This window comes from Microcoleus vaginatus HSN003, assembly GCF_022701255.1.
GTDB classification, from domain to species: domain Bacteria; phylum Cyanobacteriota; class Cyanobacteriia; order Cyanobacteriales; family Microcoleaceae; genus Microcoleus; species Microcoleus vaginatus_B.
On record NZ_CP031705.1, the window covers coordinates 1,663,640 to 1,778,982 of the forward strand.

The following is a 115,343-nucleotide window of genomic DNA, read 5'->3' on the forward strand; positions in this document are numbered from 1 at the left end:
CTGAAAAAGTTTACAAAGTTGACCAAAGTTACAAAACGCGAATCATCAAGAATCAAGCCATAATTAAAGCTGATTTGAGAGGTTTTATAGCTTATCAAGAATCTAATTCTATCAAAGATGTGGAATATTTGCTCACCAACTTTGATACTTTTGAAAAAACAATCTGCGAAGAATATGGTGGCACAATTCGGAGTATTGTTGGCGATTCGCATTTGTTGACTTTCCCGGAAGCTCACTCAGCCTTAGCGGCAATGGAAAGTTTGTGCGAGAATTGGAAACTTTTTATTCACGCCAATCAAATACCTTGCGGTTTGTCGGTGGGAGTTGCTAAGGGAAATTTATATATATTTCGCTCTTGCACTTACGGAAAAGATATTCACATAGCCGACAGGCTGGAAGATTTAAGTAAAATAATATCTCCGGGGAGAGAAAGAAATTCGGTCATAGTTTCCGATCAAATAAAACGCGAAGTCAGCGGATCAAAGTGGGAATATAAGCTGATCAAAATCGATAAAAATGTGATTTTAGATAATCTTCTAGATTACACTCAGTTTGACTTTTTTCAAGAAAACGATGTTTATCGGTGTTTGGTTACATGAAGTTGCACAATATTGAACTTGAGACTGTAGAATATCTGAGAACGCCGGCTGCTATTCGTCAAAAGTGCGATCGGCTTTTTGATTTAGCCAGCCTGAACAAACTCCGCTACTTCCGCGTCGATTTATCCCAACTCGACAAAGCAGCAAATTATGTAATTGACACAACGCGGGAACAGTATCCCGATTTTAACATTCCCTTTCACAGTCGCTGGCGACACTTTGAAGCCGGCAACCTGCCGCGCCTCGCCGAATTGGATGCAGCTTTAGCAGAATTTGCGCTCATAGAGCAAGCTAAGAGCAAATTTGATTTAGCAATTATCAGCGTTTTGCTCGATGCCGGTGCTGGTGCAGATTGGCAGTATTGCGAACCAGAAACCGGGCTGATTTACCGCCGTTCTGAAGGGTTAGCAATAGCCAGCTTGCGGATGTTTTGTCAAGGTGTTTTTTCTAGCAATCCCGATTTTCCTTGGCAAGCGGATTCTGGCGGACTTTCTCAATTAAAACTAGAAACCTTAGCTGCTGGATTTCAGGTAAGTCGAGACAATCCGCTAGTTGGTTTAACAGGAAGATTAGAATTATTGCAGCGTTTGGGAAAGGCGATTTGTCAGCACCCATTATTATTTGGCAGCGAAAACCCGCGTCCCGGCAATTTGGCAAAATACTTGCTAGACAATCGGGTTTGTGGAGTCAACACTGTGAATGCTACGGTCGTGTTGAACGCTGTTTTGACAAGTTTTGGGGAAATTTGGCCGGGAAGATATGCAATTGGTGGCGTTAATTTAGGCGATGTTTGGCGACATCCGGCTTTAACAGGAGAAAATCTAGGAGATGAATTCGTGCCGTTTCACAAACTCTCCCAGTGGTTGACTTATTCGCTGTTGGAACCGCTGCAAGAACTTGGTTTAGAAGTCGCGGGATTGGATGAGTTAACGGGATTGCCTGAGTACCGCAACGGCGGTTTATGTTTGGATATCGGGCTGCTGCGGGCCAAAGATTCGGCTATTTTTGAGCAGAGTTACTTGCCGGGTTCGGAAGTTATAGTAGAATGGCGATCGCTGACTGTGAATCTTTTAGATAAAATTGCCGCAGCTATTCGAGAAAAGCTGCATTTGAGTGCGACAGAATTGCCGCTGGTGAAGATTTTGCAAGGAGGAACTTGGGCGGCGGGGCGGAAAATTGCGGCAGAATTGAGGGCTGGTGGAGGGCCGCCAATTCAGATTGAAAGTGACGGCACTGTGTTTTAGAGGGAAGAAGGAAGAAGCAAGAAGGAAGAGGGAAGAAGGAAGAGGGAAGAGGGAAGAGGGAAGAAGGAAGAGGGAAGAAGGAAGAGGGAAGAGGGAAGAGGGAAGAAGCAAGAAGCAAGAAGGAAGAGGGAAAATTATCCCCTCTTCCAACTTAAAACTCAAAATTCAAAATTCAAACCTGAAAACTATTCCTCACACTACACTCCCGACAAGCTGCTTAGCGACAAGTGCGATATTTGACATGATAAACTAAACCGCGATGAGCCAAATCGAAGGAGTCAACGGTGGCCATGCCGGCACCGCGGGCTGTCATGGCAGCATTTACTCTCATATTTACACTGTCGCCGCAGCGAGACCAAACATTCGCTACAGTGGCTAAGCTATCTCGAACATTGTAGTTAGTTTCGCCGCTGAGATTCCGATTAAAAACTGCGCCGCGCGCTCCAGCGAAAAAGTATTCTGCTCGCAGGTTGGCTGTGGTTTTGGGAGCAACGTAGCCGCGATAATCAGCATCGTAGATAGAAATTTGGTAGCCTTGGGGTACTTTGATGGGAATGCTCAGATTGCAGCTTTTCCGGCTTTGTGTTGAGACATTTCCCTGGGCTGCAAATTTGTCAAATAGGATGGTGAGTTCTTGACCGTCGGGGCTGACGCTGACGCTGGCAGAGCGATCGGGGCAACCGCTACCGCCATAGCTTGCACCTAAAATTTGAACGGCAGGATTAGCCAAGGCGGGGCTGATAGAAGCAGTCATTAATGCCGTAGCTAGCAATAGTTTTACAAACTTCATGGATGTTCTCCTTAATAAGTTCAGTTGTGTGTTAGGAGCACCCTAAAAAAATGGAAGTGAATTTCGGTAATGCGTTTTAAAGTTGGATATAACCGCCTTCATGTTGAAAGATGAAAAGCCAGTCAAGCCAAGCTTATGACCTCATGGGCAGTTCCTATCCAGCTTTTTTCGATTAGTGAATTAATCGAAAAAATAGGTTTTTTGTTGATACTTCTTAAGATTCATATCTGTTGGTAAAAGTTCCGGAAGATTTCGGGGCGAAGCTCCGGATCTGTGTTAATGGGCTTGGATGGAGCGCGAGACAGCGAAACCTGTGGGGAGGCTTTTGGGCCCGGATCTGCGTTCTTAGGAAGAGTGCGGGAAGGAGAGGAAACGAGATAATGACATATTTGTATATTTTCAAACCTCGCATACTTAGTGTCGCGCTGGGCGGATGAAAGGCAAGTGTAGAAGTAATTTTATTCGCGCGATATTCGTGTTTTCAATAGGGGTTTGATATAAGTAGTCCAGGACGCAGGGGCGGCAGAAACCAGGTTTTTTTGCGTCTAGAATTCCTTGAGGGCTGATAAGTTAGAATAAAGCAAATTAATTATTCAAAAAAATGAGTGCTAAAGTTACTGTCATTGACCATCCTTTGATACAGCACAAGTTAACTCTCATGCGACAAACTCAAACGAGCACGGCGAAATTTCGCCAACTGCTGAAAGAGATTGGAATGCTGCTAGCGTATGAAGTGACGCGAGATTTACCGCTAAAATACGAACAAATAGAAACGCCGATCGCCCAAATGAATGCACCGGTGCTAGCTGCAGAAAAGAAAATTGTTATTATTTCAATTATGCGCGCAGGTCAGGGACTGTTAGATAGTATTTTAGAGCTGATTCCGTCTGCGAGGGTAGGACATATTGGTTGGTACCGTGATCCGACAACTCGGATGGTGATCGAATATTATTTCAAAGTTCCCCAGGATATCGAACAGCGAGATGTTTTAATTGTCGATCCGATGTTGGCTACTGGTAATTCAGCAGTGGCGGCAGTGGATAGGCTGAAAGAAGTTAATCCGAAGTCTATTAAGTTTTTGTGCTTGCTGGCGGCGCCGGAGGGACTTAAGCACTTTCACGAACAACACCCTGACGTGCAGATTTATACGGCGGCAGTTGATGAGTGTTTGGACGAGCACGGCTATATTGTACCCGGCCTCGGAGATGCGGGCGATCGGCTTTACGGCACTCTCTGAATTCAATAAAATGATTTTGGGCTGTATATGCCAATACATTCATTAAAAAATAATTTTACTAACATAAGTAGTGGTTGGATAGTGCCATACAATGTAAATTGTAAGATTTTAATGTCAAGAAAAGCCTATATATAGCAAGGGTTGTAGGATTTTATTACATTAAATTCGTAAATTGCATTATCTAGATGTATTTATTGCATCTTATGGGTAAAATCTCTGCCTTTAGTGTAATTAATCGCAGGAATTAGTTCATAAGATAGATGTATGATGCTAACCGTTTGTGATCGACTACTAACATTTTTTGGACGAGGAAAAAAACAATGGAGACTACAGCACAGAAAGAAGCCCCAACTCAGCCTGTTGAGGAAGTGAAAATCAACAATATCAACAGTTTGGAGTTTGAGCTTTGGGCTAAAGCGGTGAAACGGCAGATGATTGCAGCACTCTCTAAAAAGGGCGCGATTTGACATCTCTGGGTTTTTTGTGTGCAACTTGTGTTAATTAAATTAACAAAATTTTTGTCTGCATGGTTGTCCAAGAGCGATAAGTGGGGAGGGAAAGAGTTTTGAGATTGCGCCTCTTTCGGAGTTGGGGGAAGGGGAGAAGAAAGCATTTTCCTTATTCCTAGTTTTGGACGCACGGGTGGAAGGAAACCGGGTTTTTTTACGAAAATACTTCTGTTGCAATCGGCAGAAATGGTAAAAAACCCCGGTTTCTTTGTGTCAAGAGTGCCTCCGGGACTGTTCTATCTGCCGAATGCTTTCTGCCAGATTACGATCGCTTGTCAACCGCCGCCAGCAAGCGCAGACTTCCGTCTTGAATCTGCACTGCTTTCACCGTTCCCACAGCAACTCTTTGTTGACCGTTAGCCATCGCTACCTCAATCTTAATCTTGGGGTCAGCCAGTAATCCCAGCCGCGCCCAGAGCCACTTAACTTGAGTAGCAGGAAAAGAGCGCACTTCTACATCTGAAAAGGGCGAATTAACCCAGCGGCTACCATCGTAAAAACTCGCTACTTGCACCTGATACCAAACTTGTTCTCCGGCCAATTTTAACTCGTTTTTCGGTTCTGGTTCCAGCCACTCAGCGGGATTGATACTGTTAATTAAAGTAGCAGAACCCATAATTTGACTTTTGTGGGCTTCTAAACTTTCAGCCTGAGAAACTGCTTCCTGAAGTTTGTTGACCAAATTCCGAATTCGATTTCTTGTTTCGCTGTCAGTATCTGATTGCTGGTCGAGCCAATTCATCGCCTCGCGAGCTCCGTCTTGAGAAGCTATAATCAGGGCGCCCCAAGCCTTGACATCGGCGTCAGCGGCATTCACTCTCAAGGCGGCGTCTATGCGGTTCCAGATCCGCCGGCCGTCATTTTTGAGGGTTGTGGCAATTTCGTGACTGTTGCTCGGATCGGCTTCAAATACTTGCAAAGCTTCGCTCCACCGGCCGTCGATCAATTCTGCGAGAACTTGTTGACCGGGACTGGCCCAAGATGCGATCGCCTGAGCCCGAGTAATTTTAGCGTGAAATTCGATCGTTTCTAGCTGAGCTTGCGCGACGGCGGGCCAATTTTGGCCAGCTTTCCCCTTCGCCACACGCATAACATTTAATGCTGGAGACCACAGCCCGCTTTTGGCAAGTCGCAGCCCATTTTTGTAAGTCTCGTCATTGAAGGCAAATTCTTCTAAAGAAATCGCGGTTAACTGAACGGGGTTCGGCAAAAATTTGCGCGGGCCAATTTGATAAAGGGTAAATTGCGGCTCTAAACCAACTGTTTGGTCGATCGCCAACTGTGGGTTTTCCCCCTTAACAATTTGCTGCCAATTCGGCGGTTGTCCAGCCGCACTCGCCCACTCCAACAGTGGCATTAAATGATTTTGGCTGGGGTTGTAGCGAACGACTTGTCCGTAGGGAATTTTCTTGTCGCCCCGCTTTAGTTGACCGCTGACATTAAACCAAATGCCAGAGGCGGGGGGCTTTCCGTCAAAGCGGCGCAGTTCTGTTAGGGGTAGGGACTGATTCGAGGCTTGATTGTCAGATGTAGAGTCAGCTAAAGAAGTAATGACAAAAGATTCCGCCGGGCCTTCTACGTTCACAGAACTTGCTAACTGAAAATACTGCTCTTTATCGGAACTGCGATCGGGCAACTGTACTCGCTTGTACACCCGAAGTTCGACAATTTGACGGCAAGGATTTTGGCAAACAGTAGAAGCCTTAACAGTTCTTTCTACCATCACCGGCAATAGCAAATCGGAAATAGAATTATCGCGGGATTGATCGACGGGAAGAGGCAGGGGTTCTCCGGTTACGAATCCCAATTTGCGGATGCTGGCTTTGATTTGATCGAGAGTTTGGATCGAATCTCTGCTACCTGTAGGCAGGCGCGACCATTCCGGCACAAACTGAGAGATCAACCTGTTGCCATTGGGATCGACAATTAGCTGATAACTCAGCCAAGCGCCGCCTCCCATCAAAGCTGCACAGCCACACAAGACGCTGAGGGCTGTCAGATTAGCTACCAGTCTTTTCCAGGGATATCTGGCGCGAGTTCGGGGAGTAGGTATTGGAAGCTGGGACTCTTGAAGATTTTTGGGGCGTCGGGTTTGGCGACGGCGTCTTGTCGGAGGAGGAGCAACTTTTCGATTTTCTGGGGGTAAGGCTCGATTTTTTGAGGGGTTAATTTTGTGTTCCATCATCCCATTTTAGAATTTAGATTTTAGAATTTAGAGTTTAAAATTGCAATAGCCGATCGTACTGCCGACCTATGATATCCCAAGTGTATTGGCTTTCAACGAGCGATCGAGCGTTGACAGAGAGCTCCTGTCTTAGCTGCTGATTTTCAAACAAACTGGTGATCGCCTCAACATACTCCTGAACTTTGTTCGCCCGCAAGGCCCTTATCAGTTGTGGGCCGCCATCGACGGCTAAACCCTCCAAACCTCGATCGCTACCAACCACGGGGGTTCCCGCAGCCATCGCCTCCAAAGTTTTATTTTTAATCCCAAAACCAATCCGCATCGGCACCACACAAACAGCAGCTTGATGCAAATATTCTGCCACCCTTTGCACCTGGCCTACTACTTGAATTCCCGGAAGTTCCCCCAAGGCGAGCACTTCCGGGACTGGCGAAGCCCCTACTAAGGTGAGGGTAGCATCAGGATAGCGCTGCTGCAAAGGCGGCAGTATTTGCAAACTCAGAAACCGCGCCGCGTCAATATTGGGCAAATTGTTCATTGCGCCTGCAAAAATTAAGGTATGTCCTCCCGGATCGATCGACCGGTACGGAAATTGAGTTAAATCCACGCCGTTAGGAATTACATCTATGGGAGGTACAAAAAAATCTTGTTTTCCTCGCACCCGAACCGGAGGCGACAGCAATTCTAGGAGTTGCTCTCTGTCTGTGGATGTTGTCGCAACAATGCGCGAGAATTTGGAACAGTAGCGTTTTTCGTAGCGGGCGAGTAGCGGTAAATTTAGTCGATCGCGCAGGGGTTTTTCGGAGGTGCCGGTTGCTAACATTTCCCTGCAAGTTCCCCAAACTGAACTGTGAATGTTTGCCACTGTCAGCAGTTTTTGCCGCCATTCTGGACGCACGTAAATCTCGTTAACGCTGTGTTCGCAGGTGACAGTATCGCATTTGCCTGCTGTTACCAATTCGTCTGCCCAATTCTGCATTGCTTGGGAGTAGCTTGAGAGTACGTTGGGAGGTGTTCCTGATTGCAAAAATCGACCAAATCTGTGGAATTTTCCTATTATTTCAGAGAACCCCCCCTCAGTCCTCCCCTTGTTAAGGGGGGGAGGCAAGAAGCCCTCCTCATGCCCCTGGTGCAGAGTTAGCCCCGCGTTGACAAGGGGGGGTTGGGGGGGTACTCGCGGGTTGGAAAAAACTGCTAATTCTGTGACTTGCTGTCGCAATGCGTCGATTTGTGCGTCGGTGACATCGGGCGATCGCACAGTGCCGAGAATTACATCATGGCGCTGACTCAAGTATTGCAATAAATTAAACGTCCTTACCTGAGTTCCTCCGCGGCTTGGCGGATAGGGAAAAGTCGAGGAAAGCATCAAAATCTTCATGGGATGTGGAATAAATAAAGTTGCCGCTTGCGCGATAAAATTGATTGATAAAATCTTTTTAACAATCTTCGCACCTATGGACGAATTATCTGTTAAGGCGCTGCTCGAAGACTTGAAAAAGCCCGACGAAAGTGTTCGCGATCGGGCAACTACAGAACTCTGGCGCACTTGGTTTAACCAGAAGGGTGAGTATGGGATGCAAATTCTCAGGCGATCGCAAGTTTCGCTGGATGCAGGCGATGTTCACCACGCTTTGGATTTGCTGACGAAACTGATTGCGGAAGCGCCGGATTTTGCTGAAGCTTGGAACCGACGCGCCGTACTTCACTATACCCAAGGAAATTATAAAAAGTCGATCGAGGACTGCGAAATCGTCCTCAAACTGAACCCAGTGCATTTTGGGGCATTGCATGGTCTGGGCTTGTGCTACGCTGCCTTGGGAGAATACATAAATGCTATTCAAGCTTTTCGTCGCGCTTTGGAAATTCAACCTTTTGCTTTGGTGAACCAAAAGTTAATTCTGGAGTGTACGGCTCGTTTGAGTTAAAATTAACTGTGGAGTGAAGGAAGAAGGAAGAAGAAAGAAGGAAGAAGAAAGAAGGAAGAAGAAAGAAAATCAATGGTTTCAGAATTTTTTCGTAATCTCAAATCTCAAATTGTCTAAGTTAGTGCCGAAAATTAGCGTTTGCATTCCTACTTACAATCGAGTGCATCTGCTGGCTTGTGCGATCGCCAGCGTGCTAGATCAAACTTATACAGATTTTGAATTAATTATCTGTGATGACGGTTCTACTGACAGCACTCCTCTGTTGATGTCGGAATTTGTCGATCGCGGGATTCGCTACATTCGCCACCCGCAGAATATCGGCAAGAGTAATAATATGCGATCGGGCTTTGCGGCAGCAAGGGGCGAGTATTTTATCAAGTTTGACGATGACGATCGCCTGAGCGCGCAATTTCTAGAGCGGACATCGGCTATTTTAGATAAAGACCCCAGCATTGATTTTGTCAGTACAGATCACTGGGTGATCGACATTAACAATTATATTGATGAAAACCAGACGAAACTCAATTCGCAGCGGTGGGGGCGCACCGAGTTGTCGGCTGGAATTATTGAAGATTTGCTCGAAGCAGTGTTTCGGAGACAGAGTTTGCAAATAGGGGCGACTTTGTTTCGTCGCCGCGCGCTGGAAGAAGTCGGATTTCTGCGGCCGAATTTGCAAAATTGCGAAGATAACGATTTGTTTGTGAGGCTTGCAATTGCGGGCAAAAAATGCTACTTCTTGCCGGAGCTGTTGATGGAGTATCGAGTTCATGCAGGACAGCAAGGAGTCGATCGGGCAATTCCGTATTTAAGCGATAAATTGCGCTATTTGACCGGCTACGAGTTTGAGTCGGAGAAGTTGGAAACAGTCAGGCTCAAAAGGATTGCAGAAACTCAATTAGCGCTAGGTTTGCGGCTGATTGAGGTGGGTGAAACTGCAAAAGGGCGCCTGATGGTGCGGGCAGGAAAGTCTGTTTCTGCGGCGAAAATGTGGGCGGGTTTGGGATTGTCGCTGCTGCCAGTTGAGTTGCGTCCCAGGGCGTTTGAGATTGTACGGGAGTTGATGAAATAACCATCAATAAGAATTATTAATTTTCCGCAGGCGATAATACATTAATGTTGATTAGAGTACGGGGCTTTGTCGGGGCTTGAGATTTACTGAGATTTGGCTCGATCGAGAACCTGCCGGGGATCGTTGAGAGAGTCGGCGGAAAAAATAAAAATTCGATCGGACACGTTTTACATTAAATTAAGAGATTAAGAAATACTAAAAAATTAAGTATTTACGAGTTTGACATCGATCGGGCACGACTACAGACCTTTCCTTGGGTCTGCCCTGCTTGTGCTATCTGTCAGGCGATTAGGGAAAACTTTTGCCCTGAAACTGGGTGAAGGGATCAAAGCCAGCATTGTTAAATTCTGTCTAGTTTATTAATGCACCACTCATGTCAATAACTAATCAGATTCGTTTTAATAATCTCAAGGGCGACATCTTCGGCGGTGTCACTGCTGCGATCGTCTCGCTGCCCCTGGCCCTCGCCTTCGGGGTCGCTTCCGGAGTCGGGCCGATCGGGGGACTGTACGGTGCCATTTGCGTTGGCTTCTTTGCCGCGCTGTTTGGCGGTACCCCAACACTGATTTCTGAACCCACAGGGCCGATGACTGTGGTGATGACTGCGATCGTCGCATCCCTCACCGCTAGCAATCCCGAACAAGGGCTAGCAATGGCGTTTACCGTTGTGATGCTGGCGGGGTTGTTTCAAATCATCTTTGGTATTTTCAAGCTAGGGAAATACGTCACCCTGATGCCCTACAGCGTGATTTCCGGCTTTATGTCGGGAATTGGCGTGATTTTGATCATTCTGCAAATTGCACCGTTTCTGGGCCAAGCCCCGCCCAAAGGCGGTGTTTTGGGTACTTTTTTAGCAATTCCGCAGTTGCTGGCGAACGTAAATCCGCCGGAAGCAATTCTGGGTGCCTTGACGGTGGCAATTATTTTCCTGATGCCCAAAAAGGTGAAGAAAATCGTGCCCCCGCAATTGATAGCGCTGATTGTCGGCACGGTAATTTCCATGACTGTGTTTCAGGGCGCGGATATTCGCCGGATTGGGGAAATTCCGGTGGGACTGCCCCCTTTGCAATTGCCGACTTTTTCCGCCGATCAAATCACGGTGATGTTTGTGGATGGGGTGATGCTGGGGATGCTGGGCTGTATCGATACCTTGCTGACGGCAGTGGTGGCGGACAGTCTGACGCGGACGGAGCACAAGTCCGATAAGGAGTTGATCGGTCAAGGGATTGGCAACATCGTGTCGGGGATCTGCGGTGGCTTACCGGGCGCCGGGGCAACGATGGGAACTGTGGTCAATATCCAAACAGGCGCGACTTCGGCGTTGTCGGGTTTAACTCGGGCGTTGGTGTTGCTGGTGGTGGTTTTGGGGGCGGCGAAGTTAACTGAACCGATTCCGATGGCGGTGTTGGCGGGGATTGCGCTGAAGGTGGGGATTGATATCCTTGACTGGAGTTTCCTGAAACGATCGCACAAAGTATCTGTTAAGGGTTCCCTGATCATGTACGGGGTGCTGTTTTTGACTGTGTTTGTGGATCTGATTGTGGCGGTGGGTGTAGGCGTCTTTATTGCCAATATCCTGACTATCGAACGGTTGAGTAGTTTGCAGTCTGCGGGAGTGAAGCTGATTTCCGACACGGATGATGAGGTTCTCCTGAGCGAGGAGGAGAAGCAACTCTTGGATCAGGGTAAGGGGCGCGTGTTGCTGTTCTGCTTGAGCGGCCCGATGATTTTTGGGTTGTCGAAGGCGATCTCCCGCGAACACAATGCTATGAAGGATGCGGATGCTTTGGTGATGGATCTGACTGCTGTGCCGATGCTGGGGGTGACGGCTTCGCTGGCGATCGAAAATGCGATCCGCGATGCCTGCGATAAGGGTTTGCAGGTTTACATCGTCGGTGCCAGCGAGAAAATTCAGCAGCGCTTGCAGAAGTTGGGATTGTTGGATCTGATCGCGCCAGAGCATGTCCTGAGCGATCGTACCGTAGCCTTACGACGAGCCGTCGCTGTGGTTGACAACAAAGGCATCCCCTTGGGAGTGCCGGTGTAACAAGGCGCGAATTCGCTGAAATAGTTATTTAGCAGGAGTGCCAGTTTCTCCTGCTATTTCTATGGATCGAGCGATCGTTTCATCTCGTTTCCGGTTGCATCAGTATTGTTCAAATGTCAAAACAGTCATGTGTCCCGAAAGCATAATTTTAGTCAACAGCCAACAGTCAACAGTCAACAATCATCTCGCTCGTGCAACCGGAATTGATATGAATTCTTGATTTTCTTCAGTCCCCCTCTGCTGGAACCAGAGGCAAATTTACACCAGGTTTTAACCGCCGAGTCTTCAGGCGTGTAGCTATACAACCAGAAATTATCCGATTGATATAGCGGGTAGCCACGGAATATCTGTAACGCCTGGGTCGTACCCAAGTTGTTTGAGTAGTGTAGTAATTTGCCCTCTATGATGAGTTTGATGATTGAACATATGTGTCACCAAAACCCAAGTCGGTAGCACGCGGCATTTACCATCTACATTGCTTGTGTACTCAAACGGTTGACTCAACCAGTCAGGATTAATATGTCTAGACCATTCTATAATTTGCCGATCCGTTGTCTCCCGTTCTGCTCTCAAAACCTCAAATTCAGCATACAGTTCTTGACCGATAACGGTACCAGAAAATGGGTGAAGAGTGAAACGCCCCATCCATGCTTTGTCACCATACAGTAAGTGATTCAAAGTGCCATGAATCGACTTAAAAAAGGCACCCATATCCTGTTTGCGCTGTTCATCAGGAATTGCCGAGCAGACCGAATATAGATTTTGATTCATCCAGCAATTGTACTCAGCCATTAGCTGGTAGTAGCTACCGTCGTACATACTCACAACATAATCACATAGTTTGAACAACTTACATTATACAAATAGGTCTTTCACAATACTCCTGACTCTAATTGCTCTAGATAAATAAACTCAGGAGCTTTAACTCCCGCTTCTTCTCTAATTTTAACCAGTCTAGGCGACTCAAAAAACGCCCTAGCATCTGCGATTGATGTCCACGCGGAGAAATGAACAATTTTGTTTGGTTCATTGTCATACTTCAAGACTTGGTAGGAGCGCTCGCCAGCTTCTTTTCGGATGCTTTCAGCACCATCAAATACCTGTTTCCAAGCTTCATAATTTTCTACTTCATGAATGATTAAGACATACTGCATAGTAATCCGATTCTCTGAGCCTCTCAAAACTTCAAACGACTAATTTTATTAGACTAACTCACCTTGTCTCCAAAGCCGACCACAGGAGAGCGAGTAAATTATACCGTAGTGACGGTAGAAAATCCTCCCAACACCGAACAGAGCGATCGGCTTTCCATTAAAGTAGTAAAGAGTGCCTGATGTAAATAAGTTTTTCCTAAATATCGTGTCTATATTTTCTGAAATTCCGACTGTGTGGTTGCAAATTTCCCTCGTGGGAGTCTGGCTGGGTGTGATTTTATTGGTAGCTGAAGGGTTAAATCGCTTTACTTCTGTCGATCCTGAAGTATCGCGGAAGGTTGTTCACATCGGTACTGGAAATGTGATTTTGCTGGCTTGGTGGCTGGAAATACCCGGTTGGGTGGGGATTTCGGCGGGGGTTTTAGCAGGTGCGATCGCCCTAATTTCTTACCAAGTTCCGATTTTGCCCAGTCTTAACAGTATCAACCGCAAGAGTTTGGGGACTTTTTTCTATGCTGTTAGTATCAGCGTTCTCGTAGCTTGGTTTTGGCCGCTACAGCATCAGGAGTACGCTGCTTTGGGCATTTTAGTCATGACTTGGGGCGACGGATTGGCTGCTGTCATCGGCCAGAAATACGGCAAACATATTTATCGAGTTGGGGGAATACAGAAGAGTTGGGAAGGTTCTGCAACTATGTATTTGGTGAGTTTTGCTGTTAGCAGTTTGATTTTGCTGACGGTTCAAGGCAATATTTGGCAAACTTGGGCTGTGTCTGCTGTTGTAGCTTTGGCGGCTGCTACTTTGGAGTCGGTTTCCAAGCTGGGAATTGACAATCTGACCGTGCCGATCGGCAGTGGGGCGATCGCCTTTTTCCTAAATCAATTTTTGATAATGGGTAATGTGTAATCTGAACTTACCCCCACGGGCGGCGTTGCTGGATACAGATATGAATTCAAGATTTCCCAATTGCTATAAACGGCGTGGCTGAATACAGGTATGAATTTCAGATTTCCCAATTGGTATAAGCCAAGTCTGGTGAGTTTTGTAACTTCAAGCGAAAAGGTAATTCATACCGTGAATCAGCAACGCCAATTATCAATTGTCTAAGTCTCGTTAAAGCAGCCGACGTGCTTGTAAAATTTGTTGTTGCCATTGCTCGAAAGCGGAGATTTTTGAGCGATCGTCTGTTGGAAACATCGCCCTTATTTGCTCCATAAGCTCGATCGCCAGCGGTACGCCAAGCTGCAATTGTTCCAAGACATCCCGCTGAGCAAAAACGGTTTCCGGTGTTCCTTCTAAAATCAGTTTTCCCCGATCCATTACAAACACCCAATCAGCCCAGCGATAGATGAAATCCAGGTCGTGACTTGCTAAAAGGATGGTGGTTCCGGCGCTGTGAATTTGTTGAAGTAAACCGATCAGTTGTCGGGTGTGACGCGGATCGAGATAGGCGGTAGGTTCATCTAGCAGGAGTAGTTTGGGCTTGAGAACCATGATATCGGCGATGGAAACCCGCTTTTTCTGCCCCAAACTGAGATTGTGAATTGGTTCGCGGGCGAGTTCGCTTAGATCGAATTGCTCGATCGCCTGCTGCACCTGTTGAGCAATTTCGGATTCTCTTAAGCCTAAATTGTACAATCCATAGGAAATATCTTCTTCTACCGTCGAAGCTACTAATTGATGTTCGGGATTTTGAAACACGAGTCCGATTTGTTGGCGCAGTTGCATCAAAGATTTGCGATCGTAGCGAAAGGGTTCACCTTCCCAGCGAATGATTCCCTGTTGCGGTTGATACAAGCCATTTGCTAACAGAAAAAAGGTAGTTTTGCCGCAGCCGTTTTGGCCGATCAGCCCACAGCGTTTCCCGGCGGGGACTTTGAGGTTTAAATCATGAATTGCCGATCGCGAACCGCAGGGATAGGAGTAGGAAGTGCCAGCGAATTCGAGAATCCATTCAGACATATTCGTTATTTTTTATTTTTTATAGCCTTGTTCCCAGGCTCTGCCTGGGAATAAATACCCGGAGGCTATGCCTCCAATTACCGATTACCGATGAATGATTACCAATTACCGATTACCGATTTCCATTGTATAGCAATCCTTGCAGGAGTCGTAAACTTTTTACCCCACCCCAACCCTCCCCTTATCAAGGGGAGGGAGTAAGAAATTCACAAATGATTTAGGATTGCTATATTTGTGTCAGCCTTCATCTGATTTTGACAACTGCCAAAGTTGCATTTCATAACAGAGATGTTGCTCAAAAAGTTGACCCGCTTCCAATCCTTCAACCACTAGCTTCTTGAACCAGCGACGAAATATCCAGAGCAGGAATTTGTGGACGGGGGGAACAGTGATCGCAATCAAATCTGCAACATAGATCATTGTATTTAGTCCATATCGGCGGAAAGTATCGACATACAAATCGATTGTTGGCAAAATATGGGCGGAAATATCCTCATTTTTTACTAAAGTGAATCCAGCCTGCTTTAATGCTGCATGAAGTTCCGTAACAACATGACAATTAGAGAACATTCCCTCTGTATAATTAGCATCAGATCGCAGCATATCAGCCAGCAAAACGTAACCGCCCTGATTGAGGATTTTGGCGGCACCGTTAGCAATATCAACAGCCGACATATACTGGCTACTTTCGCTAAAGAGAATAAGATCGTAGCAATGGGTTGCTTTGAAGTCTTCAAACCTCGTGAGGTGGAAGATTGCCCGATCGCCCGTACACTTAAGAAAGCGCTGTTGTTGGAACGGATCGGGTGCCATCCCTTCCACTGCAAAACCTCGATCGAGTAAATAAGCCGCATTTCCGCCAATCCCGCAGCCCACATCGAGTATCGTATGAGTGCCTTTGGGGATGGCATCCAACAGTTTTACAGTATAAGCTTGCTGAGCAAGGCGCAATCGTGCGATCGTTAGTTCGTCAGCGGGCACAGGTAGGGTTTCCCAATAGCCGTAGTGAAGGTAGGGCGAATCTGTCAGGCCCAAATAGTAATTAAGCGCTGCATTTTGGTAACGAGTTACCTTGGAAATTTTGATTGATTTTGGCTGCGGCATTCGGAAAATTTAGTAAGTTTTAGGATTTAGGGCAGAGTTGAAATTCTTCCCAGCGCTTGCATACTTGTTCATAGCACTCAACAGGAGAAATTGCCAAGTTTTGCAACAAATTGATATCAATCTGACCATTGGCGATTGACAAAAATATAATTACTTCCTTGGGTTCGTAGCCAGCAATGATTTGGAGCAAATTTGAAACAGTGTTTTCCTCTATTTCTAGTTGTTGCAAATAAACGGTTGCCTCCAAGTCGGAAATAAATTGCAGATCGTACTTTATAGTATCTACGCTCCAATTCACCGAGCCATTAAGGGGAGTATGGATTTTGCAAGCAACCAAGCCTCGCCCTTGATGCAAAAAACCATTCCAAGCAGTATGTCCTATCGGCAAAATATTCTGATGAATAAACAAGTTTTGCCAGTAGCCAAAACTACCCTGCCAAACACTATCTTCGATTCGCATTTCTTTTCATTTCCTTTAAAATAAGATACCCTTCAGAACACAAATCGAATTACATTAACGTTCATCTGTGTTTATCTGCTGATATCTGCGGTTAAAAAACCCCAATCCAATAATTAAAAAAATAATAAACTCACCATCATCCATACCTCGCAGATGAAAAACAACAGGTAAACAAATCGGCGGGCCTTCTGACTCAGAGAATCAAGAATCTCCTTACAGTTGCGGGACAGCGCCGGATTCGCACCGAACTTTCCCCCTTACGTCTGATGGCTGTTCTCCATCAGAGCCGATCGATATACGGGGATATTACCACTATTGGGGATATTTGACAAAAACCCGTCTGCCTATTGACCAAACTCAATATTTTCATACAAATCTGCCAGCGCAATTTCCACAGCAACAGATGTTAAACTCAGCCGATCGCCCATACAGCTATATTCCGAAAAAATCCACTTATTCGCATCAGTTTTAGAATATTGCTCCACCTGTAGCCGATATTGGTCGATTAATAAATATTCCTGAAAACTAGGAATAGTGCGATAAGCAGCAAACTTTTCATCTCGATCGTAAGCTCTGGTACCTTTAGACACCACCTCAGCAATGAGCAGCGGATTCGTAATTGTATCCGTCCGTCCAGATTGCAGCTCGATCGGTTTCGCAACCACCATCACATCCGGGTAAGTATAATTATTAAGCTGGGGCATCCACAGCCGCTGATCCGAACTAAAAGTCCGATATGGTTTCCCTTTTAACGCCAGTTTCAGCGCCACAACTAAATTAGTGGTAATTTCATTGTGATCCGGTGTGCCGCCAGCCATCAGAACAATTTCCCCATTGATAAATTCATGCCGCTCCTGAGAATTGATTTCCAATTCTAGATATTCCTCAGCCGTGTAGGTTTTGGTTTCAACGGGCGCGATCATACACAACGCTCTCCTTTAATCTACTCATTTCATTTTATCTTAAAAATTTGGCTGATTCAACAGAAAAGTAGATTTTAATCATGCTAAGAAACAGGCAAGATGCCTGTTCCACAAAGAGGGAATTTTATTGTGGGGTGGGCATCCTGCCCGCCCCTGAAAGGCTGATTGTAAAGTTGGCATCCTGCCCGATCGCACTTAACAAACTTACCGCAGCGGGACAAAGTTATACCCAGTGCTTCCTCCTTGTTTAACTTGCACTAAAATCGGCTTACCAGCCCGATCGCCCGTGGCCAAAAACTTCACATCCTCGCTCGATCCTGCTGTCGAAAAACTCGCATTTCTGAGTGCTTGTTGCAATCCTTCCCGCGTATTGCTTTGCCGCAAGCCAGCGATCACAGCTTGAGTCGCGTCAAAACTCGTTGCTGTTCGCCAATTCACAATGCCTCCCCAACGCTGGCGGGCATTTTCTGGGAAACGGCTGCCGGGATTAGTTTCAGGATGCCAGGGAACGGGCAATACTAAGCCGTTAACGTCGCTTTGCCCTTCTTTTAAAGTTTGAAAGGTGTAGAGCGTAGTGCTGCCGTAGAGTGGCAATTTGCCTTGATTGCTGCGTGCCAGAGAGATGGCGCGATCGATGCGATCGATGTGGGGTGCTAGCATCAATGCTTGTGCTCCTTTGCTGACAGCATCGGCGAGGGCAGTGTTGGGATTAAAAGAGGGTAAGGAAAAGTCGCAAATAGTGGGAACTAATTTGCCACCAGCAGCAGTAAGAGAGGCAACAAATTCATCTTTAAATGATATGTTATCGGGTGCTTGCGAGTCATAACAAACCGCAATATTAGTTTGGCGTTCTGTTTTAACTACATATTCTGCTAAGGGAGCCGCCATGACGCTAATATTGGGGACTGTCCGAAAGATGTAACTGCCAAATCCTGAGAGATTATTGGCAAAGCTCGTCGGTGTCACCATTACCAGTTTTTCTTGCTGATATATCGGAGCAGCTTCTAGAGATGCGTTGCTAGCATTGTGTCCAATTACTGCTAGTATACTCGCATCTTTTGTCAATGTCTTTGCAACATCTCTGACAACCTCTGGACTGTTGTCATCGTTGACAATTTGTACTTGCAATTTGGCGCTGTTTATACCACCGATAGTATTGATTTCATCCTGAGCTTGGGCGACACCCCGGAGGATTTCTTGGGCGACATTAGGGTTGCTACCAATGGGGACACTGACAGCAATTTTTAAGTAAGAACCATTGCTGGCTGTGCCCTTATTCAAATAAATAATGGCATTATTCAAATAAATAATGGTTTCCGGATCGTTGCGATTTTGTTGCAGCGAATCCTGAAAATTTTTGACGGCTGCTTGGTAATCTCCCTTGGCAAAAGCTTCAACGCCGGCTTTTTTTTCTGCTGTTGTTTGGGATGCCAGCAATATCTGATTTCCTAAACTGATGCGATTTGCGATCGCTCCCGATGTATCTGAGCTTTTTCCCTTGAATAAACCGGGAACGAACTTGTATGCGCCAAACGCAATTAAGCCGAGGATAATAAAAACAATGGGCGGCGGACTTTTTGTTGTGTTAGTATTTTGAGACATAATTTCTTCTTCTTATTGCGATATTGTTTGCTGTTTGGATGCAGAGCCTCCGGGTATTCCCTGGCTCTGCCTGGGAACGATGAAAAAAACCTACAATTCTCGCTCGGTCAATTCCTATTCTCCTCAACGGGTAAAACGTGCGATTGATTGTACAAATTCAGTTCTAGCAGTCGGCGAGAAATCTCGTCGTCCAGCATCATGTTGTCGAGGTCTGCCGTCAGTTTTTCAGCCGGATTTTCCGATAATTCAACTAAGGCATTGGTTTGCAAGTAGCGCTTGTGGATGGATAACTGTGCCTCTTCAAATTGCGATTGCGCTGAATCGGTACTGACGCTGCCGTTCACTTTGGCAATATCCGCTAAGGCCTCATTTACTTCTGACAAATCTTTGAGGTTTTGTAGTTCCATTTTGTAAGTTTCTAAACGCTGGCGTTCGCGATTCAATTTATCCTTATTGACCATCAAGATTTGTTCGGATCGAGCAACTTGTCCTGCTAATGTTGGCAGCAATTTATCAAGGGCGATCGCTTTTCCCATCGCTAAACGTGCGGCTGCTTCATTGCCATGATAATTAGCTAGACTTGCCTGCTGTTCTAGTTGCATAAATTCTTGCTTTTTGCTGTCATATTTCTGTTTTGCTTGTTGATAACTTGCAGAAATTTTGGCAACAGATTCAGTTAATTTAAGCACCGACTGCTGCATGGAGTGCAGCGATTCTTGGGCAACTTGCACCGCCATTTTGCTGTCAGGTTCAGGGGACAATCCCCACAGCCAATTCCACACGGCTTTAAGTTTGTAACTGGCGCGATTGCCCAACAGCCCGTGAATTAATTTGAGGGCGGCCAGCGCCGTTATACCGATCACAATAAAAGCCGTGGGGTTGGGACTATTTTTCTTGGGTTTTTGTTGAGTCATTTTGCCTTCTCCTTGATGAGTAAAATCTGCAATTTTTGGTGTGAATCGAGCCAGTTATGTCGGCGATAAATTTAGTCATCCAGCGTCATGTTTGTGTTGGGAGTAATGACTTTAGTCCTCCGAATCTGGTTTAAGGACTAAAGTCATTACTCCAATTTCTTTAACTTAGAATCCCTGAAGCGAGATAATGCTGTTTTGGAGTCGAGCGGGCGTTACACCATCAACAAAACCTATGAAATCTCCAGTTAAGCGCGGTACTCCTGACGGATCTGCTCGTAAAGTCATAAGATAATTTCTCCTTCATCGGAGATCGCCTGCATCAGTTGCAGCAGCCTATAACTCTGGGTGCCGAGAGCACTGACACCAACTTGAATCAATTTCAAGTGAATACTGTTAACCTAATAAAACAAGCGGTGAAAGTCAATTCATAAAATTCATTAATTGATTTCATAAAAGTCATCATAGTCGAGTTCATAAAACTCACATTGTGAAAAATTATTGCAATAATTTTTGGCTTTTTTACACAACCAGGTTACATTTTTTTGGACAATTATGCCTTTGGGTGCAAGTATAACTGTCCTAATTTTGTACCTATTATTTTGTAAAACCTAAATTTTTAGCATTGAGTAAAAGCTTTAAGAGAGGAATTAATTCCTCTCTACAAAATGCACAGCTTAACTCAAATATCGTCAGGAAATTCACCAAAAATTGAATCAATATCAATCTCCGCCACAGCCACAGACTGAGCAACTGGTGAATGATTAGGAGACTCCGGCGGCAATTTATCAAATACCGAAGCAATATCAGACTTAGCAACAGGCTCAGACTTAGCAACTGGTGAATGATTTGGATAATCCGGCGAGTTTGGCGACTTTTGCGACTTCGCCGAATTCACTTTTGCTACTGGTGATTTAGCCACAGGTTCCGCAACAGCAAAATCCTATTTTTTGACATTAATTACAGGTGATGCTGCTCCATTTTCTCCATTTTTGCTAGTTTGATTCCACATCATCATGCCCATCAAACCGTCAAGCAAACCCCCACTACCGCCGTTACCATTCACTGCGACATCGGGAACGACGCGAACGCTGCCATCTGAGATCGCCTGCATCAGTTGCAGCAGCGTGTAACTCTGCGTACCGAGGGCGTTGACACCAACTTGATAAGCATCCGCTTTTGCTTGTCCCATCAGCCGAATCCCTTCTGCTTCACCGCTTGCGTGTTCGATCGCAGCAGTTGCACTCAGTTGGGCAATTTTCACCCCTTGTTCTGCCGCCACCACCTGATTTTGAATGTCCGCGATCGCAGTTGCGCGCACCAATTCTTGACGCTGCGACTGTGAGATGCGCTGCACATCATAAGTTTTCTCCTGTTCCTGAGCAATTTTGCGATCGGTCAATGTTTGCATTAACTCTGGTGGCGGCGAAATCAAACCGATCAGCGTGTCCACTGCTTGCACATCGTAGGCCCGCAGGGCTTGACGCACGTGTTCTGCCGCCTCTGCTTGGCGTTCGCTGCGCGCGATCAGAAAATCGAGTATTGTATATTCTTGAGAAGAATTGCGAAAATAATTGCCCACAATTGGACGCAGCACTTGGTCGATTAGATTCTGCATCGAACCTTGGCGCGAAATGACTCTCGGTGCATCCAAAGTACCGACATGAATAATCTGAAAAACTTCTAACTCAAAGGTGAATCCGTCAAAAGAAAGCAATTTCAAAGCACTTAACTTGGAGTCGTAGCCATGTTCTCCGCTGAACCGCGAGGTGAAGTTTAAAACAACATCCGTAGTGGGAACAAGCTCTACTTTCATCACTTTTGTATTGATCGGATGTTTACCGGGGTAAAGCGGTTCGACCCACACACCTTTATCGCCTTTATTGACAAGATTGCCGTGGGTAAAAGCCACGCCGCTTACATCTTGGTGCGATTTCCCCACATAGGAAATTACTACTCCTACATAGCCGATCGGCACTTCCGTCATTTTTACCTGTTCTACTTGCACAAACCAGGGATTGAGGTTCCAAGAACCGGATAAAATCACCTGTTCTTGCAAGCCCCTGCGCCCGCCACCTTTGATGAAAGATTGCGCTTTTTGGAAATTGTCGTGACCGGGAATTATCGGCCCGGCAATTTCACCTTCATCAATCGGAATCCCGTCTAGCACGTTCGCAATTCCCACGCGATCTGCAGCAAGTTTGTATAGTTGAAATTCCGACGGCTGCATACCCTTTGCAGTGGCATTGGCAGAAGTAATCACCTCAAATACGGCTGTATTAATCCGATAAGTACCAGTGGTGATGATGGCTAGTTGCCGTCCTTTTTCTCCACCGTGGGTGAGAAACTTGCGGGCATTTTGAAAATTGTCGCAATCGACGACTTTGCCTAAAATGCGATCGGGAGGAATGGTGGCTCCGTCATTGGCAATAATTAAACCGATTTCATCTTGAGGAACGACAACAACTGGTTCTTTGCGAATGCTATATTGCCAGGGAAAATAACCAAAATGCCAGCCGGGAGGAAGGGTATCTGCTTGCAAACCTCCTTCGCCATCGAGAGCAATCAATCTACTGGATGGCAAATTTTTGCGAGAAAATTTCTTAGTAACAATTCCCACTTCTCGTTCGCCGATCGCGATCAGTCCCAAAATCCAGCCAATCTTAGGTAGGAAAATGAAAATTAGTACAATTCCTCCTACGGGGTAGATCCACATCGGGATGCTAATTCCTTCTTCTTGGGCTGGTTGAACTTCTTGGGATTGGGGTGGCGGCGGATTGGTTTGAGCAGAAGTTGGTGGCGCGATCGCAGCAGGAGCGATCGCGGTTGCTAAAGATACTGTCAAGGGTAAAAGCTTGCGAAGCCAACGTGATTTAGTCATAGTTTTTTACCTGTTTTAAGCTAAAATGTACTGAAAAGTTATTAGCTACAATTATTCAACAGGTTCCTTTTAAGGTCAATTCATTAAATTCATTAATTAAGTTCATAAAAGTCATACCTTTAGTCAGGCAGGGGTTGAAACCCATACCCCAAAATAGTAACGGAGAAAGCGGCAGTGCCGTTTCCCTACCCCAAAATAATCCCCCTATGATGCTTCAAATCCGCCGTCGTCCGCCCAACACATCCGTCTCCGTACTCTACTTAGGCCGATCGCACAGCAGCCGATTCAGCAACACTCTCTTCATCTTTGCCACTCAAACCCGTTCCAAATTCAGTATATTGCCGCACTTTAGGATGCCGAAAACCGAGTACAATATCTTCATTAGGAACACCTGCTGCTAGTAAATCGGTAGCCACTCCTTCTTCGGTATCATCATATTGAATCCAGATTTTACCGTCGATTAAATTGATGTGAATTGGTGTAGCGTGAAGGTAATTGTCATCATTCCAACCAATATCCAAAACTAAGTATCCTCCTCGATCGTCATCAAATAGCAGTTGAGAATGATAGCCGTCAGGTATAGTATTGCGGAAATTAGCGTGTTCCTGAAGTAGGGTTTTGATAATTTCTTGGTATTTCAATCGGGTATCCATTGAACTATTGCCTCACTTTTTTCATCAAGAACAATCAGTTTGACAAGTGGTTTTTTTAATAAAAGTTGACTTAATTCAATGGTGAATACGCTATTAAAAATCGGTTGACAAATTGCCAGATAGAGACTTCTATTATAGAATAAGTTGAGATTGAAATTTTGCAGCATTCTCAAGAACAGGCTTTCCGGCCTGTTCCACAAAGAGAAAGTTCTTTTGTGGGGTGGGCATCCTGGCCGCCCTTCAAGAACAGGCTTTCCGGCCTGTTCCACAAAGAGTAAGTTCTTTTGTGGAGTGGGCATCCTGCCCGCCCTTCAAGAACAGGCTTTCCGGCCTGTTCCACAAAGAGTAAGTTCTTTTGTGGGGTGGGCATCCTGCCCGCCCTTCAAGAACAGGCATCTTGCCTGTTCCACTATGAAGAATGATGCAATATCTCAGTTGAAAGTTGTACGATCGCCCTTTATCCCCCTATCATGCTTCAAATCCGCCGTCGTCCCCCCAGCACATCAGTCTCCGTCCTCTACCTCAGCTACCAAATCGCCGTACCCGACGCCGAACCCCGGCACATCCTCGAAGAAATCGTCTGGGAAAAAGAAGCTGAAGTCGCCCAGAAACGCGATCGCACCCCGTTAGCCGATCTTCACAAAAAACTCCCCTTTGCACCGCCAACCCGCGACTTTCTTGCCGCCCTCAAAAACGGTAAAACCACACCCGCTATCATCGCCGAAGTTAAAAAAGCTTCCCCCAGCAAAGGCGTAATTCGCGAAGATTTCGACCCGGTGGCGATCGCCCTAGCTTACCAACAAAACGGCGCCAGTTGCATCTCCGTACTCACCGATGAAAAGTTCTTTCAAGGCAGCTTCGACAACCTCGCTAAAATCCGTGCAGCCGTCGATTTACCCTTACTTTGCAAAGAGTTTATTATCTATCCCTACCAAATCTATCTCGCCCGGATTCACGGCGCCGATGCTGTATTGTTAATCGCAGCTATTCTGTCTGATAAAGACTTACAATATTTTGTGAAAATTGTCAAGACATTGGGCATGACAGCTTTAATAGAAGTTCACACTCTCGAAGAACTCGATCGAGTATTAACCCTACAAGGCGTTAACCTGATCGGCATCAACAACCGCAACCTAGAAGACTTTTCCGTCAGCCTAGAAACTACCACTCAACTATTAGCCTCGCGCCAAACCGAAATCCAAGCAAAAGGCATCCTCATCGTCAGCGAGTCAGGAATCCACACTCCCGACGACTTAACTCAAGTTGCCAGTGCCGGCGCCGAAGCCGTTCTCATCGGCGAATCTCTAGTCAAACAGCCAGATCCAGGGGCCGCTTTAGCCTCGCTTGCCGATCGCCCTCCCAGCCTGTGAAAGGCGAGACCGCTTGACAAACCACCCTTAATTCTGATAAAAAATGATTAAGTAGGTAAATAATGAGAATTTCTAGCCTGCATCGACTCAAGCGCTACTGTAAAAAAAAATAGCACTCAAAGCTATATTGCATAGAAATATTTTGCCAGAAAGCAATTAAATCTATTCTGTAAGCCTGTCGATCGCAAGATTTAGCGTGTCCAACGCACCCAGCCCCGAATATTCGATGATCGGCAAAGCAGGGGTGATTGTACGGTTAGAAAACAAATAAAAAATCGGGCATCTAATGTTCACCTGTGATGCCTCATGCAATTGCAATGGGGTGTCGGTTCGCTGAGGTATATTAGCTTTCATGGAGCCAATCCCCCTTCCTTCGTACATTCATTATGAATTGCTACTTCAATTGTTAGAACGCAAAACGATGTTTGCTGTCAGTCCACAATCGCCGCAGCAGCAACAAGTACACCAACTTATTATTACACTGCGTAAAGCCCTTGCCATTCAAAAGCAATTAGAACAAAGCTGCGAGCGATCGAACTTAGCGGTAGAACACCGCTGGTCTCTAAATGAAATTAACCAGAAGGGAGTTAAAAGTTAAAAAAGTTAGAGTAGCGACGTGACGGATCGTATTTGATTTATTCTATATAACTCCCACAGAAAAACTTAGGACAATATCATGGACAACAAATTAATGCTGATGATTCCCGGCCCGACGCCGGTACCTGAAGCGGCCTTGTTAGCGATGGCAAAACACCCGATGGGCCACCGCAGCAAGGAATTTGACGGGATTTTTGCAGAATGTACCGAAAATTTGAAATGGTTGCACCAAACAAAAAGTGACGTGCTGAGTTTAACGGTTTCCGGTACCGGCGCGATGGAAGCTGGGATAATTAATTTCCTGAGTGCGGGCGATCGAGTTTTAGTCGGCACTAACGGCAAATTTGGTGAACGTTGGGCCGAAGTCGCCGAAGCTTACGGTTTAAACGCCGAAATTATTAAAGCCGAGTGGGGTCAACCTTTAGACCCCGAACACTTCCGCGAAAAACTCGAAGCAGATACAGAGAAGCAAATCAAAGCTGTCATCCTCACCCACTCGGAAACCTCCACCGGCGTCCTCAACGACCTCGAAACCATCAACCGCCACGTTAAAGCCCACGGTGAAGCTTTAATTATGGTCGATGCTGTCACTAGCTTAGGCGCTGTCAATATTCCGATGGACGCTTGGGGAATCGATGTCATTGCTTCTGGTTCTCAGAAAGCTTACATGATTCCTCCAGGTTTGGGTTTTGTGGCCGTCAGTCCCAAAGCTTGGGAAGCTTACAAAACTGCGAAACTGCCCCGCTATTATTTGGATTTGGGTAAATATAGCAAAGACGCTGCCAAAAACACCACTCCCTTTACTCCCCCGGTCAATATGTTTTTCGCCCTGCAAGCATCGCTGCAGATGATGAAAACAGAAGGGTTGGAAAATGTTTTCGCGCGGCACCAACGCTTAATGAAAACTACTCGCGCTGCTGTCAAAGCTTTAGGTTTGCCGTTGTTTGCCGCTGACGAAGCCGCGAGTCCTGCGATTACTTCGGTTATGCCACCAGCATCTGTAGATGCTCAAAAAGTGCGGACTTTGATGAGAAAGAGATTTGACATTGCTCTCGCCGACGGACAAGACCATTTGAAAGGTAAAATCTTCCGAATCGGTCATTTGGGCTTTGTGTGCGATCGCGATATTCTAGCAGCAATTTCCTCTTTAGAAGTCGTGTTGCGAGAATTGGGTCATGAAGGCTACACTCCTGGTGCCGGCGTTGCTGCTGCTGCCAAATTCTTGGCTGAATCCTAATCTCAGTTGTTAAAGGATTTTAGATTTTTGATACTCTCTAAAATCTAAAATCCTTTTAATATGCTTCGGATAACCAATCAAAGATTTTATCCAACTGTTCGAGAGTGACTAAACCGTATTGCCACAGAACCATCGGCAAGGAATTCGGGTCTTTATCACGCTGCCGCTGTTTGTTATGGCCGACACGTTCGGCGACAGCAATTGACGCGGGCGAAATTGCCAAATCTTCTTGTAAAAAGCGAATTAATCGAGTGTATTTAGCGGGTGCCATGTGATTTCACCTCTAAGTATAGGACACCATTTTCTGATGTGAACCTGATGTTTTTGATGAGTAATAAGCCAGTTTTAAATTTGTCTTGTTACCGTTGATAGCTTTTAAAACAGCTTTTAAAACGCTATTAACGGTTGAACTGCCAAACGTAATGCTGAGTGCGATTGTAAAGCTAACCTTTCCCAAAAAGTGGAAGGTTTTGCAATTTTGCTGATGTCGGCCCGATCGACTTACGATCGCGATCTAACCTAAACTGAATACCTCGGCATCTTTGCAGCGCGAATCAGAATAAATTCTGCTACCTAAAACTACTAAACCAGGTTCAGAGTTTAACTTCATCTGCCGAAATGCAGAATCCGCAAATCTACTTCGGCAAAATTAGTTAGATATTTCGATCAAACCCGAAACTGCTACCAGAAGTGAAGTTTGCCAATTACCGCCAATTAACTTGGCTCGTAGCATATTACTTTAGATAGGTTTAGTAGATTTAGCTCGATCGCCAGAACTTCCAGAGAATTTCTTTTCGTGTTGCTACACCTTGAGGCTGAGTATCGTCTCTCAGGATTGGTAACGAGTCGCTGACTCGTCTCATACCTGCGACCAACAATCTACAGCTTCCGGAAACCAGCTCAAGTCCTGACTGACTGAGATCGACATCCTAGCAAATCTTTCAGTGTTTGTACTGAATCTTACATTAATATCTTAACAAATTTAATCAATATTTGTAAAGTTTCTAAATTTTCTCCGGTATTCCCAAGGTAGGGGGATCTCTGGGCGATGGGAACCGGGGGAGGATGTCTTTTTGCAGGTTTTACTGAAAGAGTCCGAAGTTTTACTCGACAAACTCGATTTCAATACGATCGCCCACTTTGACACCGAGTTCAGCAGCCCGCCCGCCCCGGAGTTCAATCACTCGATCGACAGCAGTATCGGGCCCGTAGGTAGGACAAGGAGTGGCAGTACAAGGAGGTGCAGAAACTTCGATCGCCTCAACCACCCCATCCCGGACAAAAATCATATCCAGAGAAATCTTGCAATTTTTCATCCAAAAATTGACCCGCCGCGCCGATTTAAACTCAAACAGCATTCCTCTGTCATCCGGCAAAGAAGTTCTGTACATTAAACCCATAGCCTGCTGTTCCACTGTTTTCGCCACTTCGAGTTCGATTGGGCGATCGCCTATCCGAGCTCTAGCAGAAACAGGCAGCACTTGACCCGATGTTGTCGCCGTCGCAGACTGATCCGCCAAAATACCAGTAGCACCAGCATTCGCGATCGGTAAAGTCGGCGAACATCCCAGCAAAAATATAATTACTCCAATACCGAGCAAATTAGTTAAATAACTCATAATGATTTTAGATTGTTGACTGTTGACTGTTGACTGTTGACTGTTGACTGTTGACTGCGTTGAGTGATGACAACTGACAACTGTCAACTGACAACTGACAATTGACTAATGACTAATGACTGATGACTAATGACTTCTTCAAGCTTCCCGCATCACATAGCCAACACCGCGCACCGTCTGAATCAAGCGCTTTTCGCCCTCATCTTCAATCTTGAGGCGCAGATAGCGGATGTAAACCTCAATTACATTCGACTCGCCCAAAAAGTCGTAACCCCAAACATTTTCGAGAATTTGTTCCCGAGTCAAAACCTCGCGGGGATGTTCCATCAAATACTTTAGCAGCTCAAATTCCTTCATCGTCAGGTCGATCGCCCGTCCGTTCCGCAGGGCCCGCCTAGAGGCCAAATCCAAAACTAAATCGCCAAACCTCAATTGTTCGTTGCTGCTGTTATCCGGCTGCAAATACAAGCGCACCAACTGCAAAAACTCCTCAGTGCGGTAAGGTTTGAGAAAATAATCATCCGCCCCAGCTTCCAGACAAGCTACGCGATCGTCAACTGTATCACGACCGACCAATAGCAGCACCGGCACCCGATTGCCAATACTTCTGAGGTAAGAACACAGTGACAGCCCCGACTCAGCGCCAAGTAGCCGGTCAATTACAATCAAAGCAGGCTGCAATTCACGGGCTAAATTTTGGCCGGTGGCGGTGTTAGAAGCTACTACCGGTTCATAGCCGGAGGACTTTAAGTCGAGACTCAAGTGTCCGGCGAGAACTTCGTCTGTTTCAACTAGCAGGACACAGGGATTGCGATCGAGAGTAATTGCAGCCATTGAATTGACCGGTGAAGACCATAACTGTTCTAGCACGTTTGAGAGTTGTTGGCGGTTGGCGGTTGACAGTTGACAGTTGACAGTTGACAGTTGGCTGTTGGTTATTAGTTATTTGTGATTAGTTCCAATGCCCAATTGGAACGTGCATCGATGCCCTATGCCCAATTCGGAATTCGCAATTTGAATCTATGACCATCATCGTATTCGGCAGTATCAACATCGACCTAGCAGCAAAAACTCCCAGGTTGCCGCAGCCAGGGGAAACTATCATCGGTAGCAATTTTTTCACAGCAGGCGGCGGCAAAGGAGCAAATCAAGCCGTCGCCGCCGCCCGTCTCGGCACTTCCACCCACATCATCGGTCGCGTCGGTAACGATAAATTTGCTGAAGAATTATTGACAAATTTACAATCTTATGGTTTAAATACAGACAATGTATTAATAGACCAAAACACTCATTCAGGTGTGGCAATTATCGCCGTAGACGAGACAGGTCAAAATAATATTATTGTGATTCCGGGCGCGAACAATAATGTCGGTGAAGCAGATATAGAACGTCTCAAAAAACTGTTAACAGCAGCTACATCTTTGCTGTTACAGTTAGAAATTCCTCTGGAAGTTGTCCAAAAAGCTGCGAAAATTGCTCATCAAGCGGGGGTGCGAGTTATTCTCGATCCAGCACCGGCTAGGGCGGATTTGCCGATCGAACTTTATCCGCTAATTGACATTATGACGCCGAATGAAGTGGAAGCGAGCCAGTTAGTCGGTTTTCGGGTGAATGACACGGAAACAGCGATTGTAGCTGCCAAACAGTTGCAGCAGCGCGGTGTCAAGAATGTTATTGTCAAATTGGGCGATCGGGGGGCTGTTGCTGTTACTGCGGATGAAACGTTTTTTGTACCGGCTTTTGCTGTGGAGGCGATCGACACTGTGGCTGCTGGCGATGCTTTTAACGGCGGGTTGGCCTCGGCATTAGATGCCGGTCTGTCCTTGTCAGAGGCGGTGCGGTGGGGCGCAGCAGCGGGCGCTTTGTGCACAACTAAAGTGGGTGCTCAAGGTGCTATGTGCGATCGGGCAACTTTTGATAATTTTTTGCATAATTTAACTTGAATTTGTCAGAATGAGACAGAATTCAGAATTCCCCAGGCATGAAGTCAGGGGTTTCGGTAAGGATTTTTTTTATTTTCTAATATTAAAATCGGAGGATTTAAACCTCGATTCTCCCTCCTGTCCCACAGAAGCCATTCTTGATTCTGGGTTCTGAATTGTGAATTCTTCTTTGGTAAGGTGCGCCGAAGAGCACCCTACGTTAACTTTTCAAACGCGCATTACTGGAACTTGTAAGGCGCGTCGCATAGCACCCTACTTGTCTACTTTTCGGGCCGCTGAATAATTGTTTCAACTACCCTGCGCTTGACTTTTGGATCGATACCAATCAGCCGCACGTATTGGCCGCCGTGTTCCGCCAAACAAGTTTCTAAAGATGCAACCACATCTTTTTCCTGTGCACTGTTAATCGTCGCACAACTTTGCCAAGAACCAGTCTTAAATCGGCGATTATCTGCATATTCCATGCCAATTTTGCAGCCTCTTGCTAATAACTGCTTTACTTGTTCCAATACTTCGGAACTCAGCCGCGCCGCATGACCGTTACCACCTTCAGAACTGGGCTCAACGTAAGCCTTATAATAGTTGGATGACGGGTCGTTTAATTGACTTTGCGTTGGCCCAGCAGCAGGAGCCTTGGGGGTTCCTTGAACGTTAAACAGGCGCGATTGGTTGTATTCATCTACTAAGCGCATTTCCTGAATCCGCTTTTGTTGAGCCACCATCAAACTGCCCATTTCTAATAAATGAGCGAGGCTGAAATTCGGGTTCTGGAAATCTGGCGCTGCTTCCAAAGTGTTTACCAAACGCTTGGAAACTCGCTCAATTCCTATTTTGTGAATGAATTCGCGGATTTGTTCGTCGTAAATGCGCGATCGCAAAGCACTAAAAAAGTCGATCGCCTGATCGGGAAAATTATCAACTAACCCCACAATCTCGGTTTTTGACAATTTGTCCGACTCAAAAATTCCTCCAACAATCCCAATTTTATCATCCCGGCTTGGTTCCCAATAAAACTTTTCCATCCGCCCGTCGCGAATCAGCGGCGCGTACAGGGTAGAAAAATCATTTCCGGTGACAATAATCGGCACTCGATCCAGAGGCGTGCTGTCATAACTTCCCGGTAACTGCACATTAGTTGGATTATCAGCAATATTCATCAGAGTCGCATTGACCATCTGAGTATTGACAGTATATTGAGTAGTCGAATCGAACCTGCCAGCACCAGCATCCAAATCGTTAATAAAGATGGCGCACATCTCGCCGCGCACCTTAATTTGCTCCGCAGCTTCCCGGTAGCGCAAACGAATTAAACGCGCCGGATCTCCTGCATCCGGGCTTTCTAATTCCCCGCCCGATATCATCACTGGTTCAAAGCCCATCCGCCGAAAAACCAGTTCGGTTTGAAAAGTTTTGCCTTCTCCTTTGCGGCCGTGAATTCCCAAAATTAGGGGGACTCGTACTCCGGGCAATTTTAAAAAGTTTTTAGTGATGTGCACCGCAACTTTATCGAGAAAGTTAGGAGAAATGTAATAACTCATCAGTAGATTTGTGAGGGATTAATTGAGTTTACTGTTATGATTTTATGACAAAACTAACAGCCTGCACCGCTAACCTGGATTTTTACCGTACAATCGAGGTCTGCATATTATGTGTTAAGGAGCGATTCGTGAGTCCAGAAACCTTACTAAAAGAACCAAACGTGCAAGCCGAAGCCAGTCCCTTCAGTTCTGAGAGCTTCGACAGCTATGTAATGACGACTTACGGGCGTTTTGCGATCGCCCTAGAACGGGGCCTCGGCTGCCGCGTTTGGGATACCGAGGGCCGCGAATATCTCGATTTTGTGGCTGGTATTGCTACCTGCACTCTGGGACACGCCCACCCAGCAATGATTGCAGCGGTAACTCAGCAAATTCAGACCCTACACCACGTTTCTAACCTTTATTACATCCCCGTACAGGGCGAGTTGGCAAAGTGGCTTGTAGACCATTCTTGCGCGGACAGAGCCTTCTTTTGCAACTCCGGCGCGGAAGCTAATGAAGCGGCAATTAAACTCGCCCGCAAGTACGCCCACGAAAAATTAAATATCTCGAATCCGACAATCATTACCGCCGTTGCGAGTTTCCACGGGCGGACTTTAGCGACAATTACGGCAACGGGACAGCCTAAATACCAGAAGGGTTTTAGCCCCTTGGTGCCGGGATTTCACTATGTGCCCTACAACGATATTAGTGCGATCGAAAGTGCGATCGATCAACTCGACAAAGACGAACGCCAAGTAGCTGCAATTATGCTGGAAGCGCTGCAAGGCGAAGGCGGAGTTCGCCCCGGAGATATCGCCTACTTCCAGCGAATTCGCGAAATTTGCGACGAAAAAGGCATTTTGCTCATTCTCGACGAAGTGCAAGTCGGGATGGGACGCAGCGGCAAATACTGGGGCTACCAAAACCTCGGCATTGAACCCGATATCTTTACCTCTGCCAAAGGATTGGGCGGCGGTATCCCGATCGGCGCTATGCTGTGCAAATCTTTCTGCGATGTATTTGAACCGGGAAGTCACGCCAGCACTTTCGGCGGCAATCCTTTTGCTTGCGCTGTAGCTTTGTGTGTGTGCCAAACTTTGGAACGGGAAAACCTTCTAGAAAACGTGCAGCAGCGCGGGGAACAGTTGAAAGCAGGGCTCAACAAGTTGGCGGCCGAATATCCGCATTTAATTGCCGAAGTGCGCGGCTGGGGTTTGATTGTCGGGATGGAATTGCAAGCTGATGTCGAACTTACATCCGCTGATATCGTCAAATCTGCGATCGCCGCAGGAGTGCTCTTGGTTCCTGCAGGGCCGAAAGTGCTGAGATTTGTCCCGCCGCTGATTGTCACCGCCGCTGAAGTCGATCGAGCTCTGCTGGCAGTGGAATCAGCGCTGCGCTCTCAAGCGGTACAGTAAAATTTACTGAGTTGATTTTTGTTAGCTGTAGCGCTGAAACTCCCGCAATATCATAGATAACTCACTTAGTCCAGGACACACTCTTCCTCAGAAACCGGGTTTCTTTCGAGATTCCTCGTTACCAAACCCAATAGTTTCCCAGAAGCCCGGTTTTTTGGCCTAAGTCCGATCAGGGTAAAAGTAAACCCGCCCCGCTGCAAGTCTGTCAGGGCGGGTTTGTCAAATTTAGAACTCTCTGTGAAACCCGCCCCGAAAGACTGACGGTGTTTTGAACTGCGATTTTACTAAAGAGCAGCGCGCAAAATTATACTATTAGCGATCGTAGGTGCTAGTTTCGCTATCTGAGTGTCTGTTGGGACTTGTGAATCCTGGTTTAACTATTTCGCCCCCTTCCCACTAAACGAAGTACCGTTATAGTGGGAAGGGCGGGTGACGACGATTGCATCCTCAAGTAATTTTGGGACTCGCTTTCAAGAGAGAAAATATGTAATCCTCGTCACAAAATTTTTTCGTAATGCTTTGATCATCAACTGTATATTGTGAGAGAATAGAATAACCAAGGAGGTGATGTTGATTGCTACACAAGGCTATCCAAGTTCGTTTGTATCCTACCAAAAATCAACAAATACAAGTAGCTTCAACTTTTGGGTGTGCGCGTTGGTGGTCTAATTATGGTCAAAATAAATCAATTGAAGTTTATAAAAAAAGTGGTAAAAGACTTAGATTCTCCGGAATCAACACACTTTTACCGAGTCTCAAAAAATCCGAGGCAAGTGTAGGGTTAGGTCAGTATTACAGCCAATTTAGACAAGCTACTAGGCTCAACTTAACGACTGCATACAAAGACTTTTTTGAGGAAATGGCTGGGTTTTATAAGTTACCATGCCAAACTAAAAAACTGTTATTTTACTATTCTAAAAACGTCAAGTTTGTGTGTATTCTAATTTTAGATTATAGGAGAATAACCCAGACAAAAATAAAGAAATATAGATTAAGTGAGGGGAAAATTCAGAGTTCAATTATTAGTAAAAAATATTCAGGGAAATATCTTGCATCTATACTGACTGCAATCAAGAAGGCTGAGAACCAGAAAACAAAAGAAGGTAGAATGGCGGGCGATTTAGGAGTGAAATACTTTGCTATTGTCCCCGATGAGGAAAAAGTATCTAAATATGACAATGCCAAGCATTTTGCCAAGCACAAGAAGAACGGGAAGCGCCAGCAGCAAAAGTTAACAGACCAGCAGAAAAGAAGTAATTCTGAATACAAATATAGAAAAGCTGTTGCCAAGGTAGGCGAACGGTTTAGGAATTCGTGGCAATATTTTCTATATAAACTTAGTTATAAGTTGACCTGCGATCGCCTCGCGGTCATAGTAGAAAACTTTTATTTCTGGAACCCGATTCGCCATCAAAAGTTGGTCAAAGCAAGCTCAGATGAGGTTTTGGGAAGTTTTACCAACTTCTTAGCCTCCAAGTTGGCTCGCAAAGGCGGGAACTTAGTTGAGATTGATAGAGGGTTTTCCAGTTCCAAAGTTTGTTCTAATTGTTTCCCTCAAATGACCGAGATGCCATTAGATATGAGGGAAGGGACTTGTCCTCACTGTGCTACCGATCGCGATCGGGAGGGGAACGCAGCGATAAAGATAAAAGCAGAAGGTATCAAAATACTAAAGGCGGAAGGTTCAGCCGTTTCTGCTTTAGGATGCGAGGTAATACCCAAGCTGAAACGAAAGTCTAAGCTAAGGCACTCGCCTATGAGTACAGAAGCCCCTACTATATTCGGTACTACGATTTAGCGGTGGGTAGTTCACTTGGTTGCACGGAAGCAGCGCTCCTATGGTTAATAGTTTGGCGGAATGCACGATGGACGAACAGCGTCGCAAAACTGATGTTAATATGCTCCAAGCGCTGCTGGAAAATCCTGGGGACTCAGGAATAGATTTGATTTTGAGGACAAACCCAAAGTCGATCGACTTTGGGTTCGTGCAAACGCTTTATGTGGAAGAAGTGGCGCTGACGCGAGAAAGCTTGCTGAAAGCTGCAAAATTTTTCCAAAAGGCGATCGCACCCTTAGAATCTGCAAAGGGCACTTCTAAACTGCCCGCAACCGGGACAGCATATCTGGCTTTTTTAGCAGAAGTATTGCAGGCAGTGGCGCGCAGCGCAGATTCGCAGCACCTGTACCCGTTGCTGAGAAACAATTTAGATAAACTCGATCATAATTTCGCACAACTGCTGCGCGGATGGGCCGCTTTGGTGTTCGCTGCTGCCAAAGAATCCGAGATGAGGCGCATTGCAGCCTTAATCGGCAATCTGAGCAATAAAATTGGGCGATTTCCCCTCGGCAGCAAGGCTAATAACTTGGAAATCGAAATTGCTGGTTACGAAACAGTTGCTAAGGTTTTTACCCGCAAAGACTTTCCCCAAGAATGGGCGGTGATGCAAAACAATCTGGGTAACGCTTATAGCGATCGTCCCAAAGGTGATAAGGCTCAAAATATCGAACAGGCGATCGCTTGCTTTGAAAATGCCCTACAAGTACGCACGCCCGAACAGTACCCCGAACAGTGGGCGACGCTGCAAAACAATCTAGGCAACGCTTACAGCGAGCGTCTCAGGGGAGATCCGGCAGACAATCTAGAACAGGCGATCGCCTGCTATCAAAACGCGCTGCTAGTTCGCAGCCGCGAGGCTTTCGGGCAAGAGTGGGCGAGCACTCAAAACAATCTCGGCCGTGCTTACAGCCGCCGACTGCGGGGCAACCGAGCTGAAAATCTGGAACTGGCAGTCGCTTGCTACCAGAATGCTTTGCAAGTCTACAACCGCAAGGTGTTTCCCCGGCGTTGGGCCACAACTCAAAATAATTTGGCAAATGCTTACTGCGAGTTGCTGCGGGGCAACCGAGCTGAAAATCTCGAATACGCGGTTACGTGCTATCAGAGAGCTTTGCAGGTGCGGACTCGGGAAGCTTTTCCGCTGCAGTGGGCGACGACTCAAAGGAATTTGGGTCGGGTGTTTGTCGATCGCATCAAAGGCGATCCGGTGGAAAATATGGAAATGGCGATCGCCTGCTATCAAAATGCTTTACAAGTCTACACCCGCATCAAATTTCCCGAAGCTTGGGCTTCGATCCAAACTTACCTCGGTAGGATCTACAGTCGGCGGGTGAAAGGGGAAAAAGCCGAAAATATGGAAATCGCGATCGCCTGCTATCAAAATGCTTTGCTGTTTTGCAACCGCCAAAAAACTCCCGAACGCTGGGCAATGCTGTGTGCTTACCTCGGCCGCGCTTTCTGCGAACACGTCAAAGGCGAAAAAAACCGCAACCTCAAAAGCGCGATCGCCTGCTATCACAATGCCGGGGAAGTCTACACCAGGCAGGGACATCCCAACCGCTGGGCAATGCTGCAAATTTATCTCGGCAGGGCTTATTCGCAACTGACGGAGGCGGAAAACTTGTCCCACATGGAAAGCGCGATCGGCTGCTATCACAAGGCCTGTCAAGTCTACACTCGCGAAACCTATCCCCACCGCTGGGCGGAAATTTTATTTTATTTGGGTCAAGCTTACCGAGTTCGAGGCGACTTGCTTCGCGCCTACGGGGTTTTTACTGCTGCTGTCGATACTGTTGAATTCTTGCGTTGCGAAGTTGGGGTTGATACCGTCGATTTTGGTGATCAGACGAGTACCGCAAAAGTCAAATTAACCCGCACCTGGGCGGGACTCTATAAATGCCTGGTGCAAGTTTGTCTGGAACTCGGCGCCAGCCAACCTGAATATTACGCTAAGGCTCTGGAATACGCCGAACGCCACAAAAATCGGAATTTGGTAGAACTGCTGGTTAAATGCCACTTGACTCCGAAAGCCGAAATTCCCGCAGCGGTGCGAAGCGAGTTGGAGTCGCTGCAACTGGAAATAGCGGGGGAACAGCGGCACCAAGAACAGCGAGAACCTGAGCCGAACACGACCTTGATTTCTGAGGGCGATAGCCAAGGTTTGAACAGTGGTTCTCTACTGCCGAACTCGGACTTCATGCACTTAAATCAATTGTGGAAGCAGTTGGATAGGTTGATTGCGCGGGAGGTGCAGGCAAACGACCCTTTCTTCAGCCTAGCTCACAAAGTTGAAGCGATCGCTTTCGAGCAAATTCGCCAATTGTTGCCTGATGACAATTGCGCTGCTGTGGTGTGGGCGAGTTTGGGTGAGTTGCTAGTTGCTTTTGTGGTGGTAAAGAGTACACAATATCCCGCCGTTCACCTGTGTTCGCCGGAAAATGCTTTGGCTGCCGAAAGTTGGGGCCAGGAGTACCTCAGCGCTTATTCTGAACAAAAAGGTCGCTGGATAAATCATCTCCCAGCTCGCCTCAAACGCTTGGCTACGATGCTGGAAATCGATCGAGTAGTGGCGCTGATTCCCGATAATTGCGATCGCCTGATTTTTGTGCCGCACCGATTTTTGCACGCTTTGCCACTCCACGCTTTGCCTTTGGCGGGGAGAGACGGGTTTGAGGACGGTGGGGGAATTTTTAGGTCTGGGTGGAGCGATCGCAGCGGTTTTGATGGGGAAACCTACAGCCTTTCGGATTTTTCTCAAAGTTCGTCTTTTGGCGACGTTGCAGCGCCTGCTGCTTATTTGATCGATCGATTTGCCGGAGGAATTCGCTATGCTCCTAGCTGTCAGCTATTGCTGTTGAGACAAAGTGCACACACAGCGGCTATTGGTCGGTACAGACCCGGTTTGCAGCACCTTTTGGCAATTCCCACTTTCACCAGAGATTCGTTCTACAGCAACATTGAAATCGGCAAGATTTCCCAGTATTTTGCCAGTACAGAAGTTGTGCGCCATAAGCCGGCAATTAAAGAGGCTTTTTCCCAAGCAATGTCTGCTAATAATGGGAATTTGCCCCAGCAAATAGGCCAGTTGCCGCAGAAAAAATGCGCTCATTTTGCTTGTTTGAGTTTGCTTAATTTGGATTGGCCACTGAAATCCGCCGTGTTTTTGAGGAATGATTCTCTGAGTTTGGAGGAAATTTTTAATCTGGATTTTCGGCAATATTTTTTAGTTACTTTATCGGGTTGCGAAATTGCCGCTGGCGGAGTTAGCGGTGCTGGAGGAGATTTTGTGGGTTTGTCGGCGGGTTTGTTGTATGCTGGCACGTCTAGTGTGGTTAGCAGTCTGTGGAAGGTGAACGATGTTTCTACGCTGCTGCTGACGAGCAAGTTTTATGAAAATCTGGGACGGTTTTCTCGGTTGCAGGTGGGAGATGTGGCGATCGCCCTGGGGGACGCTCAAAGGTGGCTGCGGGATTTGACTAGCGAGGAATTGGAGGTGTTGTTGGCGGATTTTCAACCTCAAATTTCGCAAATGTTCGATCGGCTTTCTCAAAGTTCTCGCCTAATTGCGGAGGCTTCTTTGCAGCAAATTCGCAACCGCAAACCCTATCCTTTTGCCAATCCTTATTATTGGGCGGCTTTTACTGCGGCTGGGGTTTAGTTATTAGTCATTAGTCATTAGTCATTAGTCATTAGTCAACAGTCAACAGTCAACAGTCAACAGTCAACAGTCATTAGTCATTTAAAAACCCGACAGTAACAACTTATTTAAAGTTGTCAGTGTCGGGCGGAAATTCAACAAATTACCAGCAAAAACTTAGGATTTTTTGCCGAAAACTTGTTCTTTCAAGGCTTGAATTTCTTGACCTAATTGTTGCCGATTGGACGATCGCAGCAAATAGCGGTAGATAAACCACCCGGTGTATCCGATACCAATTAGCTCGAATGTGGGTGCTAGCAGGGGGATGTCGTTGAGTTCATCTATTATCCCCAAAAGCACTTTCAAAGAAATAATCGAGGCTACAATTACACCGATAACAGTCAGGGGACTTTTGTACTGTTCGTAAAAGCTGCCGATGTAAGCGGGAAACTCGGACAAAATTGAGAGAATTTGTTCTTTGATCTGCTGGGCCTGACTTGGTGTTTCGTCGGTAATTATGACTTTTGTGGTATCGCTGGAACTGTCTGCTTCATTTCCGGCAGGAATTTCGGTGATGATAACGGTTGTTTCTGGTTCGTTTGATGAAGTCATTTCTCCACTCGCAATAGTTTTTTGCTGGTTGGCGGCAGGTATTTCAACTGCTGCTGCGGCTGTTTCAACTGGCGAAATATCGACTGCTGAAACCTCGGTGCCGACTGTTTCAACTGGCGAAATATCGACTGCTGCGACCTCCGTTCCGAATGTTTCGGCCGCCGGTATTTCGACTGCTGTTTCGGACGCGGAGATTGCTTCTGGAGTCGGTATTTCGACTGATGAAACCGACGCTGCGACTGTTTCGGGAGCCGATATTTCGACTGCTGTCACCTCGGCCGCTGCTGTTTCAACAATCGGTGTTTCGACTGCTGGCTGTTCTGTAGCAGGAGTTTCGGCGACTGTTTCTGCGTTTGATTGTTCTGGGGTAGAAGTTTCGGCCGCGACACCAACAGCCGGCAAATTCAAGCTACTAATGGCATCAAGCAAACGGGTTTTAGCCGTTCCTCGCTGGTGAAGGATTACCCAAGATTCTATCAGGTCGGGGCCGTGCATTGCACCTGTCAGAGCGGCTCTGAGCGATCGCATAATTAGCCCTTTGTTAAGATTTTTCTCTTTACTGAGCTTTTTAGTGATTTTCTGAGCTTCCGCTGATGTCAGGCTGGAATGACTTTCCATAGCTTCTACAACTGCTTGTAAAGCCTGGGCCGCCCCTGTTTGCTGCAACTGTGCGAGTGCTTCTTCTTCGTATTCCACGGTGGTGGAGAAGAATACCTTACACATATCCACAGCATCGGTTAAGCGAACGAGACTCGGGCCGATTAAAGCAGCTATTTGTTCGAGCCAGGGGCGGTCTGCCTCCAAGTCAAACTCATAACCGCCTTTCTGCCACCAATAAGGTATCAGCAAATCTGTCAATTGCGGCACTGGCATTTTGTGCAGGTATTGACTGTTTAGCCAATTGAGTTTATCCCAATCAAATTTTGCACCAGCTTTGTTGACTCGATAGAATGTAAATAATTCTGCTGCTTCCGACAGTGTAAATATTTCCTGCGTTGAATCCGGCGGAGTCCAACCGAGCAAAGTCATGTAATTAACTAAAGCTTCGGGCAGGTAGCCCATATCTTTGAAGTCAGAAATCGAGGTTACGCCGTCGCGTTTAGAAAGCTTTTGCCCTTGGGAGTTTAAAATCAGCGGCGTGTGGGCAAATTCTGGGATTGTCGCGCCCAAAGCTTCGTAGAGCAATATTTGTTTCGGAGTATTGCCGATGTGATCTTCGCCGCGGATGACGTGGGTGATGCCCATGTCGATGTCATCGACAACTACGGCGAGGTTGTAGAGTGGTTGGCCGATGACGCCGCCGCTGGATGCCCTGGCAATTACCATGTCGCCGCCGAGGTCGCTACCTTTCCAGGTTACGGTGTCGCGCACCATGTCGTTCCAAGAAATTGTGCGATCGTCGTCGATGATAAACCGAATCACAGCTTGTCGCCCTTCGCCTTCAAAAGCTGCGCGCTGTTTGCTTGTCAAGTGGCGGTGCCGGTTGTCGTAGCGGGGGGCTTGTTTGTTGGCTTTTTGTGCTTCCCGCATTTCGTCGAGTTCTTCCGACGTGGTGTAGCAGCGGTAGGCGAGTCCTTTGTCTAGAAGGGTTTGGACTGCTTGGCGGTATATTTCCAGACGTTGGGACTGAAAACTCGGGCCTTCGTCCCAGTTCATACCCAGCCAGGTGAGTCCTTCGAGGATGTTATCGGTGTATTCGCTTTTAGAACGTTCTACGTCTGTGTCTTCTACCCGCAGGATGAATTGGCCGCCTTGGTTGCGGGCAAACAGCCAGTTGAATACGGCGGTTCTGGCGGTACCGATGTGTAGGTTTCCGGTGGGACTGGGGGCTAGACGGACTCTGACATTCATGTAGATTTTTGCTTTTAGATTGGGGGCGAGTTGCTGGTTGCGGGAATAGCTGATGTTTAAGACTTCAAATTTTATTATATTTTGTTGCCGACTTAAAAGTTGTGCTTGGCAGTTGCTTTGCCTCGAATTGTTTGATATTCGACTATCGGGCGATCGGGCGAAAGTCTCCGGCAACGCAGCAGAGGGCATCTTGATGATATTAGCATTGCGGGCGGCCAAGACTGGATTCACCTTTGGGACTATTTTTCACAACGCAAATAACTGCCGTAGGGCTAATCAATGCGCGCCTGTTGACTATTAATAATTCTTGTAAAATGTTTGTGTGCGATCGACGACATTAAAATATATTTCCCTATGTCTGCTGCTAAAACTGAGTTTTCCGAATCTGTTGCGCCCTCACCCGACTCTGTTGCGCCTGCTTGGCAGATTGAGTTGCTGTACGACGGTGAATGTCCTCTGTGCGTGCGGGAGGTTAATTTCTTAAAAAAACAGGACGCGGGGCGAGGTTTAGTGTCGTTTGTGGATATCGCGGATGATGGCTACAACCCGGAGGCCCACGGCAGAATCGACTACGAAACGGCGATGGGGCGAATTCACGCGGTGTTACCCGACGGTACGACGGTTAAAAATGTAGAGGTTTTTCGCCGCACCTACGAGATTTTAGGTATGGGCTGGATTTATGCAGTTACTAAGTTACCAGTGATCGGGGCGATCGCCAATTGGCTGTACGGAATTTGGGCTGACTGGCGGCTGAAGCTGACGGGAAGACCGGATTTAGCAACAATTATGAGCGATCGAACTCAGCGGATTGAGTGCGAAAGTCAAGGCCGCTGCCGGCCAAACTCAAAATGAGTCATATTTAATAAGTGCGATCGGTCTATCAGAAGATGTCAGCAGAAAAAGACTGCCACTAACATTAAAGATTGGCTACTATTAAAGGTCAAAAAAAATGCAAGATGCAGGCTATACAGTCTTCATGGGCTTCGGTGGGATCTGGATACTTATGGGAATTGCCGCTGTGATTTTCCTGTTTAAATCGGACGGTCAAAAACTTAGGTTTGGCAAATGGGGACTGCTAGTTGCTATTCCGATTCTCGTTCCCATCGTCCTAGTTTTGACATATCAGATCGCCAGGCCCTTTATTTCCTCGCACCTTTGAAGGCTGCTGGGAGTCGATCGTAACTGCAAGCAGGAGTTTTTTTGCCAGCCTTTTCGGGTAAACTGTACCGCGTAGTAGTTAGTTTACCTAAAACAGTTTCTCCATCGAATGCCTAAGCCAAGTAAGCCCACAACCAAAGCTCCGACTGTACTCGATCTCTTCTGCGGTGCAGGTGGGATGAGTTTAGGTTTTCAAAATGCCGGCTGTGAGATTCTAGGGGGTATTGATAAAAATCCCCATCCCATCAGAACTCATCATAGAAACTTCCCTAACTGCCAGCTCAAGCTTGATGCCAAACCGATAGAATCTCTGATTAACTTGAGTCAACTAGATATCAAGCCGGGAGAAGTTGATATTTTAATTGGTGGGCCGCCCTGTCAAGTTTTTTCATTAGTTGGGAAAGCTAAAATGAGGTCTTTAGGCAAACAGATAGAAAGCGATATTAGAAAATTTTTATAGGAACAGTTCATCCGCTTTGTAAAATATTACAAACCGCTATTTTTTTTTAATTGAAAATGTTAATCATCTCCGCAACCACTGGATCTTCCCTACTTTGATAGAATATTTGGAAAAAATAGTGCATAAAACAAATTGCAATTATCCAGGCTATAATATTAGCAAACTTTCCCAGAGCGCTTTGTATTTGACGCACCTATGACTAGGATGTTGGAGTTAGTTGGGAATTCTGTGCCGCCTATTTTAGCACAGGCGAGCGCTGTCAAGTAGCGGAAGTGGTAATAAATGGCTTTAGGAAAGCGTTGGACACGAGATGAACTCATTATCGCAATGAATTTATACTGCAAGCTACCATTTGGACAGCTAGATCGTCGCACGCCAATTATTATTGAAGTAGCTCAAAAGCTAGGAAGAACACCCAGCAGCCTATCAATGAAGCTTTGTAATTTAGCTTCATTCGATCCTGTACTGCAAGCCCGTGGCATTCAAGGCCTTCGCGGTGCAAGTAACGCGGATCGCGGCATTTGGCAAGAGTTTTATACAAATTGGGAAGAACTAGGAGTTAAAAGCGAAGAACTATTACAAGAACTATTTGATAATGTAATACCTGAAGAGTATCAGCTACCCCGACAACCAAAATCTCAAAATGTCAGGGAAATCAAAATACCTAAAAGTCAGCCAACTGGCGAGACAGAAGTAAAAGCTAGTGTAAAAGCACGAATCGGACAAAGTTTTTTTCGCCAAACTATTCTAGCTAACTACAACAGCCGTTGCTGTATTACTGGTAATCCAATTCCACAACTTTTGATCGCGAGCCATATACTCCCTTGGGGCGATTACCCAGAACATCGACTCGATCCTCATAATGGTTTGTGCCTTGCTCGTACTCAGGATGCAGCTTTTGATGGGGGAATGATTACATTTGATGAAGATTATCGACTGGTTCTTAGTTCATATCTTGAAAGTTTCTTGCCGGAAGATGTATTAGAGCATAACTTTGTTGCCTATCACGGGAAGCAAATGCGTTTACCTGAAAAATTTCAACCTAATCCTAACTTTCTCCGCCGTCATCGAGAAGAAATTTTCCTTGACAATTAAATTAACAGGTAGACTTGCACATTTTTTGCATACCCTTGACAAACAAGATTATTATTTTTTTCTGCGACTGCTTGCCCGCGATCGAATGCGCCTTGTACCTCGCTCTCAACTTGGTCTTCTGGGGGACTGCGGGTTGGCAGTTGAATTTGTGATCGCCTGTCAGCCCTGGCACCAGAACAAACCGAATCCAAGTCGGTTTATTAATTTTACTCAAATATGTTGCGAGAATTAGTGTTGGTTCGAGATCGAGGCTGATGACATTCCGATACGTTGCACGAGCCAAAGATTTAATATCGAGTAGAAAGAGCTAGGTAAATTCTAAAACGGGTTTAGCTGCCTACAAGTCGCAGTATCCAGAGCTATCTAATCCCGTGTGAATTCCTAATGTTAGACAACGCTTAAAAATTTAGGTGACGAAGTGAGCTTGAAACAATGCCTCACCTCCACTAATGGTAACTCGACCTCCCGAATAATTCATGTAAGACCTGTATTTCTGAATTTCTTCGATTAGTTCATCAACACTGACCTTTTTAAGGTTTTCTAGATATCGGCAATGTGGATTAGAACAGTAAAGGCCACGTAGCAGACAGCCTGCTGTTTACCTTCTGAGGTTGATCTAGGCTTTGTAAAACAAACGCTTGTACTGTGCTAACTCAGTACAAGCGGTTATTTTTCAGCATATCGCTTTTTTCAGCAATCTGAACATTTTCTATTTTGAACGGGACAGACGGGGCTCGAACCCGCAACTTCCGCCGTGACAGGGCGGTGCTCTAACCAATTGAACTACTGTCCCTCGTTTTGCCGTTTTTTCAGGCACAATTTCTATTATGCCTATAACTTCACCTTTTGTCAAGAGGTTTTTTGAACTTTTATTTGGAAGCCCAAAATTTGAGTCTCTTGCAGGGGACTGAAGTTGTTGTCGCTCACCAAAATCAGACCTCTGCTAGCATCCGCCAGGGCGGGGCCAAATGTCAACCCCTCAATGTTGTCTAGGGGGATTTTCAGGGTTTCCAAATCCAGCAGCAGGCGTTTTTGAGCGGGAGAAACCTCGCTGAGACGGCTTTTGAGGCTTTCGAGTGCTTCAATACGATCGCCCTTTTCCAGAGAAATCTCAAAAATTCTGATAGTTGTGCCGGTTTCCAGGGAGAAAGCACGCTCTAAACTCAGCAACCGGTTATCGTCGATCGCCAACAAATCCACTAAACCGTTAGTAGTTAATTTTCCCACAGGATTCGCACCAGCGGGTAGCGGTTCGGTGATGTAGAGAAACGATGCTTCTGGATTGCCGCTCACCGCATCGTAGCGCAAAATCCGGCACGGGCTCCCGGTTTCCAGGGAAGCTACGGCGCCATCTTGAACCAAGCCATTTTCGGTAGCTGTAAATAGGTATTTACGATCGGGCGTTAAAGTTAAACTTTCAAGTGATAGATTGTTGCGGATTCCTTTACTGCCTTTGTCGTCGGGCAAAAATAGGTCAGGAATTGCCAGCGTTTTCAGCAGTTTACCATCGAGGGAGAACTCTTTGATAAAAGGATTTATTTGGCGATCGACATCTCCCTCAGAAGAAACAAACACGCTATTGCCAGTAAAAGCTATCCCTTCGGGATCTAAACTTAATTCAGGAAAACTTTTGCCGTTTTCATCTAATAAAGTAGTGACACCAGTAAAAGTAATTTGCTCTTTTTCCAGTTTACCAGATTGCAAGTTAATTTTGAGAGTATAGAATCGCGCCGGAGCCTTGCTGCTGCGGTCATCAGAAATGGCATAATAAACTTGTTTTTCGGCATCATAAGTAATGCTCGATAGTCCGCCAATTTCCGTCCCCTGAAACGGAGAACCTGTAGGAAATATTGCTCTGCCGATAAAATCTATTTTCGTAACAGCGAAAGATTGAGCTGATTGATTTACCCAAATAGCAACAGTTGCTGCCATCAAAAAACAGACAATAAATATAGTTGCTTTTACTAGCTTTCGCATTTTACCAATAAATACATTATTACCTATCTACTTCTTGCCTTTCTTCCTTCGCGCCCTACCCTTCGGGAACGGCTTCGCCGAACGCGTCTTCGCGGTTCATTACATCTAAAAATCACGGCTCATGATTCAGCAAAAAATTGGTCAACCAATCTTTAACCACATAAGTAGCACGACAGTCGTCCTCATTGTAGCGGACGATCGCCTCTAAGAGCGATCGATCGCCGGTTTTGAGCCAATCGTCGTACCAGCAGACGCACTGAGCACCATTAGCCTTAGCATCTCGCCAGTCAAAACCCAGCCAGCGGGCAATTGGTTTGAGTGCGTAACTTTCCACCGGCATAATCGCTTTTTGCGTCACTTGTTTGTGAATATCTACAAACCGTTTCAGCACGGGTTTCCACAAATAAGCTGGAGTATTGTAAAGTTTAGCCAGTCGCTTAAAAGTCTTGACTTCATAGTCGCAAAAGTGGAAAATCGGAGCAATGGGATAAGCCCACATTAATTCTAAAAATTGCTCCCAGATTGCACCTTCCTCTGCTGCGGATTCTGCTAAAAAACCGTGGAATTTTTCCGTATTGTTGTACCTGTCAACAACTAAGACTCCGTGGAGGTAATCCAAGTTTAACTCTGGTTCCGCTTCAATATCAAAGTAGAGTTCGATTGGGGCGATCGGCAAAAACACAGATTGGGAATACGGAATTGGTTTCTTGCGGAGAATTGGCGCAGGTATACAAGATGTGGCAGGTTTATTTTCTGTAGTCTTGACAGGCTCACTTTTAGCTATTACTAAACTATTTACTGCCATTTCTGGTATGATAAATTGATTAATTTCTGCCTCTTCGCTTCTTCCTTCGTCCTTCTTCCCTCTTCCTTCCTCTTCGTCTTCCCTTCTTCCCTCTTCCTTCTTCCCTCTTCCTTCTTCCCGCAACAGCGGTTGATTTAGCAAGTGCGATTGAGCTTGCTGCACCACATCAAAAGCAACTCTGTCGGGGAATTCTGGATACTCAGCAAGCAGTTCGGAACTAGCATTAGCGAGAGCTTCTACATCAGTAATTTCGAGAGTTTTTAGTCTAGCATAGCGGCTGGCAGTAACTCCCGGCAATAACGAAAGATGTTTAATAGATTCGGCTTCGGCGTGACAGATAGTATACCAACCGCAAAGATTGCACTTTTGCCGGGAAATGAACACCTCTGGTTTATCGCGATTTTCTATCATCTGAATGCAATCATCTAAAATCTCGAACATCTGAGGAGTTCGCTGGTCGAGATTCACCTGCCACAGCCCTTTTTTTCGCAGCATCAACCACGCAGTCTCTGGCATTGTTTCTTGCACGGAAGCTAAAACTTGGGCGTGAAAAGCTGCGATAATTTGATACTCTTGTTTTGGTCGCTTGCTAAGCCAAATATCCGTAGTAATATAACTCCAATCGCCAAACTTTGATTTTCCCGGCTGTTTGATTAATAAATGGGGGCGGCTGATTAGGGTAATGTTTGAAGAGGGAAGATTGGAGGATGAAAGATGAACGGAAGTTTCGGGGATTTCGCCAAATTCTGGGAAATATTGACTGTCAATGCCTACCAGAGAAGTTGTTGCGCCGTTGGTTTGACCGAATTCGCCCTGGATCAGAACTCCTCGGTAAATGCGATCGACCCCTTGCTGCATTAAACTCAATGTAGCGGCCGCGCCAGCTTCCCAATCCCCTCTAGGATAATATGGTTGTTGGTAAGTCTCGTGTTCCAAAGCTTGCTGCTGGTATGTCGCGCTGTCGCGCATCAGTTTCAGCAGAAAGTCGCTGGGGGGGTCTTGTTGTTTCCAGTCTCCGCAGGTATCTAAAAAAGCTCGGAGATGGCATCGCTGATAGGAAAGTAGTAGTTTGTCAGTTATTAACATTTAGTATTCGCAAGGCATAGAGTATCAGGCAAAAGGTATAAAATTCACAGCATTAGTTATTCAATATTAACGCAATCAATAATTCCCCAAAAAAAATGACAAAGGACAATCACCGGCAACAATTCCCAGCTTTGGCCAATAAAGCTTATTTTAACTACGGCGGACAAGGGCCGCTGCCTGAGCCTGCTTTAGAGGCGATTTATGATGCTTACAAACGGGTGCAGCTTGGGGGGCCGTTTTCGGGGGAGGTGGGGGCTTGGGTGGTTCAGGAGGCGATGCTGACGCGACGTGCGATCGCATCTGAGTTGACCGTACCTCCTGAAACCATCGCCCTAACTGAAGATGTCACCGTCGGCTGCAATATTGCGCTGTGGGGCATTGACTGGAAAGCAGGCGACCATTTGCTGCTTTCTGATTGCGAACACCCCGGCATTGTAGCTAGTGTAATGGAACTTCAGCGCCGTTTCAACATTGAGGTTTCGGTTTGTCCGTTGGCGGCAACTTTGAATGAAGGCGATCCGGTGGCGGTGATTGCTGATAGTTTGCGGCCAAATACTCGCTTGTTGGTTATTAGTCACATTTTGTGGAATACTGGCCAAGTTTTGCCTCTGGCTGAGATTGTGAAAGTATGTCATGAACCCCCCCTAACCCCCCTTGCCAAGGGGGGGGACAAGAGGATTTTTCCCTGATTCAATCCGAGGGGGGAACAGATATAAAACCCCCCCTAACCCCCCCTTGCCAAGGGGGGGAACAAGAGGAATTGCCTGCCAAGAATCACAAAGTTAGAGTGTTAGTTGATGCGGCTCAATCTGTGGGGGTTTTGCCTTTAAATTTGATTGAATCGGGGGTTGACTTTTATGCTTTTACGGGTCACAAATGGTGGTGTGGCCCGGAAGGTTTGGGGGGGCTTTATGTGAGTGCTGAAGCTTTGGCAGATTTGCATCCGGTGTTTATCGGTTGGCGGGGAATTGTGACGGATGCTAATGCTAAAGTCCTTGGGTGGAAGCCTGGATCACAGCGCTATGAAATTGCGACTTCTGCTTATCCTTTGTATGCGGGTTTGCGGAGTGCGATCGCCCTGCAACATGAATGGGGTACGATCGAGGAAAGGTATGCAGAAATCTGCCGTTTGAGTAAGTATCTCTGGGAGCGTTTGTCGGAACTTCCCGATGTGGAATGTTTGCGGACTTCGGCACCGGAAGCTGGTTTGGTTTCGTTTAGATTAACTAACGGGATGCCGCACAAAAAGCTAGTTGATGTGTTGGAGAAACAGGGGATTATGGTGCGGACAATTCTTTCTCCTGATTGTGTGCGGGCTTGTGTTCACTATTTTACAACTGAGGCGGAGATTGATAAGTTGGTTGGGGCGAGCGCAAATCAATTAGTATAGTCTCTAACTTGAGGATTCTGCTAAAATGAAGAGTAGGTTTAGTTAAACCCACATTTTAAACTATTCTCAATAGCAGGCTTTCATTCCTGTTTCACAATAGTTAAATATTCTGGTGCGGTGGGCTTCTAGGCCGCCCATCAAAGGCTTATTGACAATGATGCCAGCTCTCAGGTTAAACATGGATGTTAGCCTAGATTTCGGAGGCGACGAATAGGAACGCTATGGATGGTACTTTTCCCAATAAATTGGTTATATACTAAAAGCAGACGGTACTCGGATGCCAGTTAATTACGATTAAATAAAAAATAGTCAGGTTGAAAAAACATTTTTTAGATTTTCTAAGCAAAGACGTGACGATTATTTTGGAGTAATTACGGAGGAAAATAAACGATGAATTTAGAGCAAGCAGTTTTAGATAAGTTGCGGGCCTTGTCCCCGGAACGCCAGCAAGAAGTTTTAGATTTTGCTGAATTTCTTCAACAAAAAACTATTCTTAAACGACCACTAAAAAGCGTCAAAGGAATGTGGGCTAATTTAGATATCAATATCACGGAAGAAGATATTGCCCAAGCGAGAAAAGAAATGTGGAAAGATTTTCCAAGAGAGGATATTTAATGACAGCCGTTGTCGCCGACACTCATACAATTATCTGGTATTTGCGGGAGACTGCTCGATTATCGCCAGCCGCAATGAATACTTTGGATGCAGCATTAGCAGAAGGCTCTCCGATTTATGTATCGGCGATTTCTGTGGTAGAAATAGGCTATCTAGTGGAAAGGTATCGATTGCCCGAAGAGGCTTTTCGGCAGTTAATTAATGCTTTATCTGATTCGGGGACTGGGTTAGAAATAGCCTCTCTGGATTTAATAACAGCACAAACTCTGCGTCAGATTCCCCGCGATATGGTGCCTGATATGCCAGACAGAATTATTGCCGCTACTGCTTTATCATTGAGTCTTCCCTTAGTCACCCGCGACGCGAAAATTCAAGCGTTAACCACTATTCAGACAATTTGGTGAGTATGAGGGGAATTTACCATGCTTTTCCGCGTCCAGGAATAACAGTATATCCAATGATTGTAGGGCCTTTAATAAGTCTGATGTCGATAACTGTGCAGTTTTTGGCAGTTTTGTTTTCAGAAACCTGATTTATTAATCGAAATTAATCATTGAGCAAATCGATTTAAGTCTAATTTAATCAAAGTTTCAGATAACCATTTTTCTGCTTCATCATAAGTAAAGCTACGAGACGATTTGGCAACCTTAGCCATATATTCACAGTAGATACTATAAGGATTAGAGTCTATATCAACAGACCCATGAGGTTGATTTAAATCAGGTATTCTTCCTCCAACATTCCAGCAATAAACAACGGTTGGTAATACCTGGCTTTTAACAAAGTGGGGAACTTTTTTCTTCATACTTTTTTCTAAAATTGCGCTCGCTCCCTCAATAAAAAAGCAAATCGCCCTTTCTCTAAAACAAGCAAAGGGCGATCGACTTTTTAACTCAACTAATTAATGACTGTGCCCGTGCCCGCCATGAGAATGACCGTGTTCACCATGAGAATGTCCACCGTGAGAATGACCATGATCTCCATGAGAATGGCCGTGTTCCCCGTGAGAATGGCTGTGTTCGCGGTGTGTGGAAGCCAAACTCGGATTAACAGCAACCGCAGTCTCACTCAACAACGCTTCAATCTGCGGATTTGCCCACTCTGCCGCCATTTTCAGAAATTCTGGATGGTCGTTAACGCAAGGCAATTTGCGGTAAGTAACTCCTTGACGCTGTTTCTGCAAAGACTCAATAATGTGGTCTACATCTAACAATGTTTCGTGATTTTCTGTGGCAAATCCGATCGGCATAAAGACGATCGCAGTTGCACCCAAATCAATCAAATTCTTCGCAGCCAACGTCGCATCCGGTTGTGTCCATTCAATCAGCGGCGTGTCGTGATTCAGCCAACCCACCGAAATCAAAGGATAGCGATACATCAAACGTTCCCGCACGCGATCGTACAAAGCTTGACTTTCCACAATTCCCGAAGTAAAGCCCTTCGCTTTGTGCGGACAACCGTGATTCATCAGCACAATCCCAATCTGAGAAGGCAAATGCGCTACAGCTAAATCGTTCTTAATTTCCTCTTCAACCAAATCCGCCATTAGCTGGATGTAAGCAGGTTCATCGTAAAAAGAAGGAATGTAGCGCTGTCCTTTTACCCAATGTTCTTTACCATCAAAGGTTTGTGCTAAAGCTTTATTCACCTGTTCGACTGCAATGCCGCTGGTGAAAACAGAATCAACTACCAACAGCGGATAAATCAGAATTTTGTCAAATCCTTCTGCTTGAATTTGAGGGATTACTTGTTCCGGCAAAAACGGCGCGCAAAAGTTAAAAGCTTTGAACACTTTTACTTTATCGCCCCATTTCTCCTGTAAATTCTTTTCAATCCCAGCGCGCTGCTGTTCAAAAATTGCATTGTGCGGCGAAACGAATTGACCGTGTTGGTGACTCCACTCGTGCAAGTCAAAGATTGCTAAAATCTTCGCCAGCGGCGGATAAATCCAAAGCGGTACTGGCGCAAACTTTGCGGTAAGCAAATTTAAAGCTTGTTCGTTGTAGTTGGCAAAATCGTCGTAGCTTTCGACTTCGCCGTAACCCATCAGTAATACAGCAACCCGATCATTACTTGCCGGTGCCGCAGATGTTTTGAAATCGATTTTTTCTGGAGAAGCAACCACTTTGTATTCCTCAATTTTATTTATTCTAAGAGATCCAGGCAGGATGAAGGGTGAATCGGAGATTTTTCATTGTTTGCGATCGCACGACTGGCGCGCGGGGCTGATTCCCGGTTTCTGCGCCCATACTTCCCGGTCCAATCTCTTATTTATCCTAGAAACCGGATTGATGAGCATCAGTCCTAAGTCGGTTTTTTGACCCTGACCCGAAATTCGTAGGGCAGCTAAGCTGGCAGGCCTCTAATTTTCACAATCCTGTTTCTTTAAGCTTTTGTGGGGTCGGCTTCGACGCCGCCAGAAAAGTTAAATCTAAATACAGAACAGCTTAAAACTAGAATCAGGCTTTGCTAAGCTTGACAGGGAATGGGGCCGGGGGGGATAAGTTTTATGTTTTCTTAAGACTCCCTCACCTTGCCTCAGATTAAAGCTGTTTGGAGCGTTCCCAGCATTTAACTTGGGGGGATACTCTTCAAACTTGACTCTATTATCAGTTTAACACCCTATCCCCAGGGGTAGTATATGATATAGTAGGTATATGATAAAGTTATGTTGCGAACTATATTAACTTTCTTGACGAACTATGAGACTGGTAATTTGCCCCGGAGTCCACGAACCAAAGCTAACCGACTGTTTCCTGGCAGGACTTTCGGGGCTTTGGGGACTGGCAGCCGATCGCCAAAACCAGCAAATAGTCGATCGAGTCAAGATTTTTCCCGCTCATAAATATCCGCCTTTTTCACCTCTTGACATATTGCAATTTTTGTGCAGCGAAGAGTTAGCAGGAGAAAGTCTAGTATTTGTCAGCTTTTCGGCAGGAGTAGCCGGGGCGATCGGGGCGGCTTGGATGTGGCAGCAACTCGGCGGCAAAGTCGGGGCTTTTTTTGCCTTAGACGGTTGGGGAGTACCTCTGGTGGGCAATTTTCCCATCCACCGCATCAGCCACGATCACTTCACGCATTGGAGTTCAGCAACTCTCGGTGGCGGTGGAGAAAGCTTTTATGCAGATCCGGCGATCGAACATTTGGATTTATGGCGAGCTCCTCAAACGGCAAAAGGGTGGCACGTCAGCCAAACCGTCGCCGGGGTTGAGACTGTCGCACCCACAACCGCAGCAAAATTTTTAGTCCACCTATTGAAACAATACGGAGTCCAATCAGTTGTTTAATCTTAATTTAGTATCATCAGCGATCGCACCTATTGCCACCATCGCCCGCCTCGACAATTCTGTCACTTCAGGCACAACAAACAGCATCAAACAGTGGTTGATATTTGGTGCCTCAGCATTTTTAGTCTCAATTCCAGTCTTCGTGCAAGCACCGTTAGTGCGTTTATATCCAACCATCAGTTTGCTATCAACTATCCCCTGGTTCGTTCTGAGTTTAATTCTAATTTTCCGCCCCAAAACACAACTTTGGGGAGATTTATTATTAGGATTTGCCGGATGTTGGCTCGCAGGTTCTATCTATTGGGGCTGGTTTAGATGGGAACCAATTTTACATCTACCTATAGAATCAATTGGCTTGCCTTTTGCTATTTGGTGCTTGGGCAAATCTTGGGGAAAAGTGGGCGGCTATTTTTACTTGGGTTCCCTATTCGGTACCGCCATTACTGATTTATATTTTTACTTAACAGGGTTGATGCCCTACTGGCGGCAAGTGATGCACGCGGAACCGGAATTAGCAATGCCGATTTTTCAAAGTGCGATCGGTCAAATCGAAACTCCTTGGGGCATAGGCTGTGCTTTAGTTTTAATCGCTGTGTTGCTAACAGTCGGTTTGCTGAGTTTGCGTGGCACGCAACTGCATTGGCGCGCTTTCAGCGGAGCTGTCTTAAGCACGCTTTTGGTAGATGGTTTATTTTGGCTGGCTGCTTCTGCTGCTTAAGATTTATGATTAGTTTTTATGTTGGTGATTTTTGACCGCAGATGTGGGCAGGTTGACGCAGGTTAACGCAGAGTTTTTTGATGGATATAGTCTTGAGATTCCTGACTTTTTTAAGAAGTCGGGAATTTGGGTATTTACTGAACAATTATGAGCTAAGATCTAAAATCTAAAATCTAAGAATCCCAAATCAATATCATGTCTTTCATTTCAATTCGCGGTGTAGAACATTATTACGAGTGGATAACGGCAGATAACAGTACCCAACCTAGCGGGAAACCAGTGATGGTATTTCTGCACGGCTGGGCGGGCTCAGCGCGCTACTGGGAAAGCACGGCACGAGCTATTGCTGATGATTTTGATTGTTTGCTTTACGATATGAGAGGTTTTGGTCGATCGCCTTTGCCAAAAGAGCCTCCTGAGTCCAGCTACGAACTCGAAACCTACGCCCGCGACTTAGCTGAATTATTAGAATCTCTGAATTTAAGCCGCGTCTTTCTCAATGCTCACTCCACAGGTGCATCAATTGCTACTTTATTTCTCAACCTTTACCCCGAAAAAGTAGAAAAAGCAATTCTCACTTGCAGCGGGATTTTTGAATACGACGAAAAATCTTTTACAACTTTTCACAAATTCGGTGGCTATGTGGTAAAATTTAGACCCTCTTGGTTGGCATCGATCCCCTTTGCCGATCGGCTATTTATGGCCCGGTTTTTGCGCCGTTCCCTGCCCACAGAGGTCAGTCTGGCGTTTCTCAAGGATTTTTTAATGGCAGACGAGCAAGCTGCTATAGGTACAATGGTGACGGCAGTCAGCAAAAGAGCCGCCGAGGAAATGCCCCAAGAATTTGCGCGGCTGAGTGTTCCCACACTGCTTGTGGCCGGAGAATTCGACCAAATTATCCCCGCCATCATGGGAGAGCAAGCGGCCTCCCTCAGCAAAAAAGTAGAATTTGTTATAATTCCGAATACGGCTCACTTTCCGATGCTGGAGGATGCCGCAACATACTTGCAGCGAATTCGAGAATTTTTGCCAGCAGCGGCTTAGCTGAGTTATTGTTCATCTAATGTACGATCGGACAAGCAAGCTTTGAGAACGGCTTTTGCTCCGATCTTAATTTTTAATTCCTAATTTCTTAAAGCGAAAGGTGGTACAATGAACGACCTCGACCAATACTATAAAGTGCTGGGACTGTTGCCGGGAGCTTCCAGAGAAGAAATTAGCCAAGCCTACAAGGATTTAGCGTTCATTTGGCACCCCGATCGCATCCCCAAAGACAATCCCAGACTACTACAGAAAGCTGAAGAAAAGATTAAGGAAATTAATCAAGCTCGCGAACAATTGCGATCGATTCAACCAAGAGGTCAGAATCAGAACGTTCAGCACAAACATACTCAGCACAAACACACCCAGCAACAAAACGCTCAGTACAGAAACACTCAGCAACAAAATACCCAGCAACAAAACGCTCAGTACAGAAACACTCAGCAACAAAATACCCAGCAACAAAGCGCTCAGTACAGAAACACTCAGCAACAAAATACTCAGCAACAAAATACTCAGCAACAAAATACTCAGTACAGAAACGCTCAGCAACAAAATACTCAGCAACAAAATACTCAGCAACAAAATACCCAGCAACAAAATACTCAGTACAGAAACAATCAGTACCAAAACACTCAGCCACAAAACACTCAGCCACAAAACACTCAGTACCAAAACACTCAGTACAGAAATAGTCAATATCCAAACACCCAGCACCAAAACACCCAGTCACCGTCGGCAAACCCAAAAGAACCCCGCTACTCTTCTGAACCCTCTTCAGGGAAATATGCTGGAAATTCGGGAAACTATGGGGGAAACCCTGCAGGGCCCTATTCGGAGGCGTCCCGCTACCAATCGCAGCCACCGCCATCTGAGTCTTACCGCCAAGCTAGGCCACAAGCGCCCGATTTGAGCGGTTCCAACTTCAAAGGAGCTTCCTTAAAAGAAAAGGATTTTTCAGGAAGAAACTTGAGCAATGCAAACCTGAGTGAAGCAGACTTAAGCGATGCTTTTCTACACAACGTCAACCTCACAGGCGCGAATTTGCACCAAGCAAACTTGTTCAGGGCCAATTTGTTAGGAGCTTGTTTGATCAATGCCAACTTGAGAGAAACCAACTTAATCGGAGCCGATTTGAGCGGTGCTGACTTGAGCGGTGCTGACTTAACAGGAGCGAAAATCGGTTACGGCGATCGAGTTATGGTCAAACTTACCCGGACTACATTAACAGGTACAATCTTACCCGACGGTACTGTTCATAGCTAAATTATTTAGTTTTTAGTCAGTGGTGGTAGACGCGGGTTTTACCCGCAATATTTGTTGCAACTCCAAATACAAAAAAATCCGCCCTTGGCGAATTTGGGATAAAAACTTATATTCTGTCCGCTAGAACAACCGCAATAAAATTGGTTCGTAGTGAGGGCATTCGTCCTCATAGTTTTATGAGGACTTGCATTCCTCGCTGCGTACCCATAATGGTTAAATTACTTGATATCGTTTCCGGTGGCATCGGAATAATAAAATTGGGTCAACAGTTAACACTCAAGCATTCAGTTTTTCGACCCCAAGTTAACAGTCAACCATCATGAGGAGTGCAACCGGAATTGATATGAAATGATATTACGCGATCGCGATCGCAAATACCGAGTTTTTTTACCGGGTTCAAGGAGTGCAACGAGGTCTTTTCGTTCATCAAACCCCATTTCTGTCTCCAACACGGCTAATCGAGATTCATATTATAGCAACCCCCAAAAGGGTTGCTGTTCTGTTTTTTCCTTCTTTCTTCTCCCTTCTTCCCTCTTCCTTCTTCCCTCTTCCTTCTTCCCTCTTCCCTCTTCCTTCTTCCCTCTTCCTTCCGTTATTATTAATTACTTCCGGCACGGCGATTGCGTAACTTTCGTCCAGCAGCCAGCATAGCGCCTCCCGCCATCAAACCGCCCACAGTCATCGGTTCGGGAACCGGCTCAGGTTGAACCGTCCCCACGGAACCGCCTTTAATAAATACACTAGAATCTAAAAAGCCATCGCCCACATCTTTAATGCGGATGCTGAGAACATTCGTCTGATTTTGCTTGAGCAAACCCTCAAAACCTAAAACTTTAGTAAAACCGTCGAGCTTAACGATGTTAGCAGCAATACCTGTCACACTTGGGTTGTCAATATAGTCGGGGTGATCTTTAGAGCGATTATTTGGATCGGGAACAAGATTATTAATCGTGACTGTTTTTCCGTCACTCAATTTGGCCAAATTAGTGCCGTTCAGCAGTAGTTCAAAATCGTCATTATATTGAGAACCGCCGAACTCAGGAAACTCCTCAGAAGCAAATACATATTCAAAGAACAACTTTTCAACCGTGCTATTAGCAAAAAAGCTGAGGTTTAGCTGAGCCATATCCCCCTGTTCACCCTTACGACCAAAGTCCGTGCTTAAATCGCTGTCCTGCGTCGTGAAGTTATCTTTCCGATTCTGACCAGGTATATCGGCGACTTTACCAGTGCTCAGAACAACACCTGAGGTCAAACCAAAAGGGTCATTAGTGAAAGTACCAAAAGCAGCCGAATTACCTGTAATTGAAACAGAGAAATCACTCAATCCGGCTGTATTAGTTCCCAACAAATTATTTTTTAAAGTCTCAGTGTTATTAGTTGCCCCTACCGAAAATGCCATTGCTGGCGCTGCCAACAAACTCAGAGCAGTAGTTAATGTCGCTGTTAAGGCAGCAATTTTGTGAGTAATTATCATAAATTTTCCCTGAAAGATACAGACCTGATTTTATGCCCAACTTCATTTTTACATTAGATAAGTATCAATGTCTAGGGTCTTTACAATAACTTTACACATCAGTAAATTTACCCTTAGGGTGATTATTTGTTTTGGTAATTGTTGGCAGTTAGTCAGGCAATAAACATCAGCGCAAAAATACGGATGCAAAAATAAACGTACACAGACTAATAATTTCAGGCATTACGCAGTGGAGACAAAAGAAACCAGGTTTTAATACCGTTTGCGATCGCTCAACTAACTAATGACTAATGACTAACAACTGATGAAAGATGACTCCGCCCAAAAAACGGATACCAGCCCCCAAATCCTGTCAGGAAGAGAGCAAAATTTTCGACCCTTGTTCAACCTCGCAGATTCATCTGTGGAGTAAATCTAAAATCGTTGAGTCGCCGAAGTCTCGCCCCCGTCTAAAATCTCTAATCGACTGACTGATGGCTAAAACCCCCTTGCTTCTCCTTCCCCGCGCCGATCGGCAGCCCCTTCCAACCAACCGTCTGCAGTCAGGACGATCGCATTGGCATTGCCCCAGCCGTCACCTTCGACAATCTGGTGTCCCCGCCGCCGCAAGTCCGAAAGCGTCGCAGCCTCAAAACCTCCCCGTTCCACCATCAGCCGATCCGGTCGCCACTGGTGGTGTATCCGAGGTGCAGACACAGCATCGCCGACATTCATGTCGTAAACCAACACATTCAGCACTATTTGCAACACCGTAGTAATAATCGTGCTGCCTCCGGGAGATCCCGCTGCGAGGCGAAATTTGCCATTTTCTGTCACGATGACCGGCGTCATGCTGGATAAAGGAGTTTTCCCCGGGGCGATCGAATTTGCCTCCCCGCCCACCAAACCAAACAAATTCGGCACTCCCGGCGCCGCTGCAAAATCATCCATCTCGTTGTTGAGCAAAATTCCCGTACCCGCGGTCACGACTCCAGCCCCAAAACCGCCATTCACCGTAAATGTCAAGGATACCACATTGCGCTCTTTGTCAACTACCGTCAGGTGGGTAGTTTCGGGAGACTCCCACAGGAGACGGTTCAAAGTTTCAGCGTCAACAGCCTTTACCTCGCTAGAGGGTGTGGCTTTTGACATTTGGATTTGCGATCGTCTCAATTTGCCATAATTGGTGCTAGTCAGAGCTTTGACCGGTACACTCACAAAATCCGGGTCGCCCAAATACTCAGCCCGGTCAGCATAAGCAATCCTCATGCTCTCCGCCAGTAAATGTAGCGTATCTGGACTTTGCCTTCCCAAACTCTTGAGATCGGTATCTCCCAGAATATTTAAGATTTGCAACAAATGAACGCCACCGGAAGAAGGAGGCGACATGGCGCAAATTTCGTAAGTGCGAAAGTTGCCACAAACCGGATTCCGCCAAATCGGCGTATAGTTTTTCAAATCTTCGAGAGTGATAATGCCGCCGTTTTTAGCCATATCCGCAGCGATCGCCCGCGCAATGTCCCCGGTATAAAAACTTTGCGGATTTTGTGCAATCTGCCGCAATGTCCGCGCCAAATCCCGCTGCACCAAAAGCTCACCCGGCTTGTATAAAATGCCACCGCGAGTAAACACCTCCCGCGCCGCCCGGTTTTTTTTGAGCACATCCTGTCGTCGCCCGGTAGCCGTGGTAAACCGCGAACTTACCGGAAAGCCTTTTTCAGCCAGGGCGATCGCCGGCGCCACCACCGTAGCCCAAGGTAACTTACCATACTCGCGGTGCACCGTGTAAAGTCCAGCAACAGTGCCCGGAATACCCGCCGCCAAATGCCCGTCCAGACTTGCCCTTTGGCGCACCTTGCCTTGCTTGTCGAGGTACATATCCCGCGCCGCCCGTTTCGGCGCTCGTTCCCGGAAATCCAGCGCTTGCACAGTCCCCGTTTCCGCCCGCCGCAGCAGCAAAAAACCCCCGCCACCGATACCCGCCGAAAAAGGCTCCACCACCGAAATCGCCAAAGCCGTAGCAGCCGCCGCATCCACTGCATTGCCTCCCTGTTGCAGCACGGCCAGCCCCGCAGCGCTCGCCAGAGGGTGAGCCGAAACTGCCATCCCCTGTTTGCTGCGCTGCTGCTGCAAGGTTGGCTGTAGCTGCTGCTGGCAGCCACCCAACACAAAGACTGTGAGGCAACAAGTATAAATTTGCACTTTGCTCAAGAAATTGGGCAACATTTTTTACGGGTGAGGCGACGATTTTTTATAGTATACTTTTAGAAGCATCTTCCCTAAAACCTAGCGGTACTGAGTTCAACCGCAAATAAATTACCTGTTATGGCAGATGGGGAAACGATGTGACCCTGGGAACCTCTCGCGGTACAAGACGAAGAGAGAAAAGAGGGACACCTTATGGCAATTGAATAATTAAACAAGTTGAAAAAAGCATCTTTTTTGAAAAGCTACTGATTTTAAAAAAGCTGATAACCGCAGAAAAACCGCATTGGTGATTTATGGTATGAAATGCTAAAGAGGCAAATTAGAGAAACCAATATTCACAAAAATTTTGAATTTTCCAATTATTTTTTCCTCGCCTGATTAAGCATCGCCAGTAAATGAAACCTCAACAATAATTAACTCAAACTTTTAGGTTATTGCTGTGGGAATGCCACACATAGCAGACTTAGCAGATCAGTTTTTTGGCAGTTGTTCGACTGGTGAGTTAATCAATAAAACAGGTTGGTAGAGAGGAATTTGACCTCACTTGCACGCCTCTGGCGCCGGACAAAAAATTTTACGATCGCCGATTAACTGGAATCGATCTGAGTCAGAAAGTAGGTTTTTTAGTAGATATCTAGTTCTCAAACCAATAATTTTGGGTGAGCCCGAGTTTTTCTGGGTAAGTTCTATTAAACTGAGATGTTGCACCATTCTCGCTTAACAGGCTTTCCGGCCTGTTCCACAATAAAATTCATCTCTTGTGGAACAGGCATCTTGCCTGTTCCTAAACAAGTAATTGACGACCAAACCCTAAATGCCTCGCAGCCGAGGCCTGTGTCAGAAAAATTGCCGCCTAAATAGTCTGCACTCCGTCTTTATAACGGCTTTCCCCCCTTATGGTAGATAACACTGAGGTTCGTAAGCCTGTTATATTGGCAGTATCTAGGCAAGTTTCCCGACTACAGGTACTTGCACGTAAAGGAGTTAGAGTGTCTGCTGAGAGACTATACTTCGGCGAACAACTACCAAACCAAACCTTAATGCAAGTTATGAACAGCCAAAAAGTCAGTGTAATCATTCCTGCATTCAATGCTGCCGACACTCTGGCCGAGACAGTTGCCTCCGTACTCAAGGGCACCCACAAAAACCTAGAAATTTTAATTGTTGATGACTGCTCTACTGATGCTACTGACAAAGTTGCTGCTAAGCTGGTCGAGCAAGATTGGAGAATTCAATACTTCAGGAATCCCCAAAATTACGGGGTTTCTAAGTCGAGAAATTTAATGATATATCGCGCCACAGGCGAGTATGTAGCGTTTATCGACAGCGACGATACCTGGGAGCCCAATAAGTTAGAAGTTTGCTTGAAGATGCTCGCAGACAATCCCGAAGTCAAAGCTGTGGCTCACGCTTTGCGATATTTAGACAAGCACGGAAAGAAGTTGAGTTATATTCCCACCTATCCTACAACTAAAGCAGAAATGCAGGCGATTAAGGAGACAGGCGAAAGTCCTTGGGTTTTCCCGTCTTCTGTGGTAGTCGATCGCTCTATTCTACTCCAAGAAGGCGGCTTTGCAGAAGATTGGCAGGTAGGAGAAGATACAGAGTTATTTACCAAACTTGCTCAAAAGTACGGCTTGCTAGCAGCGACAGAACCTTTGGGAAATTATCGAATTAGAGGGAACTCTCTCACAGATAAGCACTGGCTGAAAAAGCGCATTGCTTCTGATTGTGTCAAGGAAAACCAATTGCGGCGCTTGCGGGGAGAAAAAGAGTTATCACTCCAGGAGTACGAACAGTTATGTTTTAAGAATTTGCCGCTTTTGCAAAGGCTTAACAAATTTCGAGAAGTTTTGGCACTGCACTACATGAGAAAGCTGGGACAAAGTTGGTTAAATCGGGAGGTTTTGCCTACTATTGTTTACGGCGTCGCTACCACAGTGCTTAATCCTCAAGCTACTGTCAACAAGTGGAAATGGATGAAGACTCACGAAAAGTTGAGTCATCAAACGGCAGAAGGTATTGGTCATTCGCCACCATTAAACCCCCAGCGATCGCCTGAAGTCGGGGGGCTGTCCTAAAGATGCTCATATTTGTATGCAGGTTTTAGTGAAGAAATTAGGTGAGGCCAATCAAGCCGAATCGAAGCAGATCGCGCCTTGACTCGTTTATAGACGCTCTGGGGCTTTTGAGGCGTATTTCAGTAAAAAACATATTTGATTGCAGTTTGGCGATGGGACACGATATCAAAATCTTTGAAAGTCGCGATCGGATGTCAGCTTGATTTATTCGGCCGCCAACTTCAACCCTATAGAGGGCGCAAATAGGAGCGTGTACCTGCCGTGCTATTTGCTGAGAAAACAGTTACACTAAATAATGTATAAGTAAACAGCAAAGTTTTTTGAAGTAAAAAAGGGGTTTGCTACCCCTTGTTGAGGCAGAAAGTAAAAGCAAAAACTTACAAAAAATTCTGCCTTATACCTTCAGAGGACGATCGTCTTTTTACTTTCAACTTAATTGAATTTATGGACTGGCAAGAAGTTTCTGGCAACTGGGTATTAATTCCTTCTAAACCGATCGCGATCGTACATTTTCTCGGCGGTGCATTTGTGGCGACAGCACCGCAACTCACCTATCGCTGGCTGTTAGAAGCTTTGGGGAATCAAGGATATGTTGTAGTAGCAACGCCGTTTGTCAATACTTTGGATCATATTGCGATCGCCCGCGAAGTCCTCAACAAATTTGAAAATGCCCTCGATCGCCTGCGCGCCACTAAATTGCTCAAATCTTCCTATCTCCCCATCTACGGCATGGGACACAGCATGGGATGCAAACTCCACCTCTTGATCGGTTCTGTGTTTGACATAGAAAGGGCAGGCAATATTCTGATTTCTTTCAACAATTATGCGGCATCAGAAGCAATCCCGATCGTCGAGCAAATTTCCCCCGTCTTTAACGTCGAGTTTACCCCTTCCCCGCAAGAGACTAATCGCCTCGTCCAAGATAGCTATCAAATTCGGCGCAATCTTTTAGTTAAATTTAACGGCGACAACATCGACCAAACCCTGCTGTTGACCAAACTGCTAAAAGCACGATTTCCCGACATGATTACAGTTAAGACTCTAGCAGGCAACCATCAAACGCCCTTGGGTCAAGATGTTAGCTGGCCTGTAGGTCAAATTTTTACACCTTTCGATGCGATCGGGCAATGGGTCAAACAAGAAGTGTATCGCGAATTAAATCAATTAAAACAGACAATTTTGCTGTGGCTTAATCCTCTGTCCAAGGATTTTAAATCTTAAAGTTCAGATTTTAGCTTGGTGACATTAAATTTAGGAATTACCCATAAACTCTATCTGTAGTGCTTAGGTTTTACCTGGTCGCTACCAATAGTGTTGAAAAGCCGTTTGCCTAAGTCCTAAAACTGCCAAGGGATGTCTAAGCTATGTACTCATAGCGGCGATGCTCCTACTTTTCCGACTTTAAAGATCCGACTTTTCCGACTAGACTTTAGCCTGAGTGATGAGTTAATATAGCGATAGGTGCATCCGACGCTAGGTAAATTACCGCCTAAATTAATTGCAAGTTGTTTGTCCACCTCTTATTAACTTCATGAGTCGATATTAAAATGAATAAGAATGATGAAAAAAACCGTTTTACCAAACGCAATATTGTTCGCTCCGAACAAATCCATGGATTAGGTTTTCAAAGTCCAGATGGTATTGGATTCACTCAACTTTTATTAGATAATTATTTCGATTTTACTAAGCTGGTTAATACACACAAGATTGCCAACAGATCCTGAAATTACGCGATCACAAGATGCTCAACGCTAAAAGCTGTCGCGCATCAAATTTTTCAACCAGATCTAGCCTACAACAGGGTTTTCGATGCCAAATTATCCAGTGATTGAGAAATTGAAGATGCTCAAAAAAACAACACAATTAAAAAATATGCTGTTATCCAAAAATCTAGAATTTTTGGTAGAAAGTCATAATGGCATTAGTGCAAAAATTGCTGAAGAAGCAGGTTTTAAAGGAATTTGGGCTAGTGGTCTGAGCATATCTGGTCAGCTTGGTGTGCGTGACAATAACGAAGCTAGTTGGACTCAAGTGCTAGAAGTTATTGAGTTTATGTCTGATGGCACTTCAATTCCCATTCTTTTAGATGGAGACACTGGCTACGGTAACTTTAACAATGTACAACGGTTGATAAAAAAGTTGGAGCAACGTAATATTGCTGGGGTTTGTCTTGAAGACAAACTATTTCCTAAAACCAACAGTTTTATCAAGGGAGACGCACAACCTTTAGCTGATATTGAAGAATTTTCCGGCAAAATCAAAGCCGCAAAAGATGCTCAAAATGATGATGACTTTGTAGTGATAGCCCGGGTGGAAGCCTTTATTGCAGGTTGGACTTTATCAGAAGCTATAAAACGGGCTGAAGCTTATTATCAAGCCGGGGCTGATGGGATTTTGATACACAGTGCCCTGAGAATACCAGACGAAATTTTAGCATTCAAGCGTGAGTGGGGCGATCGCTGTCCAGTAGTGATTGTACCTACTAAATATTACAGCACTCCCACTGAAATATTTAGAGATAATGGTTTCTCTATTGTCATCTGGGCCAATCACCTGTTTCGCTCTGCTGTGACAGCCATGCAACAGGTGACTAAGACGCTAATGAAGGAACAAAACTTGCTCAACATTGAAGATTCCATCGTTTCTGTTTCGGAAATTTTCCGTCTTCAAGGAGCAACTGAACTTTTAGAATCTGAGAAACGCTATCTTCCGAAAAACCCTAAAGGTGTCGGTGCCCTCATCCTCGCTGCTTCAAGAGGTATTCAATTGGGTAAACTGACCGAAGAACGACCCAAATGTATGTTAGATATGCAAGGTCATACTTTGCTTTCAAGGATTGTTGATACATATCGGACTGTAGGCATTAAGGACATCACCGTAGTTCGGGGTTACAAAAAAGATGTGGTGGATCTACCTAACCTGCATTATGTAGACAACGATAATTATGGTTCTAGCGGTGAACTCGTTTCGCTGCACTTGGGTTTGAAGAATATCGCTGATGATAATCACGACCTGATTGTAGGTTATGGTGATGTTCTGTTCAAAAAATATATTTTACAAATGCTGTTGGACTCAGAAGAGGATTTTGTAGTAGTTGTAGATTCAGAAAAGAAAAGTTCCAGCAATAATCTCGTCCGGAAAAATTACGCCGATTGTTCGCTGCCTTACTCAAAGGATGCCTTCTATACCAAAGTTTATCTTCAGCAGATCGATCGGGATTTAACGGAAAATCAAAGGTCGGGAATGTGGACCGGCTTACTAAAAGTGTCCGAGCGAGCCAAACCTATTTTATTGGACGTATTAAATACGCTGCTCTTGCAACCCGAAATTCAACAGCGGGGCAGAATGCTAATTCTCATTAATGAGTTGATCCGACGTGGTTATCGAGTAGAAGTGCTTTATATCTCAGGGCATTGGCTGAATGTTGACCAGATCCAAGATATGCTCAAAGCGGAGGTGTTTTAAATGATTCAAGCGGAAAGCTTTATTCGAGTGGCGAAAGACAAAGGATTTGATTTTTACACAGGGGTTCCCTGTTCCTATCTCACATCTTTTATCAACTATGTTATTGATTCTCCCGATCTTCAATATGTAGGAGCGGCTAACGAAGGAGAGGCTGTCGCGATCGCCTCTGGGGCAGAACTAGCGGGGATGCGTAGTGTTGTGATGTTTCAAAATTCGGGTTTCGGCAATGCAGTCAATCCCTTAACTTCGTTGAATCAAATCTTTAAAATTCCCATCCTGATAATTGTTACATGGCGGGGGCAACCAGATGGAGCGCCTGACGAACCGCAACACCAGCTTATGGGCGCAATTACTCCCCAATTGCTGGAACTAATGCAGATTCCTTGGGAATATTTTCCCACACAAACCGCAGACATTGAGCCAACTATCAGTCGTGCGGTGGCACACATGACACAGCATCAGAGTCCCTATGCTTTGGTGATGAAAAAAGGTTCGGTGGAATCTTGCGATTTAAACTCATTATTAACTGTTAAACCTCCGTCTATCACTCCAGAGATTCCCTCTATCTCTGAGAAAATGAGGTTTACCCGTAATGAGATGCTTCAAGCCATCCAAGCAGGTAGTCATCCCCAAGATATTGTACTAGCAACCACAGGTTATACGGGGCGGGAACTTTATGCAATTGAAGACCGGGAAAATCAATTTTATCAGGTTGGTTCTATGGGGTGTATTTCCAGTCTGGGATTGGGTATTGCCCTTGCTCAACCAAAAAAGCAGGTAATAGTCATTGATGGAGACGGTGCTGCTTTAATGCGCCTGAGTGCTTTAACAACTATCGGTTATGAACGTCCTGCCAACTTGCTACATATCTTACTAGATAATCAAAGGCATGAATCAACGGGTGGACAATCCACTGTGTCGCACTCAATTGATTTTTGCAGGATTGCTACGGCTTGTGGTTACGAAAAAGTAATAGTTGCTACAACTCCTGAAGAAGTTAAATCTTTGTTGGCATCCCCCTTAGAAAAATTAACTTTCTTGTATGTGAAGATCAAGCCCGGGATTCCCGAAAAATTGCCCCGTCCTAAAATTACTCCCCCAGAAGTGGCTCAACGTTTACGAAAATTAATCCAGGTGGCACAATGAAGCGAACAATTTTACTGAATCCAGGTCCCATTACCCTGACAGAAAGGGTGCGTCAGGCACTACTTCGAGAAGATTTATGTCATCGAGAACCGGAGTTTGCTGAACTGACACTGGATATTAAAAAACGTTTAGCCAGTGTTTATCCTGAAGCCACGACTGATTATGAAGCAATTATGCTCACTGGATCGGGAACTTGTGCTGTAGAAGCTATGCTTTCGACTTTGATACCTCAGAATGGTAAAGCCTTAGTTGTGAGCAACGGGGTTTATGGAGAACGAATAGTTTCAATGGTAACGACTCATGGGAAAGCAGTAGAGGTTGTTTCCTCTCAATGGCATGAGCCAATGAATCTAATAGAAGTAGAGAAGCATCTTGAGCAAGATTCAGGTATTACTCATGTAATTGCTGTACACCATGAAACTACTACAGGTCGGTTGAATGATGTAGCAAAACTAGGTCAACTCTGTAAAAGTAAAAATGTTGCGCTATTGCTTGATTCTGTCTCTAGTTTTGGGGCAGAAAAAATTGAGTTTGCAGATTGGAACTTAGAAGCCTGTGCAGCTACAGCCAATAAATGCCTACATGGGGTTCCAGGAATATGCTTTGTTTTGGTAAAGAAATCTGTTTTTGAGTCCCGTCCTTCTGCTGCTGAAACTTTGTATTTAGACCTTGATCGCTATCATCAAGAGCAGTTACAGGGTTACTCACCTTTCACCCAAGCGGTACAGATTGTTTACGCTCTACAGGAATCCCTGAAGGAAATGGAAGATCTGGGCGGTTGGATGGCAAGACATCAACAGTATTCCCATCTTTCCCAACAAATTCGCCAATGTTTAAGAGAATTAGGTATTTCAACCTTATTGGATGAGCCGGATTATTCTTGTGTGCTAACTTCTTTTAATTTACCGTTAGGCTATAGTTACGAAAAAATTCACGACAGTTTGAAGAAATCTGGTTTCATTATTTATGCAGGTCAAGGGAGATTAAAAAAAGACATTTTTCGGATCGCAAATATGGGTGATATTCAACTTGATGATGCGAAACGTCTTCGGAATTGTCTACAAAGTTTGTTTCGCTAATATTGCGTATTTAATTTGGGGAGATAGCTTATGTTTTTTGTCCAAATACCAATTAGTATATGTCTTTTCTTGCCATTGCGCTTGTCCTTTTGTCTGCCACGATTCACGCAACTTGGAATCTGTTAGCACATTCCCAAAAGTTAAGTGGGACATTACTTTTGCGGTTTCATTGGCTGACTGGCTTAGTTGGATTGATACCAATTCTGCTGGGAGAGTTGAAGGGGAATCCCTTGCCTCCGGCAGCTTGGGGATTGGTTGTTCTGACTGGATTATTACAATCCTTCTATTTTCTGGGTTTGATGATGGGCTACCGTAATGGCAATTTCAGTATTGTTTATCCGGTAGCTCGCGCCTTACCGATACTTTTCCTCGCCTTCTTTGATGTTGCCAGAGGGCAGTTTCCTTCACCGGTTGGCTGGCTGGGTATTATTCTGGTGCTTATTGGTTGCATACTCATACCATTAAAATCTTTGCGAACAATCAAATTAGCTGACTACTGGAATAAATCTACCATTTGGATTCTAATGATTATGTTTGCTACTGTAGGCTATACAGCAGTGGACAAGTTAGCATCTGAAATTTTAACGCCTGGGGCTGAAGCCTCCGCCCGTTACGCTTTTTTACAAGCTATTTTCACTGTGCCATTTCTGTGGATTGTCCTGAAATTGATCGAAGAACCGATGGATAAAGAGACAGGATTAGCTTCTTGGAAATGGTCAGCCTTATTTGCCTTTTTTGTTTTTATCTCTTACTGGTTAATGTTGTGGGCATTCCAACTTAGTCCTTACATTAGCTATTTATCAGCACTACGCCAGTTTAGTCTAGTGATTGGTGTTTTATTTGCGGGTCTATTTTTAAAGGAAAAAGTACCTCCGTTACGGATTGGTGCGGCGGCGGTGATCGTTTTGGGTATGTTCTGCATTAGTCAAGCCTCCTAATTTTGATAAGATGCTGATGATCGCATTTCTAAACAACGCACAGTATAGTCATTTCAAATAGGTATGAGACTATTTAAAAATGAGGTAAAATAAATAAAAATAGTGAAGCAGCTAGGAAAATGTCTTACAGTATTGATTTGAGAAAAAGAGTAGTAGATTATGTAGAAAATGGCGGTCGTATCGCTCAAGCTGCTGGACTTTTTCAGGTAGGAAGGGCAACGATATATGGGTTGCGGGGTCGGACAGACCTTAGAGCCACCAAGGTAAAAAGGCGTAAGAAAAAACTAAATTAGAAAGCCTTAGAAAAGGATGTAAAAGAGAATCCAGATGCTAGATTAATCGACAGAGCCAAGAAGTTTGGGGTAAGACCAAGTGCCATATTTTATGCTCTTAAAGAAATGAAAATTACTCGAAAAAAAAAAGAACTTCGTTACCAGGAGAGAAACCGAGAAGAAAGAATGAAATACTACAGATATCTCCGAGACTTGATTAAAGTATGGGGCAGTCAAAGTCTGGTTTTTATTGATGAGTCAGGATTTGAAGAGTTTCAAGATTGTGCATTAGGCTGGTCAAAAAGAGGCAAAAAAATCTGGGGTGAAAAGTCAGGAAAACGGGGGAAAAGAGAAAATCTAGTAGCCGGAAGACGGAAAGGAAAAAAGGACTTAATTGCCCCAAGGGTTTTTACGGGCAGCCTCAATGCAGAAGGTTTTGAAGGGTGGTTATCTTTATATTTATTACCCTCTCTGACCAAGCCATCTATATTAATCATGAATAATGCACCGATTCATCGAAAAACAGCCATTCGAGAACTGGTAGAGGAAACGGATCATCAAGTTCTTTTTCTCCCAAAATATTCTCGCCTACCTGAACGATATTGAACACGATTTTAGTGCGTTAAAGCGAGCCAGAATGTATGCTCCTCCTGGCACATCTTTAGATGAACTCATCTGTGCCTACTCCGCTCAATAGTGTCTCTTTTTTATTTGAAATGACTATAATTATGATTACCCACCGCATTGCTCATGCCTTGCGTGCAGATAAGATGTTTGTGCTGGAAAATGGCAGTATTTTGGCATCTGGTAGCCATAGGGATTTACTCCTACAAAAAAGAACCCCTACCACACTTTGGCAACAAGTTAATGGGGGAAATACGGATGCTATGGGAATTGCCAGTATCTAGGGCGGTGCAGTCAAATCAAAATATAATAAACTGCTACGCAGCTTAAGAGTCACCCAGGGTTCTGAGGGAAGGGTTGAGGGTAGCCCCTCAACCCTTACCCGCTAAAAATATTAGTGTTATTTTCGATCGTCGATACAGGGCGAATAATTTTTGACGATCGACAAACAGTTCCGTCCATCAGCCGTTCTCTCGTAACTAATACGGTCTGCGATGTCTTTAATCAATTTTAGACCCCGCCCCCCCGGAGAGTTAATATCGACTTTTTCCGAAATATCTTTGATTTTTTGCTCTAAATCAAACGGATCGCCCGAGTCCCAAATTTTAATCTCTAAAGATTCAGCGAACACCGCCACCTGAATGTCAACACGCAAATCCGGTGGTTTGCCCTTGTGGGCGTGACGCACCGCATTCGTAAAGCCCTCAGCCAAAGCTAACTGACACCGTATCCACACACTTGTAGGAATTCGCGAGTCGTACAATTGTCCAAACCACGACAAAACCCAGCTTAATCCATTCAGACCTGTATTGACTTGAAGATCCGCTTTTTTTAGCATCGGCAACTTTTCGGAACCCTTTAATTCAATCACGCTCACCACAGAAGTTCTTCATCGGCCGGTGGGCAAAATACAACGAGACAAAATACAGCCAGGTAAAATACAACGAGACAAAGTATAACGACGGCAAAATTGAATGGTAGTTTGAGGATACTAGCTTTGGTGGGCCGTGGATCAATGTCTAATCCACTAATCGGTGAGTCACTGTACCATAAATAACACTTCCATGTCAACCAGCGCCTGTGGCAAATAAAAGTCTATAAAAATTTATATTCTGAGTATAAACTGAGTGAAGTTCGATCGCGCCAAATTTCTATCAAATTTTAACGTAAATTGAACTCAACGACCCGCCCTCAAAAGCAATTACCTCGAAAGCGATGCCAATAAACTATACTCAATCTCAGACAAGGGCGCTGACAGGATATATTTTAAATGACCCCCAGACCTTGAAAAACTTGTAGTACCTAAGTGCCCATGTTTCAAATTCTGGTTATTGACGATGATACGGCTGTTCAAGAACTGCTGAGAAGAACCCTGAAAAAACAGGGTTACGAAGTAACAGTAGCAAGCAATGGCGAAGACGGTGTAGTCCAGGCGCAAAAATTGCGTCCGGCCCTGATAATTTGCGATTGGATCATGCCGCGCTTGACCGGCATCGATGTCTGCCGTCGAGTTAAGGCAGATCCGGATCTGTCAACTACACAATTCTTTTTGTTGACTTCTTTGGGTTCGATCGCCGATCGAGTCAAAGGGCTCGACGCCGGTGCCGACGATTTTATCTCCAAGCCGATCGAACTCAACGAATTACAGGCGAGAGTACGCGCCGGATTGCGGCTGCACCAACTCAGCCGAGATTTGAAAATTGCCAAGCAAAGTCTGGAAGCAGAGTTAGCCGAGGCAGCCGAGTACGTGCAATCGCTGCTGCCAGATCCGATGACGGAACCTTTCAGCATTGAGGCGAAATTCATTCCCTCCCGGCAGTTGGGGGGAGATTGCTTCGACTACAACTGGCTAGATGCTGATTATTTGGCGATTTACTTACTCGACGTAGCCGGTCACGGTTTGCGGGCGGCGCTGCCTTCGGTGGCCGTGCTGAATTTGCTGCGATCGCGCACGCTCCCCAACATAGACTACTACAAACCCAGCGACGTTTTGCGCGCCCTGAACACCACCTTCCAGATGAGCTACCAAAATGACAAGTATTTCACCATCTGGTATGGCGTTTACAACCGCATTTCTCGCCAGCTAGTTTATGCTAGCGCCGGCCATCCACCGGCCGTGTTGATTTCCCAGTCCCCTGCGAGCACGGCTAAAATCCAGCGATTAACCCTCTTCTATCACTCTCGGCACAAAATAATTTGGGATGCTTATAGCATAAGACTTTTATCAAAAATCTTGATTTCCGCCATTCTGTTAGAAAATAAACGCTCAAATCCACGCTCTATCGACAGTTAAGGTTTGGCTCTCACTTTTATTTTCCCAGAGTGACAGAAGAGGGTTAAAAACCCCCGGAATGCCGGTCGGAATGTTCCCCGACGCCCCCTATGTCGATAATTGCTGCGATGTCGAGGATTTGAGCACTCTCTACATCTTTAGCGACGGGGTATACGAGATCCACCAACCTGACGGCAATATCTGGGGGCTTGACCCTTTCATCGACCTGTTAGCAGCTTACAACGGTGCAAGTGCCGACCAGTTAGAGCTGGTTTTGAACTACATTCAAAAGTTGAACGCTAAAGCAGTTTTTGATGATGACTGGTCTTTACTCAAGGTAAACTTTGGCTAGCTGACTTCTGGCATTGCATCTGCGACCAAATAGCAAGAAGCCAGCAGCCCAAAGATTTAGTTAGCTGAGAGAATTTTGCTATTAAAAGCATCGCGGGTTGGAAATATCTCGAAAACTCGATCCATGCTGGTGAGTTCAAATAAGATGCGGATTTGCTCGTTGATAGAACAGACAACTAATTGACTCCCAGCGGCCCGGACTGTTTTGAGCGCCAAGACTAAAGCGCCCAAACCAGAACTATCCATAAATGTCACATCAGTGAAGTCTATCAATACCACATCGGCTCCCGCTTCCACTAGGTCGCTAATCTCTTGGCGGAATTGACTTGCCTTGGTGCCGTCTAAAATGCCAGAGGGCTGAATAATTTTAACTACAGGACTCATATTTTGCGGTGGGAATGTCAGAATTTCTAGCCAGACTAGGCTAGTATAGCTGCGAGATGGACTCCGATCCAAATAATAGAGGGGGAAAGCCCCAAAGCCTGAGAGTAGAAGAAGAGTTTTGAGTGCAAAAGATGGTGCTCGTCGCGGATCGTAACGCTAAGGAGAGTCGTAGCGCTTCGCCGAGAATGAATTTTGAAAAGGGGACAATCTTTGTTCTGCCGAATGCCTTCTGCTATTAATCAAACTCGGCTAACTTTGGCGCGGTAGAGGAGTTTGTCGCCTTGTATGTAGCCTGTGTAGCGGACTTTGACGGGTTCTCCAGGCTGGGCTGTTCCTTCGATGAGCTGGTGCTGTTGGGGGTTGTAGGGAATCTCGGCTCCGACTGGGGCGATCGACTCCACTCCCCAATGCTCCAATAACTGCTCGACGGGCCGCAGCAAGGGCAGTAGTTTCTGAGCCCGCAAGTTGTGATTTTCCTGAGCTTTGCTCGCAGCAGTCGGCCACTGCAACATCCAAGATTCTAAAATTTGGACGCTAGATAGCTGGAATTCCTGCATCAAAGATTCTCGCTGCTGTTCGATCGAAGCTTGCAGGCGCTGATATTCTTGTTCTACGGCTGTCGGTGGTGCCTGTTCTAACTGTACATAGTCTGGTGCCAAGGTTGCGAGCAGTTCGGTTAAGGAAATTTGTAAAGCTTGACTGATTTTGAGCAGGATGTCGGCTCGGGTTTGCAGGGCTAAACCGCGACGCAGGCGACTTAGCTGGATCTCGGAAACTCCTGCTTTTTGGCTGAGTTCTCGATCGCCCGAAAGCCCCGCCTGTCGAATCAGGCGTTGCAGTTGAGGAGCATAATCTGGAATATTAGCTGCCACGAAAAATTCATCCAAATTAATAAATGGACATATTCTCGATCGTAAACTGTCAGGAGCATTAACGAAATACATTTTTGAGGCGGGCTGTTGGGCCCGCCCCACAAGAGTTTCGCAATTTATTCCGATGCAAGTTCAATTATTGAAAGCTTGCTATTAGACGGCTACTTTTTCGCGGGCGGTGGCTGTTGCAGTTGTCGCAGAACCTTGCAAATGCGCTTCTAGGAACCATAAACGCTTGTCAATTGTCCGCGAAATTTCAGTGTAGAGATCCGCTGTATCGGCGTCGCCGAGTTCGTCTGTTTTGTCGATGGCGACTCGCAGGTGTTTGGCGTAGGGTGCGTAGCGATCGGCCAAAGCCGTCACATATTCTTTCCCATCTAAAATGTCGAAAGGAAACTCTGGCAGGATCGAATCTGCGGCGGCTGTGCGGGCTGTTCCTACAGCCAAACCGCCCAAAGCAGTTACCCGTTCGGCAACCAAATCGATGTATTCTTCGAGTTCTGTTGCCATTTCGTCAAACAGCAAGTGCAACTGGTAGAAGTCCATGCCTTTGACGTTCCAGTGAGCTTGCTTGACTTGAGTTTTTAAGTCCAGAGTTGTTGCCAGCGTGGCGTTGAGCAGCCCGACTACTTGAGAGCGGGTGGCGGCTGACATATCGATGCGGGTGGGGTAAAGATGTTGTTTGTGGTTGTTGGTAGTCATAGGTTTTTAGCTTGTTATGAGTGATTGTCGATCGAACTTCTTAGAAAGGTTTGGGCGATCGCCTTTTTGACTGTTGTGAATTTCTGTTGAGAGGCTCAGGCTAGGTGCATCTGCAACACCGCACGGGGAGCTCGGCGTACTTTACAGCGAATAGTTTCTAAACCGAGACGCTGGCAAGCTTCGTATCGGTGGCAGCCGGAAAATCCGTAATACTGGCCATCTACTTCTAGTACATCGATGGGTTCGTTTAAACCTACCTCGCGGATGGATTCCATGAGGGCGGCTACTTTGGTTTGGTCGTTGACTCGCGGCAGGGGGCGGCGAATCTGGTTGAGGGGTATTTCTTCGATCCTCATGGCGGCTGTCTGTTTTGCTTCTTGTTAAATCATACTCGTAATGACTTCGTTTTAGCAACAAAAATGTCAGGAAATTTTGAGATTGGCAGAACGGGGGCGTGCGAGCGCCCGTTTGTAGTAGTGTCGGGGGATCGAGGGCGATCAGCTTTGGGTGGGAAAATCAGCATTAAAAATTCCTTCCCATCACCTGGGTAGCTCAATTCATTGTCGGTGTCTTGACGTTTGAAGGCCCTAAAGTTATAAATTTATTAGGCAAAGCCTAGGGGTAGTCGTTACGACTGCCGCATCATAACCGCTGAAAAGGCGGTTTTAGCGTTTTTTTAAAGAGTGGATTTCATTGCCATGTAATGGTATGTCTTGAGGAATCTTTCTGCAATTTTTGAAGTCCACTAGAAGACTATTAATGAGAGCTTCGTTGTTCTAACCATACCAGTTAATTAATGACAACTATAAAGCAAATTGCAGAGAAGTTAAAGCAAGCCATCTCACGCAGAGATCAAAAGCTAGCCTTAGACTTATTTCGAGCGGGATTACAACAAAGTGAGGCGGAATTTGTAGGTCAACTACGAAAAATTGGTGTACTTCGATGCTCAAACTATGATTTCCAATCTCAGATACTTAATTCTTTGATAAATGAAACTGAGAAAACAAACATCAGCCAGGATAGCCAAGTTTACTTTGAATCTATAAAATCGCTTCTTTCCATCTCAAGAAATATTCAAACCTTATTTAAGGTTTTACTTAAAGAGGTTGATTATCTTGAGATTAAAAGTTACCTAGTTGCAGTTGATTCATTGTTCTGGCCACTTTATGCTCGTCAAGCAGTTGATTCATTGTTCTGGCCACTTGATGGTCTTCAACAAGACCGCGCTAATCGCTACTCTGTATGTAAGGAAGAACTAGCTTCAGCCTTTTCTTTATATCTTTATCATAGCCATGACAAAAAGGTTATAGATAAATCCAATATTAATAAAGTCAATGAAAAACGCTTAAACGATGAATATTACCTTACCAAATTAGAGGATTTTAACAAATTAATTTTTTTTAAAGAGTCTGAAGTGCTTGTAGATAGTTTTGGTTATACAGTTACACAAAATGATGCAAAAATTATTATAAAAGCACCTGACCCAAAGTTTGAGATGAGCCGTTGTCTCGGCTACAGAAGACAATCAATGCAAGAGATTGCTAACTCGTTTGATTCTTTGTCAGAATTATCAGAAATAACAGAAAAATACCCCTCTATATTGGAATTTTCAAAGACGTATTATCAAAAGTTTAAAGACTCTACATTTAAGATTATAGACAGTCCTTTAAAACGAATTGTTATGCAATTTCACCCTCAAAGCTTAAGTAAGTTTTTGGACACTAACAGTCTTTTTTTGGAAGAGGAGATGATTCTCAAACAACTTGAAACTAATTTATTTATTGACTTTCAAAAAGTAAATGAAATCCCAGTTTCCCAAAGCTTATCCTTATTCGACATCATTAAAGTACAACGGTTATTTGCATTTATGTTATTTGTTCTTACGGAGTATATAGACTCTAACAATCTCTTTAAGTCTAAGTTATTTTGGCGATCTATGCCTGTTTTACAAGCCAATGAACTCAAAGATTTATTGGCTAGTTTTTTGGGAGAACAAAAGGCCAAAGAAATTTTTGAGTTATTTACTTGGAGATTAGAAAGCAAGAAGATATTTGATTTACAAACGTACCCATTTATTAATGTTGAAGATTGGATACTTTTACCTCTGGGAATTTTAACTAACTCTGATCTTTGTAGAAACGTTCTTCAATCAACTAAATTTAGATTTGATTCAGAATCATTTGAAGATCCAATTGTTCTAGAGATGGAGAGATGCTTAAAGCCAGTATCATCAATATTTGAAACCAACTTAAAATATTCTTTTAAGGGCATTGAAGGCGAGGTAGATGTCTTAGCTGTTGTAGATAACTGCCTATTTGTATTTGAATGCAAAAACTCCTTGCATCCTTGTAATCTATTTGAATTGAGAACCACTTATGATTACATTCAGAAAGCCGCCAATCAATTGACTCGCTTCCAAGATTTATGGCAGCAAGAACCTTTCAGAACCTATTTAGCAACGAAGATTAAAACACAGCCTCATTTGCCATCCCAATTATGTTCATGTATTGTCACGGGAAATCGAATGTTTTCAGGTTTACGTGAAGAAGGGCATAGCGTCAGACCAATCCGGGAGCTTTGTTACATCATCTCTAAAGGAGAAATTTTACTTAAATCATATATTTATGACAAAGATCCAGGTAATAAGAGCATTCTTATCAAATTTAAACTATGGAAGGAAGACCAATTAAAGGCAGAAGATTTATTGGGTTATATTCAAGAAGATTCTCTTCATAAGTGCTATTTCAATTCTCTGAGCAGAATTGAGGAAACAATTAAACTGAAGAACAAATCTCTAGTTCAAGAGTCGTATGCTTTTAGTCCTGAGAGGTTTCTTGAGCAGTTAGTAGATAACTTTAGATTTACAGAGAATCTGTAGGGCTTTCATAGGTATCCTCAGAGTATTACACCAAGCTGTTTTTAGCTTGTTTTGATCTCTAACCTCGCGCTAACTTGATCGTGAACACTAACATTTTCTATTGAGTTAGGCAAAATTTGGTGATTAGCCTGACTTTCTTGCGTCTAACTCGGGAATTCGGGCAATAAGCAGCGCCCTAAAACAAGCTAGATCGCCCATTAAGAAAAAATCCCAGCATCTGCGACAGAATCATCTCAAGTCAATCCAGCAATAATATTGACGCTCATAGCCAGAATAGCGGTGTTAAAAAAGAACGACAGCACGCTGTGAAAAAGCACGAGATACCTCGTCGAACGAGAAGTGATCTGCACGTCTGCAACTTGGCAAGTCATGCCAATACCAAAGGAGAAATATAAAAAATCTTTGTAATCTGGTTCCTCGTCGCCCGGAAAATCCAAACCCCCCGCCTGTAAGTAACTGCCGTGCTGCTTGCTGCGGTTTTTGTAGTAGCTGCGGGCATAGTGCATCGTGAAGATAGTGTGTACCTGCATCCAAGAGCCAACAATTGTCAGCACAGAAAGCCCTAAGTGCAGAAATAGCAAATTTGGGGACAAGCCTTTGCTATCGCGCAGCAGGAAGAAGATCGCCAACAAGCTAGCACAAGCGGCTGCTACGATCGTACTTAAGATTGTTAAGCGGCCAGCGTCCAACTGCTGAGCGTGGTGGCGCATCATTTCGGGAGTGCCTTGCAGCATCAGCATCCAAGTCAAAAGCAGGAAACTGACAGCGCCCGCGTTCCAAATGCACAGCGTCCGAGTCAGAAGGAAATAGTGAGGCGGCAGGAACACAGCAACTGCCATAGCCAACAGAACAGACACAAACAGGCGGTGCCGGACGCTCCACACCCAGTGCATTTTAGATTGGGAAACATTTTTCACAGATATCTACTGTAAGTTAGGCACTGTAAGGGTTGGAAACTCTCAACTACTGCCATCGGGGCAGGAAAGTCGCAATTAGGTATGGATTGGTAACACGCAGTACAGATAAGATTTTTCATGCCTTTCGATAGATCGATCGACCTCAACCTTCTAGCTAGAGTGGGAGAAAAGATAAATTGTGGCTTGAAATTATGGCATCCTCCCAACCCCTCAAAGGCATTGAATTGATCGACTGCGCCAAAGCTAACGCCCAACAAGGAATCGCCACAGCCGCGAAGCTTTGCGGCTACGGAGGCGACCTCAACACCTTCGAGCGGGAACTGAAAAAGGCTTGCCAAGACATCGGCGTCGAAGTCAAGGAGTTAAGCGACTTGATTACGACTCAGCAGATGATGAAACAAGGAATGGGTATTGAAGTCGCTCCAGATACTCCCTCAGAACTCTAGGCTCAATCTCCACCGCACCAGTTTTAGGGCTAAGATTGCCCCGACACCAGTATTTTGAGTCTGCTAGCTGAGGCAGGCTAGAATGTTTTGCATGGGAGCTTCCGACTTTAGCCAGGAGTCGCGTTTTCTCCCGCGAAGAGGGTGCTTTCTGGAGGGTGCTGAGATTGTTAGGAGGACTGTCGTGTCAGATCAGCAAGACCGAATTATGCGTTTGTTTATAGAGGAGGCTAAGGAGCACCTCGATACTCTAGAAAATGGTTTAGTGGATTTAAAGTCCACGATGAAAGACCCCGAAAGCGTCCAAGAGATGTTTCGAGCCGCCCATTCCGTGAAAGGAGGGGCGGCTATGCTCGGCTTAGATAGTATTAAAACAACCGCTCACCGCTTGGAAGATTGTTTTAAGGTGCTCAAGGACGGGCCCGTCAAGCAGGTTGACCAAACGGCAGAATCCCTATTTTTAAAGGGAGTTGATACGCTTAAGGACTTGCTGGGGCGACTGGAGGGGCCTTTCGGCTTGAGGAATGAAGAGGGAGAAAAACTCGTGCAGCAGGTGATGCCTGTTTTTGCTCAACTGGAAACTCACCTCAATAAATTGGCGTCGGGCAAAGTGCAGGCTGCTGGGTCTGGTACGCCCGCCGCTCCAACAGCGGGCGCTGTGCCGGCGAATTTTGCTGTTGAAGTGATGACTTTGCTCAAAGAAATGTTGCAGGTGTTCAAGCAGAAAGAATCGGCTGCTAGTCGCTCTGAGTTGACGGCTGTGTGCGTTCGCCTCTATAAGTTGGGAGGTAAAATTGAGACTTGGCAAAATTTAGTAAAAACAGCTAGAGCAGCGATCGTTAATCCCAAAAACTCTTATAAAGTCTTAGCTCCGCTGATTATCAAGGAACTCAAGGAAGCTGGCGATTTAGTACAAGTGGGGAAAGCCAAGACGATCGTTCCGAGTAAAAATTTGCTACTTTTGGCAGCAAGCCCAAAACCAGCCGCCGCAGCCGCCCCAGCCGCCGCAGCCGCCGCAGCCGCCGCCGCAGCCGCCCCAGCAGCAGCGTCGAAGCAAGTCGCACTTCCGGCCGAACCGAAGGCGGTAGTCAAGCTTTTGCTCAAAACTTTCAACAAAAAGCAACTCTCGGAAATCGCCAAGTTACTGGTTAACGCCATCAAATCCTCGAACTAGGAGGTGTTGCAGTAGAAGATAGAGTCAAAGCAATATTGGTGAGGCGGAGAATTTTGTGGTGGGTGCTGGCAGCCTGGGGTGAGCAGCAACTCGAAAAAATTCACTTACTCGAGATTTTTGCACTCTACCTTCTACTGTTGGGCAACCCTGCGTTAGAATGAGTGGATATGTAGGCGTGCAATATTGTACCAGAATTAAAAATCGAGCAGGCTTTATAAGGCGGTAGCTGTGAAACCAATTCGTTCATTAGAAGATGCTTTAAACCGCTGTCAGGCGATGGGAATGCGCTTGAGCCGCCAGCGTCGATTTATTCTAGAACTTTTGTGGGAGGCAAAAGAACACCTCTCGGCTCGCGAAATTTACGATCGCCTCAACCAACAAGCGCATTCGATCGGTCATACTTCGGTTTATCAAAATCTAGAAGCTTTGTCGAGAGAAGGGATTATTGAGTGCATAGAACGCTCAGAGGGACGCTTGTACGGCAATGTCAGCGACTCTCACTCTCACGTCAATTGTCTTGATACGGCTCAGATTCTGGACGTTCATGTGGAATTGCCGATCGACTTGATCGAGCAAATCCAACAGCAAACGGGTGTCAGAATTGTAGACTACCGGATAGATTTCTACGGATATCGATCGGCAGAGTCCGCCACGCAAGCATCGAGTGTCAACGATACACCAAAGGCTTCGTAACGGCTCAAGCAGCCGCTGCCACTGTTGTTAGAAGCAAAACCGATCTTTGTGCTAAGCCCGTCGGTCGTATAAAATGATTCAAGTATTTTAGCTGCGCTTGATAGTTCTTTTGCGTCGCCCGCCGGAATTCGGCACAGTAGAAAAAAGGCAACAAAAAAAGGAAAACAGAAAAAGGAAACTCGATCGGCAAGTTTGGCGATCGGGAATAAAATTTACGACTAAAACCAAAAAATCAATCCTACCCCTACAGGTAAAAGTGTAGACCAACTCCGGCTTTAATACCCCCTTTATTTTTTAATCGGCTTGGAGTGGAGCAAAGTTTGTGTAGGATTGGTTTCAACCGCTGAGTCTGATAAGGGAATTTCTGACCCCGATTTAATATGAGAGCTTAGGTCAACTACCCGCCATCAAGCGGAGTACCGCTATGATGGGGGCTTGTATCTGAACTCCACCGCAATTCCGAGAACCTAGATAGGATTTCAGCTTTGGTTTCAACGCTCGACACATTAGGGGATGCTGACAAGCTCCCCGTGCTAGTCCAGTCTTGCCGAACTAGCAGCGTTCTCATTGTAATATTTCGCGCACCAACCAAATCAGCGTGTAACGCATGACCGCAGCATTCACAGCGAAATAAGAGTCCTTTGTTAGGTCTATTAGCATCTGAGGTGTGTCCACATTTAGGACAACTCTTCGATGTATAATGCGCTGGAACTAGAGTAGCCAGAGAGCCGTTTAGATTAGCCTTGTAGTCGATATAACCGTGCAATTCGGCAAATGACCATTTAGCCTTATTTCTATTAGCTCTACGCTGTTTTTTACTAGCCTTTTTCCCGGACTTAGACTTAGTTCTATCTCGTATTCCGGTCAAGTTCTCTAGTCCAATCAGGCTGTTAGGTTTTGCAATTTCCTTGCTGATTTGGTGGTTCACATCAGCGATAAACCGTCTTTCTCTTCCAGATAAAGCGATTAGTCTTCGCTTTGCCGAACGAGTGTCTTTACGCTGAAGAGTCTGTCTAGCTTTGTGATAGCGGTTGGCTTTGTGTCTAGCGTCTTTTCCTGAGTAGAATTTAGACTTATTTTGTAAGTCTGTTTCCACCGCTAAGTAGCGCATACCCACATCGACACCAGAAACTCTGGTTATTTTTAGTGGATCAATTTCAGGTACTTCTACTTCAATGCTTACCATTAAGTAGTAGACCTTAGAAGAACGCTGATAGACAATTTTAGCGGCTCCAATTTTAGCACCATTGGTAATTAAATCTAGATGCTTGTTGTATCCATCATACGGGACTACTATCCGACCTTGTAGCGTGATAATACTCACTTGCTGCTCGGTCTTAAAAGAGTAGTCCCGTTGATAATTTAGGGTACAGGTTCGAGAAATATATTTAGGGGGTTTATCCAGCCCTTTATACCGCCTCTTTGTGTAGCCTTTGGCGATAGCATCGTTAGATTGTTTTACTTTAGACCAAAGGGTCTTATAGGTAGCAGATACTTGTCTGGGTACATTGCAAGCCATTTGCGCTCCAAGCCCAAATCGAACTCGCAATTCGTTGTAGACAGCTTTCTGTAACTTAGCGCCATTACTGGTTCTACCCGCTTCAAAAGCGACTTGTGAAGTATAGTTCAAGGCATCCCGGTAAGCTAAAGCAGTCTGAGACACCAAGGCTTTTTGCTCGGTGGTCAGGTTTAGTTTCAGCTTGGCGGTGATTACTTGGGGCATTATCTTCACGAACTCTGATATTATTGTATCTCGTGAAAGCGAGGATGGTGAGGGGCACAGCAAGATTTGTTCGTTCATCGACAGCCCCCTCACTTTCCGATATCTGAAGATTGTCGGTTTTGTTCGGGGGCGGATCTCTTTACTCACGCGAATTCCTCCCGCCGCTCACCTGAGTACAGGTAGAGCGGGGGACTCCTTCTGTTTTAGTTAAATCCCCCCCCAGAATTCCTGTGCAGAGTCAATTCTAAAATCTAAAATCTAAAATCTAAAATCTAAAATTGATAGACTGACGGGGCTTTATATTGTTTTTTCTGCTAAAGAACCCCGGGATCTGTCAATAACTGTGTGATAACTGGTATGATTTACGTGCTTCAAGAGCCTAAAATACTCGGAAGCAACCAGTGGGGCTGGACACGAACCTCACTATAAAACGCCGTAGAGGGAAAGATTGCCAGTACCTTGAAGGAAGTTCTCGATCTCCTTAACAGGAGTCAGAAGCCGACATCACAATCTATAGATTTTGATGTGGGAGTGTCACATGAAGAGTGCGCATTACAGGACAGGCTGAAGTAATGGCGAGACGACAATCTGACCAATTCCACACACCACCGCAATACAACCCATCCCCTAAACCGACGGCACAGTTCAGTGCAGAGGCGACAGGCGATGCGAGTTCCTCAGTAACGGCGCTGCCGACCGAGGGAAAAAGAACTTTTTGGCAGTGGCAGCTTATCTGGCTGAGTCTCCTGGTGGGATTTGGAGTAACCGGTGCGGCTGCATTTCTGTGGTTGCTGACGATGCCGCCACCGCCGAATTGCCAGCAACTGTCGCCGCTGGCGGCGGACGGAGAGCGACTTTACTGCGCTCAACAAGCTGCTAAGTCGGGGAAGCTAGAACAGCTAGAATCGGCAATGGCATTGGTGCAGGCTTGGCCGAAAGAACATCCGCTATACTCGCAAGGTCAACATTTGATAGGGGAATGGTCGAAAGCCATTCTGGGATTTGCCAGGGCAAAAATTGAGAGGGGCGATTTGAAAGGCGCTCTGGAGATTGTGGCGAAAATTCCGAAAACCAGTCGGTCTTACCCAGAGGTACAGGAGGCTGTGACTGCTTGGGAAAAAAATTGGCAGGAGGGCCAAAAACTCTACGATACAGCCCTAGCAGCTTTGAAAAGTGAGGATTTAAGGAAAGCCTGGGATTATGCTCAAGCTCTATTTAAGCTGGAAAATATTTTCTGGAGTCAGAAGCGTTACAACGAGCTGATCCAGCAGATTTCTTTGGAAAGAAACGGCTGGCAGCGCTTGCAAGAGGCTAGAGATTTGGCGAAGGACGAAACTCCGCAAAAGTTCGCTGAGGCGATCGTCCTGGCTCGTAAAATAGACTCGCAGCTTTTTGCCCGCGCTAAAGCTGAGAAGGAAATTGAGGGCTGGAGCCGGACTTTGCTGGCAATGGCTACTAAGCGGTTGGGGGCCAAAGACCTGCCGGGGGCGATCGAGGCTGCTTCTGTTGTGCCTCAGGATTCGCTTTTGTTTGCGGAAGCTCAAGATTTGATGCAGTTGGGTAGGGCTCAGGCAGTGACGTGGAACCAGTCGATATCAACTCCGCTGCCACAACACATTTTTAGCTTGCTGGAAGGGCAGGGGGCTGCTAGCCAAATTGCTCCGGGTCGCCCTCTGTACAAGCAAGCTCAAGTTCAAATTGAAAATTTGCAGGTGCAGTTTCAAGATTTGCTGCGGCTGCAAGTGGCGAGCACGATCGCTAGTTTCGGTCACATAGGGACGTTTGGACTCGCGATCGAGCAAGCGCAAACTATCGGACTTAAGCAACCGCGGCGGATTCATGCTCAAACTTTGGTGGCTGCTTGGCGCCGGGAAATTCAGCGCATCGAAGACCAATCTTTTCTGACTCTGGCGAAGCAGTTGGCAGAAGCGCAAACGGTTGAAGGACTCAAGGGGGGCATCGCTCAGGTAGCCCTGGTTGCTCAAAACCGTCCCCGCAGGATAGAAGCGCAAACTCTCTTGGCTCAGTGGACGAAACGCATAGAAGTTATTCAAGATCAGCCTTTTCTGGATGAAGCGATCGCCCTGGCGAAGCAAGGAAAACTTAGTGCTGCTATTGAAAAAGCTTCGGCAATTAAGAGCGGTAGGAGTTTGTACGCGAAAGCTCAGGATAATGTCTATCAGTGGGTGAGCGAACTGCAAGTTGCTCAAGACCGACCGATTCTCGATCGCGCTTCGGAATTGGCATCTCAAGGCAGTCTAGGAGCGGCGATCGATACGGCTTCCCAAATCGGTTACGGTAGGGCGCTGTATTCAGAGGCGGCAGGTGCGATCGGGCGCTGGAGTGCTGAACTCAGAGCCAACAGTGCACCGCCACCGGAACCCGCTCGCGAGTATGCGCCAGCTCCAGCAGAGGAGTATGCGCCAGCTCCAGCACAGGAGTACGCGCCAGCTCCAGCAGAGGAGTATGCGCCAGCTCCAGCACAGGAGTACGCGCCAGAGCCAGAGCCAGAGCCTTACTATCCGCCTGCTAGACAAGAGGCCCCGGCTCCGGAACCTTACTATCCGCCCGCGAGAGAGCCGGAACCCGAACCTTACTATCCGCCCGCGAGAGAGCCGGAACCCGAACCTTACTATCCGCCCGCGAGAGAGCCGGAACCCGAACCTTACTATCCGCCCGCGAGAGAAGAAGCCCCGGCTCCGGCCCCAGAACCTGCTCCTCCGGCTCCGGAACCCCCGCCGCCCTCGATTCCTGAATCGGCTGGGCCTCCTGATGCTAATTTGCTGCCGGAGTAATTGGGTTTTCGCGCGATCAGTCTCTAAAATCTCAAATCTAAAATCAAGTGAGTAATTTCCAAGTGCTGACGATCGATGGCGACCCCATTTTCCGGCTGGGGCTGCGAGTTGCTTGCGAGCAGTATCCAGACTTGCAAGTTGTCGCAGAGGTTTCAACGGCAACGGAGGCTTTGCGGGTTCTAGAAGCTCGCTCGATCGGCTCTGGAGCAGCCAAGAAGCCGGCAGATTTGGTAATTTTGGCTGTTGAGGCTTTAAATTTGCGATCGGGTCAAACAGAGGCGCTGGCATTTTGTCGCAAACTCAAAAGTTTGTACCCCAACCTGCCCCTGTTGCTGCTAGGCGGGCCGCTGACAGCGGCGCGGTTGGCGGAGTTACAGGCGACGGGCGCGAATGGCTATTGTCCTAAAGGTAGAGATATTTCTCTGACAATCGAAGCTATTCGCGCTGTGGCATCTGGTCTCACTTATTGGGCGACGGATACGGCAGCTAACTCGGAAATAGAACTAAATGCAGCGGTGCTTCAAACAGTAGAAAACTCCGCAGCAATTGCAGATAAAAATGCAGATAATTCGACAATTGATACGCCAGTACATAAAAAAATGCTGGCTTATTTTTGTCGTTCTGGACTACGGGAAATAGATGCAACTTTGGCGGTTGTCCAAGCTGATTTGCAAGATATCAGAGCCGCAGCTCCGACAGATTTGCCCTCTATTTTAGATGGGGTTGTACTCAACGGGCGCCGCCGAGAATTGCTCGCCGCTCGTTGGATTGTCAGTCAGTTATTATTTGAAGGAAAAGGGGAGAAGGAAGAAGGAAGAAGGAAGAAGGAAGAAGGAACAGGACAGAGGAAAGAAGGCAGAGGGGAGAAAGAAAAAATTAGAGGCGAGAATTTGTTAAATAATTCTCAATTGCAATTAGCGAATTCCCAAGTTTCGGCGAAATATTTGACCGTGGCAGCTAATTGGCAAAATAGCTTGTTTGACTCAGTGGCAGCTAAACTGCAGTTTGATTTGGTGAATTTGACTGGGTTGCCTTTGGAAATCGATATTTTGCGATCGCCCAAAAAGCGTGAATTGATGAGTTCCATCCTGCGGAAGTTAAAGGATTTGCTGGAGGAATTGCACTTTTCGCAAGTGCAGCAAACTCAATTGTCGCAAAAAATGCCTGCTATTTTACGGGATTTGTGGGAGGCGACAATCATAGATTTTTTTGGCAGATACTATACACTGCAAACAGAAGAAAATCTGGTTTTTGATGGCCCTCAAGCAAGCTTAAAAGTGGGAGAAAGTCAAGAGGGAAGCGCTGCTTATCTATTGGCAGGGAGTGGCGTAGAAGTTGTGCCGATGCTGCTGGCAGATGCTGATGTAGTTGCCGCAGAAATCCTTGACAAAATACCGATGACAGTTGATTTTTTTGCACATTTGCTATTGGAAATTCCTCTAACAGTTGACAATATTTCTTGTGTGGCTGGCAGCCCGGAAGCAATGCAGCGAGCTGAAGCTTTGTTGGAAAATTTGGCATTACAAGTTGCTAGCGCAGTGGTACAGCCTCTACTAAATAATTTGGCAAATATTGAAGAAATTAAGCAAATTTTTTACGATGGTAAGTTGATTTCGACGCGAGAAATTGAGAGATTTCGGAATGATTTGTCCTGGAGATATAGCTGGGATAGATATTTTGTGGAACCGAAAGCTATTTTTGAAAGCAGGTTTGGGCTGTTTGTTTTGGGCGATTCTGGAATTAAGAAAATTTCTATTTATGCTCCGAGAAATCTAGAGTTAGCACAGCTTTCGGGGTGGCAGTTAGCCTTGACTTTGGTGCTGGAAACCAGGGATGCGATCGCACCTAGAGTTCGGGCGGTTATTTCGCTGTTGGGTGCTGGGGTTGTTTACGTTTTGACTCAGGTTATAGGGCGGGGAATTGGTTTGATAGGGCGGGGAATTATCCAGGGGATTGGTAATTCTTTGCAAGATAGCAAGTTTGGGAAAAATGGGTAATTATTCATTAGTTATTAGTCATTAGTCATTAGTTGGTAGTCATGAGGAAGCTAAAATATTTATAGCTGGTGGTATGATAACTAAATGGTAGACGGTTAATCAAAAGCAATTGGCTCCTAGACCCCTGGATTCATCTGTGGGATTCATCTAAAATTTAAAATGGCTTGACTTTTTATGAGTATTATGATCTCGATAGATGCCGATCGCATAAACAGTTTAGATTTGTCTCCGGTGCGGACTGTGATTGAAAAGTGGCTGGCAGCAGGAGCGATCGCCCAAAACGAACAACAGCTACAATTTGAAATTGAGTATCCGCGCGAAGAGTTAGATCCGCGAGAAATTTCGGAAATTCCCGAAGTACGGCTGTGGTTTATTCGCTTGGATGCTTGTTATCCTTGGCTGCCATTTTTACTGGATTGGAAAGCGGGAGAATTGGCACGCTATGCGGCGATGTTGGTGCCGCACCAGTTCCACCGAACCCAAGGTATTCAGTACAATCCTGAAGCTTTGGAAATGTTTCTGATGAACAAAATTTTTGTGTTGACTGATTGGTTGAATCAGCAGGGAATTCCCAGTAAATCGAAGTTGATGGCGATGTCGCAGATGTTTGGTTATGATTTGGAGGATGCTTTTTTTGATGTGATCCTGCCGCACCAATAAGCTGTCGCACCAATAAGCTGTAAGTAAGCCCACCTAAATTGTATTTTTTGGGCGGGCGGGACGCCCACCCCACAAGAATTCGCTCAAACTTGAGTGTTAAATTTAGATGCTTCACACAATTGTGGGGTGTTGTATTTTTTGGGCGGGCGGGACGCCCACCCTACAAGAATTCGCTCAAACTTGAGTGTTAAATTTAGATGTTTTACACTATTGTGGGGTGTTGTATTTTTTGGGCGGGCGGGACGCCCACCCCACAAGAATTCGCTCAAACTGGACTGTTAAATTTAGATGCTTCACACTATTGTGGGGTGGGCTTCTAGCCCGCCCAAAAAGGCGTAAGGTACGCAGTGCGTAACTCACAAATAGCGTGGTAAGCCCTCTTCACAATTTTCTCAGAATTGAGAGCTAGTTTAAATAAACAACGATCGCCCGATTCAATCGATCGAGGAAATTTACCATGAAAACAGATTACCTCATCGTCGGCAGTGGTTTATCAGCACTGGTTTTCGGAGCTTTGATGGCAAACTCCGGCAAAACCGTACACATCCTCGAAGCTCACGAGCATCCCGGAGGCTTTGGTCACACCTTTACGATGGCCAAAAAATACACCTTTAATGCCCAATTCCACTACGTTTGGGACTGCGGCGAAGGACATACAGTCAATCGAGTTCTCAAAAAACTCGGTCTCGATCGAGATGTCACCTTTGAACGGTACGATCCGAATGGCTACGACCACATGAGAATGCCGGGGTATGCGCTGGATATTCCCTCGGAACCAGAGGAACTGATCCGCAGATTGTCGGCGCTGTTTCCCGAAGCGGGCGAGAGAATTCGCCAATTCGTCAACGAAGTCGAGAAAACCGGCGAAGGACTCAGAAAACTCGCTCCTCCCGTCAAACCAATTGAATTGCTCAAAAATTTCGGTGACGTATTCTGTGCCGTCCAACACCTCAACAGTACACTTCAGGACGTTTTCGACAAGTTCCAACTCCCGCAAGCCGCCCAAACCCTATTAGCCCTGCAATGGCCGGACTTTTTGCTGCCTCCAAATCAGCTTTCTTTCTATGGTTGGATTGCCTTGTTTAGAGGCTATCAAGAAGGCGCATTTTACCCGACGCAGCATTTTGAAGATGTCATCAATTCTTTAGTTAAAGTCATTGAATCCAACGGGGGGAAAGTTCTACTAAACCATGAAGTCACGAATTTTAGGGTCACAAACAGAACAGTAACGGGAGTTGAAGCGGTGGATTTGACCACGCATCAAACCCATGAATTCACGGGCGACACGGTGATTTGCAACCTTGACCCGAAAAGAGCGGCTAAGATGATTGGAGAGGAACTGTTCTCTAAAAAAGTGCGGCGGAAACTTAACTATGAGTATTCTGCATCTAACTACATGGTGTACTGCGTTGTCAAAGATATCGATCTCCGAGATTATGGATTTGGCAAGTGGAATACGTTTCATTCGGAACACCTGGATCTAAATGAAGCATTTGCTCAAATGTATGACCAAAATGATTTTTCTCGTCCGAGCTTTGCAATTACAACGCCAACTTTACTGACGGAAGCGCGGGGGGATTGTCCAGAAGATTGTCAAATTGTCGAATTTCTGACTGTTGCTAATTACAGCTATTTTAAACAGCTTTGGGAGAGCGATCGCAAAGCTTACAGACAGAAGAAACAAGAGATTCTGGACTCGATTTTAGATGTAGTTGAAAAACACTATGTTCCGAATTTCCGCAAACACATGGTCTTTCATGTTACCGGAAGTCCGACGACTAACGAGCGCTTCTGTTGGTGTCCTAACGGTAATTCCTACGGTTCCAGCCTGACGCCACGCAACATGGGGGTCGATCGACTAAATCATGAAACATCCCTCAACAATTTCTATTTCTGCAACGCCTCCTCGGGCTATCCAGGCTTTGCACCGACATTTTGGACGGGGGCGCTGCTTTATCAACGTTTATCCGGCGATGCGATTTTAGGCTAAAGAAAATTGGCAATTGGTTATTTTCCTGTTTCTCTCGTTCCTTGGCAAAGCCAAAGAATGAATTTCACTCTTGCTCTGCCTCCTCTTAAAAATCTCTCGTTGCTGCTCTCATTATCTCGTTCCTTGGCAGAGCCAAGGAATGAATTTCTGGAGGCTGTGCCTCCTCTTAAAAATGACGAGGCACAGCAAGACTCAAATACGTTTCCAGGTATCACCTGGAAACGAGAATTTCTTCTTCTTCCTTCTTCCTTCTTCCTGACATCCGTTACATCCGTTACATCCGTTACATCCGTTACATCCGTTACAGAATCCGTTGCCGAACTTCCTTCTATCAATCTAGGAGTGAACTATGAGAATTGCAATTGTTGGGGGCGGAGCGAGCGGTATGGCAGCAGCCTACTGGCTCGATAAACAGGGGCATCACGTCACTGTGTTAGAAAAGCAGCCGATTTTAGGTGGACACATTCGGACGCTAAACAAAAATGTGGCGCCCAATCAATCGGAGTGCAATGAAATATTAGAAAATGGGGTGCTGGAATTTCCCACTGTGTTTTACAATTTCGTGGCTTTTATGCAAGAGCTAGGCGTTGAATTAGAACCCGTGCAGATTGGTTCCGCGCTGTTTCTTAAAGATGGCGATCACTTTTTGTCTAAGGTCTCTATCCGGAAAAATTTTACCGGAATCCAACGCCTGATCGAATATTTGCGGCTCGATAGTATCTACGCTCGTTCGGCTGCATTTATTTTAAAAATGCGGTTTGCTAAACAGCACGATTTCTACGATTTGCCGCTTTCTCAGAGTTTGAAAAGCTCGTGCGTCCGCAATTATTGGCTGAAGTTGCTGACGATGTACAGCTACTCGATACCGTTTGAATTGCTAGACAATTTTCCGGCAGAATTGGCTATGCCTGTTTTGCGCGAATATGCCTCGGTCAACTGGGTGAGAATTAAAGGCGGGGTGTATTCTTACATTGAAAAGATTTTGGAGCGGTTTAAGGGGGAGATACTGCTGAATGTGGAGATTGCCAGTATTTTTAGAAGTGCGGATGCTGTAAAAATTGTGCTTTCTAATGGGGAGAGTCAGGAATTTGATAAGGTGGTTTTTGCGATGCCACCAGATCAAGTTATGAGGCTATTGTCTGATCCGACGGATGCGGAAACAAAGCGGTTTTCGGCGTGGAAAGCCAATTATGCAACCACTGTACTGCATTCGGATACATCAATGTACGATCGCTACGGTATCCGCAAGTTATCAGAATTTGATTTTTTCGAGACGGACAAGGGATGGGGCTATAATGCGAGCTTAAATCAACTTTGCGGCATCTCCTCGCCACGAGAATACAGTTTAGCTTTTCAACTGCAGGAGTCGATCGCCCAAAAGCAGATTATTCACATTCAGAAACATCACACGCCACTGTACACTGTCGAGTCTTTTCGATATCGAAATGAAGTTATCGAGACTAATGGCGAAAACAACACTTATCATGCGGGAGCTTATTTGGGGGATGGTTTGCACGAAGGAGCCATTACTTCTGCTTTGCGAGTCGCGAAATTAATCGGGTGAGCTCAATGCTCATGCTACAAACTCTCGCAAATATCAGTAAATTTCTTGCCGGTGCAACACTCTCACACAAGTAACGATGTCTGCATCAAAAGTTAAACCCATGGGAGAGTCGTGCACTCGGATGCGAAATTAATTTTTGGCGTTGCCTAAGCTGCTACACCACGTGCTGCAGTTAAGTAGACTTCATTGCTCAAAGATGGGGGAATTGTTGATCCGGCTAACTGAGTACCCTCAAAGTTGGCTCCTGTGAACGTTGCCCCGCTCAAGTCGGCTTCGCTCAAGTCTGCATAGCACAGCCTCGCCCAATCGAGGTTTGCCTGCACCAAAGAAACTCCCACCAGATTTGCCCTAGTTAAATCTGCTCCCATCAACTTGACGCCCCGCAACTGAGCCCCGCTGAGATTGGCAGCTAACAAGTTCGCGCCTTCCAAGTTTACCCCGTTCAGTTTGGCTTCGCTCAGGTTGACGCCATTGAGATCCGTCCTGCTCAGGTCGATCCCATTGATGTAAGCTTTCCTGAGATAGATGCCTGTTAGTTGAGCGCCAAAAAGCTTTGCACCGCTGAGTTTTGCCCCTCCGCAGTTTGCCCAGTTGAGGTTGGCTCCGGTCAGGTTAGCGCCCCGCAGGTTGATGAATTGCAGGTCGGCTGTGCACAAATTGGCGTTCCAGAGAATGGCGCTCCGCAGGTTGCTACCGATGAGTTGGGCGCCACTCAACTTTGCCCTGGGGAGTTTTGCTTTGACGAGGAAAGCTCCGCTGAGATTGGCTTTGGTAAGCTCTGCGTCCGCTAGTCTGGCTTGGCCCATTTTGGCAAAACTCAGATTTGCCCTGTAAAGGTTTGCGTCGTTAAATTCTGCTTTGGTCAGATGCGCCCGACTCAGGTTAGCTCCCGACAGGTTAGCCCTCGAAAGGTTGACGCCCACCAACATCGCTCCGCTGAGATTTGCTCCGTTGAGGTTTGCGCCAGCAAAGTCTCTGTTTCCATTTTCGTACTCTTTGAGCAGCTCGGTTACTTCCATACGGGTCACATTCCTAATAGCAGAAATTTATCTAGAAATAAACACTCTTTATAAGTATTTTATCTCAAATGGAGCGGACTGGATCGCACTTTCAAGAAAGCTGACAATTAACTTTATATTTATACATATATAGCAATCCTTGCAGGAGTCGTAAATTTTTACCCCACCCCAACCCTCCCCGAACCCGCTCTGAGTCCGTAAGAAATTCACAAATGATGCGAGGATTGCTATACTTTGTGGTTTTTCCAGAGTCCCGACCGTTTGGAGGTCATAGTCGGAAACCCTGGATTTATCGTGGGCCTCTAGTGTGCTTTGGCAAGCGTTGCGATCGTACTGAGATCCGTGAAACCGTTATTCTCAGTAGGTAAGCCATCCAACACTGTCCGAAGTGTTAATCAATAGTTAAAATCAATATTCTTGCTGTCCACTGTGACTAACAGCTTTTTTAAACGGAGACAGCAAATTTGTTAGTTGTGTTTGCGTCAGGTGTCGCGAAGGCTGGCCTGGTCATAGCTTCATATTTTATCTACTGTCATTTTTTAGGAAAATTAGATGTGGAACAACAACTTAATCAGCGAGAAGTTTTCTCGGTTGTCTCGCAGCAGTTAGACGATCGTGCTTTTCAATATTTCCTTGAGTCATCAGGGTTAAAAGTAATTTCCGACATTCTACTTCTGAGGAATTTATCGATATGCCTAACGGTAGAGGGTATTCGTTCAAAACCTAGCAGATAATATATTGCAGATGGTACAAAACTAACAGCGAGTAAGAGCTTTATAGGATCACCCCCTATACTGGCAGTTAAGCCAATGTGTCAATCTATGTTATGCTGAGTCAAAATTGAGGAAGAATCATGTCAAAAGAAAGAAAAAGCAATAAAGAAGTCAAAAAGCCCAAGAAACAACCTGATGGTGTTGCTAAGCCGAAGGATGACAAAAAAAATTATGGTAGCACTGACGGCCGCAGGTAGAGATAGCTGCCACTCTCGGAATTGGGATTAATTTTGTTTAAGTTTTATTAGTATCAATTCGGAATAAATTACAATATCCTATTTGGGGATAATCCGAAAACAGGTTTATTATACCTAGGGTATATGCAGTGCTAAACCCAAAGTATAATAAAATCTGTTTTTAGCCATGAATATGAAACATTCTGTCGCCGATCGAATTTAAGACTGTCTATTTAGACTTTGTGGAAAAAAAATATAGTTCGATCGCCCAAATCTATCACAGCGATATCTCTGTCACCGCAATATTACCCTCAAAACACACGTCAACATCAGTCCCCGCCGCCCGATCGCGCGAGCCATATTCTCCCGCATAATAAAAGTATTCTCCCTCCATCCGGTAAACCACTGGCAGTGGCTGCGTCGAAGGCTGGCAAAACACAATTTCCGGTTCCGCACTTCCCGGCGCTAAATGCGGCAAATTCACATTCCAGAAACACCCAGACTTTGGTTCCCGGTTCAGCAAATCCGCCAACACCCGCGATGTCCAGCGAGTAGCGACATCCCAGTCTATTTCAAGCGGCCTTTTAATCCGGTGGGAAATTGCGATGCCCGGAATACCGTGCATAGCTGCTTCGCGCACAGCCGCAACCGTACCCGAAATATACACGTCAACCCCCAAATTGCCACCCGCGTTAATACCCGAAAGCACCAAATCCGGCTTCGCACAAACGTGATGAAGAGCAATACGCACACAATCGGCCGGTGTTCCCCCTACAGCATACTCAAATTCCGATCGCCGATCGACATGAATCGGACTGTGAGCCGTCACTTGATGCCCGCAGCCCGACAATTGGCCCTGCGGAGCCACCATAATTGTTTTGCCTTCTACAGCCTGCAAAAGTGCCTGAATCCCTGGAGCGTCGATGCCGTCGTCGTTGGTTAAAATTATCGTCATTAAAAATGTGTCGGTTTTATAGAACCGATTTGAGAGCGCAGAGGCTGGCAACCTTCTGGTAGCTCTAGCCCAAATTGGTTGTTGGTTGGTGGCGATCGTCAGTATGAGCATGGCCACACATTTATATCATGGCATTAATTGAACAGTTGCCCCAGAAATGTGGCGCGCCACATTTTAGCCCAGTCGCACCTTGATATGACAGCTAAAGCGACTTGTTACGCTTGCCCCAGTGCAGCATTCATGACATCAGTGTCGATGCAAACATCTAATCACATAATTTTTTCCTCGGCTCTCCCCGATGCTTGGTGTTAAAAGTAGCATATGATACTAAGTATCTGAGACTGAACGTTGAAACCCTCGATCCTGCTAAATTATTAGCTTGCGTTATCACCATAAGTACGAGAGAGCCGATAATAAGTTAATGTCGATTCCAATTGGGCTTTGACGCAGGGGATGGGAGAATAGATATCAAATCTTTATCAAAGATAGTATCTAAGTTACAGTCCTCATTTCCCATTCATAAATCAAATACTTATATACACTGTTACCATTATTACATTTTAACTCAGGAGAGCCACATGAACGAACCAACTAAAAGCAATACCAAAGCAGGCTGTCCCCCAGTTCCCGAATCGCTTGTCAAAGCTAAACGGGATGAACTCACCGACATCAAACTAAATATTACCAAGATGGGTGAGAAAGACTTACCAGATGACTTGCGGGGTCATGTCTTTATCATTGCACCAGTCGGAACCATTGAATCAGGAGGTCTTCCCTTTACAAATGGAGACTCATTCTTAAGCGGCGACGGTATGATTTACCGATTCGACTTCCAGCAAAAGGGTGAAGTTTTATTAACTACACGGATTATCAGGCCACCAGATTACTATGCGGATGAAGCAACCCAGCCTGGTGAAAAATATGCTAAGTATCAATTCCGCAATCATGGCATTATCAGGTTTTCTTGGTGTCTTGGTTCTCGCAACGATTTAAGTATTGCTTTCCTGCCAATGAAATTTGCTGGGGACTCCCAAGAACGCCTGCTAGTTGCCTATGATGCGGGTCGTCATTACGAAATTGATACGGAAACTCTTGAGGTGGCAACTCCTATAGGCTGGAACAAAGAGTGGCGAGGAGAAATTGAGCTGAATTTTCCCTTGCAGTGCCTGAATTTTCCCTTTTCACCTGTGCTTAGCACTGCTCACCCCGTATTTGACGTTCGCAAAAGCGAAATGTTCACGGTCAATTATGGTATGTCATTAAAAACTTTTCTCGGTATCGTAACTAATACGGCAAATAAACTAGCGAAACAAGTAAAGAAAGTTTTTCCACCAGCTAAAAATCATGTGGAAAAATTCAAGCTTCCAGAAGATTTCATCTATCTAATTCGCTGGGATGGTAAAGGAGAACTAGAGCGATGGCAGCTAGTCTTGCCTGATGGTTCGCCCGTAAAAATTAAGCAAAGCATTCACCAAATTGGATTTTCTAAAAATTACGTGGTAATTGTGGATACCTCTTTCAGGACAGGGATAGAGCAGATCGTTAACAACCCTTTTCCGAAACAAAAATGGTTAGAAAAATGCTTGCGAAAAAAACTGGATGTCATGGAGTTAGCAACAACTCCTGTCTATCTCGTACCTCGCGATCGCTTGACAAAAGGTCAAAAATCTGGGGTTAGCGATCGCAAGGAGGACGTACCGACGGTGACTGTCCAAAAAGTAGAAATTCCTCTAGAGATTACCCACTTTCTCGTAGATTACGACAATCCCGAACAACTAATTACCCTTCATGCAGCACATACTTGTGCCTGGAATGTGTCTGAATGGATACGTGCCTATGATGACTCTCCTTATTTCGATCCTAAGTTACCTCGCCCACAGGGAATGGAACAGAGCGAGATGGACATCAGTCGCGTCGGACGCTACGTCATTAACGGAGAAACTGGAGAAATCGTTGAACAGAAGGTTATTCCAGAGAAATTTATCCCTGAAGCAGAAGAGTGCAAGTGTACTTGGGGAGTAGCACTTTATGCTTATCTTGACCGACTTCCTTCGGCTCTCTATCCCACCATGCCGCCAGGGAAGCTTGATAATATCTACTGGATCTCTTTGGGACTCTGGAAGGATCTAGTCAGTAAGTTCATGGTTGATTTCTTCAAAGACTATCCATCCAGAGAAGTGCCACTAGAGGAATTGCTCAAAATTGCCAAAACAGAAGGCAGACCAAGTAGCTTGTTCCGTATGGATACTTCTTCAACTGAATCGATGAAGATTGCCGATTCCTATGAATTTCCTCCTGGTTGTATCGGTCTTTCGCCCCAGTTTATACCGCGCGGTGATGGTAACAGTTCAACGGATGGTTACATTACCTGCACTGTTTGGTTGAACAATACCTACGAGATCTGGATTTTCGAGGCTTGGGATCTCAAGCAGGGGCCGCAGTGGAAACTGAGTCATCCTTCTCTCAACTTTGGGTTAACTTTGCACACGACATGGTTGCCAGCTATAGGACGCCGCCAAGCCAGCTACAACGTGCCCGTGAGGGAGGATTATCAGGAATTAGTCGCTCAGAAGCGATCGCAGGAGATTCAGGATCTGTTTGATGAAAAGGTGTACCCTCACTTTGAGAAAGAATTAAAATCGATCTGAGAGCAACGGTAATATATTTAACAAGGTTAGAGGTCAAAGCTACTTTAAACTAGGTCATCCTGACCTCTAGTCTTTTTATATTTAAACAAAAAAAGTAAAAATATGATTATTCTCCCCGGCTACACAATTGCAGAGACACTTTATGAAGGAGACAGAACAGTTGTTTACCGAGGAATCAGAGAGCGCGATCGCCAGCCAGTTATTCTCAAGATGATTAAAGATGAATATCCGAACATTGAAGAGATTACTCGCTTTAGACAAGAATACGCCATCCCCCAAAAATTAGACGTTCCAGGAATTGTTAAGCCCTATAACCTGGTTAACTATGAGAATAGCTTTGCTTTAGTCTTAGAAGACTTTGGCGGTCAATCTGTTAGCGAATTATTGAAAAACATAAAAATTCACTTACAAGAGTTTTTACTTCTGGCGATTTCGTTAGTAGAAACGCTCAGTCAAGTCCATAAAGTAGGGATTATACATAAAGATATTAAACCTAGCAATATCATCATCAACCCCGAAACGAGGGAAGTCAAAATAACTGACTTTAGCATCGCGATCGCCTTACCCAAAGAACAGCAAAGTATTGTCAATCCCAACTTGCTAGAAGGGACTCTCGCTTATATGTCACCCGAACAAACGGGAAGGATGAATCGAGCAATTGACTACCGCACCGATTTCTATTCTTTAGGAGTGACTTTCTATGAAATGCTGACCAACCAGTTGCCATTTACTACCACCGATCCGATGGAGTTGGTTTACTGTCATATTGCCAAACAACCCGTCCCACCTAAAGAGGTAGCAGAAATTCCCCAAGCGGTTTCAGATATTGTGATGAAACTGTTAGCAAAAAATGCGGAAGACCGATATCAAAGTGCGGCGGGATTAAAATTTGACATGGAAACTTGTTTGCAGCAATTGCAGACAACTGGCAATATTGAAAACTTTCCCATCGGTCAACGCGATCGGGGCAACCAATTACTCATTCCCCAGAAGCTTTATGGCAGAGAAACTGAAGTCCAAATTCTTCTAGATGCCTTTGGGCGAGTCAGCCTCGGTGCCACCGAGATGATGTTGGTTTCCGGTTATTCCGGGATTGGTAAAACTTCAATTGTCAATGAAGTTCATAAACCAATTGTAGCAGCGAGGGGGTATTTTATTGCGGGTAAGTTTGACCAGTTTAAGCGCAATATTCCCTATGCAGCTTTAATCCAAGCATTTCAAGAATTAGTCCGTCAGCTATTAACCGAAAGTTCCGAACAGATTGCTATTTGGAAAGAAAACTTATTAAAAGCGCTAGATAATAACGGTCAAGTTATTATTGATGTTATCCCCGAAGTCGAACTAATTATCGGTAAACAGCCGGAAGTTCCTCAACTGGGATCTTCGGAATCGCAAAACAGATTTAATCGGGTATTTCAACAATTTATTCGCGTTTTTTGTCAACCCGAACACCCGCTAGTCATATTCCTAGACGATTTACAGTGGGCAGATGCGGCATCTCTAAAGTTAATCCAACTCTTAGTCACTGACCCAGATAGCAAATATTTATTAACGATTGGAGCTTATCGAGATAACGAAGTCAGTCCCGTTCATCCTTTAATTCAGACAATAGAAAAAATTCAAGAAAATGAAACGGTGGTGAATAATATCACCATTCAGGCGCTGGCTTTGGATAGCGTCAACCACTTAATCGCCGACACTCTCGATGCCAGCGTAAACTCAGAGCAAATCAAACTTTTTTCTGAATTACTTTTTAATAAAACCCAAGGCAATCCGTTTTTCTTAACCCAGCTACTCAAAACCCTGTACTCGGAAAATCTGCTGGTTTATCAGGTAGACACAGACCGCTGGGAGTGGGATATTCAACAAATCCAAGCAATTGGTATCGCAGATTTCAATATCGTTGAACTGGTTGCCCGAAATATTCGCAAACTCCCAGAAACAACGCAGAAAGCATTAAAATTAGCGGCTTGTATCGGCAACCAATTTAACTTAGAAGTTTTATCAATTGTCAATGAAGAATCAAACTTAGTGACGGCGGCTCATTTGTGGGAGGCAATGCAAGCTGGTTTGATTCTGCCGCTGTCTGAAAGCTACAAAATTCCTTTAGTATTTGCCCAGGAAGAGTTGGCATCTGTACGGGATATCAAAGTTGAATACAAATTTTTGCACGACCGCGTGCAGCAAGCTGCTTATTCTTTGATTCCAGAGTCAGAGAAAAAAGCGACTCACTTGAAAATTGGTCAACTGTTGCTGAATAATACAACAGAGCAAGAGCGAAAAGATAATATTTTTGCTCTGGTCAACCAACTGAATTTTGGCACAGATTTGCTAACTAATCAGTCAGAAACAGATGAGTTGGCTGAATTAAACCTGATCGCCGGACAGAAAGCGAAGGCAGCGACTGCATATGAAGCCGCTGTTAATTATTTGAATGTAGGTATAGAACTCCTGAGTCAAGATAGCTGGGAAAGTCGATACGATCTGACATTTACCTTCTATCTGGAAGCAGCGGAAGCCGAATATCTTAATGCTAATTTAGAACGAGCGGAAATTTTGTGCGATCGCGCTCTCCAAAAAGCCAAAACCATCCTCGAACAAGTCCAGCTATACGAACTGAAAATTAAGCTTAAACTCGCTAAAAACCAGATTCAATCTGCTTTAGATACCGGACTGCAAGTTCTGGAAATGCTGGGAGTGACCCTGAGTCAATCACCCCCACAAGAACTCAAGATTGAAGAGTTAGCTAGCCTGCCAGAAATGACCGATCCCTACAAGCTGGCGGCTATGCAGATTTTAATTCTCATATGGCCTCCTGCTTGTTTTGGAGATGCCAAGCTATCTCTACCAATTCTGTATACTATGATCGATCTTTCCAGTCAATATGGAAATTCTAGCCCTGCTATTTATGCCTACTGTAACTATGGTGGAATCGTAACTTGGCAAATTCCAGACATAGATTTTGGTTATCAACTCGGTCAACTAGCTTTGAATGTATTAGATAAGCTGAATGCCAAAGAGTTTCGCTGTAAAGCATTGCTCACATATTGCATTACTATCCAACATTGGAAGCAACATACTAGGAATACTATAGAACCCTTGCGTCAGGCAATTCAAGACGGTCTAGAAGTTGGCGATATAGAATTTGCTTGTCATACGGCTGACTTCTACTGCGCTCACTTGTTTTTTGTTGGTGAACATCTTGAGTTTGTGGCTGAGAGGTTGGAGCAATATATTGATTTTGTCAATATGTTTAAACAGGAATACCAGTTAAACTTGTTGAAAATATTTGGTCAAGCTGTATCTAATATTAGGGAAGGGGCTGAAAATAAATGCGAATTAATTGGCAATACTTTTAACGAGATAGAAAATTTACCACTATTTATTAAAGAAAATAATGTAATATATTTGTTGTACATATATTTTTTAAAATCTCGTTTGTGCTATCTTTTTAAAGATTACTCGGGCTGTTTAGAAAATGCTGAATTAGCTGCCAAATATTCACATTTTGTTCGGAATATAATTCTGTTTACGGAACATATTTTTTACTATTCGCTTGCTTTAGTCGCTCAGTATGGAAACACGCACGACCGTGAGGATAATGAGAACAATCTTAAACAGCAACAATATCTAAAACAAGTAGAAGAAAATCAACAAAAAATGAAATATTGGGCTTTCCATTGCCCAGCCAATTACCAGCATAAGTATGACTTAGTAGAAGCAGAAAAAGCCCGCGTCTTAGGGCAATGTTTCTCAGCAATGGAATATTACGACCTGGCGATAGATGGAGCCAAGGAAAATGGATATGTACAGGATGAAGCCCTCGCCAATGAACTAGCAGCAGAATTTTATTTAGCATTAGGTCGTCAGAAAGTAGCGCGTACCTACCTGATTGACGCTTACTATGCCTATATTCGCTGGGGAGCCAAGGCAAAAGTTAAAGATTTAGAAGAGCGCCATGCTGAATTACTCGCACCTATCGTCGGCAGGAAAAACAGCCTGACGAGTGGAAGAGACGAAATGATTGTTCAGACCAGAACCACTGTCACTTCTACCAGTTCAGGTGCTGGACAAGCTCTGGATTTATCAACAATTATCAAAGCCTCCCAAGCGCTCTCAGGGGAAGTTCATTTAGATAAGTTACTCTCGAATTTGATGCAATTCTTGCTGGAAAACGCGGGAGCAGAAAAGTTTTATTTCCTCATACCTGACCCAGCAGGTAAGTGGAAAATTGAAGCTCAATGTACGGGTGAACGATGTCAATTAATCTCCAAGTCAGCGACTGAAAGTCAAGAGATTCCTATCTCGCTGGTTAATTATGTAGAACGCACGCAAGAAACTCTTGCGATTGATGATGCAACGAATAAAAGCAGGTTTGCATTTGACCCGTATATTATTCAGCAGCGACCTAAATCTATCTTGTGTAGCCCCCTGATCAATCAAGGTAAATTGGTGGGCATCTTATATCTAGAAAATAATTTAACAGCGGGGGCTTTTACGCGCGATCGCCTAGAAGTCCTCAACATCATTTCCGCCCAAGCTGCGATCTCCATCGAAAATGCCCGCCTCTATCAAACTTTAGAAGATAAAGTGCAACAACGCACAGCCCAACTCGCCGAAGCAAACCAGGAAATTAGCGCCCTCAACAACAAACTTAAAGCCGAAAACATTCGCCTCAGTGCTGAGTTAGAAGTCACGAAACGACTGCAACAAATGATCTTGCCCAAACAATCGGAACTTGATAAAATTAAAGGATTAGAAATTGCTGGATATATGCAACCTGCCGATGAAGTGGGCGGCGACTACTACGACGTGCTAACCCAAAATGATAAGGTAAAAATTAGCATCGGTGATGTTACCGGACATGGTTTAGAAAGTGGCGTATTAATGATTATGGCGCAAACCGCCGTCCGCACTCTCCAACAAATGAACGAGACCGATCCGGTGAATTTTCTTGATGTGTTAAACCGCACTCTTTATGCCAATATCGAGCGCATCGGCTCGTCTAGAAACATGACCTTGGCTTTGTTAGATTATCAAGATAGTAACTTCAGCCTCAGCGGTCAACATGAAGAACTTATCGTAGTCCGTACTGATGGTAACATCGAACTGATCGATACAATGGAACTCGGTTTTCCCCTGGGATTAGAGGAAGATATTTCTGGTTTTGTTTCCCAAATTCAAGTGCATCTTAATCCAGGGGATGTAGTAGTGCTTTACACAGATGGAATTACCGAAGCTATAAATATAAATCGAGTGTATTACGGCATAGAAAGATTGTGCAAATTGGTGAAAGAAAATCGCCACAAAACGGTTGAAGAAATTCGACAAGCAGTAATTGATGATGTGCGGCAACATATTGACAAGCAGAAAGTTTTTGACGACATTACGTTGGTAGTCCTAAAACAGAAATAACGCAAGTTGGGAATTGGGAATTGGGAATTGGGAATTGGGAATTGGGAATTGGTAATTGGTAATTGGTAATTGGTCATATCAAGTCCGGTTGCACCGGACTTGTATAGTGGGGGTGTAGTCGATCGAGACGAAGAGGCTCGCTCCATTGCCTTCCTTGGACGCGACTTCTCCAAAGTCCTAAATTGGGCGATCGCCCTATTTACCGCAAACATTCACCTAAAATCCAAAAATCCCCCAAAACATCAACCAACTTGTGGTAATGTTTTGTGTCGGTTGCTATGTGGCAATCTTCTGCAAGTTCAGTTAAACGCGCTCTCAGCAATGTTTTTGCCAATTTTCCCCTTAGCTCAAATAATCCCCGCACCTCCCGCCCAACAACAACTGATCATTGACCCAGAAGTCCCCCTACCCGAAAACGAACTGGATTTGCCGCCACAGCCAAGCAGCAGCCTGCTGAAAACCCTGACGGTGCCTCAGCAAGTGCGCGTTTTACCGGGGCAACTCGACAGCATCCCGGTTTTCAACAGCAACAGCCCGGAAGTTGTGCAAACCGAAGGCATTTTGCTCTCCACATTTGGGCCCGAAGGAAAACAAGTACCTTCTGCACACTTAAACTTTCCCTTCAAAGGCCGATTTGACATCTTTGCCCACCACATCGCTAAAGCTAAAAATCGCCAAGAAACTCGCACCTTATTTCAAGGAATAATTGTCCACAATCCTAACTCCGAACCTGTTACTTTAAATGTATTGCAAGGAGCGACTTATTTAACTCGGCCGGATGCCTTGTTTGTCGATTTGCCGTCGTATTTAGAGAATCGATTCGGCACTGTGTTTGCCGGGCCTGGAAGCCGCATCACGAGCGATGTGCTGCGGGGATACAGACAAAGCATTTTGCCGGCTGCGATCGAGATTCCGGCGAATGAGAGCCGAATGCTGATGAATTTGCCGATACCTGTGGGGAATGTCACGCCTTCTTCCAATGGTCGATCGACATTAATGCGAATGTCGAGCAGCAATTCGGTTTATGTAGCATCATTAGCAATGTTTGCTCCCACAACTCCAGAAGGAATCGAGCAATATCCCACATTAGAACAGTGGGAAAATATTTTAAATACCAAAGGTTTAGCCGGGCCGAGAGATTTAGCACCAACTCCCAGAGGCGAAAATCCGCTGCAAAAAATTTATGGGCGCGTGGCGGGAGTAGCTGAAGGTTCCCAGTGGGAAGCTAAAATTACGGACAATTCGAGAACCGATTATTTAACGATTCCCAAGCGCGGCGAGTCATTTTCTTATGCTTTGAGCACTACTGACACGGGTACTTTTGGAACTGGTCAAGTTCAAAGCGCTAAAATGTTAGCTCGCTATCCCGATACTGCTTATTTTGCTCACGGTAATTACGGGATTCAATACAACTTAACTTTTCCGCTTTACAACAAATCTCGTGAATCCCAATCTGTTAGCATTAAAATGCAAACACCGATTAAAGCAAATACAGAATCGGGGGGATTGATGTTTTACGATCCTCCCGAAAATCGGATATTTTTCCGAGGTACGGTGCGGGTGATGTTTAATGATGATACGGGCAAGACTTTGACGCGCTACATTCACATTGTGCAGCGCCGGGGACAGCAGGGGGAACCTTTGGTGAATGTGAATATGAAGCCGGGGGAACGCCGTTTGGTGCAGGTGGATTTCTTGTATCCGCCGGATGCGACGCCACCGCAAGTGTTGACTGTGCGATCGAGTAATTAGTTGCTGGTTGAGGGTTGACGGTTGACTGTTGACGGTTGACTGTTAACCTTTGGGTTTTTGTTTTAATGAGTTAAGATAGGCATTAAGTTTTGGTGAAAGTTCATTTAATAATGGATGCAGTCGATCGCTGTGTTTTTGAGTCAAAAGATTGCGAGCTCCGTCAAGTCTCAACCAATGTCTTGGTTCGTTTAATGAACCTCTGGCTGTTTTCACAAAACGCTGATTATCTTAATAGCTATAGCCTCCATGTCCTTCTGCAATATTAGCACCAACACTATCAGCCGATCGGACTATTTGTTGGCCCATCGTATGCTTCGCCAAGTCATCCCACTTTTTAACAATAAACCATCTTTCGTTTGATATTTTTTCAGCTAATTGATCAACTATTAGCTGTTGGAAGCTTTCCATATTAGCTCCTTTAACATAGTTGATGGGTAAGGATTCAGGTCTGAAAGAAGGGAATGAGGTCAGGCACAGGAAAGTAGTCACAAGAATGGGCAGAAATAGCCTGACGGAAAAAAGCCATTACTGAACGAGCTTGAAAACGACAGGTTTGAATCACACTCAGCAGATTAGCCGTTTCCTCAAATCGTTTCATCGAACGAGAGCCGCCAGAAACTTTCCGTTTAGTTACAGCTAGCCGTAGAGAACGTTCTGCTAAATTATTATCCGGAGGAACCGAGGGGTCATTGAGAAAATACCACCATTGTTCTGCCTTATCCCGTAAGGATTTTAGTAACAGACCTGCGGCATAACCCACAAGGCCGGGCCAAGTCGCCAAAGCTTGATTCAATCGTATTTTGAAATCCTGAGCCCACGAGTGGTAGGTGAGTAGATCCCTCGTCTTTCGCCAGGACTCATGGGCTCTAAAAGCTTCATCTATTAATGACAGAAATATTTGAGCGACTGCTGCATTATTATTGCCAGGAAGTCCCAGCACTTTCTTAAAATGCCGTCGTAAATGAGCCAGACACTTCTGTTGGGCTGCGACTTTCGCACCATTATAAACACTGAAATCATCTGAGCTTAAGACTCCCGCAAATTCTGTACCCAGCATGGTTTCTAATTCCACACGCCCCCTGGTATCTGCTGCATGAAATAAACAGAATCCTTCTCCACTAGCCGTCCATAGCCATTCTTTGACTCCCATGACACACCACGGCGTTTCATCTACATGAACGTTTGATTGTAGAGGTGCCCATTCCCACAGTGCATTTATCGCTGGCTTTACCGCTGCTGCTACTCGTTGATTGGTTTTTTGGAGTGTTCCCACTCCCACTTCTATCGTGCCGAGTTCCCACAACAATTCTGTCAGCTTGGCGTAGGAAAGATGTCCATAATTCCCCAGCCAGACTAAGAGTGCTTGGAGATTAACGCTCAAGTCTTGCCCTGGAATTATGCCCTGGGGTTGTTTTCCTCGAACTACTGCACCACATTCTAGGCATTTACACGATTGTGTCTGATATTCGACGACTTCAATTGGTTTTGCTACTAGACTGGCTACTTGCTGTCTGTGGATGTTAATTACTTCACTTAATTCTTTACTACCACAATTAAGACAGATGTCGGGCGAGCTAATTTCGGTTCTGTCTACTCGTCCAAACCCTTTTCGGGTTTTCCCTTGATGACCCGGTTGTCCGCCTGGTTTCTTTTTTGGGTCTGCTTCTGGTTTAACTGTTGGTTTCTCTGGTTTTTGGAGTAGCTCCGTTGATGGGGGTTTTGATGAAGTCTGACTGGTGGTTCGACTTTTGCCTGTAGCAATAGCTAGTTTTTCTTGCAATTCTTCAATGATTTTTTGCAGCCCCAACACAATTTCCACCAGTTCAGCTTGGCTCAACTGCTCTATCTCGGTTTTTTTCTGCTCTCTGGTGGCTGTGGGCTTTTTCATTCCTTTATTTTACCAGATGCCGCCACTTAAGTTTTTTTGACCTGAATCCTTACGTTGATGGCAAGCCGACTGTCAACTGTCAACTCTCTACAGTCAACAGTCAACAGTCAACTAATTAAAGTGTCAAAGATTGAGGATTTGTCTCAATCAATTTCGCTAAATCTTGCAAGAAAGATGCAGCATCAGCACCGTAAATAATCCGGTGATCGCAAGTAATATTCACCTGCATTTGGCGCTTCACTCCCATCAAACCATCCTCGTTTGCCACTACTTGCGGCCGCGAAGAACCGATCGCCAAAATCGATCCTTGATTCGGCGGCAAAATCGCGTCAAACTTGTCTACTCCAAACATTCCCAAATTGGAAAGAGTAAAAGTTCCCGTGCTGTATTCATCAGGCTTCAATTGCTTGGTGCGGGCGCGATCGACTAAATCCTTCCAAGTGCGCGAGAGCGAATAAATATCGAGGCGATCGGCATTTTGCAGCACCGGCGTAATCAAACCGCCGCCGTCCATCGCCACCGCTACCGCCACATTAATATCAGCACGGTATTGAATCCCGGACTCCACATAAGAAGCATTCAGCAGAGGATGTTTTTGTAAAGTTACTGCTACAGCCTTCGCCAGCATAGCCGTCATCGTGACGCCCTTCGACTTAATTTGTTTGTAGAGTTTGTCCAGATTATCAGTAGTAATTGTGTAACCCACGTGGAAAGACGGCACGCTCAAACTGGCTTCCATATTCCGCACCACCGCATTTTGCAGCGCGTTCATCGGTACTTTTTGGCCAGAAAGTGCCACCGCCGGGACTGGTGCGGGGGCGGGTTTGGCTGCTGCGGGGGCGGGTGCTGCGGGGGCTGGTGCGGGTGCGGGTGCGGGTGCTGCAGGGACTGTTACCGGTTGCTGAACCGGAGCGGGTTGGGCTTTGCCGGCTGCTGCTTCCACATCCTCTGCGACAATTCGGCCGTTGGGCCCGCTGCCTTTGATAGAATTCAAATCTACTTTAAATTCTTTGGCTAACTTGCGAGCGCGGGGAGAAACGATGCTGCGGCCGTTTTGGCGGCTGACATTTTGCTGCAAACCTGCTGATGCTGTAGGTGCGCTGGCAGGAGCGGGGCTGGGAGCGGGGGCTGCTGCTGCGCTTGGGGCGCCGGCTCCTTGCTGCTGAGCTGTGGCGATTTCGGCTTCTGTTTCTGCTACTAGGGCGATTGCTGCTCCCACCGGAGCAACTTCGCCCGCAGGTACAATAATTATTGCTAAATAGCCTTCGTAGAAAGACTCCACGTCCATGTCGGCTTTGTCGGATTCAACGACTACCACCGTTTCGCCTTTTTCTACTTTGTCTCCGGCGGATTTGACCCAGGAAACAATTTTGCCCTCTGTCATTGTCGAACTCAGGGCTGGCATGAAAACTTCGCGAATCATCTGTAAAAAGTCCTTGTGTGTGGGTAATAGGTAATCGGTATTTGGCAATTGATAATTGGCGACCGGCCACCGGCAATACTTATTATTATGCCAGTCTCTCGCATTCTTGATGTGTGACTGTTGACTCTAAATCACTTGCCAATTACCGATCGCCAATTACCACTTACCAATTTCTAAATATCACCTCGAATTTCTTCGACTATGCCGTCGCGGAGGAGAATTTCTACTTGCATTTTTTGAATCAAGTTTTCTCCCAGCCCGACAGTGAATGTGCCGTCAATTTGACCTTGACTAACTTCTTGTTCGAGGTCTAGCACCTGCACTTGCTGAAGCTGTTGCAGGTTTTGGTTTTTCTGTTCTAGCAGTTCGCTTTTTCTTTGATTCACCTGCACTTGAATGTTTTCTATTTGCTGCTGTACTTGCGGGCCTGGGGGCTGTAGATTTTGCTGTTTGATTTCTGAAACCATCCGCTGCCCTTGCATTTCTAACTGTTGTAGCTGAGAGTCTATTTGGTTGATTTGGGCTTGGAGTTGCTGTTGAGCTTCTTCTTTCCAGCGGGGAGTAACGACGACTTTAACGTTAATCGATCGCTTCAAGAGTAATTGTGGTTCCATAAAGTTGTTGCTTGTCAATTAGGAATTAGGCATTAGTCATTAGTTGGTAAACCTGAACTAATGGCTGAGGACTGAGGACTCGGACTTGGGACTCGGGTGTTGGGATAATTTTTTCTTTTCCATTCCCCAAGTCCTGCGAATATTTCAAAACATCCCGTCAATCATATCGCGGTAGTGTTGCGTCACAACCGGGCGCTTAATTTTCAGGGTCTGGGTCAACATTCCATTTTCCATCGAAAATGGCTCCTGAATCAACCGGAACGGGCCGATGCGATCGTCCGCGCGGTATCCAGGGCGATTTTGCACCTCTCGGTTCAATTCTTTGCGAAATAAATCTTGAATTGTCTTGCTATTCCAGTCAATTTCGTGTAAGGGGGGATTCTGAGTTTCTGCCCATTTCTGCACGGCTTCTGCATTGGGGACAATTAAGGCACCGACGGATTTCTGGTCTTGACCTACTAGCATAATTTGGTCGATGTAGGGGCTGCGGACGCAGGCGTCTTCTATGGGCTGGGGTTCGATGTTTTCGCCGTTGCTGAGGACGATCGTATCTTTGGCCCGCCCGGTCAAGATTAAGTCGTTTCCTGGTGTCAGCCAGCCCAAATCGCCGGTGTCGAACCAGCCTTCGGAGTCGATCGCCTTGGCAGTCGCTTGGGGATTAAGATAGTAGCCCTGCATGATTTGCGGCCCCCGCGCCAAGACTAAACCGCGCTGGCCTCTTGGCAGTTGCTGTCTGGTTTCTGGATCTACTATTTTAATTTCCGTATGGGCGATCGGCTGTCCAGCGGAACCTTTAAGATTGTGCCAAGGGCGGCGCACAGTTAAAACCGGCGACGTTTCGGTTAAACCGTATCCCACTAATAAACCGATATTCGCTATTTCAAAGAAATTGTCTAAATGCGTGGCCAAAGAACCGCCGCCGCTAATCGCCCATTTTAAGCGTCCCCCTGTAGCTTCCCTGACTTTTTGGTAAACCAATTTTTCGGCGAGGGCGTGTACGGGCGACAACCCAATGCTTTTGGTGCGGGCGATTAGTTTTTCGGAAGCAGAAGCCGGTTTCAAACTGAGAGTTAATCCTTGGCAAATGCGGCGGGCTTCTATGTATTGCTGGCTGGAAGATAACAGGAAATTCACCAATTTTTCTTTGTTAGGTGGCTGTTCCCGAAATTGCTTTTGTACGGCCTCATAAATCGATTCCCAGATGCGCGGAACGCTGACCATGAACTGGGGTTTGTAAGTTTTAAAGTCTTGTTTGAAATAGCGAATATTGGTGTAAATTTGGGTGCATCCTTGGGAAAGCAGGAAGTATTCGACGCTGCGTTCGTAGGCGTGCCAACTGGGCAGAATGCTGAGGGCAGATTCGCCGGCTTCGGGCTGGAGAATTGTACCCAAGGTGGTGAGTTGGTGCAGCAGGTTCCCGTGAGTCAGCATGACGCCTTTGGGTTTGCCGGTGGTGCCACTGGTGTAGAGGAGGGTGGCGAGGGTTTGAGGCTTGTGGTTGGTGGGTTTGAGGGGGCGGTTTGCCCCTGTGGTCATGACTTGGGAAAATTTGACTGTGCTTAGGGTTGGGCTGGTTTCCGGTTCTTCGTCGGAGAGGAGGACGATGAGTTGGATGGGCAAATCCGGGAGGCGGTTTTGCAGTTTTTTGAGTAATGCCAGGTTTTCGACTACCAAGGCGGTGCTCCCGCTGTCTTGGATGATGTACAAAAGTTCTTCGGGGTCGGCGGTGGCGCCTCGAACAACGTTTGCGGCCCCGGCCATCATGATACCTTGGTCGGCTATCAGCCAGCGGGGGCTGTTGTCGGCGAAGAGGGCGACGCGGGGAGGGATGGGATCTCCTGGATTTGGTTCGAGGCCTAGGGCTTGGAGGCCGGCGGCGAATTGCTGGATTTGTTGGTAGAGGTCGGTGTAGGTGAGTTTGATTTCGGGCTGGCTGTGGGGGTCGTGGAGGGCGACGGTTTGAGGACAACGCTGTTGGACGATCGCCCAAATTTCAGGTACCGATTGAATGGAACTGTAATCGATCAGGCGGCTGAGGTTAGCGCGTTCGCGATCGGTCATTTGAGATGATGCGTAAGATGCTGTGCTGTTCATAAGGTATTTTCCTCAGTTTATGGAGATAAAATTATTGGCTACAAGTTTAATATCACAGTTATTTTAGAACTATCTGGCAGTCTCGTGACAGTTTGTAAACTTGCTATTATCTATTCGGACAATTAGAGATACAAGATGATGAAATTTATAGTTGCACAGAAACACATGAATTTACGAAAGTTAATAGTAGTTGCTTGTAGTGCGATCGTAGCATTATTATGAATTGGGTGCTTTTTCAAACGCGATCGATAACCGCCTCCCACAGTTCGGCAATAGGATGCAATTTGCCTTCTTTAATTTGCTGGAGGGAGTTACGGAGGCTGGCTAGGACGAGTTCGGCAGGCTCGTCATCGGGATCTGCGGGCGGGGTGACAATATGGCGATCGATTAATAGTTGGTAAAAGTCGTCCACAGACATTACAGCGAGTTGAGCGGATCGATCGAGACTGAGGCTGTGCTGCTGATAAAGTACGATCGCGAGTTCGAGTCGCACATCGGCTTCAGTCAGGGGGAGATTGTCGGGAAGGTTGAGCGTAATTTGCATGATTTATAGTACCTTTTAATGTCAATTGTCTCTGAAGTGCGATCGTTACAGATTCATTAAACTTTGATTCATGCGCTGTATTCTTCAAGATTAAAACGAGTAGATATGTCAGCACTTTAACATAGCTGGGTGCTTAGGGCGCACCTTACCCCCACAATAAAATTGAACTATGAGTGGAACAGGCATCTTGCCTGTTCATGAAACTCGTGCAATATCTCAGATTTAAGCGACATGGCGCGGTGCATCAACCATCGGTGCTGTGCCAAACAAATGTCTGAGATAACTGCGACTGAGCTCGCGGTTCCAGCGCCGCAGCCGCACCATCACTCGCGTGAATGTAAAAGTCAATTCCAACACCAAAGAAAGCTGTTTGAGACTGAGCGAAGTATTAAACACATCATTGCCGTGCGTGCGTTCAATCTGATGGTGTTTCAGCAAAGCAATCAAGTTTTTGGTAGAGCCTTTCAGTTGATTGAAATAACTCTGGGAGAAGGCCCAGCGGCTGAAACCCCAAAACTTAGCCAAATGATTGATTTCATCCTGTAAAGGCTGGGAAATTGCCTGTTGCAACGCTCCTGTTGAGTGTACCATCAACCATAAATAAACAGAAGTAGCTCCCCACTCGGTACTCAGGCGACTAATCACGTGTTTGTAGGTATCTTGCCAAGCGTCACCTGTGGATTGACAGCCATTCACAGAGTTGGGTTTAACTTGGAGTTTTTCGGCTGTAAGTTGCTGGTAAATTTTCCTAAATGTCGGGCAATGTTGGCGTTCTTCTTTTTCCCAGACACCTATCTCTAAAATGTTGCCATTCTCATCAAAAATTCCTCCCATAAACCGCGCCATTTGCGGGTAAATATGCTGTAAATAGCACCAACTTTCTCTACCGTAGCTGCGGATGGGAGCTTCAATTTCTGCCGCACTTGCCAAAATTTGTAAAAATATTTCTGGCTTGACACCAATAATTTGGTCGCGATTGATTCCTGGCCAATCTATGGGCTCCCAAGGGCGGGGATGCGGGGTGTAAAATTGCTGGGGGAGATCGGAAAGTCGATCGCTCAAAACTTCCAAGGACATATAATGGTCGATGAGGGAATTAATCCTCGCCCGACTTTGCAAGTAGCGAGGGCTTTGATACTGATTCCCAGCCAAGTCAATTGTATACACCTTAGCAGTAGCTTTCATTGTTTCTTCCTGTTGGTAACTTTTACAGCTATTGTGCAAAAGGCATTTGGGAAGTCGCAATGAGTAACGTGCAGGCTGCTCAATTACTAGCAGTTGCCTTGATTGAGCCGAACTCAGGTGAAACGGCATGAAGTAGGGTGAACTAAACAACAGATGATACGGCTAAGATGTGCCGAAGAGTAGCCTTCCTCCCATCAATAGTCTCTACTATTGAAAATACAAAGAATTGCCACTGCCCGTCAGCATGACAATCATATCCCGTTTTTGTAAAGCAGCTTCGACAATTTCCTGCTGCCCCGGGCTCAAAGAGTCATAGCCAAAAAATGTTTGAGAACTTGTTCTAGGGACAGCCGCACAGAAGATGTTGGCGGATTAGACGCTGACATTTGCAGTAGGTGGTTGTTGGATTCTACACTATTCCATGCTTTTGGAGAAAAAATACACTGACTGCGATCGCACAAAATTCGTTAAGCAGAGAAACCGATATTTTTAATCGGGGTTTAGACGGGTAGTGATGGGTATCGATATTGATGGGTTTGGCTCCTCACAGAAGTCACCCCCAAATGGAAGGTCGTTATCAACAGCAGAGTTTTCCACTTTACTTTAATTCGTTACATACCGAGATTAGATGGTGAATTCATTGCTGGAATTGCTGCTACAAATTAACAGCCATCAATATTTCTTTACAATGCTCTGGCTCTGGACTTCACAAGCCATCGTCAAAAATTGATGGTTTTTGAAGCCTGAATGTCAATTTCTCTGTAGATCTACGGATACCGGACTCAACATTTGTCTCCCAGCTTCACATAATCTTCATAAATCTCCCGTATAATTACGGTAACTTTATAAAGATTAGGTAAAGATTGCCATTAAAGGTAGCCAAAATCACGATTCTGTAAGTTAAACTGGGAGCCAGCCCAAACCACACTTACGTAGGGCTTGCTGAATAAGCGATCGCGCTTGACGTGGCCTGGGTTATTCGAGGGCGCGATCGAGAGTAAAGTGCAAGATAAACAGGTAAACTAAGTCAAAACCCGTGCATCACCACCTACGATCGTGTACCGAAAAGTTGAGCTGGCTCCCAACCCCCCATCCGAGTTTGAACTGCCCTTCGGAGGAAAATTGTCAGCAGACAACCGTTGGGTAAAAATGGTCCAACTCATCCCGTGGTCAGAGTTTGAAGCAGAATATGCCCAAAACTTCCCCACCTCCAAGGGCGCACCAGCTAAATCCTTTCGGATGGCGTTGGGGGCATTAATTATTAAAGAAAAACTAGGAATTAGCGATCGTGAAACGGTAGGACAGATCAGGGAAAACCCGTATCTACAATACTTTATCGGTCAATCAAGCTACAGCAATGAACTCGCATTTGACCCATCACTATTAGTAAACTTTCGCCAACGGATTAGTTAGAATGTAATTAATAAAGTCAACGAACGCCTGGTCGAAAAAATGCGATCCACCACCCCAATCAAACCCGAAAAAAAAAGGATTCGGACGCCAAAAATGAGTCATCCAATCGCGGTAAACTAATCATATAGCAATCCTAAATCAGTTGTAAAGACCTTGAACTTTACCAATCCTGACTAAGTTGGTATGAATTCTGAGTTTTTAGGAAAAAAGCCAGGTAGTGCCCGCTCAGGAAAGGAAGGAGTAAATTTAAGCTACTATTAGAGAGAATTGTTTGCCATTAGTGATATGACAGTAGAAATTCATTATTGCCCGCGTTGTGGTGAGCGAAGAAGTCAGTCGTAACGGTCAGACTCGGCATCGTAAGCAAAACTACAAATGTCGAGAATGTGGTCGTCAATTTGTTCTAAATCCGACATGGAAAGCTATTACCAAGGAACAACAGGAGTTAATGTCACGGATGCTACTTGAACGTATTTCTCAGCCTGGGATTGCTCGGGTGTTGCAAGTATCAGAAGATACTGTGCAGCGCTACGTAAATGCCAGAGCTGTCGTTGAAAAGAAGCAAGTGGAGGTAAGTGCTTTCGCCAAAAAAGCGCCTGAATGTTCAGATGGATGAGTTATTGTCGTTTGTGGATAATAAAGGAAATCAGCAGTGGCTATGGCTTGCATTGGATACCGAGACTAGGGAAATTGTTGGTGTACATATTGGGGATCGTAGTACAGTATGAGCTCTTGCTTTATGGAATTCCCTCCCACCAGTTTACCGTCAATGTGCAGTAATTTATACTGATCATTGGAGTGCCTATGATTCTGTATTGCCCAGTAAACGTCATCATAGTGTAGACAAAGATAGTAGACATCTCCCAAAAAGAAATGGTTGATAGAGCGCTCTTAAATTATAATGGAATTATACCCCCAAAAACATGAGCCAACTCCGAGAATATATTGAAAAGCATCCATCCGAGACTCAAAGAATGTTGGGTATAGACTACGACCAATTAATACAACTAATTACCCATGCAGAAAATTTGTACGCTCGTCAAAAAACATCTCAAGAAAGTCCGAAAACTCGGCTCATTAAACCGGGCAGCGGGATCCCCCCTAAACTAACGATAGCAGACCAAATTATTTTGACATTAGTGTACCTGCATAACTTACCTACTTTTCAAATGCTTGGGGTACAATTTGGCATTGGTGAATCAACCGCTAATTATATTTTTCACCGCTGGGTAAAGATTTTAAGAGATTTATTGCCGGCTTCGGTGTTAGAACAAGTATAGTCATTTCAAATAAGTATGAGACTATTTAAAAATGAGGTAAAATTAATAAAAATAGTGAACCCGCTAGGAAAATGTCTTACAGTATTGATTTGAGAAAAAGAGTAGTGGATTATGTAGAAAATGGCGGTCGTATCGCTCAAGCAACCGGACTTTTTCAGGTAGTTGTGGCAACGATATATCGGTGGCTGGGTCGGACAGACCTTAGAGCCACCAAGGTAAAAAGACGTAAGAGAAAGCTAGATTGGAAAGCCTTAGAAAACGATGTAAAAGAGAACCCAGATGCCAGATTAATCGACAGAGCCAAGAAGTTTGGGGTCAGACCAAGTGCCATATCTTATGCTCTTAAAGAAATGAAAATTACTCGACAAAAAAACAACTTCGTTATCAGGAAAGAAACCGAGAAGAAAGAATGAAATACTACAGATATCTCCGAGAATTAATTAAAGTATCGGGATGTCAAAGTCTGGTTTTTATTGATGAGTCAGGATTTGAAGAGTTTCAAGATTGTGCATTAGGCTGGTCAAAAAAAGGCAAAAAAATCTGGGGTGAAAAGTCAGGAAAACGGGGGAAAAGAGAAAATCTAGTAGCCGGAAGAAGGAAAGGAAAAAAGGACTTAATTGCCCCAATGGTTTTTACGGGCAGCCTCAATGCAGAAGGTTTTGAAGGGTGGTTATCTTTATATTTATTACCCTCTCTGACCCAGCCATCTATCTTAATCATGGATAATGCACCGATTCATCGAAAAACAGCCATTCGAGAACTGGTAGAGGAAACGGAGCATCAAGTTCTTTTTCTCCCAAAATATTCTCGCCTACCTGAACGATATTGAACACGATTTTAGTGCCTTAAAGCGAGCCAGAATGTATGCTCCTCCTGGCACATCTTTAGATGAACTCATCTGTGCCTACTGCGATCAATAGTGTCTCTTTTTTATTTGAAATGACTATAAAAAAAAATGATGACGATCGGGCATGGGTTCTGGAAATTTTGAAAGATGTTGAGTTGATAGTAGATAGCTACGAGCAGCCCATACAAAGACCTACGGACAATGAAGAGCAGAAAAAAAATTACTCTGGAAAACAAAAGAGGCATACTAAAAAGAACCAGGTAATAGTCATGCCATCCGGTAAAGAGATTGTTGACGTAGTAGTAGGAGAAACCGGAGCAACAGCCGACATAAACATTTGGAGAAAGCAGAGAGCGTCATTAGAAACATCACAAAAGTTTCAAGGAGATAAAGCTTATGTAGGAGAACCATTAATTAGGGCTTGCTGGATAAGTGCAGAAAGGTTACACGGCTTGGTTATGCGATCGTCCGATCAAGGAAAGTGTGCAAGATAAACAGGTAAAATAGTACAAAAGCCTTGCATCACCCAGTGCGAGCGTGTACAGAAAAGCTGAGCTTGCCTCAAGTCCCCCATCCGAGTTTGAACTGCCCTTTGGAGGAAGGTTGTCATCAGACAACCGTTGGGTAAAAATGGCCGAACTAATTCCCTGGTCAGAGTTTGAAGCAGAATATGCCCAAAACTTCCCCACAGAAAAGGGCGCACCAGCCAAATCATTTCGGATGGCATTGGGAGCATTAATCATCAAAGAAAAACTGGGAATTAGCGCTCGCGAAACGGTAGAACAGATTCGCGAAAACCCCTATCTGCAATACTTTATCGGTCAATCAAGCTACAGTA

The 115,343-nt window shown here is 45.4% G+C and carries 99 protein-coding genes, 1 tRNA gene, 6 pseudogenes and 1 riboswitch (2 of these 107 running past the window's edge); of the genes and pseudogenes, 59 read left to right on the top strand and 47 right to left on the bottom strand.

Going from position 1 to position 115,343, the window contains the following annotated elements; all coding sequences use genetic code 11:
• The 3 genes in view from D0A37_RS06995 to D0A37_RS07005 are tightly spaced (each overlapping or abutting the next) and all read left to right on the top strand, a layout consistent with a single transcriptional unit that may run on beyond the window.
• On the top strand, window positions 1-599 hold the 3' portion of the coding sequence (locus tag D0A37_RS06995) for an adenylate/guanylate cyclase domain-containing protein (protein WP_242722696.1). The gene continues 484 nt to the left of window position 1, outside the view; the window shows 599 of its 1,083 coding nt (coding positions 485-1,083); its start codon lies beyond the left edge, outside the window; the stop codon is at window positions 597-599.
• The gene (locus D0A37_RS07000; protein ID WP_242722698.1) at window positions 596-1,843 is read left to right on the top strand and encodes a URC4/urg3 family protein; all 1,248 of its coding nucleotides are present in this window, start codon (window positions 596-598) and stop codon (window positions 1,841-1,843) included. Before D0A37_RS06995 ends, D0A37_RS07000 begins: the two co-directional genes overlap by 4 nt.
• Entirely contained in the window at window positions 1,824-2,096 is a 273-nt protein-coding gene (locus D0A37_RS07005) for a hypothetical protein (protein ID WP_242722700.1), read from the top strand. The genes D0A37_RS07000 and D0A37_RS07005 overlap by 20 nt, the downstream gene beginning before the upstream one ends.
• Here D0A37_RS07005 and D0A37_RS07010 read toward each other — a convergent pair.
• The gene (locus D0A37_RS07010) at window positions 2,061-2,633 is read right to left on the bottom strand and encodes a DUF4360 domain-containing protein (protein WP_242722703.1); all 573 of its coding nucleotides are present in this window, start codon (window positions 2,631-2,633) and stop codon (window positions 2,061-2,063) included. The two genes, D0A37_RS07005 and D0A37_RS07010, sit on opposite strands and share 36 nt — an antisense overlap.
• Before the next feature lie 601 nt (window positions 2,634-3,234).
• Here D0A37_RS07010 and upp point away from each other — a divergent pair.
• Together upp and D0A37_RS07020 are read left to right on the top strand one after the other, a co-directional pair.
• Entirely contained in the window at window positions 3,235-3,870 is a 636-nt protein-coding gene (upp, locus tag D0A37_RS07015; protein ID WP_242722706.1) for a uracil phosphoribosyltransferase, read from the top strand.
• A 320-nt stretch (window positions 3,871-4,190) separates the two neighbouring features.
• Window positions 4,191-4,337 (top strand): hypothetical protein, encoded by a 147-nt coding sequence (locus D0A37_RS07020; protein WP_006635359.1) that lies wholly within the window; start codon window positions 4,191-4,193, stop codon window positions 4,335-4,337.
• Between the two features lie 304 nt (window positions 4,338-4,641).
• Here D0A37_RS07020 and D0A37_RS07025 read toward each other — a convergent pair whose 3' ends face one another.
• Both D0A37_RS07025 and D0A37_RS07030 read right to left on the bottom strand, forming a co-directional pair.
• The gene (locus D0A37_RS07025) at window positions 4,642-6,564 is read right to left on the bottom strand and encodes a hypothetical protein (protein WP_242722710.1); all 1,923 of its coding nucleotides are present in this window, start codon (window positions 6,562-6,564) and stop codon (window positions 4,642-4,644) included.
• Between the two features lie 34 nt (window positions 6,565-6,598).
• Window positions 6,599-7,942, bottom strand: a complete 1,344-nt coding sequence (locus D0A37_RS07030) for a glycosyltransferase family 4 protein (RefSeq protein WP_242722712.1) — start codon at window positions 7,940-7,942, stop codon at window positions 6,599-6,601.
• Window positions 7,943-8,018: 76 nt separating this feature from the next.
• On the opposite strand from D0A37_RS07030, the gene D0A37_RS07035 reads away from it, so the two are divergent.
• The 4 genes from D0A37_RS07035 (at window position 8,019) to D0A37_RS07050 (ending at window position 11,825) form a co-directional block, all read left to right on the top strand.
• Entirely contained in the window at window positions 8,019-8,489 is a 471-nt protein-coding gene (locus D0A37_RS07035) for a tetratricopeptide repeat protein (protein ID WP_242722714.1), read from the top strand.
• Between the two features lie 121 nt (window positions 8,490-8,610).
• Window positions 8,611-9,558, top strand: coding sequence for a glycosyltransferase family 2 protein (locus D0A37_RS07040; protein WP_242725411.1), 948 nt, complete (start codon window positions 8,611-8,613; stop codon window positions 9,556-9,558).
• Between the two features lie 373 nt (window positions 9,559-9,931).
• Complete coding sequence (bicA, locus tag D0A37_RS07045; protein WP_242722716.1) at window positions 9,932-11,605, top strand: bicarbonate transporter BicA; 1,674 nt, start codon at window positions 9,932-9,934, stop codon at window positions 11,603-11,605.
• 37 nt (window positions 11,606-11,642) lie between these two features.
• Window positions 11,643-11,825: a hypothetical protein gene (locus tag D0A37_RS07050; RefSeq protein ID WP_242722718.1), complete on the top strand. Its 183-nt coding sequence runs from the start codon at window positions 11,643-11,645 to the stop codon at window positions 11,823-11,825.
• 92 nt (window positions 11,826-11,917) lie between these two features.
• On the opposite strand, the gene D0A37_RS07055 is transcribed toward D0A37_RS07050, so the two are convergent.
• Window positions 11,918-12,454, bottom strand: a complete 537-nt coding sequence (locus D0A37_RS07055; protein ID WP_242722720.1) for a DinB family protein — start codon at window positions 12,452-12,454, stop codon at window positions 11,918-11,920.
• A gap of 23 nt (window positions 12,455-12,477) precedes the next feature.
• Window positions 12,478-12,759, bottom strand: a complete 282-nt coding sequence (locus tag D0A37_RS07060; protein ID WP_242722723.1) for a putative quinol monooxygenase — start codon at window positions 12,757-12,759, stop codon at window positions 12,478-12,480.
• A gap of 205 nt (window positions 12,760-12,964) precedes the next feature.
• Between D0A37_RS07060 and D0A37_RS07065 the strand changes: the two genes are divergently transcribed.
• Window positions 12,965-13,666 carry a diacylglycerol/polyprenol kinase family protein gene (locus D0A37_RS07065; protein WP_445242496.1) on the top strand — a complete coding sequence of 234 codons (702 nt, stop codon included), beginning with the start codon at window positions 12,965-12,967 and terminating at the stop codon, window positions 13,664-13,666.
• Between the two features lie 207 nt (window positions 13,667-13,873).
• Here the strand turns inward: D0A37_RS07065 and D0A37_RS07070 are convergent, their stop codons facing one another.
• The 11 genes from D0A37_RS07070 to D0A37_RS07115 form a co-directional block, all read right to left on the bottom strand.
• Complete coding sequence (locus D0A37_RS07070) at window positions 13,874-14,722, bottom strand: energy-coupling factor ABC transporter ATP-binding protein (RefSeq protein ID WP_242722725.1); 849 nt, start codon at window positions 14,720-14,722, stop codon at window positions 13,874-13,876.
• Between the two features lie 237 nt (window positions 14,723-14,959).
• On the bottom strand, window positions 14,960-15,826 hold the full coding sequence (locus tag D0A37_RS07075) for an SAM-dependent methyltransferase (RefSeq protein WP_242722728.1): 867 nt from the start codon (window positions 15,824-15,826) through the stop codon (window positions 14,960-14,962).
• Window positions 15,827-15,845: 19 nt separating this feature from the next.
• The gene (locus D0A37_RS07080; protein WP_242722731.1) at window positions 15,846-16,286 is read right to left on the bottom strand and encodes a hypothetical protein; all 441 of its coding nucleotides are present in this window, start codon (window positions 16,284-16,286) and stop codon (window positions 15,846-15,848) included.
• Window positions 16,287-16,447: 161 nt separating this feature from the next.
• A riboswitch (cobalamin riboswitch) is annotated at window positions 16,448-16,592 on the bottom strand.
• A 38-nt stretch (window positions 16,593-16,630) separates the two neighbouring features.
• The gene (locus D0A37_RS07085) at window positions 16,631-17,209 is read right to left on the bottom strand and encodes a Uma2 family endonuclease (RefSeq protein ID WP_242722734.1); all 579 of its coding nucleotides are present in this window, start codon (window positions 17,207-17,209) and stop codon (window positions 16,631-16,633) included.
• Between the two features lie 204 nt (window positions 17,210-17,413).
• A complete protein-coding gene (locus D0A37_RS07090) occupies window positions 17,414-18,811 on the bottom strand; it encodes an ABC transporter substrate-binding protein (protein ID WP_242722737.1) in 1,398 nt (465 codons plus the stop codon).
• A gap of 107 nt (window positions 18,812-18,918) precedes the next feature.
• On the bottom strand, window positions 18,919-19,725 hold the full coding sequence (locus tag D0A37_RS07095; protein WP_242722740.1) for a PspA/IM30 family protein: 807 nt from the start codon (window positions 19,723-19,725) through the stop codon (window positions 18,919-18,921).
• Between the two features lie 679 nt (window positions 19,726-20,404).
• Window positions 20,405-20,644 (bottom strand): hypothetical protein, encoded by a 240-nt coding sequence (locus D0A37_RS07100; protein WP_242722743.1) that lies wholly within the window; start codon window positions 20,642-20,644, stop codon window positions 20,405-20,407.
• Between the two features lie 21 nt (window positions 20,645-20,665).
• A complete protein-coding gene (locus D0A37_RS07105; RefSeq protein WP_242722746.1) occupies window positions 20,666-22,603 on the bottom strand; it encodes an SPFH domain-containing protein in 1,938 nt (645 codons plus the stop codon).
• 260 nt (window positions 22,604-22,863) lie between these two features.
• Complete coding sequence (locus tag D0A37_RS07110) at window positions 22,864-23,256, bottom strand: XisI protein (protein WP_242722749.1); 393 nt, start codon at window positions 23,254-23,256, stop codon at window positions 22,864-22,866.
• Window positions 23,241-23,555, bottom strand: coding sequence for an element excision factor XisH family protein (locus D0A37_RS29340; protein WP_445242497.1), 315 nt, complete (start codon window positions 23,553-23,555; stop codon window positions 23,241-23,243). The genes D0A37_RS07110 and D0A37_RS29340 overlap by 16 nt, the downstream gene beginning before the upstream one ends.
• Window positions 23,497-23,652 (bottom strand): hypothetical protein, encoded by a 156-nt coding sequence (locus D0A37_RS07115; RefSeq protein WP_242722752.1) that lies wholly within the window; start codon window positions 23,650-23,652, stop codon window positions 23,497-23,499. The genes D0A37_RS29340 and D0A37_RS07115 overlap by 59 nt, the downstream gene beginning before the upstream one ends.
• Before the next feature lie 74 nt (window positions 23,653-23,726).
• On the opposite strand from D0A37_RS07115, the gene trpC reads away from it, so the two are divergent.
• The 3 genes from trpC to D0A37_RS07130 all read left to right on the top strand — a co-directional run bounded on the left by trpC (window position 23,727) and on the right by D0A37_RS07130 (window position 26,460).
• A complete protein-coding gene (gene trpC, locus D0A37_RS07120; protein WP_242722755.1) occupies window positions 23,727-24,626 on the top strand; it encodes an indole-3-glycerol phosphate synthase TrpC in 900 nt (299 codons plus the stop codon).
• Window positions 24,627-24,978: 352 nt separating this feature from the next.
• Window positions 24,979-25,224 carry a DUF5340 domain-containing protein gene (locus tag D0A37_RS07125; protein WP_006632049.1) on the top strand — a complete coding sequence of 82 codons (246 nt, stop codon included), beginning with the start codon at window positions 24,979-24,981 and terminating at the stop codon, window positions 25,222-25,224.
• Between the two features lie 78 nt (window positions 25,225-25,302).
• Complete coding sequence (locus D0A37_RS07130) at window positions 25,303-26,460, top strand: pyridoxal-phosphate-dependent aminotransferase family protein (RefSeq protein WP_242722758.1); 1,158 nt, start codon at window positions 25,303-25,305, stop codon at window positions 26,458-26,460.
• A gap of 55 nt (window positions 26,461-26,515) precedes the next feature.
• Here the strand turns inward: D0A37_RS07130 and D0A37_RS07135 are convergent, their stop codons facing one another.
• From D0A37_RS07135 to nblR, 3 genes are all read right to left on the bottom strand, one after another.
• Window positions 26,516-26,731, bottom strand: coding sequence for a DUF2949 domain-containing protein (locus D0A37_RS07135; protein WP_242722761.1), 216 nt, complete (start codon window positions 26,729-26,731; stop codon window positions 26,516-26,518).
• A gap of 832 nt (window positions 26,732-27,563) precedes the next feature.
• Window positions 27,564-28,079 (bottom strand): DUF192 domain-containing protein, encoded by a 516-nt coding sequence (locus tag D0A37_RS07140; protein ID WP_242722765.1) that lies wholly within the window; start codon window positions 28,077-28,079, stop codon window positions 27,564-27,566.
• A gap of 138 nt (window positions 28,080-28,217) precedes the next feature.
• Entirely contained in the window at window positions 28,218-28,913 is a 696-nt protein-coding gene (gene nblR, locus D0A37_RS07145; RefSeq protein ID WP_242722768.1) for a response regulator transcription factor NblR, read from the bottom strand.
• 188 nt (window positions 28,914-29,101) lie between these two features.
• Between nblR and rbsK the strand changes: the two genes are divergently transcribed.
• A complete protein-coding gene (rbsK, locus tag D0A37_RS07150) occupies window positions 29,102-30,022 on the top strand; it encodes a ribokinase (RefSeq protein ID WP_242722771.1) in 921 nt (306 codons plus the stop codon).
• Between the two features lie 260 nt (window positions 30,023-30,282).
• Here rbsK and D0A37_RS07155 read toward each other — a convergent pair whose 3' ends face one another.
• Window positions 30,283-31,560, bottom strand: coding sequence for a RuBisCO small subunit-like domain-containing protein (locus D0A37_RS07155; protein ID WP_242722773.1), 1,278 nt, complete (start codon window positions 31,558-31,560; stop codon window positions 30,283-30,285).
• Between the two features lie 128 nt (window positions 31,561-31,688).
• On the opposite strand from D0A37_RS07155, the gene D0A37_RS07160 reads away from it, so the two are divergent.
• The 3 genes from D0A37_RS07160 to D0A37_RS07170 all read left to right on the top strand — a co-directional run bounded on the left by D0A37_RS07160 (window position 31,689) and on the right by D0A37_RS07170 (window position 38,455).
• The gene (locus D0A37_RS07160; protein ID WP_242722776.1) at window positions 31,689-32,960 is read left to right on the top strand and encodes an aspartate aminotransferase family protein; all 1,272 of its coding nucleotides are present in this window, start codon (window positions 31,689-31,691) and stop codon (window positions 32,958-32,960) included.
• A gap of 574 nt (window positions 32,961-33,534) precedes the next feature.
• A complete protein-coding gene (locus D0A37_RS07165) occupies window positions 33,535-34,758 on the top strand; it encodes an RNA-guided endonuclease InsQ/TnpB family protein (protein WP_242722780.1) in 1,224 nt (407 codons plus the stop codon).
• A gap of 40 nt (window positions 34,759-34,798) precedes the next feature.
• Complete coding sequence (locus D0A37_RS07170; RefSeq protein ID WP_242722783.1) at window positions 34,799-38,455, top strand: CHAT domain-containing protein; 3,657 nt, start codon at window positions 34,799-34,801, stop codon at window positions 38,453-38,455.
• 156 nt (window positions 38,456-38,611) lie between these two features.
• Here the strand turns inward: D0A37_RS07170 and D0A37_RS29345 are convergent, their stop codons facing one another.
• Window positions 38,612-39,046 carry a CAAD domain-containing protein gene (locus D0A37_RS29345; RefSeq protein ID WP_445242540.1) on the bottom strand — a complete coding sequence of 145 codons (435 nt, stop codon included), beginning with the start codon at window positions 39,044-39,046 and terminating at the stop codon, window positions 38,612-38,614.
• A gap of 408 nt (window positions 39,047-39,454) precedes the next feature.
• Window positions 39,455-40,897, bottom strand: a pseudogene (gltX, locus tag D0A37_RS29350) (glutamate--tRNA ligase); the annotation flags it as partial.
• Between the two features lie 354 nt (window positions 40,898-41,251).
• On the opposite strand from gltX, the gene D0A37_RS07180 reads away from it, so the two are divergent.
• From D0A37_RS07180 to D0A37_RS07195, 4 genes are all read left to right on the top strand, one after another.
• The gene (locus tag D0A37_RS07180; protein WP_242722790.1) at window positions 41,252-41,749 is read left to right on the top strand and encodes a thiol-disulfide oxidoreductase DCC family protein; all 498 of its coding nucleotides are present in this window, start codon (window positions 41,252-41,254) and stop codon (window positions 41,747-41,749) included.
• 97 nt (window positions 41,750-41,846) lie between these two features.
• Window positions 41,847-42,056, top strand: coding sequence for a hypothetical protein (locus tag D0A37_RS07185; RefSeq protein WP_242722794.1), 210 nt, complete (start codon window positions 41,847-41,849; stop codon window positions 42,054-42,056).
• Window positions 42,057-42,164: 108 nt separating this feature from the next.
• Window positions 42,165-42,515: a DNA cytosine methyltransferase gene (locus D0A37_RS07190; protein ID WP_242722796.1), complete on the top strand. Its 351-nt coding sequence runs from the start codon at window positions 42,165-42,167 to the stop codon at window positions 42,513-42,515.
• Window positions 42,516-42,797: 282 nt separating this feature from the next.
• Window positions 42,798-43,610, top strand: a complete 813-nt coding sequence (locus D0A37_RS07195; protein ID WP_242722798.1) for an HNH endonuclease — start codon at window positions 42,798-42,800, stop codon at window positions 43,608-43,610.
• Here D0A37_RS07195 and D0A37_RS07200 read toward each other — a convergent pair.
• The 4 genes from D0A37_RS07200 to D0A37_RS07215 form a co-directional block, all read right to left on the bottom strand.
• A complete protein-coding gene (locus D0A37_RS07200) occupies window positions 43,607-43,801 on the bottom strand; it encodes a hypothetical protein (RefSeq protein WP_242722800.1) in 195 nt (64 codons plus the stop codon). The two genes, D0A37_RS07195 and D0A37_RS07200, sit on opposite strands and share 4 nt — an antisense overlap.
• A gap of 528 nt (window positions 43,802-44,329) precedes the next feature.
• A tRNA-Asp gene (locus D0A37_RS07205) sits at window positions 44,330-44,403 on the bottom strand.
• A 56-nt stretch (window positions 44,404-44,459) separates the two neighbouring features.
• On the bottom strand, window positions 44,460-45,587 hold the full coding sequence (locus D0A37_RS07210) for an esterase-like activity of phytase family protein (protein ID WP_242722803.1): 1,128 nt from the start codon (window positions 45,585-45,587) through the stop codon (window positions 44,460-44,462).
• Window positions 45,588-45,699: 112 nt separating this feature from the next.
• Window positions 45,700-47,478: a TM0106 family RecB-like putative nuclease gene (locus D0A37_RS07215; protein ID WP_242722805.1), complete on the bottom strand. Its 1,779-nt coding sequence runs from the start codon at window positions 47,476-47,478 to the stop codon at window positions 45,700-45,702.
• A 95-nt stretch (window positions 47,479-47,573) separates the two neighbouring features.
• Between D0A37_RS07215 and D0A37_RS07220 the strand changes: the two are divergent.
• The 3 genes and pseudogenes from D0A37_RS07220 (at window position 47,574) to D0A37_RS07230 (ending at window position 49,887) form a co-directional block, all read left to right on the top strand.
• Window positions 47,574-48,868 (top strand): annotated as a pseudogene (locus D0A37_RS07220) (aminotransferase class V-fold PLP-dependent enzyme).
• Between the two features lie 390 nt (window positions 48,869-49,258).
• On the top strand, window positions 49,259-49,483 hold the full coding sequence (locus D0A37_RS07225; RefSeq protein WP_242722808.1) for a DUF2281 domain-containing protein: 225 nt from the start codon (window positions 49,259-49,261) through the stop codon (window positions 49,481-49,483).
• Window positions 49,483-49,887 carry a type II toxin-antitoxin system VapC family toxin gene (locus D0A37_RS07230; protein ID WP_242722811.1) on the top strand — a complete coding sequence of 135 codons (405 nt, stop codon included), beginning with the start codon at window positions 49,483-49,485 and terminating at the stop codon, window positions 49,885-49,887. The genes D0A37_RS07225 and D0A37_RS07230 overlap by 1 nt, the downstream gene beginning before the upstream one ends.
• 146 nt (window positions 49,888-50,033) lie before the next feature.
• Here D0A37_RS07230 and D0A37_RS07235 read toward each other — a convergent pair whose 3' ends face one another.
• Both D0A37_RS07235 and D0A37_RS07240 read right to left on the bottom strand, forming a co-directional pair.
• Window positions 50,034-50,288, bottom strand: coding sequence for a hypothetical protein (locus tag D0A37_RS07235; protein ID WP_242722814.1), 255 nt, complete (start codon window positions 50,286-50,288; stop codon window positions 50,034-50,036).
• 96 nt (window positions 50,289-50,384) lie between these two features.
• A complete protein-coding gene (locus D0A37_RS07240) occupies window positions 50,385-51,608 on the bottom strand; it encodes a ferrochelatase (protein WP_242722817.1) in 1,224 nt (407 codons plus the stop codon).
• 577 nt (window positions 51,609-52,185) lie between these two features.
• Between D0A37_RS07240 and D0A37_RS07245 the strand changes: the two genes are divergently transcribed.
• From D0A37_RS07245 to D0A37_RS07260, 4 genes are all read left to right on the top strand, one after another.
• Window positions 52,186-52,770: a hypothetical protein gene (locus D0A37_RS07245; RefSeq protein WP_242722820.1), complete on the top strand. Its 585-nt coding sequence runs from the start codon at window positions 52,186-52,188 to the stop codon at window positions 52,768-52,770.
• Window positions 52,763-53,488 (top strand): DUF3120 domain-containing protein, encoded by a 726-nt coding sequence (locus D0A37_RS07250; protein WP_242722823.1) that lies wholly within the window; start codon window positions 52,763-52,765, stop codon window positions 53,486-53,488. The genes D0A37_RS07245 and D0A37_RS07250 overlap by 8 nt, the downstream gene beginning before the upstream one ends.
• A 195-nt stretch (window positions 53,489-53,683) precedes the next feature.
• Window positions 53,684-54,532, top strand: coding sequence for an alpha/beta fold hydrolase (locus D0A37_RS07255; RefSeq protein ID WP_242722826.1), 849 nt, complete (start codon window positions 53,684-53,686; stop codon window positions 54,530-54,532).
• Between the two features lie 108 nt (window positions 54,533-54,640).
• The gene (locus D0A37_RS07260; protein ID WP_242722829.1) at window positions 54,641-55,795 is read left to right on the top strand and encodes a pentapeptide repeat-containing protein; all 1,155 of its coding nucleotides are present in this window, start codon (window positions 54,641-54,643) and stop codon (window positions 55,793-55,795) included.
• 465 nt (window positions 55,796-56,260) lie between these two features.
• Here the strand turns inward: D0A37_RS07260 and D0A37_RS07265 are convergent, their stop codons facing one another.
• The 3 genes from D0A37_RS07265 to ggt all read right to left on the bottom strand — a co-directional run bounded on the left by D0A37_RS07265 (window position 56,261) and on the right by ggt (window position 59,477).
• On the bottom strand, window positions 56,261-56,410 hold the full coding sequence (locus D0A37_RS07265; protein WP_242722832.1) for a hypothetical protein: 150 nt from the start codon (window positions 56,408-56,410) through the stop codon (window positions 56,261-56,263).
• Window positions 56,394-57,272, bottom strand: a complete 879-nt coding sequence (locus D0A37_RS07270) for a choice-of-anchor L family PEP-CTERM protein (protein WP_242722836.1) — start codon at window positions 57,270-57,272, stop codon at window positions 56,394-56,396. Before D0A37_RS07270 ends, D0A37_RS07265 begins: the two co-directional genes overlap by 17 nt.
• A 477-nt stretch (window positions 57,273-57,749) precedes the next feature.
• Window positions 57,750-59,477: a gamma-glutamyltransferase gene (gene ggt / locus D0A37_RS07275; RefSeq protein ID WP_242722839.1), complete on the bottom strand. Its 1,728-nt coding sequence runs from the start codon at window positions 59,475-59,477 to the stop codon at window positions 57,750-57,752.
• 681 nt (window positions 59,478-60,158) lie between these two features.
• Here ggt and D0A37_RS07280 point away from each other — a divergent pair.
• The 9 genes and pseudogenes from D0A37_RS07280 to D0A37_RS07320 all read left to right on the top strand — a co-directional run bounded on the left by D0A37_RS07280 (window position 60,159) and on the right by D0A37_RS07320 (window position 69,348).
• Window positions 60,159-60,320 (top strand): hypothetical protein, encoded by a 162-nt coding sequence (locus D0A37_RS07280; protein WP_242722842.1) that lies wholly within the window; start codon window positions 60,159-60,161, stop codon window positions 60,318-60,320.
• Window positions 60,321-60,448: 128 nt separating this feature from the next.
• Entirely contained in the window at window positions 60,449-61,540 is a 1,092-nt protein-coding gene (locus tag D0A37_RS07285) for a glycosyltransferase (protein ID WP_242722845.1), read from the top strand.
• Window positions 61,541-61,984: 444 nt separating this feature from the next.
• Window positions 61,985-62,761 carry a DUF1350 family protein gene (locus D0A37_RS07290; RefSeq protein ID WP_242722848.1) on the top strand — a complete coding sequence of 259 codons (777 nt, stop codon included), beginning with the start codon at window positions 61,985-61,987 and terminating at the stop codon, window positions 62,759-62,761.
• A 588-nt stretch (window positions 62,762-63,349) separates the two neighbouring features.
• The gene (gene aepX / locus D0A37_RS07295) at window positions 63,350-65,005 is read left to right on the top strand and encodes a phosphoenolpyruvate mutase (RefSeq protein ID WP_242722851.1); all 1,656 of its coding nucleotides are present in this window, start codon (window positions 63,350-63,352) and stop codon (window positions 65,003-65,005) included.
• Window positions 65,006-66,151, top strand: coding sequence for a phosphonopyruvate decarboxylase (aepY, locus tag D0A37_RS07300; RefSeq protein WP_242722853.1), 1,146 nt, complete (start codon window positions 65,006-65,008; stop codon window positions 66,149-66,151).
• The gene (locus tag D0A37_RS07305) at window positions 66,148-67,230 is read left to right on the top strand and encodes a 2-aminoethylphosphonate aminotransferase (protein WP_242722855.1); all 1,083 of its coding nucleotides are present in this window, start codon (window positions 66,148-66,150) and stop codon (window positions 67,228-67,230) included. Before aepY ends, D0A37_RS07305 begins: the two co-directional genes overlap by 4 nt.
• Before the next feature lie 59 nt (window positions 67,231-67,289).
• Window positions 67,290-68,168: an EamA family transporter gene (locus tag D0A37_RS07310; protein ID WP_242722857.1), complete on the top strand. Its 879-nt coding sequence runs from the start codon at window positions 67,290-67,292 to the stop codon at window positions 68,166-68,168.
• Window positions 68,169-68,287: 119 nt separating this feature from the next.
• A pseudogene (locus tag D0A37_RS07315) lies at window positions 68,288-69,137 on the top strand (IS630 transposase-related protein).
• Between the two features lie 19 nt (window positions 69,138-69,156).
• A complete protein-coding gene (locus D0A37_RS07320) occupies window positions 69,157-69,348 on the top strand; it encodes a hypothetical protein (RefSeq protein WP_242722858.1) in 192 nt (63 codons plus the stop codon).
• Between the two features lie 116 nt (window positions 69,349-69,464).
• Here D0A37_RS07320 and D0A37_RS07325 read toward each other — a convergent pair whose 3' ends face one another.
• Window positions 69,465-69,944, bottom strand: coding sequence for an ATP-binding protein (locus tag D0A37_RS07325; RefSeq protein WP_242722860.1), 480 nt, complete (start codon window positions 69,942-69,944; stop codon window positions 69,465-69,467).
• Between the two features lie 432 nt (window positions 69,945-70,376).
• Here D0A37_RS07325 and D0A37_RS07330 point away from each other — a divergent pair, with 432 nt between their 5' ends.
• Complete coding sequence (locus D0A37_RS07330; protein ID WP_242722862.1) at window positions 70,377-71,357, top strand: response regulator; 981 nt, start codon at window positions 70,377-70,379, stop codon at window positions 71,355-71,357.
• A 58-nt stretch (window positions 71,358-71,415) separates the two neighbouring features.
• On the top strand, window positions 71,416-71,688 hold the full coding sequence (locus D0A37_RS07335; protein WP_242722865.1) for a PP2C family protein-serine/threonine phosphatase: 273 nt from the start codon (window positions 71,416-71,418) through the stop codon (window positions 71,686-71,688).
• 56 nt (window positions 71,689-71,744) lie between these two features.
• Here D0A37_RS07335 and D0A37_RS07340 read toward each other — a convergent pair whose 3' ends face one another.
• From D0A37_RS07340 to D0A37_RS07355, 4 genes are all read right to left on the bottom strand, one after another.
• Window positions 71,745-72,071: an STAS domain-containing protein gene (locus D0A37_RS07340; RefSeq protein WP_242722868.1), complete on the bottom strand. Its 327-nt coding sequence runs from the start codon at window positions 72,069-72,071 to the stop codon at window positions 71,745-71,747.
• A gap of 239 nt (window positions 72,072-72,310) precedes the next feature.
• The gene (locus tag D0A37_RS07345; RefSeq protein ID WP_242722870.1) at window positions 72,311-73,015 is read right to left on the bottom strand and encodes a helix-turn-helix domain-containing protein; all 705 of its coding nucleotides are present in this window, start codon (window positions 73,013-73,015) and stop codon (window positions 72,311-72,313) included.
• A gap of 81 nt (window positions 73,016-73,096) precedes the next feature.
• On the bottom strand, window positions 73,097-73,645 hold the full coding sequence (gene dps, locus D0A37_RS07350) for a DNA starvation/stationary phase protection protein Dps (RefSeq protein WP_006632008.1): 549 nt from the start codon (window positions 73,643-73,645) through the stop codon (window positions 73,097-73,099).
• 95 nt (window positions 73,646-73,740) lie between these two features.
• Window positions 73,741-74,001: a ParB N-terminal domain-containing protein gene (locus D0A37_RS07355; RefSeq protein WP_190733544.1), complete on the bottom strand. Its 261-nt coding sequence runs from the start codon at window positions 73,999-74,001 to the stop codon at window positions 73,741-73,743.
• A 440-nt stretch (window positions 74,002-74,441) separates the two neighbouring features.
• Between D0A37_RS07355 and D0A37_RS07360 the strand changes: the two genes are divergently transcribed.
• The gene (locus D0A37_RS07360; protein ID WP_242722873.1) at window positions 74,442-76,523 is read left to right on the top strand and encodes a hypothetical protein; all 2,082 of its coding nucleotides are present in this window, start codon (window positions 74,442-74,444) and stop codon (window positions 76,521-76,523) included.
• Window positions 76,524-76,756: 233 nt separating this feature from the next.
• Here D0A37_RS07360 and D0A37_RS07365 read toward each other — a convergent pair whose 3' ends face one another.
• Window positions 76,757-77,440 carry a DUF1345 domain-containing protein gene (locus D0A37_RS07365; protein WP_242722875.1) on the bottom strand — a complete coding sequence of 228 codons (684 nt, stop codon included), beginning with the start codon at window positions 77,438-77,440 and terminating at the stop codon, window positions 76,757-76,759.
• 191 nt (window positions 77,441-77,631) lie between these two features.
• On the opposite strand from D0A37_RS07365, the gene D0A37_RS07370 reads away from it, so the two are divergent.
• The 4 genes from D0A37_RS07370 (at window position 77,632) to D0A37_RS07380 (ending at window position 79,750) form a co-directional block, all read left to right on the top strand.
• Entirely contained in the window at window positions 77,632-77,886 is a 255-nt protein-coding gene (locus D0A37_RS07370; protein WP_242722877.1) for a hypothetical protein, read from the top strand.
• A gap of 82 nt (window positions 77,887-77,968) precedes the next feature.
• Window positions 77,969-79,057, top strand: coding sequence for an Hpt domain-containing protein (locus tag D0A37_RS07375; protein WP_242722879.1), 1,089 nt, complete (start codon window positions 77,969-77,971; stop codon window positions 79,055-79,057).
• A 78-nt stretch (window positions 79,058-79,135) separates the two neighbouring features.
• Complete coding sequence (locus tag D0A37_RS29355; RefSeq protein WP_445242541.1) at window positions 79,136-79,213, top strand: hypothetical protein; 78 nt, start codon at window positions 79,136-79,138, stop codon at window positions 79,211-79,213.
• Window positions 79,214-79,285: 72 nt separating this feature from the next.
• The gene (locus D0A37_RS07380) at window positions 79,286-79,750 is read left to right on the top strand and encodes a Fur family transcriptional regulator (RefSeq protein WP_242722881.1); all 465 of its coding nucleotides are present in this window, start codon (window positions 79,286-79,288) and stop codon (window positions 79,748-79,750) included.
• Between the two features lie 397 nt (window positions 79,751-80,147).
• On the opposite strand, the gene D0A37_RS07385 is transcribed toward D0A37_RS07380, so the two are convergent.
• Window positions 80,148-81,473 (bottom strand): RNA-guided endonuclease InsQ/TnpB family protein, encoded by a 1,326-nt coding sequence (locus D0A37_RS07385; RefSeq protein ID WP_242722883.1) that lies wholly within the window; start codon window positions 81,471-81,473, stop codon window positions 80,148-80,150.
• Window positions 81,474-82,045: 572 nt separating this feature from the next.
• Here D0A37_RS07385 and D0A37_RS07390 point away from each other — a divergent pair.
• The 5 genes from D0A37_RS07390 (at window position 82,046) to D0A37_RS07410 (ending at window position 90,479) form a co-directional block, all read left to right on the top strand.
• Window positions 82,046-84,268: a hypothetical protein gene (locus tag D0A37_RS07390; protein WP_242722885.1), complete on the top strand. Its 2,223-nt coding sequence runs from the start codon at window positions 82,046-82,048 to the stop codon at window positions 84,266-84,268.
• 47 nt (window positions 84,269-84,315) lie between these two features.
• A complete protein-coding gene (locus tag D0A37_RS07395; protein WP_242722887.1) occupies window positions 84,316-86,265 on the top strand; it encodes a DUF3685 domain-containing protein in 1,950 nt (649 codons plus the stop codon).
• Between the two features lie 174 nt (window positions 86,266-86,439).
• Window positions 86,440-86,925: a CRR6 family NdhI maturation factor gene (locus D0A37_RS07400; protein WP_242722890.1), complete on the top strand. Its 486-nt coding sequence runs from the start codon at window positions 86,440-86,442 to the stop codon at window positions 86,923-86,925.
• A 457-nt stretch (window positions 86,926-87,382) separates the two neighbouring features.
• Window positions 87,383-88,915, top strand: coding sequence for a phytoene desaturase family protein (locus D0A37_RS07405; protein ID WP_242722892.1), 1,533 nt, complete (start codon window positions 87,383-87,385; stop codon window positions 88,913-88,915).
• 349 nt (window positions 88,916-89,264) lie between these two features.
• Window positions 89,265-90,479, top strand: coding sequence for an FAD-dependent oxidoreductase (locus tag D0A37_RS07410; RefSeq protein ID WP_242722895.1), 1,215 nt, complete (start codon window positions 89,265-89,267; stop codon window positions 90,477-90,479).
• 146 nt (window positions 90,480-90,625) lie between these two features.
• Here D0A37_RS07410 and D0A37_RS07415 read toward each other — a convergent pair whose 3' ends face one another.
• Window positions 90,626-91,498, bottom strand: a complete 873-nt coding sequence (locus D0A37_RS07415) for a pentapeptide repeat-containing protein (protein WP_242722898.1) — start codon at window positions 91,496-91,498, stop codon at window positions 90,626-90,628.
• Between the two features lie 1,226 nt (window positions 91,499-92,724).
• On the bottom strand, window positions 92,725-93,402 hold the full coding sequence (gene surE, locus D0A37_RS07420) for a 5'/3'-nucleotidase SurE (RefSeq protein ID WP_242725414.1): 678 nt from the start codon (window positions 93,400-93,402) through the stop codon (window positions 92,725-92,727).
• A 578-nt stretch (window positions 93,403-93,980) separates the two neighbouring features.
• Here surE and D0A37_RS07425 point away from each other — a divergent pair.
• The 3 genes from D0A37_RS07425 to D0A37_RS07435 all read left to right on the top strand — a co-directional run bounded on the left by D0A37_RS07425 (window position 93,981) and on the right by D0A37_RS07435 (window position 103,217).
• Complete coding sequence (locus D0A37_RS07425; protein WP_242722901.1) at window positions 93,981-96,050, top strand: carotenoid oxygenase family protein; 2,070 nt, start codon at window positions 93,981-93,983, stop codon at window positions 96,048-96,050.
• A 102-nt stretch (window positions 96,051-96,152) separates the two neighbouring features.
• Window positions 96,153-101,465, top strand: coding sequence for an AAA family ATPase (locus D0A37_RS07430; protein WP_242722903.1), 5,313 nt, complete (start codon window positions 96,153-96,155; stop codon window positions 101,463-101,465).
• Between the two features lie 321 nt (window positions 101,466-101,786).
• A complete protein-coding gene (locus tag D0A37_RS07435) occupies window positions 101,787-103,217 on the top strand; it encodes a DUF3370 domain-containing protein (protein ID WP_242725416.1) in 1,431 nt (476 codons plus the stop codon).
• Between the two features lie 42 nt (window positions 103,218-103,259).
• Here the strand turns inward: D0A37_RS07435 and D0A37_RS07440 are convergent.
• The 7 genes and pseudogenes from D0A37_RS07440 to D0A37_RS07470 form a co-directional block, all read right to left on the bottom strand.
• Window positions 103,260-103,625, bottom strand: a pseudogene (locus D0A37_RS07440) (four helix bundle protein).
• Window positions 103,626-103,659: 34 nt separating this feature from the next.
• Window positions 103,660-105,105, bottom strand: a complete 1,446-nt coding sequence (gene tnpC, locus D0A37_RS07445) for an IS66 family transposase (protein WP_242715862.1) — start codon at window positions 105,103-105,105, stop codon at window positions 103,660-103,662.
• Window positions 105,106-105,220: 115 nt separating this feature from the next.
• Window positions 105,221-106,528: a dihydrolipoamide acetyltransferase family protein gene (locus tag D0A37_RS07450; RefSeq protein ID WP_242722906.1), complete on the bottom strand. Its 1,308-nt coding sequence runs from the start codon at window positions 106,526-106,528 to the stop codon at window positions 105,221-105,223.
• Between the two features lie 173 nt (window positions 106,529-106,701).
• The gene (locus D0A37_RS07455) at window positions 106,702-107,142 is read right to left on the bottom strand and encodes a YlqD family protein (protein WP_242722909.1); all 441 of its coding nucleotides are present in this window, start codon (window positions 107,140-107,142) and stop codon (window positions 106,702-106,704) included.
• A gap of 144 nt (window positions 107,143-107,286) precedes the next feature.
• The gene (locus tag D0A37_RS07460; protein ID WP_242722911.1) at window positions 107,287-109,236 is read right to left on the bottom strand and encodes an AMP-dependent synthetase/ligase; all 1,950 of its coding nucleotides are present in this window, start codon (window positions 109,234-109,236) and stop codon (window positions 107,287-107,289) included.
• 235 nt (window positions 109,237-109,471) lie between these two features.
• Complete coding sequence (locus D0A37_RS07465) at window positions 109,472-109,780, bottom strand: UPF0175 family protein (protein WP_242722913.1); 309 nt, start codon at window positions 109,778-109,780, stop codon at window positions 109,472-109,474.
• Between the two features lie 222 nt (window positions 109,781-110,002).
• Window positions 110,003-110,965 (bottom strand): hypothetical protein, encoded by a 963-nt coding sequence (locus tag D0A37_RS07470; RefSeq protein WP_242722915.1) that lies wholly within the window; start codon window positions 110,963-110,965, stop codon window positions 110,003-110,005.
• 1,056 nt (window positions 110,966-112,021) lie between these two features.
• Between D0A37_RS07470 and D0A37_RS07475 the strand changes: the two are divergent.
• From D0A37_RS07475 to D0A37_RS07500, 7 genes and pseudogenes are all read left to right on the top strand, one after another.
• Window positions 112,022-112,375, top strand: a pseudogene (locus D0A37_RS07475) (transposase); the annotation flags it as partial.
• A 322-nt stretch (window positions 112,376-112,697) separates the two neighbouring features.
• Window positions 112,698-112,994: an IS1/IS1595 family N-terminal zinc-binding domain-containing protein gene (locus tag D0A37_RS07480; protein WP_242722917.1), complete on the top strand. Its 297-nt coding sequence runs from the start codon at window positions 112,698-112,700 to the stop codon at window positions 112,992-112,994.
• Complete coding sequence (locus tag D0A37_RS29360) at window positions 112,987-113,106, top strand: IS1 family transposase (RefSeq protein WP_445242498.1); 120 nt, start codon at window positions 112,987-112,989, stop codon at window positions 113,104-113,106. The genes D0A37_RS07480 and D0A37_RS29360 overlap by 8 nt, the downstream gene beginning before the upstream one ends.
• A gap of 195 nt (window positions 113,107-113,301) precedes the next feature.
• Window positions 113,302-113,658 (top strand): helix-turn-helix domain-containing protein, encoded by a 357-nt coding sequence (locus D0A37_RS07485; protein ID WP_242722920.1) that lies wholly within the window; start codon window positions 113,302-113,304, stop codon window positions 113,656-113,658.
• A 71-nt stretch (window positions 113,659-113,729) separates the two neighbouring features.
• Window positions 113,730-114,578: pseudogene (locus D0A37_RS07490) on the top strand (IS630 transposase-related protein).
• Window positions 114,559-114,999, top strand: a complete 441-nt coding sequence (locus tag D0A37_RS07495) for a transposase family protein (protein ID WP_242722921.1) — start codon at window positions 114,559-114,561, stop codon at window positions 114,997-114,999. Before D0A37_RS07490 ends, D0A37_RS07495 begins: the two are co-directional and overlap by 20 nt.
• Before the next feature lie 43 nt (window positions 115,000-115,042).
• Window positions 115,043-115,343: the 5' portion of an IS5 family transposase gene (locus tag D0A37_RS07500; RefSeq protein WP_242717340.1), read on the top strand. Its footprint extends 1,193 nt past the window's final position; the window shows 301 of its 1,494 coding nt (coding positions 1-301); the start codon lies at window positions 115,043-115,045; its stop codon lies beyond the right edge, outside the window.

Bases quoted from the DNA above. Each gene is read 5' to 3' on its own strand.
- D0A37_RS07000 (WP_242722698.1), top strand. From the start codon at position 596: ATGAAGTTGCACAATATTGAACTTGAGACTGTAGAATATCTGAGAACG.
- D0A37_RS07010 (WP_242722703.1), bottom strand. From the start codon at position 2,633: ATGAAGTTTGTAAAACTATTGCTAGCTACGGCATTAATGACTGCTTCT.
- upp (WP_242722706.1), top strand. From the start codon at position 3,235: ATGAGTGCTAAAGTTACTGTCATTGACCATCCTTTGATACAGCACAAG.
- D0A37_RS07020 (WP_006635359.1), top strand. From the start codon at position 4,191: ATGGAGACTACAGCACAGAAAGAAGCCCCAACTCAGCCTGTTGAGGAA.
- D0A37_RS07025 (WP_242722710.1), bottom strand. From the start codon at position 6,564: ATGATGGAACACAAAATTAACCCCTCAAAAAATCGAGCCTTACCCCCA.
- D0A37_RS07030 (WP_242722712.1), bottom strand. From the start codon at position 7,942: ATGAAGATTTTGATGCTTTCCTCGACTTTTCCCTATCCGCCAAGCCGC.
- D0A37_RS07035 (WP_242722714.1), top strand. From the start codon at position 8,019: ATGGACGAATTATCTGTTAAGGCGCTGCTCGAAGACTTGAAAAAGCCC.
- bicA (WP_242722716.1), top strand. From the start codon at position 9,932: ATGTCAATAACTAATCAGATTCGTTTTAATAATCTCAAGGGCGACATC.
- D0A37_RS07060 (WP_242722723.1), bottom strand. From the start codon at position 12,759: ATGCAGTATGTCTTAATCATTCATGAAGTAGAAAATTATGAAGCTTGG.
- D0A37_RS07070 (WP_242722725.1), bottom strand. From the start codon at position 14,722: ATGTCTGAATGGATTCTCGAATTCGCTGGCACTTCCTACTCCTATCCC.
- D0A37_RS07075 (WP_242722728.1), bottom strand. From the start codon at position 15,826: ATGCCGCAGCCAAAATCAATCAAAATTTCCAAGGTAACTCGTTACCAA.
- D0A37_RS07080 (WP_242722731.1), bottom strand. From the start codon at position 16,286: ATGCGAATCGAAGATAGTGTTTGGCAGGGTAGTTTTGGCTACTGGCAA.
- D0A37_RS07085 (WP_242722734.1), bottom strand. From the start codon at position 17,209: ATGATCGCGCCCGTTGAAACCAAAACCTACACGGCTGAGGAATATCTA.
- D0A37_RS07090 (WP_242722737.1), bottom strand. From the start codon at position 18,811: ATGTCTCAAAATACTAACACAACAAAAAGTCCGCCGCCCATTGTTTTT.
- D0A37_RS07095 (WP_242722740.1), bottom strand. From the start codon at position 19,725: ATGACTCAACAAAAACCCAAGAAAAATAGTCCCAACCCCACGGCTTTT.
- D0A37_RS07105 (WP_242722746.1), bottom strand. From the start codon at position 22,603: ATGACTAAATCACGTTGGCTTCGCAAGCTTTTACCCTTGACAGTATCT.
- D0A37_RS07110 (WP_242722749.1), bottom strand. From the start codon at position 23,256: ATGGATACCCGATTGAAATACCAAGAAATTATCAAAACCCTACTTCAG.
- D0A37_RS29340 (WP_445242497.1), bottom strand. From the start codon at position 23,555: ATGCCCACTCCACAAAAGAACTTACTCTTTGTGGAACAGGCCGGAAAG.
- D0A37_RS07115 (WP_242722752.1), bottom strand. From the start codon at position 23,652: ATGCCTGTTCTTGAAGGGCGGGCAGGATGCCCACCCCACAAAAGAACT.
- trpC (WP_242722755.1), top strand. From the start codon at position 23,727: ATGCTTCAAATCCGCCGTCGTCCCCCCAGCACATCAGTCTCCGTCCTC.
- D0A37_RS07125 (WP_006632049.1), top strand. From the start codon at position 24,979: ATGGAGCCAATCCCCCTTCCTTCGTACATTCATTATGAATTGCTACTT.
- D0A37_RS07130 (WP_242722758.1), top strand. From the start codon at position 25,303: ATGGACAACAAATTAATGCTGATGATTCCCGGCCCGACGCCGGTACCT.
- D0A37_RS07135 (WP_242722761.1), bottom strand. From the start codon at position 26,731: ATGGCACCCGCTAAATACACTCGATTAATTCGCTTTTTACAAGAAGAT.
- D0A37_RS07140 (WP_242722765.1), bottom strand. From the start codon at position 28,079: ATGAGTTATTTAACTAATTTGCTCGGTATTGGAGTAATTATATTTTTG.
- nblR (WP_242722768.1), bottom strand. From the start codon at position 28,913: ATGGCTGCAATTACTCTCGATCGCAATCCCTGTGTCCTGCTAGTTGAA.
- rbsK (WP_242722771.1), top strand. From the start codon at position 29,102: ATGACCATCATCGTATTCGGCAGTATCAACATCGACCTAGCAGCAAAA.
- D0A37_RS07155 (WP_242722773.1), bottom strand. From the start codon at position 31,560: ATGAGTTATTACATTTCTCCTAACTTTCTCGATAAAGTTGCGGTGCAC.
- D0A37_RS07170 (WP_242722783.1), top strand. From the start codon at position 34,799: ATGGTTAATAGTTTGGCGGAATGCACGATGGACGAACAGCGTCGCAAA.
- D0A37_RS29345 (WP_445242540.1), bottom strand. From the start codon at position 39,046: ATGACTTCATCAAACGAACCAGAAACAACCGTTATCATCACCGAAATT.
- D0A37_RS07180 (WP_242722790.1), top strand. From the start codon at position 41,252: ATGTCTGCTGCTAAAACTGAGTTTTCCGAATCTGTTGCGCCCTCACCC.
- D0A37_RS07185 (WP_242722794.1), top strand. From the start codon at position 41,847: ATGCAAGATGCAGGCTATACAGTCTTCATGGGCTTCGGTGGGATCTGG.
- D0A37_RS07190 (WP_242722796.1), top strand. From the start codon at position 42,165: ATGCCTAAGCCAAGTAAGCCCACAACCAAAGCTCCGACTGTACTCGAT.
- D0A37_RS07195 (WP_242722798.1), top strand. From the start codon at position 42,798: ATGGCTTTAGGAAAGCGTTGGACACGAGATGAACTCATTATCGCAATG.
- D0A37_RS07210 (WP_242722803.1), bottom strand. From the start codon at position 45,587: ATGCGAAAGCTAGTAAAAGCAACTATATTTATTGTCTGTTTTTTGATG.
- D0A37_RS07215 (WP_242722805.1), bottom strand. From the start codon at position 47,478: ATGTTAATAACTGACAAACTACTACTTTCCTATCAGCGATGCCATCTC.
- D0A37_RS07225 (WP_242722808.1), top strand. From the start codon at position 49,259: ATGAATTTAGAGCAAGCAGTTTTAGATAAGTTGCGGGCCTTGTCCCCG.
- D0A37_RS07230 (WP_242722811.1), top strand. From the start codon at position 49,483: ATGACAGCCGTTGTCGCCGACACTCATACAATTATCTGGTATTTGCGG.
- D0A37_RS07235 (WP_242722814.1), bottom strand. From the start codon at position 50,288: ATGAAGAAAAAAGTTCCCCACTTTGTTAAAAGCCAGGTATTACCAACC.
- D0A37_RS07245 (WP_242722820.1), top strand. From the start codon at position 52,186: ATGAGACTGGTAATTTGCCCCGGAGTCCACGAACCAAAGCTAACCGAC.
- D0A37_RS07255 (WP_242722826.1), top strand. From the start codon at position 53,684: ATGTCTTTCATTTCAATTCGCGGTGTAGAACATTATTACGAGTGGATA.
- D0A37_RS07260 (WP_242722829.1), top strand. From the start codon at position 54,641: ATGAACGACCTCGACCAATACTATAAAGTGCTGGGACTGTTGCCGGGA.
- D0A37_RS07270 (WP_242722836.1), bottom strand. From the start codon at position 57,272: ATGATAATTACTCACAAAATTGCTGCCTTAACAGCGACATTAACTACT.
- ggt (WP_242722839.1), bottom strand. From the start codon at position 59,477: ATGTTGCCCAATTTCTTGAGCAAAGTGCAAATTTATACTTGTTGCCTC.
- D0A37_RS07280 (WP_242722842.1), top strand. From the start codon at position 60,159: ATGTTGCACCATTCTCGCTTAACAGGCTTTCCGGCCTGTTCCACAATA.
- D0A37_RS07290 (WP_242722848.1), top strand. From the start codon at position 61,985: ATGGACTGGCAAGAAGTTTCTGGCAACTGGGTATTAATTCCTTCTAAA.
- aepX (WP_242722851.1), top strand. From the start codon at position 63,350: ATGCCAAATTATCCAGTGATTGAGAAATTGAAGATGCTCAAAAAAACA.
- aepY (WP_242722853.1), top strand. From the start codon at position 65,006: ATGATTCAAGCGGAAAGCTTTATTCGAGTGGCGAAAGACAAAGGATTT.
- D0A37_RS07305 (WP_242722855.1), top strand. From the start codon at position 66,148: ATGAAGCGAACAATTTTACTGAATCCAGGTCCCATTACCCTGACAGAA.
- D0A37_RS07310 (WP_242722857.1), top strand. From the start codon at position 67,290: ATGTCTTTTCTTGCCATTGCGCTTGTCCTTTTGTCTGCCACGATTCAC.
- D0A37_RS07320 (WP_242722858.1), top strand. From the start codon at position 69,157: ATGACTATAATTATGATTACCCACCGCATTGCTCATGCCTTGCGTGCA.
- D0A37_RS07330 (WP_242722862.1), top strand. From the start codon at position 70,377: ATGTTTCAAATTCTGGTTATTGACGATGATACGGCTGTTCAAGAACTG.
- D0A37_RS07335 (WP_242722865.1), top strand. From the start codon at position 71,416: ATGCCGGTCGGAATGTTCCCCGACGCCCCCTATGTCGATAATTGCTGC.
- D0A37_RS07340 (WP_242722868.1), bottom strand. From the start codon at position 72,071: ATGAGTCCTGTAGTTAAAATTATTCAGCCCTCTGGCATTTTAGACGGC.
- D0A37_RS07345 (WP_242722870.1), bottom strand. From the start codon at position 73,015: ATGTATTTCGTTAATGCTCCTGACAGTTTACGATCGAGAATATGTCCA.
- dps (WP_006632008.1), bottom strand. From the start codon at position 73,645: ATGACTACCAACAACCACAAACAACATCTTTACCCCACCCGCATCGAT.
- D0A37_RS07355 (WP_190733544.1), bottom strand. From the start codon at position 74,001: ATGAGGATCGAAGAAATACCCCTCAACCAGATTCGCCGCCCCCTGCCG.
- D0A37_RS07360 (WP_242722873.1), top strand. From the start codon at position 74,442: ATGACAACTATAAAGCAAATTGCAGAGAAGTTAAAGCAAGCCATCTCA.
- D0A37_RS07370 (WP_242722877.1), top strand. From the start codon at position 77,632: ATGGCATCCTCCCAACCCCTCAAAGGCATTGAATTGATCGACTGCGCC.
- D0A37_RS07375 (WP_242722879.1), top strand. From the start codon at position 77,969: ATGTTTTGCATGGGAGCTTCCGACTTTAGCCAGGAGTCGCGTTTTCTC.
- D0A37_RS07385 (WP_242722883.1), bottom strand. From the start codon at position 81,473: ATGCCCCAAGTAATCACCGCCAAGCTGAAACTAAACCTGACCACCGAG.
- D0A37_RS07390 (WP_242722885.1), top strand. From the start codon at position 82,046: ATGGCGAGACGACAATCTGACCAATTCCACACACCACCGCAATACAAC.
- D0A37_RS07400 (WP_242722890.1), top strand. From the start codon at position 86,440: ATGAGTATTATGATCTCGATAGATGCCGATCGCATAAACAGTTTAGAT.
- D0A37_RS07405 (WP_242722892.1), top strand. From the start codon at position 87,383: ATGAAAACAGATTACCTCATCGTCGGCAGTGGTTTATCAGCACTGGTT.
- D0A37_RS07410 (WP_242722895.1), top strand. From the start codon at position 89,265: ATGAGAATTGCAATTGTTGGGGGCGGAGCGAGCGGTATGGCAGCAGCC.
- D0A37_RS07415 (WP_242722898.1), bottom strand. From the start codon at position 91,498: ATGGAAGTAACCGAGCTGCTCAAAGAGTACGAAAATGGAAACAGAGAC.
- surE (WP_242725414.1), bottom strand. From the start codon at position 93,402: ATGACGATAATTTTAACCAACGACGACGGCATCGACGCTCCAGGGATT.
- D0A37_RS07425 (WP_242722901.1), top strand. From the start codon at position 93,981: ATGAACGAACCAACTAAAAGCAATACCAAAGCAGGCTGTCCCCCAGTT.
- D0A37_RS07430 (WP_242722903.1), top strand. From the start codon at position 96,153: ATGATTATTCTCCCCGGCTACACAATTGCAGAGACACTTTATGAAGGA.
- D0A37_RS07435 (WP_242725416.1), top strand. From the start codon at position 101,787: ATGTTTTTGCCAATTTTCCCCTTAGCTCAAATAATCCCCGCACCTCCC.
- tnpC (WP_242715862.1), bottom strand. From the start codon at position 105,105: ATGAAAAAGCCCACAGCCACCAGAGAGCAGAAAAAAACCGAGATAGAG.
- D0A37_RS07450 (WP_242722906.1), bottom strand. From the start codon at position 106,528: ATGATTCGCGAAGTTTTCATGCCAGCCCTGAGTTCGACAATGACAGAG.
- D0A37_RS07455 (WP_242722909.1), bottom strand. From the start codon at position 107,142: ATGGAACCACAATTACTCTTGAAGCGATCGATTAACGTTAAAGTCGTC.
- D0A37_RS07460 (WP_242722911.1), bottom strand. From the start codon at position 109,236: ATGAACAGCACAGCATCTTACGCATCATCTCAAATGACCGATCGCGAA.
- D0A37_RS07465 (WP_242722913.1), bottom strand. From the start codon at position 109,780: ATGCAAATTACGCTCAACCTTCCCGACAATCTCCCCCTGACTGAAGCC.
- D0A37_RS07470 (WP_242722915.1), bottom strand. From the start codon at position 110,965: ATGAAAGCTACTGCTAAGGTGTATACAATTGACTTGGCTGGGAATCAG.
- D0A37_RS29360 (WP_445242498.1), top strand. From the start codon at position 112,987: ATGGATGAGTTATTGTCGTTTGTGGATAATAAAGGAAATCAGCAGTGG.
- D0A37_RS07485 (WP_242722920.1), top strand. From the start codon at position 113,302: ATGAGCCAACTCCGAGAATATATTGAAAAGCATCCATCCGAGACTCAA.